Origin of the sequence: Staphylococcus sp. HMSC06C11 (assembly GCF_001808345.1) — a bacterium.
Lineage (GTDB): Bacteria > Bacillota > Bacilli > Staphylococcales > Staphylococcaceae > Staphylococcus > Staphylococcus capitis.
In genome coordinates this window covers 85,215-178,993 of record NZ_KV793038.1, presented here as the reverse complement: position 1 = coordinate 178,993, position 93,779 = coordinate 85,215, and the positions used below count along the sequence as shown (strand labels likewise).

Sequence of the window (93,779 nt, the reverse complement as noted above, 5' to 3'; positions counted from 1 at the left end):
AATAATTTAAGAGCAGATAAAACTCAATTAGAAAATGCTTATAATCATTTAAATCAATCAGTTAACTTAACAGATAAAAAACCATCGTCAGTTGAAAGATATGAACGAGAATTAAATGGCTTTAAAAATGAACTAGACAGTGCTAAAGCTGAGGCAAATAGTGTAATTAATAATAATAATCCTTCAGTTGAACAAGTTAGAAATGCACTTAATAAGGTTAATGCAGTCCAAACAAAAGTAAATCAAGCTGAAGCTTTATTGCAACCTAAAGAAAATAATTCTGCACTTGTAAATGCAAAACAACTACTAGAAAACGCTATAAACCAAGTCCCTTCAACAGAAGGTATGACTGAGCAGTCAATAGCTAATTACAATGCCAAAAAACAAGCGGCACAAACTGAACTTCAAAAAGCTGATCAAGTAATTGCAAACGGCGATGCATCAGCCAGTGAAATTTCTAATGAAAAAACAAAAGTTGAAGAGGCTACTACAGCTTTAAATAAAGCCAAAAATGATTTGAGAGCTGATAAATCTCAATTACAAGCTGCTTATAATGAATTAACAAAACCTGTTAATACTTCTGATAAAACACCAGCTAGTATTAAAGAATATAATAAAGCGATAGCACAAATTAATTCACAAATAAACAATGCTAAAAGTGAAGCTAATTCAGTACTTCAGAATGATAACCCTACAGTTAATGCTGTCAAGGAAGCTCTTAGAAAAATCCAAGCTATTCAACCTGAAGTTACTAAAGCAGTCAACTTATTACATCAAAAAGCAGACAATAGCGAACTAGTTAACGCTAAACAACGATTACAACAAGCTGTTGATTCAACTCCTTCAACTACTGGAATGACTCAACAATCTGTTCAAAATTACAATGTAAAAAAACAAGCGGCACAAGCTGAACTTCAAACAGCTGAGCAAGTAATTGCAAACGGTGATGCTAATGTTCAACAAATTTCAGCTGAAAAAGATAAAGTTGATCAAGCTTTACAAGCATTGAATAGTGCTAAAAATGATTTGAGAGCTGATAAGACAGAACTTCAAAACGCTTACAATACATTAACTGAACAAGTTAGTACTGAGGGTAAAACGCCTGCAAGCATTAAAAAGTATCAAGACGCTAAAGCTAAGATTCAAAATCAGATTAATGCAGCTCAAAATGAAGCTAAACAAGTTTTAGATAATGAAAACCCGTCAGTAGAACAAGTTAATAACGCATTAAACAACATTAAAGCTGTTCAACCCAAGTTAGACAGTGCAATACATTTACTAGAAAACAAGGCTAACAATAACGAATTAGTTACTGCTAGAAATCAATTACAGGAAGCGATTAATAATCAACCTAGCACTACAGGTATGACTCAAGACTCTATTAATAATTACAATGCTAAAAGAGCTGATGCACAAAGTGCCATCAACCTAGCAAACTCAATAATTGATAACGGAGATGCTACTGCTCAACAAATTGCGGATGAAAAATCTAAAGTTAATCAAGCATTGCAAGCACTTAATGATGCTAAGCAACATTTAACTGCTGATACAAGTAAATTACAAAATGCATTGAATGGATTGAATAGAACAGGTGATACTAACAATAAAAAACCAAATAGTATTGAATCTTATAATAAAGCGATGCAAGCATTACAATCTCAAATTACTGCTGCTAAAAATAATGCAAATACAGTAATTCAAAAGGCTATTCGCACTGTAAATGAAGTGGATCAAGCTTTACAAGAAGTAAATCAAGTTAACCAACAATTAACTGAAGCGATTAATAAACTTCAACCTTTAGCAAATAATGAAGCACTGAAAGTAGCGAGAACTAAACTTGAAGATAAAATAAATGAAATTGTTCATACGGAAGGTATGACGCAACAGTCTGTAAATGCCTATCAACATGCCAAACAAGAAGCTCAAACTGAGTCAAATTTAGCTCAAGCTTTAATTAATAATGGTAATGCTACTGATCAAGAGATTTCAACAGAAATAGAAAAAGTAAACCAAAAACTTGATAATTTATCATCAGCGATAAATGGTTTAACTGTTAATAAAGAACCTCTAGAATCAGCAAAACAACAATTACAAAACAATATCGATTCTGCCCCTAGTACTGTGGGTATGACAAAGCAGTCTGTTCAAGTCTACAATCAAAAACTGCAAGCGGCTAAAGATGAAATCAATACTATTAATAACGTACTTGCTAACAACCCTAATGTTGAAGCTATTAATACTAATAAAGCGACCGCAGAGCGAATTAATAATGAATTAACTCAAGCTAAACAAACGCTCAAAGTTGATATACAACCTTTAAAAATAGCTATGAAAAATATTCAAACAGCAATTGACGCAGGTACTAACACTGACGGTATGACAGCCGACTCAGTTGAAGATTTTAATGATTCGTTGAGTGAAGCACTTAGTGAAAAAACAAAAATCAATAAATTAACAAGACACCCAGATACTCTAACAGTAGAACAAGTCAACCAAGCAGTGGCAGATGCTAATCAAGTCATTAAGGATCTAAATCACGCTCGTGATTCGTTAATACCTGACAAAGATCCACTCGAAATAGCTAAGCAAGCACTTGAAAATAGCATCACTCAGCAAACTGATACAGAGGGTATGACTACACAATCTTTACAAAACTATAATGAAAAATTAGAAGCCGCTAAACAAGAATTAAATAAAGATAAAGGTATATTAAGCGGAAGTCCTACAGTAGCAGAGATTAGAGCAGCCGCACGTGAGACAAGTAAAATTCAACAGGCTTTAGATAACGCAAGATCCCAATTAGTTTTAGATAGACAGCCATTTATTACACATATCAATGGTGAAGGAAATCTTAACGCACCACAAAAAGAGGACTTTATTCAACAAATTAATAGCGCTGGTAATTATCGTGATTTAAAAGCTATTCAAAATAACGCTGACATATTAAATCAAGCTATGAAAACTTTAGCTTACAGCATTTCTAATTATCAAAATGTTAAACAAACTGAAAATTATATCGATGCATCAAATGATAAACGTCTAGCTTATGATGACGCTGTTAATTCAGCTAATGAGATTTTAAATCAAACTCATAACCCAACAATGAGTAGTGATGTAGTAAATCAAAAAGCTCAAAAGGTACAACAAACTAAAGACGCGTTAGACGGTCAACAAAGATTAGCTGAAGCTAAAGAACATGCTATTAATCATCTAAGTGATTTACATGATTTGAATAACGCTCAACGCCAAGCTTTAACTGATCAAATTAATCATTCAGATAACATAACATCAGTTAATCATATTAAAGACAACGCAAATGTCGTTAATACAGCAATGACTGGATTAAAACAAAGTGTCGCAGACAACAATAGTGAAATTCAACAAGGCAACTATATAAATGCGGATAAAGATAAACAAGACGCTTATAATAGTGCAGTTAATCAAGCTAAACAAATCATTAATGAATCCAATAAAAATAATGTTCAACTAAACCCTAGTGAGATAAGTAAAATTACTGAAAAAGTTAACTCAACTAAAAATGATTTGAACGGTAATAATAAATTAGCTGAAGCTAAAACTAATGCTAAGAATACAATTGATGGTTTAACATATTTGAATGATGCACAATGTGCTAAAGCTAAAGAGAATGTTGAGCATGCTACTACTAGATCAAATATTACTAGCCAATTACAAGACTACGCTAACTTGAATAATGCTATGAAATCGTTACGCGAGAGCGTAAATAATGTTAATCATATTAAAGCAAGTAGTAATTATATCAACGAAGATAATGAATCTAAAGAAGCATATAATCAAGCTGTAACAAATGCTCAGACATTAATAAATGCATCAAGCAATCCTGTTATGAGCGTAAACACTGTAAATGAAAAAGCTCAAGCTGTGACTACAGCTCAAAATAATTTACATGGTCAACAAAAATTACAAGAAGCACAACATAATGCAGACACTGAAATAGATAATTTAACTCACTTAACACCAGCACAAAAATCAGCTGAAAAAGCATTAATCAATAACAAAAACACTCGCACAGAAGTTCAAACACAACTTGATGATGCTAAAACTTTAGATAGTTCAATGGGCTCTTTAAAATCATTAGTTAATGATCAAAGTCAAGTTCAATCAACAAGTAACTACATTAATGAAGATCAACCTCAGAAAACTGCCTATAACAACGCTATTACTGAGGGACAAACTATCATTGATAAAACTTCTGATCCAATATTAAATAACAATACTGTTATACAAGCAATAAATAATATTAATACTAAGAAATCAGAACTTCATGGTGAACAAAAATTAGAAGCTGATAAAACTAGTGCAAATAATTCTTTAAATAAATTATCTAATTTAAACACACCTCAAAAAGAGGCTATTAAAGGTGTAATAGATAGCTCTAATACACGAACTGAGATATCATCAGAGTTGGAAAAAGCTAAAACTATTAACAATGCAATGCATACGCTAAGACAAAACATTACTGATAACGCTAATGTACCGACTCAAAGTAATTACATTAATGCTGAACCAGATAAACAACAAGCTTATACAGATGCTATTAATACAGCTAAAGGTATTATTGATGAAAAACAAGCGACTTTAGATCCAAATATTATTAATCAAAAAGCACAAGCTATTATAACTACCAAAAATGCCTTAGATGGTGAAGCTCAGCTTCGTAAAGCTAAAGAAGATGCGGATAATACGATAAATTCATTAAATCAACTTACAAATGCTCAGAGAACTAAAGAAAAAGAATTGATTAATGGAGTTCAAACAAGACCAGAAGTTGCATCACAATTAAATAAAGCTAAAGAACTTAATAAAGTGATGGAACAACTTAATAATCTTATAAATGATAAGAATAATGTTTTAAGTAGTAGTAAGTATATAAATGAAGATACAGCTCAACAAAACGCTTATACTTCTGCCATAGCGAATGCTGAAGCAATTAAAGATAAAACTCAGAACCCTGAATTAGATAAAAATTCAATTCAACAAGCTATTAATCAAATTAATTCAGCGATTAATAACTTAAATGGAGAAACTAAATTAGCTAAAGCTAAACAAGATGCTCAAGCAACAATTAACAATCTCAATGGTTTAACTAATGCCCAAAAATCCAATGAAAATAACACTATAAGTTCAGCTAAAACTAGAGACCAAGTTTCTAGCACTTTAAGTGAAGCTCAAGCATTAGATCAATCTATGAAAACTTTGCGTAATTTGGTCAACGCTAAGGATCAAGTTCACCATTCAAGTGACTATATTAATGAAGATACAGCTCAACAAAATGCTTATAATAATGCAATTGATAATGGCGAAGACATTATTAGCGGTCAACAAAATCCAATTATGAATAAAACAACAATTGACCAAGCTATTAATCAAATCAATAACGCTAAAAATGCTTTACATGGTGCTAATAAATTACAACAAGCTAAAAATGAAGCTAATCAAACTATCAATCAATTAGGTTATTTAAATGATCCTCAAAAAACTGGAGAAGAGGCTCTTGTAAATAGTTCAACTACTAGAACTGACGTTGCAAATCAACTTAACGAAGCTAAAGCTTTGAATAACTCAATGAAACAGTTGAGAGATAAAGTTGGCGAAAGTACTAGAGTAAAACAAAGTAGTGATTATATTAATGAGACTCCTGAACATAAAAGCGCATACGATCAAGCGCTTCAACAAGCACAATCAATTATTAATGAAAGTAGTAAGCCTACTTTAGATAACACAGTAATTGAACAAAAAGTTCAAAACTTAACTAATGCTCAAAATGCATTACATGGAGCACGTCTTCTTGACAATGCTAAAAATAATGCTATTAGTGAAATTAATAAACTCTCAGGATTAAACGATGCACAACGTCAAAAAGCAATCCAAAATATTCAAGCACAAACCACAATTCCAGATGTTAATCAACAATTAACTACTGATAAAGAATTAAATAATGCTATGAAATTGTTAAGAGATGCTGTTAATCAACAAAATCAAGTTCATCAACAAAGTAACTATTTCAATGAAGATCAACAACCTAAAAATAATTACGATGTAGCTATTCGAGCTGGACAAAACATTATTAATAAAACACACGATCCAGTAATGAATAAAAGTGAAATTGAACAAGCAACTAACCAAATCAACACAACTAAAAATGCATTAGATGGTGAAAATAAATTACACACTGAGAAACAAAATGCTAATAGGGAGATAGAGGGATTAACGAGCTTAAATCCTCAACAAATAAGTGCTGAAAAGAATCAAGTAAATCAAGCAACAACAAGAACTGACGTTGCACAAGATTTAGCATCTGCTAAAGCGTTAAATGATGCAATGAAAGCCTTAAGAGATGGTATTAACAATAAAGATGAAGTAAGACATAGTAGTGCTTATATCAATGCTGATCCTACAAAGATTTCCGCCTACGACCAAGCTCTACAAAATGCTGAAAACATCATTAACGCCGCACCTCAAGTTGAATTAAATAAAGATAAAATTCAACAAGCGTTAACACGTGTTCAACAAACTCAACAAGCACTCGATGGTGTAAGTCAATTAGCTTCAGCTAAACAATCTGCAACTCAGAATGTAAATGGTTTAACTAGTCTTAACGATGGTCAAAAACGCGAAATAAATAAACTCATTTCTAATGCAGAAACTCGACCTAAAGTTCAAGAACTATTAACTCAAGCTAATGGATTAAATACTGCGATGAAAGCTTTAAGAGATAGCATTCAAAATACAAACCAAGTCAAACAAGGTAGTAATTATATCAATGAAGATCCAACTCAACAACGTGATTATAATATTGCAGTTAATAATGCTGAAAGTACTATTAATAACAATACTCATCCAGTCTTAGATAAAGCAGAAATAGAACAATTAACTCACACTGTTAATAATACGGAAAATGCTTTACATGGTATTCAAAAACTCAAAAAAGATCAACAATCAGCAGAAACTGAGATAAGTGGTTTAACGAGTCTTAATGACCCACAAAAAACTGCGGAAATTGCAAAAGTTAAAGCTGCAACAACTCGTACAGAGGTTAATCAATTACTTGAATCTTCAAAAACTTTAAATACTGCTATGCATGGTTTAAGAGAAAGCATAAAAGATAAAGCAGAGATTAAAAATAGTAGTAAGTATATAAACGAAGATCAACCTGAACAACAAGCGTATGATAACGCAGTTAACAATGCACAACAGGTTGTAGATGAAACTCAAGCAACATTAGATACTAACACTATTAATAATTTAACTAACGCCGTTACACAATCGAAGTCTAATTTACACGGTGATGTTAAGCTTCAACAAGATAAAGACAGTGCTAAGCAAACTATCTCACAATTACCAAATCTTAATAACGCTCAAAAACACATGGAAGATTCACTCATTGATAGTCAACACACACGTACGAGTGTGGCTCATGATTTATCAGAAGCTCAAGCATTAAACGGTTTAATGGGGACTTTAAAAGAGAGTATTAAAGATAATGCGACTATTATTTCAAATGGCAATTACATTAATGCTGAACCAACGAAAAAACAAGCATACGATCAAGCTGTTCAACATGCCAACGACCTCATTAATGGTACAAATCAACCTACTATTAATAAAGGTGATATCTCTAGAGCATCACAAACAGTAAATACTACGAAAGATGCATTAGATGGTAATCATAGATTAGAAGCAGCTCAACAAAATGCGACTCAAACGATAACTAATCTTTCTAATTTAAATAACGCTCAAAAAGATGCTGAAAAACATTTAGTTAATCAATCAACTACACTTGAGCAAGTTCAACAACACCTGCAAACTGCTCAAGATTTAGATCATGCTATGGAATCTTTAAGACAAAGTATCGCTAACCAAGATCAAGTTAAATCCGAAAGCAAATATTTAAATGAAGATCCAACTGTAAAAGCAAATTATGATCAAGCTGTTCAACGTGCTGAAGATATTATTAATGCGACTCAAAATCCAGAACTCAATAAAGGCACTATAGAACAAGCTACTCAGGCTGTACAAAATGCTGAACAAGCCCTTCATGGAGTAGAAAAATTAAATCAAGATAAAACTACTACTTCAAAAGAGCTAAATAATTTGACTAACTTAACAGATGCCCAACGTGAGAAACTTAAAGAATTAATTAACCATTCTGATAGTAGAGATGATATCAAACAAGAACTTGAACAAGCTAAGCAACTTAATAACGCAATGGAACAACTTAAAAATCAAGTTGCCCTTAAGGATAGCGTTCATTCAAGTAGTAACTATTTCAATGAAGATTCTGCTCAAAAACAAGCATATGACGACGCGATTAAACATGCTGAAGACATAATCAAAAATACTAATGATCCAAATATCAATCCACAAGATATCATTAAAGCATTAAATAATATTAAAACAGCAACAGATAATTTACATGGTGAGCAACGTCTACAAAATGAAAAAGACACTTCTAATAATTCAATTGATCATATGACGCATCTTAATCAACCACAAAAAGATGCTTTAAAACAAGCTATCGATGGCGCTACAACTAGAGAGCAAGTAGCAGAAAAACTTAAAGAAGCAAAAGCACTGGATAATGCCATGAAACAACTTGAAAATCAAGTTAATCAAGATCCAGCAATTACATCTAGTAGTAAGTTTGAGAATGAAGATACAGAACAACAAAAAGCATATAACAACGCTATAAACGCTGCTAAAGATATTATCAATCAAACTTCTAATCCAACATTAGATAAAAATAAAATTGATGATGCGCTTCACAATATCCAGAATGCTGTTAATCATTTACACGGCGAGCAAAAATTAGAACAAGCTAAACAAGAAGCAAATGATCAATTAAATCATTTAAATGATTTAACTAATGAACAAAAAGCTCACTTTAAACCATTAATTGATAACGCTGATACTAGAGCCGAAGTTAAAAAACAACTAGATATTGCTAAACAATTAAATAGTGATATGTCAGACATTAAAGATCAAATAGCAAAACAAAGCATAGTACACCAATCAGGTAATTATGTTAATGCTGACGATGCTACTAAACAGGCTTATGATAATGCTATTAAAGAAGCTAAAGAATTAATAGATAATCATCCTGATACATTAGATCATCTTAAACTTCAAAAATTGATTAATAAAATTGATGATGCTCAAAACGCATTAAATGGTCAATCAAGATTTGACGCTGCTCAAAAAGAGGCACTCAAAGAACTTGGTACATTAAATAGCCTTAATCAACCGCAACGTAAAAAACTTGAAGATAATTTAAACAATGCAACGACATTAGATGGATTATCTCAAGAATTACAAAAAGCTAAAGAGCTTAATAACGCTATGAAGGCTATGAGAGTTAGTATTAAGGATCAAGATCAAGTACGACAAAGTAGTGATTATGCGAATGCAGATTCTACTCAACAACACGCTTATGATAATGCTGTTAATAATATCAACAATATTATTACTGAAACTAATGCGACTATGGATCCTCAAAGTGTTAATCAAGCTACTCAAGCATTAGAGAACGCAAAACATGCTTTAAATGGAGCTCAAAAACTTCAAGACGATAAAAATAATGCTAAACAAGAAATTGGAAACTTAACAGGTTTAACTGATTCTCAAAAACACGCCTTAGATGAAGCTATAGATCAGTTAACACATAGAACTGAGATAAGTAAAAAATTAAAAGAAGCTAAATTCCTTAATAATGAAATGGAAGAATTAAAAGCAGCTGTCGCAAAAGCTTCTAATATTAGACAAACTAGTGACTATATCAACGAGGATACACCTCAAAAAGAAGCTTATAATAATGCTATTAAAAAAGGACAAGCAATTATTGATGCACATAACGATCCAACAATGAATGGAAGTGACATTAGTAATGTTATTCAACAAATTAATAGCGCTGAACATGGATTACATGGAGAACAAAAATTACAACAAGCCAAAAACAACGCAATAAATGATGTTTATGGTTTGAATAACTTAAATCGTGCTCAAACTGCCAAAGAAGTTCAGGATATCCAAGCATCTGAAACTAGAACAGCTGTGGAACAGCAATTAGAACAAGCTAAAGTTTTAAATCAAGCAATGAAAGAATTGAAACAAAGTATTGCCGACAAAAACGATACGCTTAACTCTAGTAACTACATTAACGAAGATCCAGATAAGAAAATAGCTTATGATAATGCTTTGAGTAATGCTGAACATTTGTTAAATCAACAAAATGATCCAACGATGGATCCAAGAGAAATTAATGCTGCTGCTCAAAAAGTAAAAGAAACTAAAGATGCATTACATGGTGCAGATAAATTAACTCAAAGCCAAAATGAATCTAATGAAACTATAAATCATTTACCGAACTTAAATGATAAACAAAAACAAGCTCTAAATAATTTAATTAATCAAGCTACAACTAAACAAAAAGTAGCAGAAATTGTTAACCAAGCAAATGAACTTAATAGCGAAATGGGCAAACTCAAATCATTAGTTGAACAACAACCTAGCGTTCATAAGCAAAGCAATTATTTGAATGAAGACCCTGAAATTCAAAGAATATATGATAAAGCTATTCAAAGCGGACAAGACATCATCAGTGGAAATACTACTGATGTATTAAGTAAAAATGATATTAGTAATGCTATTCAAAATATAGAACTAGCAAAAGGCGATCTTCATGGAGAACAAAAATTACAAAAAGCTCAACAAGATGCTAATAACGAAATAGATCAATTAAGAAACTTGAATGACCCTCAAAGACAAGCAGAGCACAATGAAATTAATAGTGCACCTTCAAGAACAGAAGTTCAAAGTGATTTAAATAACGCTAAAGCATTAAATGAAGCGATGCATCAGTTAGAGAACGAAGTTCATCTAGAGAATAGCATTAAACAATCAAGTAACTATATTAATGAAGACCCAGCCTCTCAAAATGCTTATAATGATGCTTTACAAAAAGCGAAGAATATCATTAATGCAGTACCTGATAAAACTTTAGATAAAACTACAATTGAGCAAGCATTAAATCAATTACAAAGTGCAAGTGAAGCTTTACATGGTGAACAAAAACTACAAGAATCGAAAAATCAAGCTAATAGTCAAATTGATCGATTAGAATCACTTAATCCTGGACAAGTATTAGCAGAAAAAACATTAGTTAATCAATCTCAAACTATACCTGGTGTTCAAGAGGCACTTCAAAAAGCGAAAGAACTAAATGAAGCCATGAAATCTCTTAGAGCTGAAGTAGATAAAGAAAATCAAGTCAAAACAGAAAGTAAATACATTAATGCTGATCACACTAATCAAGTTAACTATGATTCTGCCATCAACCAAGGTACTCAAATTATTACAACATCACAACCACCAGAGCTTAATAAAGATGTAATTAATAAAACGACTCAGACTATCATTAATGCTCAAAACAACTTAAATGGAGAAGCTAAGTTAACTGAAGCTAAAACAACTGGTAATCAAGCTATTGATAAATTAGATGGACTAACAGAGGCTCAAAAGGATAAAGAACGTGAATTGATTAATCAAGCGTCAACTAAAGCACAAGTGAATAACATCATTAACGACGCTAATCAATTAAATGACTCAATGAAACAATTGCAACAAGCTATCAACAACGCTAGTAACGTTAAACAAAGTAGTGATTATATTAATGAAGATCCTACTCAAAAAGATGCTTACGATAAAGCAATTCAAGCTGCTAAAGATTTAATCAATGCTCAACCTCCTACTATGGACAAAGGAGAAATAGATAAAGCTTTAGCAAATGTTAATCAAGCACTTAATAATTTACATGGTAGCGATAAATTGCTTGAAGCCCAAAAAGAAGCCTCATCACAATTAAACAACTTTAACAATTTGACTAACGGTCAACATGGCAAGCTAGTTGATGACATTTTCAATGCACCGACTAAAACTCAAGTTGCTCAAGTATTGGAAAATGCAAAACAACTTAACAACACAATGAAAGCACTGAGAGATTCAATTGCTGATAATGAACAAGTTCTTCATAGTAGCAAATATATTAATGAAGACCCTGAACAACAAGCAGCTTATAATCAAGCGGTAACAAAAGCTAAGAACATTATCAACGACAATCCTGACCCTACATTATCCAATAGTGATGTTCAAAATATTGTAAATGAAGTTACTCAAGCTAAAGACAATTTACATGGAGATCAAAAACTTGCGACTGATAAGACAAATGCAAAAGATACTTTAGATCATTTAACGCATTTAAACCATGCGCAAAAACAAGAACTTGAGGAAGAAATTCGTGATGCAACTACGAGACCTGGTGTTCAAAGTGTAGCTAAATTAGCCAACCAACTTAACGATGCGATGAAAAAATTAGAAGACGCATTAGCTGGCAATGAAACTGTAAAACAAACTAGTAATTACATTAATGAAGATACAGCTCAAAAAGGAAACTATGATCACTATGTAAACCAAGCTAAACAAATTGTAGATCAACAAGATAACCCTAATATGTCTCCAGAAAATATTAACGAAATTACTCAAAAACTAGACGCTGCTAAAAATGATCTTCATGGAGAACAAAAATTAGAACAAGATAAACAACAAGCAACTGAACGTATTAATCAAATGAAGAGCTTGAACCATGCTCAAAAAGACGAGCTAAATCATGAAATTCAACAAGCCCAAACACGACCAGACATCGTTGCTACAGTTAATAAAGCTAAACCATTAGATACAGCAATGAAAAAATTAAGAGACAGTATTGCTGATGCTAATGATATTAAACAAACAAGCAATTACATCAATGAAGTACCAAGTATTCAAAATGCTTATGACAATGCTGTAGATCATGCTCAACCAATTATTAATCAAACTTCTAATCCAACTATGGATCCTTTAGTAATAGAGCGTGATACGTCAAATGTTCAAACAACTAAGAATAACCTTCACGGCGAACGTGTACTTAATGATGATAAACGCACACAAACATATGCAGTAAATCATTTAGATAATCTTAACCAAGCTCAAAAAGAAGCTTTAACACATGAAATACAACAAGCAACTAGAGTTTCTGATGTTAATAATGTCTACAGCAAAGCTAGAGCTTTAGATTCCGAAATGCAAAAACTTAAAGACATTGTGGGACAACAAGATAGCGTAAGAAAAACTAGCAATTATGTTAATGAAGATAGTACAGCGCAACAAGCGTATAACGATGCTATTGCACAGGGCCAAGCAATCATTGATCAAACGACACAACCTACTATGTCAAATGACGAAATCGAAAATACGATTAATAAAATAAAACAAAAAGTTACTACTCTTGAGGGAGAACATAAATTACAAGTAGCTAAAGAAAATGCCAATAACGTTATCGATAGCTTAAGTAATTTAAACACTCCTCAGAAAATTGCTGAAAAAGCACTTATTAATAAAGCTACAACCAGAGATAACGTTACTCAGCAAATGCATATTGCAGAAGAACTTAATGATGCAATGGGTAAACTAAGAAACAGTATTCAAGATCAAGCCACTGTTAGACAAGAAAGTAGATACATCAATGAAAACGAAGATAAACAACAAGCTTATAATCATGCAGTAACTGATGCAGAAAGTGTTATCAATGAGCACAATCCAACATTAAATAAAGACACAATTGAACAGTTGACTCAACAAGTTAATCTGGCTAAAGATGCCTTAAATGGTGTAAAATTACTAAACGAAGATAAACAAACTGCTCATCAAACTATTTCTACATTGAATCATTTAAACACAGCTCAACAACAAGCATTTAATGAACAAATTAACAATGCACCAACGAGAGCTGAGGTTCAACAAATCATAGGACAAGCAGATGTTTTAAATAACATGATGAAAGCTTTGGAAAATAGTATCAAAGATAAAGATCAAGTTAAAAATTCTAGTGATTATATTAATGAAGACCCTGCCGAACAACAGGCGTATGATAATGCTGTCACAAACGTAGAGAATATATTGCATCAAACGACTCAACCAACAATGTCTGTTAGCGACATCCAAAGTGCTATTGATAATGTTCGAAATGCGAAAAATAACCTTCATGGCCTAAATAAACTTAACATTGCCAAAGACGAAGCTGCTAAACAATTACGTAAATTATCAAGTTTAACTTCACCTCAAAGTGGCGACATTGCTAAACAAATCTATGGCGCAGATACAAGAGCTGAAGTGACTCAAGCTTTAGATAAAGCCAAAGCATTAAATAACGCTATGGATGGACTTAATCATGTGTATGATCAAAGTACAAATGTCTTAAATAGTAGTCAATTTATCAATGAAGATCAACCTGAACAAGATGCTTATAAACAAGCACTTCAAAACATAGAAAAAGTTATTTATAGACAGGATAACCCTGAAATGGATCCAACTGTAATAAATAACTTAACGCATGGACTTGAAGCTGCTCAAAGCAACCTACACGGTGATCAAAAACTTGCCCAAGCAAAACAAGATGCTGCAAACACAATTAATGGTTTAACTCATCTTAATACAGCACAACGCGAACAAATCATCAACAAAAATACTAATTCTAAAACTCGTAGTGAAGTAGCAGAAAACTTAAATAACGCGCAAGCACTTGATCAAGCAATGAAATCTTTAGAAAATGTCGTAGCTGAAAGTAATAATGTGAAAAATAGTAGTAAGTACTTAAACGAGGATTCTAAATTCCAAGACCAGTATGATCAAAAAGTAACAGAAGCTAAAGATTTGATTAATCAAACTACTAATCCAACATTAGAACCTAATAAAGTTGATATTATAAAAAATAGAGTATTGGCTGCTGAGAACAATCTACTTGGCGCTGAAAAATTAGCCTACGATAAAGCTAAAGCACAATATGACATTGATGATATGAAAAACCTTAATGACGCACAAAAACAATCAATTGTTAAAGCGATTAAAAATGCGCCTTTAAGAACAGAAGTAAAACAATTGCTCCAACAAGCTAAAGATCTTGATAACGACATGAAAGCTCTTAAGGATAAAACCCAACAAGTGATTATAGATAAAGCGTCACCTAACTATACTGAGTCTTCAGATGATAGAAAAGAAACACTTAATCAATCACTTAATAATGCAGAAGCTATAATTAATAAAACTAATGGTACAGATGCTAATAAAGAACAAGTAGAGCAAGTTCTAAATCAACTTAATCAAGCTTCTGAAAACCTTAATGGTGATCAACGTGTGCAAGAAGCTAAAACTGACGCAAATAATACTATCGATCAACTTAAATATTTAAATGCGAGTCAACAACAAACAGCCAAAGATAACGTTCAACATGCTACTAAACTTGATGAAATAGCAACTGCTAAAGCAAATGCCCAAGCTCTAAATAAAGCAATGGGACAATTAAAACAATTTATCGATGATGCTGATTCTGTTGAGCATGGAGATAATTATCGTCAAGCAGATGATGATAGAATCACAGCATATGATGATGCTTTAGAGCACGCTCAAAACGTAATTAAAACAAATGCAACACAACAAGAAATAGAAGAAGCAATTCATCAAATTAGCCACGCTAAAAATGACTTAAATGGTATCGCTAGATTAGTGGGGGCTAGACCTAAAGCTTTAGCTTACATTAATTCATTAGATAAAATTAATGATGCTCAAAGAACCGCTTTAGTAGATAAGATCAATCAATCTCATGATTTGATTGAAATTAATCACATCGTTGATGATGGAACAAACTTAAATGACATCATGCACGAGTTAGCTCAATCAATTATCGATAACTATGCACCAACTAAGGCGAGCATCAACTATATTAATGCAGATACACAATTAAGAGATAACTTTAAACAAGCGATTAACAATGCTAGAAATGTTCTTAATAAAACTAAAGGTCAAAACCTAGATTTCGAAGCTGTTGACGCACTTAAAGATGCAATTTCAGAAACTAAAGACGCTTTAAATGGTATTGAACGTTTGAAAGCTGCAAAACTGAAAGCAGATAAATTTATAGAAGGTTTAAATCAAATTAATAAAGCTCAATTAACTCATGCACTCAAAGATGTAGCAAGTACAGATTCATTAACTAAATTATCTCGTCTAATTAACAAATCTATGAACTTAGACGACGCTATGAATGCATTAAAAGATAGCTTAATCAATAATGCTGCACCTGTTCAAGCGAGCTCAAATTATATTAATGCTGATAACGATCTTAAAAATCAATTTGATGAAGCATTAAATAACGCTAGAAAAGCCCTAGCCAAATCAACAGGTAAAGACTTAGATGAAAATCAAGTAGACGGTTTAAAACAAGCAATTATAGATACGAAAGATGCTCTCAACGGGGAAGAACGTCTTGCTAAAGCTAAAGCTAAAGCACAAGAATACGTTCAAACATTATCAAATTTAAATAATGCTCAACGTAAAGTTGCTGAAAATAGTATCACTAATTCAGAAGATCTTAATTCACTAGCTGAATCAATCTCGAAAGTTACTGAATTAAATAAAGCTATGGAAGATTTACACAATGCTTTAATAAGTAATGCAACACCTGTTCATGCGAGTGTTAACTACATCAATGCAGACGAGGATTTACAAAATCAATTTGATCAAGCGCTTCAACAAGCAAGAAATACATTGTCTAAAGCTACAGGTAAACCTGCTTCAATTGAAGAAGTTCAAGGCTTAATTCAGTCTATTAAAGATACTAAAGAAGCATTAAATGGTGATCAACGTCTTGCTAAAGCTAAATTTAAAGCTGAGATATTTATTAATCAATTAAAAGATTTAAATAATGCTCAACGTGTAGACTCAATTAAACAAGCAAATGATACTGATAATCTAAAAGATTTATCGCAAATCGTTTCTACTGCATCAGATTTAAATAATTCTATGTCAGAATTAAAAGCCAAATTAAAAGAAACAGTTAATCCTGTTAAATCAAGCATCAATTACATTAATGCCGACTATGATTTAAAACGTCAATTTAATAAAGCAATTAAAGACGCTAGAGAAGCATTAAGTAAAACTAAAGGCGCCAACCTCAACGAAAGAGATATTCAAGGATTATCTCAAGCAATTGATAGCACTAAAGATGCATTAAATGGTGAACAACGTCTTGCCGAAGCTAAAGAGAAATCTAAACAATTTATAAAACAACTTGATACTCTTAATAATGCTCAAAACAATTATTTAACAAATGAGATTAATAAATCTGATAATATTAAAGATATAACAAACATAGTAGATAATGCTTCAAGTCTAAATGATGCAATGAAAGACCTTAGAGATACCGTTGCACAATTAAACCAATCTACTAAAGATAGTATTAATTATCAAAATGCAGACGAAGATTTAAAATTACAATTTGATAATGCGATAAATATAGCTAATAATGTTTTAAACAAAAAAGATGGCGACAACTTAGATATCACTGTTATTGAAGGTATGACTCAAGCGATTAAAGATGCTAAAGACGCACTTAATGGTGAACAACGCCTTAAAAATGCTCAACAAGCTGCACATAAAGCTATTGACGATGCACTTAAACATCAACTTGATGAAATCAATCATGCTAATGCTACAGATGAATCAAAAGCACAAGCTATTAAATCTGTAGAGAATGCAGCTAAACATGCTAATGCTGATATTGATCATGCAAGTTCTAATACAGGCGTTTATAACGCTGAAAATGAAGGAACAACAGCTATTAAACATACGCATGCTGATGAATTACCAAAAGCTAAAATTGATGCTAATAATGATATCGATCAAAAATTAAAAGGTTTATTGAATAATATTGATCAAAACCCTAATTTATCTAATCAAGAAAAAGAGAAACTCAAAGATGATTTAAATCATGCAATCGAGAACATTAAAAACGAGATTGATCGTGCTACTAATAAACAAGCTGTTGCAGATGAAAAAGCTAAAGCAGATCAATTAATGAAAGGTACTCAAGATATCATATCTGCAAAAGAACAAGCTAAACAATCAATTAAAGATTTAGCACAACGTAAGCGAGATGCAATCAATAACAATCCTGATTTGACTGACCAGCAAAAAGCACACGCACTTGCTGAAATCAATAAAGCGGAAAAAGAGGCTATTAAACAAATAGAGAACTCTAATTCTGTAGATCAAATTAACAAAGTTAAAGATGATAGTCTTAACCACATTGCGAAAATTGTAATATGGGATACTGATCAACAGCCATCAATACTTCATCGTCCTGATTTAAGCTTACAAAATGCGTTAGTTACAGGAAAAGTCATCGTGCATAGAGGTGCTACGATTACACTTAGTGAAATTGAAAGTGCCATGACTTTAGCTGATGGTCTTAAAGTAAGAATCATTTCATTACCTAACACAGGTAAAGTTGCAGATAACCTAACTGCGAAAGTTGAAGTGACTCTTGCGAACGATACATCAGTTATTGTCGATGTCCCTGTAGATGTTATTGAAAAAGAACTTCAAGTTGCAAAAGATGAAGCATCACAACAAATTGATCAAGCTACTAAACAAAAGTTAGATGAAATTGATAATGATAAAATTTTAACCGAACAGCAAAAAGAACAAGCTAAAGCTGAAGTTCAAAAACTTAAAGATCAAGCTATTGATAAAATTAACAATTCAACTAATGTAAAAGATGTTGAAAATAATCAAAATAAAGATTTAAATGATATTAATCATTTTGATCCTAGACAATTTACATTGGACAAAGCTAAAGAAGCTAATAAAGCTGAAGTTAATAAACTTACACAAGAAGGTGTACAAGAAATTAAACATATTTCTGATTTATCACCTGAAGAACAAGCTCAATTCAATCATCAACTAAAAGATCTTGAATCTAAAGTTTATAACATGATTAAAAATGCAAAAAATCTAGACGAACTCAAACGCATTCTCAAAGATTTCAAAGCGCAACGCGATCACATCATTGCACAAGCTCATTTACTCGGTGAAAAACATAAAGCTGAACGTAGACTCAATAACGTTGTTAATAATAGAACTCAACAAATTATTAATGATATGTCAGCAAGTCAATACCAAAGACAATTGGCAATCAATCGTATTAGACAAATAGAATTAGATACTATGAATGCAATTCATCGTGCTAAATCAATCAAAGAAGTCCAAGACGCGTTATTGAATGGTATTCGTAAAATCATGGAAGTAGGTTTAGAAGGTTCATTTGATTCAATTTCCAATCAACAACGCGCTGCTAACAACGCTTATAAACAAGACGTCCGTCTAAGAGAAAATGATGTAAAAAGTCATATAGGTCAAACAGAATCTTACAAAGAAGTATTAAGTCACTCAGGTATTAAATCAGGTAAGAATAAACACAAAGAAGATGATCCTAAACATGTTAAACATCATGATAATAATTTCATCAATCGAGATATCGATGACTTTGGCAAAGCAGTAGGCTTCATCACACTAACTGGTTTACTTTCAGGATTCTGGCTAGCGCTTGCTAAAAGACGTAAAAAAGAAGAGGAAGAAGAAAAACTGAATGATAAGAAGGATCTTCATATTTCCGATTCTAAAAAAGTAGAACCATTGATTATAGCTAAACGAAAAAAAGATAAAGAAGAAGAAACTGTTATTGAAGAAGACAATAAAAAAGCAATTCCTGTAGTGAAAAATAAAAGAGAAAAAGAGGAGAACAAACAGATGAGAAGAGAGACATGTTCTTCGAAAAAAGCAAAAACAAATAAAACTCAACGTCCTTCTTCAAACACTAAGTCAAAAAAAGGTACTACTAAAAACAAAAAGCGTTCAAAAAAGTAAAAAATAAATAACCGCTTCTAAAGTAAGAACAGGTTATAGGAAATCCTATAGCCTGTTCTTTTTTTATTTAATCAATTTATATAAAGCTTGTTGTGCATGCTGGTTTGCTTCTATATTTTTATCTCTAGGAACCCATTTAACAAACATTAAATCAAAACTTTGTTCGAGAATTTCCATATTATCATAATAAGGTTTAAATTTAGCATTTTTTACACGACCACTATTAACACTATCTTCAATTAATTTTGAATCAGTATGAAGTAGGGCGTTTCTAACATTGAGCTCTCTTGCATGTTCTAACGCATAAATCATTGCTGCCCATTCCGCACTATGATTATCTAACTCTCCTAAATCATGAGTAAACACGTGACGTTCAGATTCTTCTTTAATTACAACTGCACATGCACTTCTACCCGGATTACCTTTAGTTGCAGCATCAAAGTATATTTTTGCCATCTCATATACACCTTCGTTTGTAAGTTTGACTATATTGTAGCAAATTTATAAATAGACAGGTCAAATCATTTCTTTCCTGACTTTTTCTTGAAAATGATTACCTTTAAAGACTTGTTTTATACCTGTATATTGAGACAAGATCCTGAAAAAACGCGCACATAAAAAACTGTCAACAAAGTCCTTAGACTTTATCGACAGTCTCAATTAACTTAGTCCTTTAATAGGTCGACTAAGAATTAATAGCCTTCATCAAGTTTTTGAATCTTACCTTTGCGATAGAAAGATTTAGCAATGTAACCGAAAGGCACATTGAATATAGTTGAAATAAGTTTTAGTAGGTAAGTTGTTATAAATATTTCGAACACAGCCATATTAGGTAAAGTACCGGCAAATGCAATGATAACAAATAATGCTGTATCTATAATTGAACTTAAAATCGTACTACCATAAGCACGTATAATAAACGTTTTATCTGAGCTGAAAATCTTTTTAATCATTGAAAAGATAAACACATCTACATATTGCCCGATAATATATGCAACGATTGAACCTAAAGCAATTCTAGGCACTAAATCAAAGATTGTTTTAAGCGCACCTTGAGCAGTATCTTCAGGTGCAGGTATAAAGTGTAAAGACATTTGCATTACAATAATCATTACTAATGTTGAAGAAAAACCTAACCAAACGGCACGTTTTGCTACTTTTCTGCCGTAAATATCATTCAATATGTCTGTTGCAAGATAGATAGAAGCGAACATAACATTCCCTAATGTCGCCGAAATACCAAATATATGAACTGTCTTTATGACTTGAATATTAGCTATAATTGTTCCCATTGCTACCCATGCAATTAAACCATGCTTACCAAAAAAGCGATACATGAGAACCATTAAAATAAATGTAACTATAAACGAAGCTACACCAAAAATCTCATTAAACATCTTACATCCTCCTAAATTTTGTTAAAGCGGGTGTTTAGAAACCGCGAAAAAATAACCTAATTAGTTTACTTTAAAAAACAAAAATATGCAATAGCGTTACTAAAATTTACATAATACATACAACTCAATCAGCATTCTTTCTCAGTACCTTTTGCAACAAACTTCCAATAATTAAATATAAATTGATTATTTCAAAATACATCCCTAACAATGCTATAATACAAACATGTGAAATAAGAGATGTAACATTAATAAAGTATATAGCTAAAGGAAGTGGAGGCTATACTCACTTATTCAGAACAAAAAGCGATTAATAAAATCGACGAGCTCATGAACACTTATTGTTACCAATGCCCACTAAAAGCGCACAACAGAAAAACGCAAGGTAAAACACAAGCGCATCATTTTTGCATTAATGAGTGTTCAGTAGGTAAACAAATCAAACAAATAGGGAACGAGCTACAATAGGAGGACACCAATATGGAAATCGTAGCAATTTCAGAAACACCAAATCACAACACTATGAAAATTTCTTTAAGTGAACCACGTCAAGATAATTCTTCAACAACTTATACTTCTGCTAAAGAAGGGCAACCAGAATTTATTAATCGATTATTCGATATCGATGGCGTCAAATCTATTTTTTATGTGATGGACTTCATCTCAGTTGACAAAGAAGATGACGCAAACTGGGATGATTTATTACCACAAATTCAAGCAGCTTTTAATCATTAATATAAACGTTTTATTTAAAGGGGGGCTAAAAAATGGAGATTGTTCGTGTAGAACCTACTCCTAGTCCTAATACAATGAAAATTGTATTATCTGAAAAAAGAGAAGATAATCAATCCAATACTTATACTGAAGTAAGAGAAAATCAACCACAATTTATTAACGATCTTCTCAAACTTGAAGGCGTAAAATCCATCTTTTATGTGATGGATTTCCTAGCAATAGACAAACAACCAAAGGCCAATTGGGAAGACGTCTTACCTCAAATCACTTCAACACTTAATAATGAATCAAGCTATAATCAAGAACCTCAACCTGACGAACATTATGGTGAAGTTCGTGCGGAAGTTCTAATGTTTAAAGGGATACCTTATCAACTTAAGATTACAACAAATAAAGATGAACAACGTAAACAATTACCAGAAATTTATATCGATAAAATGCTAGAAGCCCAAAAAGAAAATGATAATGTAGTATTCTTGAGAAAATGGGAAGATTTCGGCATTCGATATGGTAATGTGGAAGAAGTAATGGAGAGCGTTTATGAAGAAGTTATCGCACTTTATCCCGAAGAACGCCTTGATTCGCTAGTTAAAGAAGCACTTGAAACTGATATTATAGTTCCAGAACAACATTATCAACATGTCACATTGGATGAGTATGAGTCAGCACAAGATTGGAAAGCACGTCTCAGAATGCTTAAGGCATTTCCAACACCTACATTTGATGATATCCCGTTGTTAGAAACAGCACTTAATGAAGAGAAAATCCCTTTAAGACGTGAAGCTGTTGTGCTACTAGGGATGATTGAAGATCCTAAAATTTTACCTTATATTTATCAAGGTCTTCACGATAAAAGTCCAGCTGTAAGAAGAACTGCTGGCGATTGCCTTAGTGACTTAGGTTTCAAAGAAGCTTTACCAGAAATGGAAAAAGCACTTGATGACCCTCAAAAAATCGTAAGATGGCGTGCAGCGATGTTTATTTTTGATGAGGGTAATGAGGAACAATTGGCATCACTAAAAGCACATGCAGACGATTCAGCGTATGAAGTCAAACTTCAAATAGAAATGGCTATCTCCAGAATAGAAAATGGAGATGAGGCTTTAGGTTCAGTTTGGAAACAAATTGCTAATCGGAAAAGATAACTTATTTAATGTTTAATAATAAATGACAAAAGAAGTATCAAGGAGTGTTAATATGAACGGCTATGAGTCTTATATGAGAGAATTAGCGCAACAAATGCGTTCTGAACTTACTGAAAATGGTTTCAAAAGTTTAGAAACTAGTGACGATGTGAAGGGTTACATGAATGACTTAAAAGATGATGAAACAACATTCGTTGTTATTAATTCAACATGTGGTTGTGCAGCAGGATTAGCTAGACCAGCTGCTGTAGCGGTTGCTGAACAAAACGAAGTGAAACCCACAAATAAAGTAACTGTTTTTGCAGGTCAGGATAAAGAAGCAACACAAACAATGCGTGAATACATCCAACAAGTGCCTTCTAGTCCTTCATATGCCTTGTTTAAAGGGCAAAACTTAGTTCACTTTATTCCACGTGAACATATTGAAGGCAGAGATATTAACGATATCGCAATGGATTTAAAAGACGCTTTTGATGACCATTGCCAATAATTTTTTAATTGTACTACCCCGAGTTACAGCATTTCACAATGTAACTCGGTTTTTTTATCCAAAAAAAGAAATTTGTCATCTTAAATAGCTCTCCCTATCAACAGTTAATGATTTCTAGTATAATATTCAGTAATATAATTTATTAATAATAACTAAAATAAAGTGATTTACTTAAAGGAGCTGTACATATGTATAATCCATTCGACAAAGCGTATCATAGCTTATGCGAAGAGGTATTAGAAATAGGTAATCAACGTGATGATCGTACTCATACTGGTACAATTTCTAAGTTTGGTCATCAATTAAGATTTGATTTATCAAAGGGGTTCCCTTTATTAACAACTAAAAAAGTTTCATTTAAATTAGTAGCTACAGAATTGTTGTGGTTTATTAAAGGTGATACAAACATACAATATTTACTTAAATATAATAATAATATATGGAACGAGTGGGCCTTCGAAAATTACGTTAATTCTGAAGACTATCAAGGACCTGACATGACTAACTTTGGACATCGTTCTCAAGAAGATCCAGAATTTAATGAGCAATATAAAGAAGAGATGAAAAAATTTAAAGAACGTATTCTAAATGATGATGAATTTGCTCGTCAATATGGTGATTTAGGTAATGTTTACGGTAAACAGTGGAGAGACTGGGAAGATAAAGATGGTAATCACTTCGATCAGCTAAAAACAGTAATTGAGCAAATTAAAACAAATCCTAATTCTCGACGTCATATTGTGTCTGCGTGGAATCCTACAGAGATTGAGACCATGGCGCTACCACCATGTCACACTATGTTCCAATTTTACGTTCAAGATGGTAAGTTAAGTTGCCAACTTTATCAACGTAGTGCTGACATTTTCTTAGGTGTACCTTTCAATATTGCGAGCTACGCCTTACTTACTCATCTCATCGCAAAAGAATGTGAACTTGAAGTAGGTGAATTTGTTCATACCTTCGGAGATGCACATATTTATTCAAACCATATGTCAGCTATTGAAACTCAACTTTCTCGTGAGAGTTACAAAGCACCGACATTACAGATAAATTCAGACAAATCCATTTTCGATATCAACTATGAAGATTTAGAAATTGTGGATTATGAATCACACCCTGCTATCAAAGCACCTATAGCGGTATAGATTGACTTACTTTATAAATAAAAATATAGAAATCTAATCATATTTACCATAAGAAAGGGGGAAGACGATGACTTTATCCATCCTCGTCGCACATGATAAACAAAGAGTTATCGGATATCAAAATCAATTACCTTGGCACCTTCCAAATGATTTAAAACACGTTAAACAATTATCAACTGGTCACACATTGGTAATGGGTAGAAAAACTTTCGAATCTATTGGGAAACCTTTACCTAATAGACGAAATGTTGTATTAACAAATAATCCTTCATTTAAACACGAAGGTGTCGATGTCATTCATTCTATTGAAGAAATTAATAATATTCCTGGACAAGTATTTATTTTTGGTGGACAAACACTTTTCGAAGAAATGATAGATAAAGTTGATGACATGTATATCACTGTTGTCGACGGTAAGTTCCAAGGAGATACATTCTTCCCTCCTTATACATTTGAAGATTGGGAAGTTGAGAGTTCTGTTGAAGGACAATTAGATGAAAAAAATACTATTCCGCATACATTTTTACATTTAGTGCGCAGAAATGACCAATAGGAGGCTATTTATGACTAAACAAGTTATCGTCACGGATTCCACCTCTGATTTATCACATGAATACTTAAAGAAACATGATATTCACGTTATTCCTTTAAGTATCACTATTGATGGTAATTCTTATACTGATCAAGAAGACATTTCTTCTAAAGAATATATTGAATATATCGAGGCAGATGCAGACGTCAAAACGAGTCAACCGCCCATCGGTAAATTTATAGAAAAATATGAAGAGTTAATTAAAGAAGATGTAGAGATTATTAGCATACATCTATCTTCAGGTCTGAGTGGTACTTATAATACTGCCGTTCAAGCTAGTCAAATGGTAGGCGGTAAAATTACTGTTATCGATTCTAAATCAATCTCATATGGCTTAGGTTATCAAATTGAGCACATCGTTGATTTAGTTGAAAAGGGAACACCTACAACTGACATTGTTGAAAGTGTCGACAAACTACGCGATAATATTCAACTTTTCGTAGTCATAGGGCAATTGAATCAACTTATTAAGGGCGGACGTATTAGTAAAACTAAAGGTTTAATAGGGAATATTATGAAGATTAAACCCATAGGTACATTAAATGAGGGAAAATTAGAACTTGTTCATAATGCTAGAACTCAAAAATCTAGCATTCAATATTTAAAGAAAGAAATAACTGAATTTATTGAAAATCATAATGTTAAATCAATAGGTGTTGCTCATGCGAATGTGATTGAATTTGTTGATAAACTCAAAAAGTCATTTAGCGATGCTTTTCATTTTGATCAATTTGATGTCAACGTCACAACTCCAGTTATTTCAACTCACACAGGTCAAGGTGCTATTGGTCTAGTTGTACTTAGAGATTAATTCTTTAGGATAAACTCTAGCTATTTAATGTTGAGTAAAATACTTTAAATTACATGGTGTTTAGCGTAAATTATTAAAAAAGAGACAACTTAAGGAGGTACTACTATGGCATATGCAACGCTTGCAGGAGGTTGTTTCTGGTGTATGGTAAAACCATTTACTTCTTACCCAGGAATAAAATCTGTCGTTTCAGGATATAGTGGTGGTCACGTTGAGAATCCCACTTATGAACAAGTCTGTACGAATCAAACTGGTCACGTTGAAGCTGTACAAATTGAATACGATCCTGAAATTACTTCCTTCGAAAATATATTAGATGTTTACTTTAAAACATTCGACCCCACAGATGATGGTGGTCAGTTCTTCGATAGAGGTGAAAGTTATCAGCCAGTAATCTTTTATCATGATGATAATCAGAAAAAGGCAGCTGAATTGAAAAAACAACAAATTGAAGAGCAAGGTATATTTAATAAACCTGTCATCACACCAATCAAACCTTATAAAAACTTCTACCCTGCTGAAGATTATCACCAAGACTATTATGAGAAAAATCCATTGCATTATGAGCAATACCAACGTGGATCTGGCAGAAAAGCATTTATAGAATCACATTGGGGGTCTCAAAATGATTAAGAAAAATAAAGATGAATTGAATGAAATGGAATATCTTGTCACTCAAGAAAATGGCACAGAACCACCATTCCAAAATGAATATTGGAATCATTTTGATAAGGGTATTTATGTTGATAAATTATCTGGTAAACCTTTATTCACATCAGAAGAAAAATTTGAATCTAACTGTGGTTGGCCAAGTTTCTCCAAAGCATTAAATGATGATGAAATCATTGAACTCGTTGATAAATCTTTTGGTATGATAAGAACTGAAGTACGTTCTGAAGATGCTAATAGTCATTTAGGACATGTATTCAATGACGGTCCGAAGGAAACCGGTGGTCTACGCTATTGTATTAATTCAGCAGCTATTCAATTTATTCCATATGAAAAGTTAGAAGAACTTGGATATGGTGATTTAATTCCACACTTTGAAAAATAGGAGTGAACAACAATGTTTAAAAAATTATTCGGAAAAGGCAAAGAAATCAATAAAGATATTAAAATATACGCACCGTTAACAGGTGAATATGTGAAAATTGAAGATATTCCTGACCCTGTATTTGCACAAAAAATGATGGGTGAGGGTTTTGGTATAAATCCTACAGAAGGTGAAGTCGTTGCACCAATTGAAGGCAAGGTCGACAATGTCTTCCCAACAAAGCATGCTGTAGGACTTAAAGCAGACAATGGATTAGAACTACTCGTACACATTGGTCTAGATACTGTTCAACTTGATGGTGAAGGCTTTGAAGTATTAGTCGAAAGTGGTGACACTGTGAAGGTAGGCGACCCACTTATTCGTTTTGATTTAGAATATATTAAAAATAATGCTAAATCAGTCATTTCACCAATTATTATCACAAATTCTGACCAAACTGAGTCTATTCATTTAGAAGATGTAGAAGCAGTTGTTAAAGGCGAGACTCAAGTTATTGATGTGACTGTAAGCTAATGGTTAAAAATTACTCATTCTATCAATTTGTTATGACTGTTCGTGGTCGTAAAGACGATAAAGGGGAATTAGCTGAGCAAATCTTTGATGACCTTGCATTTCCTAAACATGAAGATGACTTCAACGTCCTTTCAGAGTACATTGAAACTCAAAGTGAGTTTACTGTACCCATGTATGTCTTTGATGATTTATACGAAGAGTATACTGAATGGTTAAAATTTTAAAATTAAACAAAGTTTTTACTAATAAAAAAAGGGAGTGAACTTTGTGTTCAAACGATTAAAGTTGAATACTATTTCACTCCCACATTTTTGTTTGATTTTGTATATAAATTAAAGCCATCATTTACATATGTTAGCATGATTCTCAATTTTTCAAATTAATTTAAGATACATCTTACGACTCATGTATATGAAACATAGTTATATAATAATGAAGAGTAGTCCTCGCTTAATTTGCTTCACAGTTGGAGAAGTTGTCTATTTTATATATTTTCTAACTTCATTTTCATAAAAAAGGGAGAACTAAGAGCATATACATAATGATTAATATAAATTTAGCAAGTACAAGGGATGTGATAAAGTGAGTAATGATTCAGAACGTAATGATGCACAACAACAAGACGACGAAAGTCAATCAAATTCTCAAAATAAAAACAAACAAGTAAGATTTAAAATTTGGCAGTTTCTGTTGATTCTTCTTGGAGTTATTTTAATAACAGCAGGAATCACTGTGGCCGCGACGATATTGATTAGTCATAAGATGAGCGGACTCAATAAAGATCAACGTGCAGATTTAAAAAAGATAGAATATGTATATAAGACGCTAAATAAAGATTATTATAAAAAGCAAGATTCAGATAAATTAACACAATCAGCAATTGATGGAATGGTTAAAGAATTAAAGGATCCATATTCAGAATATATGACTTCTGAGGAAACTAAACAATTCAATGAAGGTGTGTCAGGAGATTTCGTTGGTATTGGCGCAGAAATGCAGAAGAAAAATGATCAAATTAGTATTACCAGTCCAATGAAAGACTCACCAGCTGAAAAAGCAGGAATACAACCGAAAGATGTCGTAACGAAAGTTAATGGTAAATCTGTTGAAGGCAAACCATTAGACCAAGTCGTAAAACTAGTCAGAGGTAAAAAAGGTACTAAAGTAACTTTAACTATCAAACGAGGTTCTCAAGAAAAAGACATTAAGATTAAACGTGATACGATTCATGTTAAGAGTGTCGAATACGAGAAAAAAGGCAACGTTGGTGTCTTTACTATTAATAAATTCCAAAGTAATACATCTGGAGAATTAAAATCTGCAATTATCAAGGCACACAAACAAGGTGTACGTAAAATAGTATTAGATTTACGTAACAATCCTGGTGGTCTTCTAGACGAAGCTGTTAAAATGGCGAACATCTTTATCGATAAAGGAAAAACAGTTGTTCAATTAGAAAAAGGCGATGATAAGGAGCAATTGAAAACATCAAATGATTCGTTGAAACAAGCAAAAGATATGGATGTTTCTATCTTAGTAAATGATGGTTCAGCAAGTGCATCAGAAGTCTTTACAGGTGCTATGAAAGATTATCATAAAGCTAAGGTTTATGGCTCTAAAACATTTGGTAAAGGAATTGTACAAACTACACGTGAATTCGGTGATGGTTCATTACTAAAATATACTGAAATGAAATGGTTAACACCTGATGGTCATTATATTCATGGTAAAGGTATTCAACCGGACAGTAAAATAGCTACACCTAAATATCAATCTCTTAACGTTATACCTAATAATAAAACTTATCATTTAGGTGACGAGAATAAGAATGTTAAAACGATGAAAATTGGACTCACAGCCTTAGGTTATAAAGTGAATAATGAGTCTAACCAATTTGATTCAGAATTAGAATCTGCAATTAAATCCTTCCAGAAAGACAATCATTTGGAAGTAACCGGAAAATTTGATAAAAAGACAAATGATAAATTCACTCAAGAATTAGTTGAAAAGTCAAATAAACATGATACTGTATTAGACAAATTACTTAAAAAACTTAAGTAAGATATTGTTTGAAAAGTAAATATAGGTTTGATTAAATCTTATTTATATGACTTAAAGTACTATTAGAGAGAATGTATCGCTCATTTATTTAATACAATCTATATAATAGTTAGCGACTTTAGTTATATAAGTTTAAAATACGCCTCATTTGTTAAATTATATAAGAAATGGGGCGTATCATTTTTTTAATACTATAAAAAAGAGGTGTTTTGGCAAGATGATTAGAACAGCAACAAAAAATGATTTACCTGTAATTGAAAAACTCGTTGATGAAGCAAAAGAAAAAATGAAAGAATTTAATAATAATCAATGGGACGATAAATACCCTGTAACCGAACATTTTGAGAAAGACATCGAAACCGAAACACTTTATGTATTGGATGTAGATAGTAAAATTTACGGTTTTATTGTTATCGACCAAACACAATCAGAGTGGTATGATGACATTGAATGGCCAGTTAATCGTGAAGGTGCTTATGTTATCCATAGATTAGCTGGATCAAAAGATTATAAAGGTGCAGCAACTGAACTTTTCCAATTTGCGGTAGATTTAACAGAGGAACATGGCATACATGTTATTCTTACTGACACGTTTGCGCTAAATAAACCCGCGCAAAATCTTTTTGAGAAATTTGGATTTACTAAAGCTGGAGAAGCAGAAATGGATTATCATCCTTTCGATAGAGGCGCACCATTTTACGCTTATTATAAAAAAATATAGGAATAGAGGTTGTAACTATGTCGAAAATTGCATTTACCGGTGGAGGAACAGTAGGACACGTATCTGTTAACTTGAGTCTTATTCCTACTGCTGTGGAAAAAGGTCATGAAGCGTTTTATATCGGTTCTAAACAAGGAATTGAAAGAGAGATGATTGAATCTCAACTACCAGATATAAAATACTATCCTATTTCTAGTGGTAAATTACGTCGTTATTTATCATTTGAAAATGCTAAAGACGTTTTTAAAGTATTAAAAGGCGTGTTAGATGCACGTAAAATTCTAAAAAAACATAAACCTGATTTATTATTTTCAAAGGGCGGATTCGTAAGCGTTCCTGTGGTCATTGCAGCCCGCTCACTAAAAATACCTACAATCATCCACGAATCTGATTTAACACCAGGGCTTGCGAATAAAATCGCACTTAAATTCGCTAAAAAAATTTATACGACATTTGAAGATACACTTCAATATCTTCCTAAAGACAAAGCTGACTTTGTTGGCGCAACCGTTCGTGAGGATTTGAAACAAGGTAATAAAGAACGTGGTTATCAATTAACCGGTTTTAACACAGATAAAAAGGTCTTACTCGTCATGGGTGGTAGTCTTGGTAGTAAGAAACTCAATGAAACAATTCGTGAAAATCTAGAGGCCTTATTACATGATTATCAAATTATCCATTTAACTGGTAAAGGACTAGTTGATAACACTATTGATAAAAAAGGTTATGTTCAATATGAGTTTGTTAAAGATGATTTAACTGATTTATTAGCTATAACAGATACAGTAGTAAGTCGTGCCGGTGCAAATGCGATTTATGAATTCTTAACATTAAGAATACCTATGTTATTAATCCCATTAGGTTTAGATCAATCTCGTGGAGACCAAATTGATAACGCTAAAAACTTTTCATCGAAAGGCTATGGCCGATATACACTTGAAGATGAACTAACTCAAGTAGGTTTATTACAAGAGTTAAATGATATTGAAACAAATCGTGAAGATATCATTAAACAAATGAAAACATATAAAGAAAGTTACACTAAAGAAGATTTATTTGATAAAATTGTACATGATGCATTAAATAAGTAGGGGGCACCAAGCATGAACCGTTGGACGCGCATTTCATTACTCATTGTTTTCACACTCGTTTTTGGGATAATCGCATTTTTCCATGAATCTCGTCTAGGAAAGTGGATTGATAATGAGGTTTATGATTTTATTTATGCATCAGAGAGTTTTATCACTACATCAATTATGCTAGGTGCGACTAAAATTGGTGAAGTTTGGGCCATGTTATGTCTATCACTCACACTTGTAGCATATTTAATGTTAAAACGTTATCAAATTGAAACATTATTCTTTGCTATAGCAATGGGTCTTTCAAGCATACTTAATCCTGTCCTTAAAAATATTTTCGACAGAGAACGTCCAACACTCCTACGTTTAATTGATATTTCTGGATTTAGCTTTCCTAGTGGACACGCAATGGGCGCAACCTCATACTTTGGAAGCATCATTTACATTTTAAATCGCCATGATTCAGGTATTTCTAAAGGTGTGTTAATAGGATTAAGTGCATTATTCATATTATTAATTTCAACATCAAGAGTCTATTTAGGCGTTCATTATCCTACTGATATTATTGCAGGTATTATTGGTGGCGCCTTTTGTATTGTACTATCGACACTTATCCTAAAGAAACAACTCGCCATATAAACCTTGCACGACAAATAATAACCTAACCACTGAAATGATTCTTAAAAAGAAGATTTCAGTGGTTTTTTTGTTTTAATGAGAATTTATTTATGCCTTCTTGAATGTAATTTTAATGTAAATAATATTTATCTAATATAAATATCTTTGTTTTATTTTTGAATAAATATAGACTATAAATGCTTTTATATAAGTGTTTATAGTCTTTTTGTTTTTGAAAAATAATAAACAAAAGTTTTTGATTTACGAAAACTTAATTTTGAAAAAAGTTTCCTTTAATAGAAAACTCTTATACTGAATTTGCGATTACATCTTCAAAGGAGCAAAGACATGATACAAATCAAGGATTTAAACAAAGTTTATGAAAATGGTAGTCACGCAGTTAAAGATTTTAATCTAGATATTCATGACAACGAATTTGTTGTATTTGTTGGACCATCGGGATGTGGGAAGTCTACGACCTTACGTATGATAGCAGGTCTAGAAGATATTAGTAAGGGAACAATTAGCATCGACGATAAAGTGATTAATGATTTACAGCCTAAAGATCGTAATATAGCTATGGTGTTTCAAAATTATGCACTTTATCCTCATATGACTGTTTATAAAAACTTAGCATTTGGATTAAAAATGCGTGGTATTAAAAAGAAAATTTATGATAAGAAGATTCAAGACGCTGCCAAAATATTAGAAATAGAAAATCTTCTTCAACGTAAACCCAAAGCATTATCCGGAGGCCAACGTCAACGTGTAGCGTTAGGACGAGCAATAGTGAGAGACGCACAAATTTTTTTAATGGATGAGCCACTTTCAAATTTAGATGCCAAATTAAGAAGTAACATGAGAAGTGAAATCATTAAAATACATAAAGAAATGAATGCAACAACAATCTATGTCACACATGATCAAACGGAAGCAATGACGATGGCCTCACGCATTGTGATACTAAATCAAGGAGAAATTCAACAAATTGGCACGCCAGAAGAAATCTACCGTCATCCAGTGAATGAATTTGTTGCAACATTTATAGGTAGCCCTTCGATGAATATTATCCCGTTAACTTATCATATGGACGCATGGTATTTCGACGCTCAAAAAGTTGCTGATCAATCTGTAGTACAACTTTCGTCACATTCACAATGTAGACTTGGTATTCGTCCTGAAGATTTGCATCTCATTACTAACGATGATTCGCGTGCATATCCTATTCAACTCACAAATTTAAAAATAGATTTAGTCGAATTGACGGGCTCTTACAAATTACTCCATTGTCATCATGACAATCATAAAATTGTAGCCGCTGTAGATAGTAACCTTAATTTTGAATTAGGACAAAACGTATCTTTCGGCATTCATTCGAAAGATGCACATTATTTCCATTCTGAGTCAGGTGAACGAATGAAAGAGGAGGATGTATCGTGAGTAAAATCAAGCAACATGGAATTCAATCCACTCATCAAAAATCTTTGCTCAAAAGAATGTGGGAACATAAAGTTTTATATCTTATGATTTTACCTTGCTTACTTTTTTTCCTTATTTTCAATTATATACCTATGACAAGTCTAATTTTAGCGTTTAAAGATTTCCGTTTTGATACGGGTATTATTGGTGGTGATTGGAAAGGGCTACACTACTTCCAAAGATTCTTCACTGATTCAAGATGTGTACAAATCATTATAAATACACTTGTTATCAGTGGAATGAAGCTCATTCTAGCTCTTCCTTTTCCTATCATTTTAGCCATTATGTTTAATGAAATTAAAGATTCTAAATTAGGTAAAATCAGAGGACTATTCCAAGGAATATTATATATACCTCATTTTTTATCGTGGGTCGTTGTGATAGGTATATTCAAGAAGTTACTCGCACCAGATGACGGTTTAATGAATCAACTTATTCACAAATTCGGTGGTGATGGCTCAACTTATTTTATGATGAACCCTGAATATTTCCATACCATCATGTTTTCTAGTTATATTTGGAAAAATGTCGGCTGGGACTCCATCATTTATTTTGCTGCAATCATGAGCATCAACCCTGAAATATACGAATCAGCAGCAATAGACGGAGCGAACCGCTTCAAACAAATTATACATATTACTTTACCAATGCTCACGCCTACAATAGTTATTCTATTTATTATTTCATTAGGAGATATTTTAAAAGCTGGCTTTGATCAAATCTATTTACTCAAGACACCTGGAAATGCGAGTGTATCAGAAATATTAGACACCTTTGTAATACGCACGGGAATCGAACAGGGAGACTTCAGTTACGCCATAGCTATAGGACTTTTACAAGGTGTTATTGGTCTAATCGCGGTCGTCATTATCAATAGATTTGCCGATAAAAAACTGGATACTTCATTATATTAAGGAGAATGTACATGTTTAGAAAATCAATACTCATCTTACTTATTGCGGTAATGATACTCACATCGGCGTGTGGCAAAGATAAATCACAAGATGAAGCAAAGAGAAAAGCAGATGCCAAAGGGAAGCCAGATACATGGATTGCTGATAGAAAATTAAAAGGTTTAGTCTTCCAAAGTGATAATGATGCCTCTCCGAAGATGAATAAAGAGGTTGCTAAAGAACTAAAGAAAAAAACCGGAATCACTTTAGAATTACAGACAGTTTCAAATGAAGATTCGACTGAAGCACTAACATCAGGTCTCGCTTCTGGTGATTTACCTGACTTCATCGTTTATTACTTAGACGATAGTGGACGCCCTGAAATGAAAGTTCTAAATAAAGCGGCTAAACAAGGTCGACTCACAGATCTTACAAAGATGCTTAAAAACACAAAAATCTATAGTAAATATTTTAAGAAAGGCTACCTTCCTAAAGATACGAAAGATAATATTATGTTCAATAAAGAAATGGACGGCACTTACCTTGTACACATGGGTATCAATCGTCATCCAGGTCAAGAAGAACGTCGCACAGTAGGAGGTCCCTATGTTCGTAAAGATATAATGGATAAACTTCATATAAAGCCTTCATCAATTAAAACTTCCAAAGATGTAGAAAAGCTAGCACAAAAAATGAAGGATCATCACTTTAAAGATGATAATGGTAAAGAAATTACACCAATTGGTCCTACAGCTTGGGGAGGCGACGATCGCACTAAATTCTACAACGACCTCGTATGGACTGGACAGTCAGATGAGAAATTTTTAAACAAAGGGAAAAAGATTGTTCACGAATCTCAAACTGATTATCCACTCAAAAGAGTGAGATATGTCAAAGAATTAATGCAAAAAGGACTCATGACGAAAGAATTTTACACAATGGAAGAGAACAAAGCGAAAGAAGGACTTGTTAATGGTTCATGGGGCATAGTTTCAGATTTACATAATTATGTCACTGAAAATCAAAACATGAAATATGTACCTCTTGGCCCACTCAATACAGTCAAAGGTAAATTTAGAGTTGAGAAACCTTATAAATCTGGTGCAAACGGATGGGCTGTCCCAAGTACGACTGAACATCCAGAGGACGTAGTTAAACTTGCTGATTTCTTAGCTAGTCGTGAAGGTAAATTATTAGGACAATATGGCATTAAAGGTCGTGATTACACATTAGATAAAAAAGGCAACCCACACGTCAAACCAGAAGTATTAAAAGAAGTCAAAAACGACCCTGACAAAGCGAAAAAACGTGGTTTCAGAGGCGCGGGTTCATACTGGGCTGATCATCTTGGTTATACAGATATAGATAATAAAGCTGACTTTGGTGAAATCGAATACGGCGATAATACTAAAACAAGCAAAACCACACCTGAAAAGATTGCTGATATGTGGCATTATGACGAACGCCAAAAGCACGCAAAAATTGTTAATGGTCTAACAGTAAAATCTTTCTTATCTAAATATGAGTATGGTGAAGATTTAGAGGTAGCACTTGATGATTATAGCGACGCAATTAAACGCGCTTATTATTCAAGAACTGACAAAGAAGCCAAGCAAATAATCGATAGTGCGAAACAACGCTTGAACGAAGCTGGTTTAAATCAGTTTGAACGTTATGTAGAAAATCAAAGAGATAAAAAAGGAACGCAAATTATTTACTAAGAGGTGTATTAGACAATGAAAATATCCCAAGATAAAAGTGCTATTGTCATTCGCATCATTTCATTAATTATCATAATAGGTTTAGTTATTACTATTATATTGCCACTAATCAATATCTTTGCCTTAGCATTTAATTCCGGTGTCGATGCGCAAAAAGGTGGTATCACATTCTTTCCTCGTAAGTTTTCGCTAGATAATTTTAAAGAAATATTTAAACAAGGAACATTATTGAATGCATTGTTTATTAGTGTAGCTAAAACTGTCATAGGAACAATCTTAAGCGTGATATTAACCGCCATGGCAGCGTATGTCTTAACAATAAAAACACTGCCATTCCGAAGAATCATTTCATTCTTCTTAGTATTTACAATGTTATTTAGTGCTGGAGTGGTTCCACTATACATTTTATTAAATCAATTACATTTAACAGACACTTTCTGGGTCTATATTTTACCTTCACTCTATAGTGTTTATAACATTCTAATCATGCGTACATTTTTTAATCAGTTACCAACAAGTGTTATCGAAGCTGCGAGGGTAGATGGTTGTAATGACTTTCAAATCTTTTGGAAAATAGTCCTTCCAATGAGTAAACCGGTAGTCGCATCAATTACTTTATTTAATGCTGTGAGTCAATGGAACGACTGGTTTACAGGCGCATTCTTCGTACGCAACCCAAATTTAAAACCTTTAGCAACAGTATTACAGGATATGCTCACTAAGCAAGCCGCAATAGCTGAAGCACTTAAACAGAAATCAGGTTCTTATGCAATGTTGGATAAAGTAACAATTACTGGTGATTCTATGCAAATGGCAATGATAGTGTTGTTAACAATTCCAGTATTATTCTTGTTCCCATTTGTTCAAAAACATTTTGTAAAAGGAATCAATATAGGTTCAACTAAGGAGTAAAGGAGATTTAAAAAATGACGAAAATCCTACAATTAAGTGATTTACACATTGGCCCACATAATGACGCCAAAGATCAAAAAACATATGATTTGATTCAACATATGATGACACATTATCGTCCCGATATCACTGTATTAACTGGTGATCAAATATGGTCTGAAGGAGTCATTGATTCTGGTCGAGTTTATAAAGAACTTATCGAATATTTAAATCAATTTGATACTCAAATTGCAACAACATTTGGTAATCATGACACTGAAGGACATCTTAAACGGGGTGATTTACGCGCCATTGAAGAACAATATTCTAAAAATTATGTTCAAAAACATCATAGTTTAATTATTGATGATAAAGAAGCTTATACTATTGAAGTAAGCTCTCAAGATACACTTACACACGTTCTTTATGTGATTGACGGGGGGGATTATAACCCATTTGGCATAGGTGATTACGACTTTATCAGACCTGAGCACGTTAACTGGCTTAAAGAGACTTATGAAGCGTATAAGTCACAATACAAACGTAGCTTTCAACATAATTTACTATTTACACACATTCCTCTACAGGAATATCGAGAAGTAGAGAATATCAAAGAATTCCATGGCATATTTAATGAACCTATTGCTTGCTCAAAAATTAATTCTGGATTATTTAGTCAAATGCTATTAAATGGAGATATTGAAGGGATGTTCTGTGGTCACGATCATGATAATGATTTCACTATTAACTTATATGGAATTCGTCTAAGTTTTGGTCGCGTCGGTGGCTATAACACTTATGGTGACTTACAACGTGGTGCACGATTAATAGAATTACAACCTCATGAAATATTTAAATCGAAAGTATTAGAATTTGATGATCGTTACTAAAGGCGCATTTAGATCCTTATATGTACCTATACTTATTGAACAACTGTTCATACTTCTCATGGGGCAAGCTGACACATTAATGCTCAACAGTTATAGTACGAATGCAGTTGCAGCATCCGGAATGACGAGTCAAATATTAATGCTCATTACGTTTCTTATTACAATCATTCACGTGGGAACTAATATTCGTATTGTTCATTTAAAAGCACACCAAACATCAATGATTCCAAAAGAAATTTATCACAATCTTCTTTTCAATATCATCGTTTCGATTGTATTTACATTAGTTGTAGGTATGGTGTTTTCACCGTTATTACATCTTTTTCAAGTACCTAAGGACATATTTAATCTAACTTATCAATTTGGTTTAGTTATATTGAGTGTCTTAACTTTGACCTCAACTCAAATGTATATAGGAACCGTACTTCGTGTTATGAATTATGCTGCGATTGCTACACGCATCACAGTAATTAGTAATTTGACTAATATCATTCTAAATGCTTTCGTACTTTTTATAATTCCAGATTTGGTAGGTAATCCTGTATTAGCAATTGCTTATGCTACAGCCATTAGCCGTCTGCTTGGATGTCTCTTAGCATTCATAGCACTTTTAAAAATTTACAGACCGAAACTGCATTACTTTAAAATTAATTTTAAAATACTTTATCAAGTTTCAACATTAGGTATACCTAGTGCTGGCGAGCAAATTTCATATAACTTTGCACAAACATTTACGACAGCATTTATAGCAATGTTAGGAACACAAGTTATTGCAGCTAAATCTGTTGCAACTGTGTTAAGTGGTTTATCTTTCAGTTGTGCGATGGCATTTAGCGCTGCATGCCAAATTTATTTAGGCCATTTTATAGCTAGACATCGCTATAGTGTACTAAAGAAAACTGTGTTAAGAAGTATATGGTTTAATGTGATTCAATCCTTAATTATCATGGTATGCGTTTTAGTAGGTTTCGTCGCTGTCGGTAGATGGCTTACACATGATGTTCAAACATACCATTTAATTATCTACTATCTAGTTATTCTTATAGGATTGGAACCGATTCGTGCAATTAATAATTTAATCGTAGATTTATTAAATGTAGCTGGGGATGTGCGTTTTCCTGTTACAGTCAATATCATAACTACTTGGTTGTTACTGTTGCCTGGAAGCTTTCTATTAGGCATTCATTTGGGGTTTGGTTACACCGGTATTATTCTAGTGAGTATTGCAGATGAAGCGCTGCGATTTATCATCATGTATTTCAGATGGCGAAATGATAAATGGCGCGCACGCATGAAGCAGATAGGAGTATAGATAACAATGTACAAGAGAAAAGAACGATTAAACCTTATACGTAAACGTGTTGATCAGTACGGTGAGGTTGCTGTTAAAGATTTAGCATTATTTTTACAAGTTACACCTGAAACCGTGAGAAAAGACTTAGAAACATTAGAATATGACAAACTTATTACTCGCACGCACGGTGGGGCGGTTAAATATAATCATATTAACAAGGAGAAATCATACGCGAATAAATGGCAGAAACAATCAAATGTGAAAGAAAGAATAGCTAAAAAAGCAGCTTCACAAATTCAATCTGGAGAAATCGTGGTTATAGATGGTGGGACGACAACAGGTCGAATTCCTCAGTATTTAAATGATATTATACAAACTACTATAATCACTAATTCCCTAAAGATTGCAAATGAGTTGAATCGTGCAATAGAGGAACAACGTATTCAAGGAGAAATAATTATGCTCGCAGGTAAGACAAATACTGAGCAAGATGTAGTAAAGGGGCATTTAACAAACGAATTATTACAACGTTTCAAATTTGATAAAGCCTTTATTTCATGTGGTTCATTTGATAAGAACGATTGTTATGAATTTGATTTAGAGGAAGCACACGTCAGTCAAATTATGATTCAACAAAGTCAATTAAGTTATTTATTAGCAGATAGTAGTAAACGAGATGCTCGTGCATCGTATCGTATTAGTGAATTTAGTGAGATTGATTATATGATTTCTGATTACGCTAAGCCACAGGATATGGAGCATTTTAATCATAAATCATGGTTACAAATTTAAAATATTAGTTAAGCTAATCGCTAAAGCGATATTATTTTTTGTAACACTTGAGGCTTTGCTCAAGTATAAGTGCCACTAGCAACCAGATAAGTTGCTCTAATCGCTAAAGCGATATTATTTTTTGTAACACTTGAGGCTTTACTCAAGTATAAGTGCCACTAGCATCCAGTTACATTGGATACACTTGAGGCTTCGCTCAAGTATAAGTTGCTCTAATCGCTAAAGCGAAAGAGCAACTAAAAAGCAGTAAACCTCAAGTGTCAAAGGTTTACTGCTTTATTGAAACGTTGTTTCTCAACGTTAGTCTTTTACGGGCATATAAAAGGGGATAATTGAAAATGACCAATCCAATAAGAACGAAATATATGTGGGGGGGAATGTTCTATCCGGTATTGATAATCATTTTCAACTAGTATTATACACGATTGAGAATCATTGTCAATTAGAAATATAAACTTTTTCTATAAATTCCCTATAAATGTATAAAACCATTGTCATAACAATGTTGAAAAGCTATCATTTTCAGCAATAACCTCATTATAATGTTTCATCAATTACAATTGATATGTGGTAAAATGAATCAAGTAAATATAGATTAATTATTAACAATTCATAACAATTAGGGATTACATCTTTTTCATTCATACTTGATTAGTTAAGATGTAGCATGAGGTGCAAATATGACAAATATTTTAATCGTAGAAGATGAGCAGAATCTTGCTCGATTTATTGAACTTGAACTTAAACATGAAGATTACAACGTTGATATAGAATATGACGGACGTACGGGTTTAGATAAAGCACTTAATAAATCATATGATCTTATTATATTGGATTTAATGTTACCTAATATTAATGGCTTAGAAATTTGTAGACAAATTCGCCAAGAACAATCAACACCTATCATCATTATTACTGCTAAAGGTGAAACATATGATAAAGTAGCCGGATTAGATTATGGTGCAGATGATTACATCGTCAAACCATTCGATATTGAAGAGTTGCTCGCTCGTATAAGAGCTATTTTACGTAGACAACCGCAGAAAAATGTTATCGATATTAACGGCATTATTATTGATAAAGATGCCTTCAAGGTGACTGTAGATGGTACTCAACTAGAACTGACGAAGACGGAGTACGATTTGTTATATGTTTTAGCTGAAAATAGAAATCACGTGATGCAGCGTGAACAAATTTTAGACCACGTATGGGGATTTAACAGCGAAGTAGAAACAAATGTTGTTGATGTTTATATTCGATATTTACGCAATAAATTAAAGCCTTTTAATAAGGAGAAATCTATCGAAACTGTACGTGGCGTAGGATACGTGATTAGATGATCAAACGTCGTAAATTAAAATATAAATGGATGATCATAACGACACTCATTACGTTTACCACTATATTACTATTTTGCTTAATTATTATCTTTTTCTTAAAAGATACTCTTAGAAATAGCGAACTTGATGAAGCTGAAAGAAGTTCTACTGATATTGCGAATTTATTTCATTCTAAATCTTTGGCTCAAATATCAGCACTTGATTTAAATGCTTCATTAGAAAACTTTCAAGAAGTCATTATATATGATGAAAAAGGGAAGAAGTTAATTCAAACATCAAATGACAATATCGTTAATTACAATAAGAAATTTGATATGAACCATCCAGAACGTATAAACATCTATAATAGTCATGGCATTAATTACTTAGTAATCACTGAACCCATTCATTCGAAAGATTTTAATGGATACAGTGTACTAGTACATTCTCTACAAAATTATGACAATCTTGTACGTTCACTATATATAGTAGCTTTAGCATTCGGTTTAATCGCTACTGTGATAACTGCTGGAATTAGTTATATCTTTTCATCTCAAATCACAAAACCCATTGTGACTATGTCGAACAAGATGAATCAAATTAGGCGCGATGGTTTCCAAAAGAAACTAGAATTAACAACTAATTACGAAGAGACAGATAATCTTATCGTTACATTTAACGACATGATGTACCAAATTGAAGAATCATTTAATCAGCAACGACAATTTGTTGAAGACGCTTCTCACGAATTAAGAACACCTTTACAAATCATTCAAGGTCATCTCAACTTAATTCAGAGGTGGGGGAAGAAAGACCCAGAAATTCTTGAAGAATCTCTAGATATTTCTATAGAGGAAGTCAATCGAATCACTAAACTTGTCGAAGAATTACTCTTATTGACTAAAGATAGTGTGAATAGTCATGTTCTTGAAGCTGAAAATGTAGACATTAACAATGAGATTCAATCACGCGTGAAGTCATTAAGACATTTACATCCTGATTACCAATTTGAAACGCACTTGTCCAATAAGCCAATACAAATGAAAATGAATAGACATCAATTTGAACAATTACTACTTATTTTCCTAGATAATGCAATGAAGTATGATACTGATAATAAATATATAATGATCAATACCTCTCTAAAGAACAAAGTCATCAGTATCGAAATTACAGACCACGGCATGGGTATTCCTAAACAAGATTTAGATTTCATTTTCGATAGATTTTACAGAGTTGATAAATCTCGTGCCCGTAGTCAGGGTGGAAATGGTTTAGGTTTATCAATCGCCGAGAAAATTGTGCAATTAAATGGTGGTTCGATCCAGGTAGAAAGTGAAGTTCAAAAATTTACGACATTTAAGATTAATTTCCCTTTATAAAGTAAGGTTAGAACCGTTTGAATTCAAAAGAAATTAGAGAATTTAGATTGCTAAAAATTGGTATAAAATACAACTTCAAATACGCAACTCAATGCAATTTTCAAAATAACGCAGAACCGATCTATATTTGGTTCTGCTTTTTGTATATTAATAGGTAAATGCACTTTAACAAAATTTGAAATAATGCTATTATTATCTTGTAAGCGTTTCAACATTTTTGTGGAGGGTGTAAAAATGACTAAGGACAAAAAAGAAGTTACAGAGGCACCTGTAAACTTCGGTGCAAATCTCGGTTTAATGCTAGATTTGTATGATGATTACCTACAAGATCCATCATCAGTTCCAGAAGATTTACAAGTCTTATTTAGTACAATTAAAACAGGTGAAGCTCATGTCGAGGCTAAACCGGCCACTGGAGGAAGTGGTTCACAAGCGGGAGATAGCACTATTAAACGTGTAATGCGCTTAATTGATAACATTCGACAATACGGACATTTAAAAGCAGGCATATATCCAGTTAATCCTCCAGAGCGTAAACATGTCCCTAAATTAGGAATTGAAGATTTTGATTTAGATCAACAAACTTTGGAACAAATATCAGCTGGTATTGTATCAGAACACTTTGAAGATATTTATGACAATGCCTATGAAGCGATAGTTCGTATGGAAAAACGCTATAAAGGGCCAATTGCTTTTGAGTACACTCACATTAATAACAACAAAGAGCGAGTTTGGTTGAAAAGACGTATCGAAACGCCTTATAAAGCGAATTTAAACAATAATCAGAAAAAAGAACTTTTCAAAAAATTAGCACATGTTGAAGGATTTGAAAAATACTTACACAAAAACTTTGTAGGTGCAAAACGTTTCTCAATTGAAGGGGTAGACACGTTAGTACCAATGCTTCAGCATACAATTACTTTAGCGGGTAACGAGGGAATTAAAAATATACAAATCGGTATGGCTCACCGTGGTCGTTTAAACGTATTAACTCACGTACTTGAGAAACCATACGAAATGATGATTTCAGAATTCATGCATACAGATCCGATGAAATTCTTACCAGAAGACGGTAGCTTAGAACTTACTTCAGGTTGGACTGGAGACGTAAAATATCACTTAGGTGGCGTGAAGACAACAGATTCTTATGGCACTGAACAACGTATTTCTTTAGCTAACAACCCAAGTCACTTGGAAATTGTTGCTCCAGTTGTTGAAGGTAGAACACGTGCTGCACAAGATGAGACGCATCAAGCAGGTTCTCCTTCAACTGATTTCCATAAAGCCATGCCAATTATCATTCATGGTGATGCTGCTTACCCAGGACAAGGTATTAACTTTGAAACAATGAACTTAGGTAGCTTAAAAGGGTATACTACTGGTGGTTCATTACACATTATTACTAATAATAGAATTGGCTTCACAACTGAACCTACTGATGGCCGTTCAACAACATATTCTACTGACGTTGCAAAAGGGTACGATGTTCCAATCTTGCACGTTAATGCTGATGATGTTGAAGCAACAATCGAAGCGATAGATATCGCAATGGAATTCCGTAAAGAGTTCCATAAAGATGTTGTTATCGATTTAGTTGGTTATCGTCGTTATGGTCATAATGAAATGGATGAGCCTTCAATTACAAACCCAGTTCCTTACCATAATATTCGTAAACATGAATCAGTTGAATTACTTTATGGTAAAAAGTTAGTTGAAGACGGCATCATTTCTGAAGACGAAATGAATGACGTTATTGATAGTGTTCAAAAAGAAATGCGTGCAGCGCATGATAAAATTGATAAGTCTGATAAGATGGATAATCCAGACATGGAAAAACCTGAGTCACTTCAATTGCCATTGCAAAGTGATGACAAAGACTTCTCATTTGATCACTTAAAAGAAATTAATGACGCTATGCTAACTTATCCTGAAGATTTCCACGTTCTTAAAAAATTGAACAAAGTACTTGAAAAACGTAGAGAACCATTTGAAAAAGAAGGCGGCTTAGTTGATTGGGCTCAAGCAGAACAACTTGCCTTTGCAACTATTTTACAAGATGGCACTTCAATTCGTTTAACTGGTCAAGATAGTGAACGTGGTACTTTCAGTCATAGACACGCTGTTTTGCATGATGAAGAGAATGGCGACACATACACTCCATTACATCATGTCCCAAATCAGCAAGCGACGTTTGATATTCACAACTCACCGCTTTCAGAAGCAGCAGTTGTTGGGTTCGAATATGGCTATAATGTTGAAAATAAAAATAGCTTTAACATTTGGGAAGCACAATACGGCGACTTCTCTAACATGGCACAAATGATTTTTGATAACTTCTTATCTAGTTCTCGTGCCAAATGGGGAGAACGTTCAGGCTTAACATTATTCTTACCTCATTCATATGAAGGTCAAGGTGCTGAACACTCTTCAGCTCGTTTAGAGAGATTCTTACAACTTGCCGCTGAAAATAATAGCACAGTAGTGAACTTATCTAGCTCAAGTAACTACTTCCACTTATTACGTGCTCAAGCAGCAAGTCTTGATTCTCAAGAAATGAGACCATTAATCGTCATGTCACCGAAAAGTTTATTACGTAATAAAACTGTTGCTAAACCTATCGATGAATTTACTTCTGGTGGTTTTAAACCTATTATCACCGAAGAACATGATGCAGAAAAAGTTAAGAAAGTGATTTTAGCTTCAGGTAAAATGTTTATAGACTTAAAAGAACATTTAGAGAAAAATCCTGACGAATCTACTTTAATTGTTGCAGTTGAGAGATTATATCCATTCCCTGAAGAAGAAATTCAAGAAGTACTTGAATCATTACCAAATCTTGAAGAAGTATCATGGGTTCAAGAAGAGCCTAAAAACCAAGGTGCATGGTTATTCGTTTATCCTTATCTTAGAGCACTTGTTGCTGATAGATATGACCTTAGCTATCATGGTAGAATACAGAGGGCAGCACCTGCTGAAGGTGATGGAGAAATTCATAAACTTGTTCAAAACAGAATTATTGAAAGTAGCATTAATAATTAACTAGGGGGAAATAAAGTATGCCAGAGGTAAAAGTTCCAGAATTAGCTGAATCAATCACAGAAGGTACCATTGCAGAATGGTTAAAAAACGTTGGAGATAGCGTCGATAAAGGTGAAGCTATCTTAGAATTAGAAACAGATAAAGTTAACGTTGAAGTAGTTTCAGAGGAAGCAGGCGTACTATCTGAACAATTAGCTGAAGAAGGAGATACAGTTGAAGTAGGTCAAGCTGTAGCCGTAGTTGGTGAAGGCAGTGGTAACGCATCAAGTGGTTCTTCAAATGAAACTCCACAAAAAGAAGAATCTAAAGATGCTAGTGAATCTCAAGATAAATCACAACAATCACAATCATCTTCAGATAATAAACAAGACGATCAAGATAGCAGTAATCAACGTGTAAATGCTACACCTTCTGCTCGTCGTCATGCACGCGAAAACGGTGTTAATTTAAGCGAAGTTTCTGGTAAAGGAAATGACGTTTTAAGAAAAGACGACGTTGATAACAGTCAAAAACAAGCTAGCCAACCATCTCAAAGCGAAAGCAAATCACAAGATAGTGGCTCTAAAAAATCTAACGATAATCCGTCTAAGCCAGTAATACGTGAGAAAATGTCTCTTCGTAAGAAAACTGCTGCTAAAAAATTATTAGAAGTGTCAAACCAAACAGCAATGTTAACTACATTCAATGAAGTTGACATGACTAATGTTATGGAATTACGTAAACGTAAAAAAGAACAATTTATGAAGGATCATGACGGTACTAAACTTGGTTTCATGTCATTCTTCACTAAAGCAGCAGTCGCAGCGCTTAAGAAATATCCAGAAGTTAACGCTGAAATTGACGGCGAAGATATGATTACAAAACAATTCTATGATATCGGTATTGCCGTATCTACTGATGATGGTTTATTAGTACCATTCGTTAGAGATTGTGATAAGAAAAACTTTGCTGAAATTGAACAAGAAATTGCGAACTTAGCAGTTAAAGCACGTGATAAAAAATTAGGCCTAGACGATATGGTTAATGGTTCATTTACTATCACTAATGGTGGAATCTTCGGTTCAATGATGAGTACACCAATTATCAACGGTAGCCAAGCTGCTATCTTAGGTATGCACTCAATCATTACTCGACCAATTGCAATTGACAAAGATACTATCGAAAATCGTCCAATGATGTACTTAGCGTTAAGCTATGACCACAGAATCATTGATGGTAAAGAAGCAGTTGGATTCTTAAAAACAATCAAAGAATTAATTGAAAATCCAGAAGATTTACTACTAGAATCATAATTCTGAACTTAATACAATCTATTAATACTCATACAACGGTGTTTGACACCGTTGTATTTTTTTAGCTATTTTATATTTCATTTCGCGTTTTACTTCAACATAGAATAAAAGTTTAGCATTTCAAAATATAATTATAGTATCAGACTAATTTAAGCGATAGAATTTTATGAAACTATAACTTATGAGGTGATCATTTTGGAGTTAATGTATAAAAATTTTTATAAGTTTTCTAAAGATCATGAGAACGAATATCAGAAAAGATTAGAATCACCTAATGTGGAAGTTTTAGATCTTAAAATTAAGCCCTATAAACATAATGAATACTTTAATTTATATTATGTTCCTACATCAGAAATAATAAATTTAGTTTCTTCGATTGAAAAGAATAACTCGAATTTCACTAATTTACTTAACACTTTACCGAATGTAGCTACTGAGTCACTACATCGAGATATCATCGTTAATGAATTGTATTCCACTAATCAAATAGAAGGTATTAAAAGTAATAAACAAGAAATTGTGCGAAGTATGAGAGAATTTAAGGCAAATCCTAAAGGGGCAAGAAAATTTAATTGAAGATTTAGAAATTAAAAAAACTCAATTAGACTACGCTAACAAAAAAATTAATGGAGACTCTAAACTAACAACTTTATCTGAAAAACATAAAATTATAATGTTCATTCTTGCTCAAATTCAATATTTTTCTTCAGAAGATTATATAACTGTACAAGAGCTTTCAAAATATTTAAATACTACGAGTCAAACAACAAGAAACTTATTAAATGATTTAATTTTTGTAAATATTGTTGAAAAAATAGGGGAACGTCCTGTAATGTATAAAGCCATTGAGGCATATTTCTAATTAAATTGCATACTTTGTTTTGGTTGTACAACGTCGTTAAGCGTCGTTGTATTTTTTACTTGAATATAACTTAAGTATGATTAAGTTTATTATGATTAATGCTAAGATAAATAGAAATAAAGATAAGTCACAATTATTGGGAGTTTAATATGTCTTATAACATAATAGAAGGGCATCATATAACTAAGAAGATAAATAATCATATGATTATCCATAATATTAATTTCAATATTCCTAAGAATTCAATAACTTTAATCGAGGGACATAATGGTTCTGGAAAAAGTATCACGTTAAAAATAATTACTGGATTAATTAATCATTATGAAGGATCATTATTCATTTCGGGAAGTGTCAGTTATGCAATAGATGTTTTTCCTGGAAACTTAAATTTAACTATCAGGGAATATTTGAGATTCTTATCAAAATTTAACTCATATAAACAGTCAAGAAAGCAAGTTCATTATTTTATCGAACATTTAAATCTTACTCCATTTTTAAATCGTAAATTAAAAGACTGTTCTAAAGGTACTAAGCAGAAAGTAAATATTATACAATGCCTCACTAAAAGTGCAGACATATATATATTAGATGAACCATTTTCTGGATTAGATCAAGAGACAACAGATTTTCTATTAAAATATTTAGCTGAGTTAAAATTATCTGCTACTGTTATCATGACTTCTCATGAATTTCATCATCACAACCATATCATCACTCATACGTTGAATATTGAGACCGGTAAATTTCGTAATCTCAAAGTAGAAAATAATCTTTCTAATACTGCTGCTAAAGTTATAGTCATTAACTATGACTCAAATATTACTAAACGCTTAACTAATTATAAAAATATCACAAACATCTATACTGAAAACAATAAGGTGTATATAAAAACGCATCAGCAACATTTAAATGAATTGCTAATGCAATTAATTACTCATCAGTGCGAGATCATTGAAATTAAGGATGTGAACCACTTTTGATTGCTTATATACAATATCAGTTTAAAAATTACTTGCGCTCATACCAATTTATACCTCCAATGATGATTTTTGTAATTTGGATTTTTCTTCAATATTTATATAATGAACAACCTATATTATCTAGCTATGCATCTAGCTGTTTAGGATTATTTATTATTACATGTTGGTTAACCTTAAATATATTAAATTTAGAGTCATTAAATGAAAAATACTTATTATTTATACAACTAGAATCTAAACTCAAGTATCTCATAGCTAAATGGTTATTTATATTTTTAATTAATTGTGTATTAATTGTATTTTCAATAATATATCCATTACTATTAGGTAGTTTCAAAAATCAAATTTCTTTTAAACAAGGGGTATTAGCCATACTTTTACATCTTATTGTATGTATGATATGTATTTTAATTTCCACTTTAATTAAAAATCTTAATGTGATTTCTAAAAAATACATGTGGTTGCTTATTAGTCTAATTGGAGTGGTAAGTATATTACGTCCGATTTTAATACAATCTTATCCATTTATTAAATATATTTTATGGCTCATACCACCAATAGGTGATTTAATAAAGTTGTATCATTCTGACAACCCCAATTATGATGTGCTTTTATTACTAACTTTATGGACGTTAATATACATTATCATTTTATTCATACTCAATCTCATCATCTTTTCTAAATTAGATCAAAAACAAACGTCCTAACCAAATAGGTTAGGACGCTATTATTAATTATCGAGCTAGGAATATGATTTCAATAATTGCAAGAATGACACAAACAATAAATGCAATTGTGAAATATTTAAAACTAGACTTCTGCTTATTATTTAAATTAGTAAATACCTGTATACCTGAATAAACAGCTATTAAAACTGTAATCGCAAATATTATCCACAAATTAGACATATGTACGCCTCCTTATACATGTCTTTTATTATATTTTAATATATACAAATATTTTATCCAATGCGAAATGATAACTTTCAAATTAATGACAACACTGAATCATAAATTAACTCAAATAGAATGAGGGTTCATCATATTCATTCACATTAAAATACGTTATAATAAGGATTGTAAAGACAAAAACTAGGGGTGTCAGTTTATGAGCGGACTTAGAAGTGTCACTATAGGAACAAGTGACCTGTCTAAAACGAAAGAACTTTTTGGAAATATTCTAGGATTACAATATTCCGATAAAAATGAAAATGCTTTAAGATTTGGAGATGCTAACTTAAGTCCAGGTACTCGCATTCACTTTGTTGAAATTCCTAATAAGGACTATAGCAATCAACATATTGATAGCATAGGACTACGTACACCATCTGATTTAGGGCTAGATGAATATCAAAACATACTTTCAAATCATAATATTAATTATAGCTCATTTACTGAACTCAATGGCAATAAACATTTTAGTTTTGAAGATGATAATCATCAAGCTTATGATATCTACTCTAATGAACACAATACTGGAGTCGGGCTAGGTATGCCATCTTTTGATAGTTCTGTAAATCCTCTTCACCAAATTCAAGGTTTAGGACCAGTTATTCTTAAAGTCAATGAATTATCAATCACTACATCAATTTTAACGAGAGTATTTGGATTAGATTTATTTGCTGAATATCTACCAAGTGAAGATGCTAATGAAAATATCCAAGTTTTCAAAATTGGAGAAGGTGGCTTAGGCGGAGAATTACACCTATACCAAGCACATGAGGAAATACAACTTTCAGAGTATGGACCAGTTGAACAAGTTGAATTTTCTACACATCACCGAAATGAATTTGTTCAAGCCAAAGAACAATTAGATGAAATAGGAATACCATATCAAACTTTGGAACAAGAGGAATCTGAATCGTTAAGAATCACCGAAAGTAGTGGTATTTCATTTATTTTCACCCTTGAAAAGTAAACCATTTTAAATAGAGGAAGGTTATACAATGTTACATGAAACTTGGAAAGAACGTACACCTATTAAAAAGGTAGAAGTTACGAATACAGATGCGAAGAAATTTACAGTTGCTGATATGTTGACTGTAGGTAAACAATATGATGTTGTTAATGAAACCGAAGAGTATTATCAAATCGTTGATAATTCTGGTTTAGTAGGTGGCTATTATAAAGATTACTTCAAAGAAGTTTAAGTTTTATTACGTAAAGTAACAGTACGTGTATTTAATTATTAATAAGACTAAGACAGGTCAATAATGACTTAATTGTCTTAGTCTCTTTTTATACATAAAGGACGGGAAATTATGACTAAATCAATTTATAAAAATTCTGATGAATCAGTATTTAAAGATGCGAAAGTTCTATTTGAATTAAATAAGAATATTTTACTTAAGGGACCTACAGGTTCAGGAAAAACAAAACTTGCTGAAACGTTAAGCGATGAAGTTAGACGTCCAATGCATCAGGTTAACTGTTCTGTCGATTTAGATACCGAAAGTTTGCTTGGATTTAAGACAATTCAAACTAACGAAGAGGGGCAACAAGAAATTGTCTTCATTGATGGGCCTGTAATTAAAGCTATGAAACAAGGACACATTTTATATATCGATGAAATTAATATGGCTAAACCAGAAACGCTTCCGATTCTTAATGGTGTCTTAGACTATCGCCGTCAAATTACTAATCCATATACAGGTGAGGTCATTAAAGCTGCACCTGGCTTCAATGTGATAGCAGCAATTAATGAAGGTTACGTAGGCACATTACCAATGAATGAGGCACTTAAAAACCGTTTTATCGTTATAGAAGTAGATTATATAGATGGAGATATTTTAAAGACTGTTATAAAAGAACAAAGTCGATTACAGGATGACAAAGTAATTGAACAAATCATTAAATTTAATGAGGACTTAAGAACAATGACTAAACAAGGACAAATTTCTGAGGAAGCTGCTAGTATTCGTGCCCTCATAGATTTAAGTGATTTAGCTACAGTGATTCCAATCGAACGTGCAATTAAAAGAACAATTATCGATAAATTAGAAGATGAGCGTGAACAACAAGCAATTATTAATGCGATTGAGTTAAATTTTTAAAGAGGGATACTTATGAGTGATCGTTTTATAAAATTCAACGATGAACAGTTAGATGCTAAGCAGGTAATGATGTTACAAGACTTAGCTCGTCTATTATTAAAAAATGAACAAACACAAGTGAAAATACAAAAGTTTCCTTTTTACAATCCTTTCAGCAATACCCTAATCACAAGTTGGTTTTGGTCACACCGTCCGCATCATATTGAGCAAGCCGGCTTAAAAACTGATGTTTTACTCGCTGCATATGGATATCAACATATGGATATAGACATTGTTAATCATGTTTTACATAATGATGATTTTCATCATACTAAATTTTTCCATCAATTATTTAAGTTACTTGAAGATGTACGTATTCTTGAACTTATTCGAAAAGAACGTCCTAGCACTGCTAAGTATATAGATCTACGCTTGGATACTCGGTTAGCTTTTACTGATTCACAAATCAATGTTTATAAAACTAAAACTGTATTCACAGATTTGCTATTTCTCAATTTAGAACGTGCTTTTCTTAGTCAAAACTTCTATGATGTACCATCAATTCATCCGACATTTGATGATGTACTAGTGAATATGTATCAGTATTTGCCAAATATTTTCCAAAACAAAACCTCAGAAGATAACATGTATCTGGCTGAACGTATAATGTATCAGATAGATGATTTACTTAAAGAAGATATGTTAAATGAATATTATTATTTACCTCAAAAACTATATGAAGACATTCAAGCAACCACCTTTGATGACTTGAAAAGAACTGACGCGAGTAATACAGATGGTAACGATAAACATCAATCTGAAGAAGATGTTGAAACAGCTGAAGCAGAAACTAAAGCAGCGGATAGCGAAACTAAAGGTGGCGCTTACTTAGAGATGGAACTTCACGAAGGAGAAAACAGCGAAGTGATAGCAGATAATGATACTGCTCGTGAAGGGGATTCCACAGACGATATGACAGATATGATGACTAAGAAAGGCAAGGGCTCTCAAAATACTTTAGACCATGATGAAGGTGGTTTCATAGGTCAGAATCAAGCATTTGCACTAGAAGGAATTAATAAAAATGTAAAAGTTGAATGGAAGGTTCCAAACATCCAACCGCAACATATTTTAGACTATCAACATTCTAAAAATGATGTTCAATTTGAAATCAAGGATCTTATTCAAATTATTAAAAAGACAATCGATAGAGAGCATCAAGATGAACGTCATAATCTAACTAAAGGGCGTCTTCAAAAAGATTTAATCAATTGGTTTATCGATGATCAATATAAATTATTTTATAAAAAGCAGGATTTAAGTAAAACATTTGATGCAACGTTCACATTGTTAGTTGATGCGTCTGCAAGCATGCACGATAAAATGGATGAGACCATTAAGGGCGTTGTCCTATTCCATGAAACTTTGAAATCGTTAAACATTAAACACGAAATTTTAGCTTTTAATGAGGATGCATTTGAAGCAGATGATCGTGAACAACCAAATATTATAGATGAAATTATCAATTATAATTATTCAATTTTTGAAAAAGAAGGCCCACGTATCATGTCTTTAGAACCTCAAGATGATAATCGTGATGGTGTAGCTATTCGGATAGCTAGTGAAAGACTACTACAACGTAGTCATCAACAACGTTTTTTAATTGTATTTTCGGATGGAGAACCATCTGCATTTAACTATAGCCAAGATGGCATTATAGATACGTATGAAGCCGTAGAAACTGCTCGTAAATTTGGTATTGAAGTCTTTAATGTATTTCTGAGTCAAGAAGCTATTACTGAAGATATTGAACAAACGATTCATAATATTTATGGACAATTCTCAATATTTGTAGAAGGCGTTGAGCACTTACCAAGCCTTTTATCTCCATTATTGAAGAAACTTTTACTTAAATCATTTTAATAATCACACTAATTAAACATCAAAATTAATTGTATGTATTTAATAGTTGATAAATGACATTCAACCTTATCTTTTAAATAATCACAAATTAAATTTGTATAAGTTTTTAAATTTTCTGAAATTATATAGACTTATAATTCCTGATTATGATAGAATGTTTAATGTTGCATTATTAGATAAAAAGGAGCAGCATTATGAATAAAAACACTTGGATTATAGGTTTTACTTTGTTCGCTATGTTTTTTGGCGCAGGGAACCTTATTTTTCCAACGAATCTAGGCCTTGATAGTGGACATTTCCTTTGGCCAGCTATACTCGCATTCGCACTAACTGGTATTGGGTTACCATTACTAGGTGTCGTTGTTGGGGCACTAGATCATCAAGGATATATCGGTGCTTTTAATAAAATTTCACCAAAATTCTCTTTAATCTTTTTAATTGTTATCTATTTAACAATAGGACCTTTGTTCGCGATTCCGCGTACAGCTTCGACTTCATTTGAAATGACTGTCACGCCAATCGCTAACACTAATGGGAATATAGCATTATTAATTTTCACTATTATTTACTTCTTAATTGTGCTTTATTTATGTCTTAATCCTAATAAAATGATAGATCGCATTGGTTCATTGTTAACTCCATTGTTGTTAATAACTATATTAGCTATGATTATAAAAGGATTTATAGACTTTGGAAGTAATGCTCCCGGAGAAGGTAATACAAAATTATTCCATTCAAGTTTTTCCGGTTTTTCACAAGGGTTTACTCAAGGTTATTTAACAATGGATGCAATCGCTGCAATTGCATTTTCAATGATTGTTGTTAACGCTATTAAAGCTACCGGAATTAAACATTCTGATAAAATATTTAAGCAAACAGTGATAGCAGGACTTATTGCTGCTACAGCTTTAATCTTTATATATATTTCATTAGGATTTATTGGAAATCATATGCATATTACTTCAGGAAAGATGAAAGAACTCACTGCTAATGATCAAAATATTGGTACATATTTACTAACTACTATGGCTGCGAAGGGATTTGGTACCTTCGGTAAATATCTATTAGGAATTATCGTTGCATTAGCTTGTATCACTACAGCTTGTGGTCTTATTGTTTCAGTGAGTCAATATTTCCACAGAGTTTTCCCTAAAATTTCTTATAAAGTTTATGTAATATTATTTACATTAATAAGCTTTATCATAGCCAATCAAGGATTAAATTCAGTTATATCTATGTCAGTACCTGTATTAAGTATTGTATATCCAATAGCTATAACAGTTGTTTTACTAATATTAGTGGCTCGATTTATACCGACGAAACCAATTGCGCAACAAATACCATTACTTATTGTTGCAATAGAATCTATATTTAGTCTTATTACTACTCAAGGATGGTTTAAAATTTCATTTATAGACCATTTACCACTTAAACAACATTCACTTGAATGGTTTCCAATCGCGGTAATTGCAACTATCTTGGGTTATATTATTTCATATTTCGTTAAACAAGATTTTATAGTTTATCAAAAAGAAGATAATAACAACTAAAACTTAAATATATATAAAGGCACTCGTACCATAAGTGATTTTAACCATCACTAAAGAATACGAGTGCCTTTTTCAATTATTATTCTTTTCTCATTGATAATAGATGTTGCTTCAAGTCGTTTTCTAAGCCATTAAGCTCTTTTTCAGCTGCTTGTCGCTTTTGACGACCATCTTGTTGGATTTGTAATGTCTGTTCAATTGTTTCTATAATGTCATTTTGAGTTGTTTTCAGAGTCTCAATATCAACGATGCCACGCTCATTTTCAGTGGCAGTTTCAATAGCGTTTTGCTTTAACATTGAAGCATTTTGAGTGAGTAAATCATTTGTAGTATCTGTTACGGCACGCTGAGCTGAAACTGCATTACGTTGTCTCATTAAGGTTAAGGCAATTGCCATTTGATTTTTCCATAAAGGAATACTTGTGAGAATTGAACTTTGAATTTTTTCAGCTAATGCTTGATTCACGTTTTGAATCATACGAATTTGAGGAGCTGTTTGAATAGCAATTTGTCTAGACAATTGTAAGTCATAAATACGTTTATCTAAACGATCTACAAATTGTTCCATATCCGCCACAGCTTGAATATCCATTTGATTTCCTGAGTTATGAGCTTTCTCTTGTAGTTCAGGTATTGTTTCAGATTGAATCTGTTGTTTCTTACGTTGTGCAGCAGCAATATATAAAGTTACATCGTCAAAGTATTTTTTATTTTGATCATATAAACCGTCTAATAATTCAACATCTTTAGTTAGATTCCCTTTATGTTTGTCTAGTTGAATCGTAATACGATCAATTTGAGAGCTTACTGATTGCATTCTTGAAAAGACTTCATTAATTGAAGCTTTTGTTCTTCTAAATATACGTTTAAGTTTAGATTGTTTATTTGGATCTAAATCATTAGGATTAACTGACTTTAATTTGCCCATTAATTGACTTAATGAATCTCCAACAGGCCCCATATCTTTAGATTGAACTTCATCTAGCATTTGATGTGAAAATTGAGACATACTTTGTTGTAAGTTAGTACCAAACTGTAATAAGCCATCATGGTCTAAAGGCTTTATTTGTTGACTAATTGTTTCTATTTTTTTCTTGTCCTCATCACTAAATTGAGGGTTGAAGTCTTGAGCTACTGTAGGATTAGTATTTGTATTATCTTCAATATATTGATCGAGTGGATGTGATTGATTGCTATTAATTTCATGCGTCATCTCATTCATCTCTCCATTTCTCTTATACATCTTTGCGACGTTCTTGTTCTAATTTGTTTAATTCCATTTCAACATCTAATCGTTCATAATCTTCTTCATTTAATCTTTTTAAATCAGCAATTAGTGTACGTTTAACTTCATCTAGAGTAATACGCGTCTGTTCAAGCTTTTGTTTTTCTTCTTTTGATTTACGTGGCATCCTTGAAAGGCGAGTATAAGAATCTACTAGATTCAGAGCATTATCTAGATGAGAATAGAAGAAACCCTCTACTTTGAAAAACATACCCGGACGTTGTTTGATACTTGTATATATAGAACGTGATATACGGTAAATATCATTGACTTGTCTAAAATCTTTTATAGATCTGATGTTCATAAATGATTTTAAAATAGTTCTAATTTTTAATTGGGCTTGATTAAGCTGAGTTCTAACATATCTATAATCTCTACGTGACAATCCGATTTCATTAAGATATTTGCGTGAAGTAAGCCTTTGAGTAGGGAAGTACGATAATAGAAAACCACCTGCACCAACGATAGCATCAATCAGGAATGATAAATCCCATGCGAAAACAGTAACCATCCAAACAATAAATGCTACTGGTATGCCTACTAACACTCCAAATAAACGTGAAATGTTATATCTCAAATGTCATCTTCCTTTATATTAAAGTCTATATAGTTTTAAATTCTGTTAATGAGTCATCAATATCTAGATTTTTAATATTATAATCGGTTACTGATGACGCAGGTGAAGCACCTTTAATTACAGATTGAATAAATTGTTCTAATTCTTTATCTTCACCTTGAGCATATATTTCTACATAATCGTCAACATTTTGGACTGTACCTTTAATGTGATATTGGTTAGCAATGCGTTCAGTATAATATCTGAAGCCCACACCTTGAACAGTTCCAAAAACTTGAATATGTTTACGTTCCATAATATCACCTCATAACTTCATTATACGTACTTTAGTTGTAAAAAACTAATATTTGCTATATGATTTATCGGCCAAAAGTATGAGTCTTGAAACTTGATTTTGAATTCTGAAAAGTTACAATTAAGTTTAAAGGTTTAACCGTGGAAGGGGATTTTAAACATGTGGACAGTTGCAAAAATGAGAGCTGACTACGAAGGTTGGTGGCTATTTAGTGATTGGCCTGAAAAAGTTATCGAAACACTAAACTTCAACACATACGAAGAAATGCTTGAAAAATACACAAAACTTCTTCAAGACTGTAAGGATTGTTTCGATAATTATGTAGTAGGTAAACATAACATTTATGCTTTCTATAACAACTGTGACTTAAATTTTTGCGAAGATTGCGATGAAGATTTACAAATATTTTATAGTTTTATTATTTTAAAAAATAATGAGGTTTATTTTAATCTTCCAAAAATTGATTAAATGATAATTTTCTATAATTGTATTGCAATTTAGCTATGACTAAACTATAATGATTATTAAGCAATTGTTTTATTCCATATTGCAAAGAATATTTGGATTTATCATACATATAAGCACACGTATTTTTTGTAATATGCGAATAACGCATATTGAAAGAATTTAGTCTTGGAGGTTTCAGAAATATGAAACAAGGTACAGTTAAATGGTTTAACGCTGAAAAAGGTTTCGGCTTCATCGAAGTTGAAGGAGAAAACGACGTATTCGTACATTTCTCAGCAATCAACCAAGATGGTTACAAATCATTAGAAGAAGGTCAATCAGTTGAATTTGAAGTAGTTGAAGGCGATCGCGGTCCTCAAGCTGCAAACGTTGTTAAACTATAATAAATAGATTATAATTATTGACTTTAACTAACACCTTACCAAGATGTAGGGTGTTTTTTATATCAATACATACAGTAGCTCAGAAAGAAATTGATGTTAATTTCTTTCTTTTTTTATGCACAAAAAGAAACAAAACATCTTTACAATAATATAGTCTGCAATATAATTTTTATTGATTTATTAATCAATTTTTTTATAATTTAAGTGATAAGTAGGAGAAAGGAAACAATATTATGCCAAATCCTTTTAAATTATTACAAGTTTCAATTGGTCGTTTTTATTTTGGTTACCGTGGTCGTTTCATTTAATGGTAAATCTTATTTTACAAATTTAAATACCGATAAAGATTTCATTTTCAGCTTATTAGCAATGAGCACTATTACTGTTGTTTATATAATTATTTTTTATGTTTTAGCAATTACGATATTCAGGAAAATTCAATTTTAAATCTTGTTCATTTCAATAGAACTTAAAACGCCTTGGAAATGTTGAGACAACATCTATCCAAGGCGTTTTAAAATTCATCTTTCATTAAATTAAAATTATATTATAGTAGGTGAGTTTCGCTTGCTCATTTTTACTATCATTTCGTATCATTAATTATTAATTGTCTTAGTGACTGACGCTTTATCACTTCACGTGCTTTTCCATCTTTTAAGAAGAATACTGATGGCTTCTGCATTTGATTATAATTTGATGCCATTGAATAATGATATGCACCAGTTGATAAAATTGCTAAATAGTCTCCACGCTTAATAGAGGAGGGTAACTTAGCTTTTTTAATGATAATATCACCGGATTCACATAGTTTACCTGCAATCGTCACAGTATCATCTGCTTCCTCATTACGATTAACTAATAAAGCTTGATATTTAGCATCATATAAGGCTGTACGGATATGATCGCTCATACCTCCATCAACTGAAACATATTTATTCACTTCAGGTATTTCCTTTATAGTACCGACCTCATATAAAGTAATTCCTGCTTCACCAACAATTGAACGACCAGGCTCTATACCAATTTCAGGCACTTCATAATTAAGTGAATGAGCAGTTTCTTTAATTGCATCAGTAATTTCTGCAATACCTTCTTCAATAGGGAAACTTTCATCACCTTCAACATATTTGATACCGAAACCGCCACCTAAATTAAGTAATTCTACTTTGATTTCATTTTCAGATAACCAATGAAGCACAAGCTTAGCAGTTTCTATCATAGCTTCGGTACCTTCAATCTGAGACCCTACATGGAAGTGAACTCCTTTTAATTGTAAGTGTTTAGAAGCTTTTACTTTATTAATCGCTTCTAAAGCTAATCCATGTTTAATTGATAGACCAAACTTACTATCTTCTTGACCAGTTTGTATAAATTCGTGTGTATGTGCTTCCACGCCAGGATTGACACGTAATACGATATTCACTTTATCACTTGCATATTTATCAATTAAATCAATTTCTTCTAATGCATCTATAACAAAGTACCCGATATTATTTTCTAATGCGTATTGAATTTCTCGCTTAGTTTTATTATTACCGTGAAAGTGAATACGATTTGCATCAAAACCAGATTCTAGAGCAGTATAAAGTTCTCCTTCAGACACCACATCTAATTGTAAATTTTCTTCTTGCACTAATTTAACCATTTGAATACAAGTAAATGCTTTAGAAGCATAAGAAATATTATATTTTAAACCACTTTTCTCAAATGCACTATGATATCTGCGCATTTGATTACGAATTTGATCTTCATCATATACGATAGTAGGGGTACCAAAGCTTTGAGCTACAGTCTTTAAACTTGTACCTCCCATTGTTAATTCGCCATACTCATTATATTTGACTACCATTTATATGTACTCCTTTATTAGAGAATCATGATTCATAGCGCTTAATTGTTCAGAGTTTGCGCCCACACCTTTAAAAGTAAATTCATCGATGCGTATATCGTTATTATATAATACTACTTCATCTTGTGCATGAACTTCATTATCCACTTCAACAAACATATGACTCATCATTAGAGCTCTAATTGGATAACGTTTACCATTAATCATTGCCTCATGCTGAGCTCTAGATTTAAGGATGCCATCCCCATACCCAATATCAACCACTGCCAATTGTGTTTGATTCTTAGTAGCCTCATAAGCGAAACTATATCCGCAATAATCTCCAGCATTAACTTCACGAACTTGAATCACATTACCTTTAACTGTCAAGGATTGTTGAATTTCAGATTCTTTTAATTTGCTATAAGGTCTAGAACCATAAAGTGCAATACCTACACGTGCATGGGTATGGTGAGGTAGGACTACTTGACCTTCACGATAAAAACTTGCACTATTTTGTGCATGTATCATATCAAATGAGTAACCTTCATCCAACAAAGTATTTAGAACATTTAACCATGCCTGTCTCTCAATATCATACTCTGGAACATCGAACTCATCAGCATATCCAAAGTGAGTCCATATACCAGAAATAATCATTTTGTTATCACTTTTATTTTGAGCATGATCTTCTAAAACTTCATGCAACTCTTCTAAATCTTTGAAACCTGAGCGATGTAAAAGATTTTCAAATTCTAAATGCACATGTATATTTCTTAAATCCTCTTTGTGTTCATAATAATAAGTTAAAGAGGGTAGTGTCATATGAATTTCATACTCTCTTACTGTATCAAATTCATACACAGCATTCATTAGAAATATAGTTGCATGAGGTGCGATTTCTCTCACACGGATAGCTTCTTTTAATGATGTTGTACTAAATGTTTGAATGCCTGCTTTTAAAAACTCTTTAACTGAAAATTCTAATCCATAATGATAAGCATTATTTTTTACTACTGCCATTATTGATTGTTCATTTCTAACTTTTACAGCATTCTGATAAAACACTTCTGTATCTACTGACCAAATTGCTGTCAATTGACTTACACCTCTTTGTAATTTCTTAATAATTGTTCATAATAATTCGCTACATCAATTAAAATCTTTTCATCAAAATTTAAATGAGAGGTATGCAAACCTGTAATATAACCTTTAGCTTTATTCTGAGTGCCTACAAATACAAAATATGCAGGAGCTAATTGTTGTCCATAAAAACTAAAATCTTCTCCAAATAAGAATGGGGTAGGTTTATCAATGACTTCTAGATTAGCCTTATTTAAGGCTTGTTCTACACTTTCCCGAAGTTCAGGACTATTCATAGTAGGAGGATAACCTTCTTCAAATTTTACTTGGCAATCTACATTAAATAGTAATTGGCCACTTTCTGCTATTTTATACATTTGTTGTTTAACCACAGTTAAGTCATCTACATCATACGTGCGTATTGTACCTTCAAGATAACCATGACTCGGTACTGTATTTATAGCTTCACCAGCTTCAAAATGTCCCATATGAACTATATTACGTTTTAAGCCATTAAGATGGTACTGTTGTATTTGTCCTACTTGTGCTAAGACATGTTGTAACGCTTCACCACATGAATGACCTTGCTCTTTATCAGCCACATGACTTGATAAACCATTTAAATAAAAGCGATACTCAGTCGCACTTGCAGTGATTTCTTCATCACGAATCACTACTTTACCTTCTTCAGCGAACGGGTTCACATGAATACCAAATACTGCTTCGATAGGGTACTTTTCAAAGGCGCCTGCTTTAATTAAGCGATTAGCACCACCACCAGTTTCTTCAGCAGGCTGAAAGATAAACACAACATTGTGGGGAAGTTCACCTTTATCCGCCATCGCTTTGCAACGTTTTACAAATAACATTAATGCTGTTGTATGACCATCATGACCACATGCATGCATCACATTGTCCGTTTTACTTCGATAGTCGATATCATTTTCCTCAAATATTGGTAAAGCATCGATATCAGCACGAAATGCTATCGTATGATTACTTTGACCTTCTAAATACGCTATTGCTCCGGTTTCAAGAGGGCAATCATATTCAACGCCTAAATTATCAAGAAATTCTTTAATATACTTCGTTGTTTCGAACTCATGTAAACTTAATTCTGGATATTGATGTAAATGTCTTCTATGTTTTGTTACAAATTCTAATTCACTCATATTAATCATCCCTTATATGAAATTGTTTTAATTCATTATGTAATGATGACGCTTTTTTACTTATTTATAATAAAAAGGTGAAACAAACGTGCGAACCTACATATACGAGTGTTCAACATCATCATTTGCTTCAACCTTTAACATTCATTTATATGAAAATGATTAAAACATACAAGCTATTAATCATTTAACTTTCTTAACGCTGAGACAATTTCACGTTTAGAGTCTTCAACTTCAGATGTTTGTTTAATTACTTTAGCAGGGGTACCAGCTACAACAGCACCAGCTGGAACATCTTGAGTTACAATAGCACCCGCAGCAACAATTGCACCTTCGCCAACGCGAACGCCTTCCAGAATAACTGCATTAGCACCAATTAAGACATTATCTTCGATTACCACTGGAGACGCGCTAGGGGGCTCAATTACTCCAGCTAATACAGCACCTGCACCAACATGTACATTCTTACCAGTTGTCGCACGACCACCAAGTGTTGCGTTCATATCAACCATTGTACCTTCACCAACTACCGCACCAATATTTATTGTTGCGCCCATCATAACTACAGCACCATCTTCAATAATCGCTTGTTCACGAATGAATGCACCTGGTTCAATACGTGCGTTTGTATTTGTTAAGTCTTTAAGCGGAATCGCTGAATTACGTCGATCCATTTCAATTTCTAAATCTTCAATTTTTGTTTGATTTTCTTCATAGAAGGGTTTCCAATCATCCGCTTCACAAAAGATAACTTTAGAATGTTCTGATCCAAATACTTTAAAACTTTCTGGGAAAGTTACGCCTTCAAAATTACCATTCGCATAAACTTTTAAAGGTGTAGATTTTTTTGCATCACTGATATATTGAATAATCTCTTGAGCTGATAAATGTTGTACCATAGTTTAAACCTCTCCTTTGTTTACTTTTATAAATTATCAAAAGTATAATATCCATTTTCTTTATGAATTAACTTTTCAGCGGCACCAATGGCACCATTTGCGAAAATGTCTTTAGATTGTGCCTTATGAGAAATAGTGATTGTCTCATCTGTGCCAGCGAATAAAATATCATGTTCACCAACGATTGTTCCTCCACGCACAGCATGAATACCAATTTCATCTTTCGTACGTTTCTCAGTATTCTCATGACGATCATATACTGGCGTTACTTGGTCTCTAAGTTCTTTGATCACATCATACAATTTAACTAATGTACCACTAGGAGCATCTACTTTCTTATTGTGATGAGCCTCAGTTAATTCAATGTCAAAATCTTGTAGTAGGGGTACGGCAGTTTCTAAAATCTTAGTAAGGGCGTGTATACCATAACTCATATTTGCACTAAAGAATACAGGCATATGTTGACCTAATATTTGTAGCTTTTGAATGAGCGTATCTTTCTCACCAGTTGTAGCAATAACTAACGGTAAATTGAATGACTCATCTAGTAATGGTATTAATAATTCAGGGTTTGAAAAGTCAATCACTACATCAGCAACGTCTTGAGCTTCAACTATACTATTGTAATGCTTGTATGGTGTTGAATCTTTAGGAGTTCTATCTATGACTCCTACAATCTCATGATTTTTTTCTTCAGCTAGTCTAGCAACTCGTTGATTCATCGCTCCATAGCCTATAAGTAAAATCTTCATTAATGTTCACCTGCTTTAAACTGATAATAAGCTTGCTCTAATACATTACGCTCTGCGTCATCTAATGGGATAAGTGGTAATCTTAATTCATAATTACCAAAACCTAAATGTGCCGTTAGTGCCTTAATAGGAATAGGGTTAACATCCACAGATAATGAGTCTAATAATTGCCCAATAGGTTCAAATTGACTTGAAATATTTTCTCCACTTTGTTTAGCATCGTATAAATCTTGAAATTCTTGAGGGATAACATTTGCAATAACTGAGATAACACCTTTACCTCCACGTTGATAGAATTCAACAACATTGTCATCATTGCCACTATATAATGCAAATTCATCTTCATTAATGCGTTTTTTAACTTCTTCCATATAATCAAAGTCATTCGTCGCATCTTTAAGTGCAACAATGTAAGGGTTGTGACTTAATGTTTCAACAGTTTCTGCTTCAATCGTCATATTCGTCCGTGATGGTACGTTATAAAGTACAACCGGTAATTTTACTTCATTTGCGATAGTCTCAAAGTGTTTAATTAATCCTCGTTGGTTTGTTTTATTATAATAGGGCGTAATAAGCATCACTGCATCAGCACCAATTTCTTTAGCTCTTTTAGAGGCTTCAATTGATTTCTGAGTATTATTCGTACCAGTTCCAGCAATGATAGGTACACGTTTATCAACTAATTTAATTACAGTTTCAAGTACTTGTTCTTTTTCTTGATCTGTTAAAGTAGGGCTTTCAGCTGTTGTTCCATTAACTATAATCGCTTGTGTGTTATTTTCTAATAAAAATTTTACATGTCTTTCTAATGCGTCAAAATCAATTTCATTATTAGTAAATGGTGTAGCTAGAGCTACGCCAACGCCTTCAAACATGTGTGTCATATTATCGTTCTCCTTTCATAGTTAAAACTTGCTCTAATACTTGAACTGCGTTTAATGCCGCACCTTTAAGTAAGTTGTCTGATGTACACCATACATGGAAAGTGTTATCTAATGAATCATCTCTACGAATACGGCCTACAAAGACTTCGTCTTTACCTGTAGAGTGAATTGCTAATGGGTATTCATTGTTTTCAGGATTATCTACAAGTACAACTCTGCTATCTTGGTCGAAAAGGTTTTGGATATCTTTAACGTTAGCTTCTCTATCTAAAGTAACGTCAATTTCAATGCTGTGACTGTCTTGCACTGGTACACGTACACAAGTAGCTGTAACTTTCAGATCTTTATCGTTTAAAATTTTTCTTGTTTCATCAATCATTTTTTGCTCTTCTTTGGTGTAGCCATTTTCAAGAAAAACATCAATATGTGGTAACACATTATTATAAATAGGGTGAGGGTACGCTTCAGGAGCTTTTCCATTAGGCCCCTCAGATAAATCTCTTTTACCCTTGATACCTGAGCCTGAAACCGCTTGATATGTTGTATAAGCAACACGTTTTAAGCCATATGCATCTTGTAAAATTTTAAGTGGCACTACGGATTGAATTGTTGAACAGTTAGGATTAGCAATAATGCCACGAGTTAGTTTAGGTTCATTCACTTCGGGAACAATTAAATCTACATCTTCGGTCATTCTCCATTGACTAGAGTTATCAATGACGATAGCACCTGCTTGTTCAAATAGTGGGGCGAAATGTTCACTCGTACCTCCACCAGCACTCATTAACACGTAGTCGAAGTGTTCACTTGCTGCTTCATCTGTTAACTCTTGAACAGTATATGTTTGTCCTTGGAATTCTACTTCCTTACCCGCTGAACGCGCTGATGAAAAGAGTACTAATTCATCGAAAGGAATATTCTTACGATCCAATGTTTCTAACATTTTTGTTCCTACTAATCCTGTTGCTCCGGCTACTGCTAATCTTGTCATAATAAAGTCACTCCATTTGTAATATTGTTAATTTTAAGAAAATTCTTTATAAATATATCATATCAATTTTAGATATCGAATGCGTTATATAATTCTTCTACCGCTCTTTGACCATTTTCTGCATCAATAACATATGAAATACTAATTTCTGAAGTCGTTGTTTGATAGAATGGAATTTCAGAATTGATTAAAGTGATAAATGCTTTAGATGCTACTCCAGACATATCTCTCATACCTGATCCAATTAACGAAATTTTGACGTATTCTTCATTGATTTTATAATCTAAGGCTTCAAAGTGAGTGGATAGATTTTCCAATATAGATGAAATTTGATTAACGTCACTATCTTTAATCGAAAATGATAGCTGTAATCCTTCGAGATTAACGATTTGCGAAATCATATCGACATTGACAGAACCTTCCTCTAATTCAGTAAATAACTGAGTTAATAAGCGATTGTCAGGTAGGGGATAACTAATTGTGACGTGCATCATATGCGTATCTAAAGCTACTCCTGTAACAGCTTTTTTCTCTAATAAATCTGATCTAGACATAATCCACGTTCCTTTCACATTTGATAAAGTTCTCCCTAAATAAAGGGGGATTTCATAGTTTTTAGCAAGTTCAACACTTCTAGTTTCAAGTACTCCAGCACCAAGCGCACTCATTTCCATCATTTCTTCATATGACACGTATTCTAAACGCTTAGCATGGCTTAATATTCTTGGATCTGTTGCATAAACTCCATCAACGTCAGTATAAATCTCACAAGGGATTTGGTTACTTGCTGCTAGAGCCACAGCAGTAGTATCAGAACCTCCACGGCCTAAAGTAGTAAGCTCAAACTCATCATTTATACCTTGGAAACCAGCTACTACCAGTACATCGTTATTTTCAAATGCTTGATTAAATGTATCTGGATTAATCTCTGCAATTTTACTTTTCAAATGATGACCAATCGTTTTAATACCTGCTTGGTATCCAGTCATTGCTTTGGCCTTTACACCAATATCATTAAGTACCATTGAAAGATAGGAGACTGTCTGTTGTTCACCCGTAGTAAGTAGTAGGGCAAGTTCTTGATCTTTAGGTGTAGAAGTTAACGTTGACACATTTTCCATTAATTGATCAGTTGTTTTACCCATTGCACTAACTACAACGATTAATTCTTCTCCCTGTTCAACTCGTGTTTTAAGCATTTCAGCAATATTTTTTATCTTTGTAAAATCACTGACGGAAGACCCGCCAAATTTCAAAACACTTCTGTTCAATTTCAGTCCTCCTAAAATTAGGGGAGGCTCACACGATATAAAAAAAGAACAAGTTCGGAATGCGCGAACTTGCTCTACATTTATGTACAAGTGATGCACTCCATTATTTAGTAATAATGACAAACTTTCAGCTCTTAACCAAAAAGTCCAACGACTCATAACTGCTATTATGAATTGTTTCGGCATCGCACCCTTTCAAAATTAGTTGTTAGCAGACAAAATACTAAAATTTACTCATGATTGATGCTCCTCATCAAAATCTTATTCAATTGATATGAGTTTATTATACATAGAGTGTATATCTCTGTAAACCAATATGTTAGATTTTTAAAAATATACTGAAAATTTAAGAGTAAGATAACACAATTTGTGATTTATTATAAATAAAACTTTATTATTGATTGCTTAAATATCAATTTCCAAAAGAAAAACTCTAGAGAATCATGAAGATGCTCTAGAGTTAAAGAAAATTTATTAACTATTTTGTAAAACACCAATTTCTTGAAGATATTCTTCATAAGGAACTTCTTTAGATAAACCACCTGGTTGATTTAAATCAATAACGCGGTTTGCAATTGTATTGATGAACTCGAAGTCATATGAAGTGAAGATGATAGAACCTTTAAATGATTTCAATCCATCATTAACTGCAGTGATACTTTCTAAGTCTAAATGGTTTGTAGGTTCGTCTAGTAATAAAACGTTAGCACTTGATAACATCATTTTACTTAACATACAACGAACTTTTTCGCCACCGGATAGAACACTTGCCTTCTTCTTAACTTCTTCTCCGCTAAATAGCATACGACCTAAGAAACCACGTAAAAATGTTTCAGTTTGTTCATCTTCAGGCGCATATTGTCTTAACCAATCAACTAAGTTCATGTCGACACCATCAAAGAACTCTGAATTATCTTTAGGGAAGTAGCTAAGGGAAGTAGTGACACCCCATTTATATGTTCCTTCATCTGGTTCCATTTCACCAGCTAAAATTTTAAGCAATGTTGTTTTGGCAATCTCACTATCACCAATTAAAATAGCTTTATCGTTAGGATTCATTGTGAATGAAACATTATCTAATACTTTTTCGCCGTCAATTGTTTTAGATAGATTTTCAACAGTTAATAAATCATTTCCAATTTCACGTTCAGGAGTAAATTTAACATATGGATATCTTCTTGAAGATGGTTGAATATCATCTAATTCAATTTTTTCTAATTGTTTCTTACGACTTGTAGCTTGTTTTGATTTAGAAGCATTCGCAGAGAATCGTGCAATGAAATCTTGTAATTCCTTAATTTTTTCTTCTTTTTTCTTATTTTGTTCTTGAGCCATTTTTTGGGCTAACTGACTTGATTGATACCAGAAATCATAATTACCTACATATAGTTTAATCTTACCGTAGTCTAAGTCAGCAATGTGCGTACATACGTTATTTAAGAAGTGACGGTCGTGGGATACAACGATAACTGTATTTTCAAAGTTAATTAAGAAATCTTCTAACCAGCTAATTGCAGGGATATCTAAACCGTTAGTAGGCTCGTCTAGTAGAAGTACATCGGGATCGCCAAATAAACTTTGCGCTAATAATACTTTTACTTTTTGATTGTTTTCAAGTTCAGACATTTTTCTGTCATGTAAATCTGCTTGAATACCTAAACCAGAAAGTAGGTTAGCAGCATCGGCTTCTGCGTTCCAGCCATTCATTTCTGCAAATTCACCTTCAAGTTCTGCAGCACGAATACCATCTTCGTCACTAAAATCTGGCTTCATATAAATCTCATCTTTTTCTTTCATAACTTCATATAAACGCTCATGTCCTTTAATTACGACATCTAATACGCGTTCATCTTCATATGCGAAGTGATCTTGCTTTAATACTGCTAGACGTTCATCTTTTCCTAATGAAACATGACCTGTTTGCGAATCAATTTCGCCAGATAAAATTTTAAGAAATGTTGATTTACCAGCACCATTAGCACCAATTAAGCCATAACAATTACCTTCAGTAAATTTTATATTTACATCTTCAAATAGTTTACGATCTCCGAAACGTAAACTTACATCAGTTACTTGTAACATGCATTTGCTCCTTTATCGTTATTCTAACGGAGAAATTATATCATATAATAGTAGGAGTTTCGACCACGTTGACATAGTAATGATAGAATAAGTGACTCATGTTATAATTAAAAGGAATTTTATCGTAGTGAATCATTTATTTTAATTTTGAAAATAACTATTTATATAGAAGAAACAATAATAAAATTTAGAAATTACATTAGCATAAGGAGAAAATAATGGCATTAGATAAAGATATCGTAGGTTCAATAGAATTTTTAGAAGTTGAGGGCTTACAAGGCTCAACTTATCTATTAAAGGGACCCAATGGGGAACAAGTTAAACTTAATCAATCAGAGGTAGCCGATGAAGACGAATTTGAAATAGGGGAAGAGTATAATTTCTTTGTTTATCCAAACCGTTCAGGTGAACTATTTGCAACTCAAAATATGCCTGATATCACCAAAGATAAATATGATTTTGCAAAAGTTTTAAAAACTGACCGTGACGGCGCACGTATTGATGTAGGGCTTCCTCGTGAAGTGTTAGTTCCATGGGAAGACCTACCAAAAATCAAAGAATTATGGCCTCAAGCTGGAGATTATCTCCTTGTTACTCTAAGAATTGATAGTAACAATCAAATGTTTGGACGCCTCGCTAGTGAAACAATTGTTGAAGGTATGTTCACACCAGTAATGGATGATAGTAAACAAAATGAAATGATTGAAGCTCGAGCATATCGCTTATTAAGAGTAGGAAGTTTCTTATTGAGTGAAGATGGCTACAAAATTTTCGTCCATGAATCTGAACGTAAGCAAGAACCTCGTTTAGGAGAGAAAGTTGAAGTGCGTATCATCGGACATAATGATAAAGGTGAACTCAATGGTTCATTCTTACCGCTAGCTCATGAACGTTTAGACGATGATGGACAAGTTATTTTCGATCTACTCGTAGAATATGATGGCGAATTACCATTTTGGGATAAATCCAGTCCTGAAGCCATTAAAGAAGTGTTCAATATGAGTAAAGGCTCATTCAAACGTGCTATTGGTCATTTATATAAGAAGAAAATAATTAATATTGAAACTGGTAAAATCACGCTTACTAAAAAAGGTTGGAGTAGAGTAGAAGAATAAGAAGTATATATTAGTAAGTAATGATTGATGTACAACATACTTTAATGTAGTTAATTTAAGAATAGAATTAGAAAAATTCAAATCTAATGCAAAGGCTTATTCCTAAAATTCTAGGAATAAGCTTTTTTTATCGAATTATTTTAAATAGAGAATTAAGTATAAAACATCTTTAATAAGCGGGGGCTTGTGATCTGTCTGACTATCTAAGTACAATTTTTAATTTGTGATATTGCCACTATACACACTCACACCTGTATGTTTTCTATATAACAACTATTGTATTTATGAGTTAAAGTAATTTTCAAAAATATAAACTTCATCTATACCTCTATAAAGCGCGTTATACCAACCTTTAAACACTCTTAACAAAAGATTTACAATTACTCTATTTTTAATTAACAAAAGGTATGTATTATAAAAGCTGTAAGAAATACATATAACATTAGGGTTATTTATACTAGGAGGATGTTTCAATGAAAAAGTGGCAATTAGTCGGTACTACTGTATTAGGTGCTTCATTCTTACTTGGCGCTTGCGGTGGTAATAATGGAGGTTCTGGTAGCGGAAGTGATCTTAAAGGTTCTGCAAAAGGTGAAGGTTCATCTACTGTAGCTCCTATCGTCGAAAAATTAAATGAAAAATGGGCGAAAAATCACAAAGACGCTAAAATTTCTTCTGGACAAGCTGGTACAGGTGCTGGATTCCAAAAATTCATTGCTGGCGAAACTGATTTCTCAGACGCTTCAAGACCTATTAAAGACGAAGAAAAGAAAAAATTAGAAGATAAAGGTATTAAATACCACGAATTTAAAATTGCACAAGATGCTGTTACTATCGCAGTAAATAAAGATAATAAATTCGTAAAATCATTAACTAAATCTCAATTAAAAGATATTTATTCTGGAAAAGCTAAAACTTGGAAAGATGTAAATTCTAAATGGCCAAATAAAAAAATCAATGCTGTATCACCTAACTCAAGTCATGGTACATACGACTTCTTCGAAGAGGAAGTAATGAACAAACAAGATATCAAGGCTGAGAAAAATGCTGATACTAACCAATTAGTTAGCTCTGTAACTAAAAACAAAGAAGGTATTGGTTACTTCGGTTATGCGTTCTACGAACAAAATAAAGACAAATTAAAAGAAGTTAAGATCAAAGATGATAACGGCAAATTAACTGAACCAACTAAGAAAACAATCAAAAATGGTTCATATGCTTTAAGTAGACCATTATTCATCTACGTTAAAGATAAATCATTAAAAGATAACAAAGTAATGTCTGAATTCATGAAATTCGTTCTTAAAGATGAAGGTAAATCTGCTGAAGCTAAAGATGAAGTAGCTGCTCCTAAGAAAACTTATAAATCTCAATTAAAAGAGTTAAATAAGTTTTTAGATAAACATCAAAAATCTGATAAAAAATCAGACAAGAAATCAGATAAAAAATCAGACGACAAAAAATAAAAATTAGTGTACTTAATATAAAAGGGTTGGGAATTTGCAAAAGTATAAGACAAAGTGGAGAACAACCACTTTGTCTGTACTTTTTTCTTCAGGGAAGATTATTGAGTTTTTATAAACAATTGATTCATTTGAACTCATCATTCCCTAAAGTAATTCCCAATCTTTTTTAAATTATTTTGGGAGAAATTAGAAAGAGGGATTTACATGGCTTCACAAACAAATGTTAGAGAAATGATAGCCAAGAATAATGCTAAAAAGGGTGGGGCAAGTGATAAAATCGTTCCTATCATTTTGGGTATTATTTCAGCTATATCAATCTTAACCACTATTGCTATTTTATTTACTTTACTCACTGAGACAATCACTTTCTTTACACGTGTACCATTTTCTAAATTCTTTTTAACAGGAACGTGGAATCCTACGGGTTCAAATCCTGAATATGGCATTTGGGCATTGATTATAGGTACATTAAAAATTACTTTCATTGCAACTATCGTATCAGTTCCAATTGGACTAGGCGCTGCAATTTATCTTAATGAATATGCAAGTGATAGAACACGTCGTATCATCAAACCAATCCTAGAAATATTAGCAGGTATACCTACGATAGTATTCGGTTTCTTTGCCTTAACTTTTGTAACACCAATTTTAAGAAGTATTATTCCTGGTTTAGGCGAGTTCAACTCTATAAGTCCCGGTATAGTTGTTGGTATTATGATCGTGCCTATTATTACAAGTTTGAGTGAAGATGCAATGTCTTCTGTACCTAATAAAATACGTGAAGGCGCTTATGGTCTTGGTGCAACTAAATTTGAAGTTGCTACTAAAGTTGTCTTACCTGCAGCCACTTCAGGTGTTGTCGCATCAATAGTATTGGGTGTTTCAAGAGCGATTGGTGAAACTATGATTGTTTCATTAGCAGCTGGTAGTACACCTACATCTTCATTAAGTCTAACTAGTTCCATTCAAACAATGACTGGTTATATTGTTGAAGTTGCAACTGGTGACGCGCCATTTGGCTCAGATATCTACTACAGTATTTATGCGGTAGGATTTACTCTATTTATCTTCACTATAATAATGAATCTACTTTCACAATGGATTTCAAAACGATTCAGAGAGGAGTATTAATATGAGTTCAACAACAAATCCTACTAATAAAGCGTTAATAGATAAAAATAAGGTAGATAAAAACATTTCTACTCGTGGTACTAAGAATAAAATATTTAAAGGATTATTTTTTCTATGCACAGTCATCGGTCTCGTAGTATTAGTTGCTTTACTAGCACAAACAATTATTAAAGGGGCAGGACATTTAACACCTGAATTCTTTACGAATTTCTCATCTTCAACACCTGCAGATGCCGGTATTAAAGGTGCATTGGTTGGATCCATTTGGTTAATTGTTACTATTATTCCAATTACTATCATTCTTGGAATTGGTACAGCGATTTATCTTGAAGAATATGCAAAGGACAATATTTTTACAAGTATTGTAAAAATAAGTATTTCAAACTTAGCTGGTGTACCTTCAATCGTATTCGGTTTATTAGGTTACACACTTTTCGTTGGAGCAGCAGGTATGGGTAATAGTGTCTTAGCAGCTGCATTGGCAATGTCATTATTGATTCTTCCAGTTATCATCGTTTCAAGTCAAGAGGCTATTAGAGCTGTACCTGGTTCGGTGAGAGAAGCGTCATTTGGATTAGGTGCTAATAAATGGCAAACGATTAGAAGAGTCGTATTACCTGCAGCATTACCTGGTATCTTAACTGGGTTTATCTTATCGTTATCTCGTGCATTAGGTGAAACTGCACCATTAGTTGTTATTGGTATCCCAACTATTCTTTTAGCTACACCTTCTGGCTTATTAGATCAATTCTCTGCACTTCCAACTCAAATTTACACTTGGGCTAAAATGCCTCAAGCTGAATTCCAGAATGTTGCATCAGCAGGAATTATCGTCTTACTAATTATTTTATTAGCAATGAATGCAGTAGCAATTCTTTTACGTAATAAATTCAGTAAAAAATATTAATTAAACTTATAGGGAAATAGTTATTCAAATAGTCGAGGGTGATACGTATAAAGCCTCGACTATATATAGAAGGAGTTTTTAATTATGGCTAATTCACAAGTCGCAGAAAAAAATAAATTAAATGAGCAAACAGAGAAAAATAATGGCTCTGTGTCTACGATTATTACTACTGAAAATGATAAAAAAGACAAGACACCTGATAGTCAAAAAAACATCGTATATTCTACTCAAAATTTAGATTTGTGGTACGGTGAAAATCATGCGTTACAAAACATTAACTTAGATATTTTAGAAAATAATGTAACAGCAATTATCGGACCATCAGGTTGTGGTAAATCAACTTACATCAAAACTTTAAATCGTATGGTTGAGCTTGTACCTTCTGTTAAAACAGCTGGTAAAATCTTATATCGCGATCAAAACATCTTTGATGCTAAATATTCTAAAGAGAAACTAAGAACTAATGTAGGAATGGTCTTCCAACAACCGAACCCATTCCCTAAATCAATTTACGATAATATTACTTACGGTCCTAAAACACATGGTATTAAAAATAAAAAAGTTTTAGACGAAATTGTAGAGAAATCATTACGTGGCGCTGCAATATGGGATGAATTGAAAGATAGATTACACACTAATGCTTATGGCTTATCAGGGGGGCAACAACAACGTGTTTGTATCGCTAGATGCCTAGCAATTGAACCGGATGTAATTTTAATGGATGAGCCAACATCAGCATTAGACCCAATTTCAACTTTAAGAGTTGAAGAATTAGTACAAGACTTAAAACAAAATTATTCAATTATTATGGTTACACATAACATGCAACAAGCTGCACGTGTATCTGATAAAACAGCATTCTTCCTTAATGGTTATGTAAACGAATACGACGACACTGATAAAATCTTCTCTAATCCTTCTGATAAACAAACAGAAGATTATATTTCAGGACGTTTCGGATAATTATATATGGCAATCATTAGACATAAATACGAAGGTCAGCTAGATGAGTTAATCAAAGATTTACGTCGTCTTGGCCTTCGTGTTTATTTTAATATCAAAAATGCATTAGTGTCGTTAAGTGAAGAAAAAAGAACGTTTGCTAGAGAAACCATTGAGAAAGATAAGGAAATTAATCAATTAGATTATGAGATTAATGAAAAAGTCATTATGTTAATCACTAAACAGCAACCAATTGCTACTGATTTACGCATGATGATGGCAGCATTAAAAATTTCTACTGACTTTGAAAGAATGGGGGACAATGCTGCAAGCATCGCACATATACGTTTAAGAGTGAAGATTAACGATGATTATGTGTTTACACGTTTAAAGACGATGGGTAAGTTAGCAATGCTTATGCTAGAAGACTTAAATACAGCAGTTAAAACCGAGGATTTAACATTAATTAAGGAAATTATTGAAAGAGATAAAGACATTGATGATTTATATATTAATATCGTTAACACAACATACTTAATTGATAATGATCCATTCGTTGCTGGTCAAGCACATTTAGCCGCTCGACACTTAGAACGCATTGGAGATCACATTAGTAATATTGCCGAAAGTGTCTATTATTATTTAACCGGAGAGCATTACGATACATTTGACTAATAAAAAAATCGCCCTTATTGGATAAATTATATCCTGTAGGGGCGATTTTTCATATTCAATTATTCTTTATTCAGCTTCAATTTCATCTGTTAATCTCTCTAATTCATCCACCAACTCTGAGATATACTTTATTGTAGCTTTTAATGGAGCTTCAGTAGTGATATCAACACCGGCAGTTTGAGCTAATTCAACTGGAGACATACTACCGCCAGCTTTTAATGTATTTAACCAGTTATCTACAGCTGGTTGACCTTCATTTTTAATTTTTTGAGATACAACTGTACCAATAGTTAAACCAGCAGAGTACGTGTATGAATATAAACCCATATAATAATGTGGCTGACGCATCCATGTTAGTTCGACGCCATCAGTCATTTCAACCACATTACCGAAGAATGTTTCGTACACATCTAGCATAATTTTATTTAGGATCGGAGCTGTGAGTGATTCTCCTTCATCTACTAATTGATATACTTTACGTTGATATGCAGCTTCTAATAAATGCGTTACCATATTGTGGTAATAAGTTCTTGATAGAATTGAACCAATCACCCAACGTTTGAATTTAGGATCATTACTACTGTTAAATAGGTAGTTAGCCATTAACATTTCATTCATTGTAGAAGGCGCTTCAACAAAGTACATTGATGCCTCAGATTCCAGTAAATTTTGATGGTCTTGTGCTAATTTAAAATGTCCTGCATGACCTAACTCATGAGCAAGAACGAAAGTTTCAGCCATTTTGCCTGTCCAAGAGATAAACACATAAGAGTGCGTAAAGTAAGGGCTCGCACAATAAGCGCCTGTCTCTTTACCTTTATTTTGTGCGAAATCAATCCAACGATTGTTGTAAGCAGTTTCTAACATATTTAAATAATCATCACCTAAAACGTTAAGCGCTCCATAAATATATTCTTTTGAAGTTTCAATAGATATATCAGGTTCATAACTTGGGTCAATAGATATTTTCAAATCTTCAAAGCGCATTTTATCAAGACCATGTACACGTTGAATGAGTTTAGCATATTTCTGCATTACAGGAGCTAAATCACTCATAATGACATCAATTTGACGGTCAAACATATCACGCGTAACTTCTTGTTCTTGAAGTAAATAATCTATTACGGAGTCATACCCACGTAAATCCGCTTCAATTTTCTCTTGTTGCACTTGCATGTTATATGTAGCTGCCGTTGTATTTTGATATTTACGTATAGCATCACTAAATGTTTTAAAACTCTTTCTTCTAAATTCAACATCTGGATGATCTTCGTATTCATTTTCAAAAGTTGCGTAATCCAATGGATAGGTAACACCATTATGTTCAAATGACTCGAAGTCTATATCCAAACTTTTAGTAGTGCCATATAATTCAAACGGACTTCTTAAGGTAGGTGTTAATGTGGCAAGTACTTGTTCTACTTCAGTTGATAATTGATACGGCTTTCTATCATGTAATCTCTTAATAAAGTGAGGATAATTAGTATTTTCTTGTAATTCATTTAACGTTTCCTCGGACAATGCCAAGATTTCTGAATCTACAAATGATAATAAACCAGCAATTTTTCCAGACATCGTATTGAGTTTAGCATTTACTTTTTGTGCTTCTTCATTAGAAGTATCAACACTAACTCTTAATTCAGGATAATTATATAGGCGATCTAATTGCACTAAAATGTCCTCATAATCTTTCAACGCTCGTTCGACATTCTCAATGTTAGTAAGTTGATTTTTATATTTAGAATTAAACTCTTTAGAAGACTTAAGTACTTGATTTAAAGTTTCATAAAATGCTTCATCATTAATAAAAAGATCTTTGAGGTCCCATGTTTCTTGCTTTGGAACATCTTTTCTTAAAGGTAGACCTTGTGTCATCAGTCACACACTCCTTAAATTAGAATTACTTATATTATACAAAACTCAATTCAGAATAACATTTCATGTGGTTATCTAATTGTTTGTTTATCTAATATATAAGCAGGGAATTAAATATTTAATCTTGTATCATGAATAGGTTAGAATTAAGCGTGATTTATAAAACTTTCCTACTTGAGCCTGAGTAGTTTAATGCACATCAATAGTATAATAAAATTATTATTAATTAGAGAATGAGGAGATAGTATAATGACAATTTTTGATATGCCTAATTATTTATGGATTACTATCTTAGCAATGATTTTGTTAACAGTATTCTGTACTCTTGTTTTACATAAATGGTTTTCGGCCGCAATCATTACGTTTGTAGTTTTAGCATTATTAGCATTCTTTATTCCAAATTTCCATGATATTTCTTATCAACCTTTATTAGGTTATGCTGCCTTTTTAGCTATAATGAGTTTAATCATAAGTTTCTTATTGTGGTTCTTTACTCGTAAATGGCGACGTGAGCGTAAGAAAAATAAACTTGAGAAAGAAATTCGTAAATATGAAGATGATGACGATTTTAAAAAGTCGAGACATCGTTTTCGTAAATAAAATTTTTTAAAGACTCCGCACATTTGGTAATTCGAAAGTGTTGAGTCTTTTTTATTTAACGCTCTTACTATTATTTTTTTAAAATCACTACTATAATAATAGAAAGATGATAACAAAAACAATTTAATGTTAAATTTTATTATATAAATATTTAATTCATTTAAAGTGGAAGGATGCTTCTATGATGTTTAAAACAATCATTTCCAAAATATTGCAAATGATGATTGTTCTGTTTGTAATCACAACGCTCACATTCATTCTGATGAAATTATCACCAGGTAATCCTGTTAATAAAATCCTTCATCTTAATACAACTCAGGTTTCTCAATCCCAAATTCAAGCAACAGAACAGAAATTAGGTTTAAATGACTCTATATTTGTTCAATGGTGGCACTGGATGAGTCATTTATTACACTTCAATTTAGGTACAAGTTTTCAAACTAATGAACCAGTAACACAAGAAATCGCAAGTTATATTGGCCCAACATTGATTATTACCTTTGGCACTCTAATTGTTTCTATGATTATTTCTATACCATTAGGTATTTTTGCGGCATTAAACTATCACAAAACTTTAGATCATTTGATACGTGTTTTTACTTCTCTTTCGGTAAGCTTACCTTCATTTTTTATTGGATTAATTTTATTATTTATTTTTAATCAAAAACTCAATCTCTTACCAACATCGGAGGAGGGGTCTATAGCCATATATGTATTACCTATACTTACAATGAGCATTGGAATGTGTGCATATTATATTCGACTCATTCGATCTAATTTATTAGAACAATACCAAAGTCCAATTGTGGAAGCTTCTAGGTTACGAGGCATGTCAGAACGTTATATTTTATTTAACGACATCTTTAAACCTTCATTACTTCCCATTATCCCATTATTAGGTTTATCAGTAGGTAGTTTAATAGGGGGCACTGTAGTCATTGAAAACTTATTCGATATTCCAGGTTTAGGTTACATTTTAGTAGATAGCATCAAATCAAGAGACTATCCTTTAATACAAGGTTGCGTTTTATTTATAGGCTGTTTCGTAGTGATTATCAATACGATTGCAGATATTTTAAGTTTGATGATGGATCCTAAACAACGTTATAACACTAAAGACGGAATAAATATTTTCAAATCCTCTCGCCAAAGCCAGCATAGACAAGAAGGTGATCGTCATGAAGCGTAAACTAGCCAACCGTAATTATATTTTTTATGTGTTTGGTATTTATATCTTTATAATCATTGCCTTACAATTATTTGTAAGTCCAGACGCAGCTTTCAATGTTCATTTATCAGAGACGTTTAAACCTATAAGCTTCAAACATTTATTAGGTACTGACGATTATGGTCGCGATTTGTTTAGCCGTCTTATCATAGGCGCTCGTACAACTTTATTCATTACCTTACTTACGTTACTTTTTACTATTTTAATAGGTGTGCCATTGGGTCTTTTGGCAGGCTATAAAAAAGGGATTATTGATTCAATCATTATGAGGGTTATCGATATCGGTTTAAGTATTCCAGAGTTTGTCATAATGATTGCTTTAGCAAGCTTTTTTCATCCAAGTATATGGAATTTAGTCATTGCGATTACACTTATTAAATGGATGAATTATACAAGTGTAACGAGAGGGATTGTTAATTCTGAAATGAATTATTCCTATATCAAAATGGCTAAACTATTCAATGTTTCAACTTTTAATATTCTATTTAAACATTTATTACCAAAGGTCATACCATCTATTTTGGTCATTATGGTAGTTGATTTCGGTAAAATTATTTTATACATTAGTTCGCTATCATTCTTAGGATTAGGGGCACAACCGCCTTCTCCTGAATGGGGAGCTATGCTTCAAGCAGGACGAAATTTCATCACGTCTCATCCTATTATGATTATTGCACCAGCCACACTTATTTCAATCACAATATTGTTATTCAATCTTACTGGTGATGCAATTCGAGACCGCTTATTAGAGAAGAGAGGTGCCGAGTTTGACTCTTTTAAAAATTAAAAATCTTAACATTAGCGATCTAAATGGTACAAGTTTAATTAAAAACCTAAACTTAGATGTCCGCAAAGGAATCTTAAATGTAATTATTGGAGAAAGTGGGGCAGGTAAAAGTCTCACAGCTAGAGCACTGTTAAATTATTTACCTAAAGGTCTTGATATGAGTTTTACGGAATATCAATTTGAGAATAATGAGGCTCGTGACATAAAAAAATTTTTAGGTAAGGACATTGGTTATATTTCTCAAAATTACGCTCAAAGCTTTAACGAACATATACGTTTAGAAAAACAACTCATCGCAATATACCGTACTCACTATGATGCAAGTCGTTCTGAAGCATTAGAAAAGATAAAGAATGCATTAAAATGGGTGAATTTAGATGATTCTAATATTATAAAAAAATATAGCTTTGAACTTTCAGGTGGTCAGCTAGAACGCGTATATATTGCTAGTGTACTAATGCTAGATCCTAAACTTATTATCGCAGATGAACCTGTAGCTTCATTAGATGTGGTTAATGGTCATAAAATAATGCAACTGCTTCAACACATTGTTAAAGATCATCGTAATACGGTACTCCTTATTACACATAATATGAATCATGTCCTTCGTTATGGAGATTATTTTACTGTTATGAAACGTGGGGAAGTGGTAGAGACTGGTAAAGTTGGCAACCTCTTAGAAAATAGAGTATCTCATTCCTATACAAAACAATTATTAGAAAACAGAAATACCTTGAGTCAAAGGGAGATAAATGAATAATGATAAGATTACAAAACGTCTATTATGAATATAGTAAAAATCATCCAGTACTTAATGGTATTAATTTAGACATTAAAGAAAATGAAAAGATAGGTATTCTAGGTGAGAGCGGGGCAGGTAAAACTACCCTAGTTAAACTAATATTAAATGAATTCAAATCTATAAGAGGTAAAGTTACTGTAGATTCCAAACGTGTATTGCCTATATATCAACATGCATTTGAAAGTTTTGATAGACACTATACAATTCAACAATCATTAGAGGAGCCCCTTATTTATTACAAAAAAGTTAAAGCTTCATTTATAAAAGAACAAATTTTAAATCATTTAGATGCTTTTCACTTATCTCATCAATTGTTGCAAAAGTATCCTAATGAGGTAAGCGGCGGTCAATTGCAGAGATTAAATATTATAAGAACTTTACTAGCTCAACCAGACATCTTGATATGCGATGAAATAACATCAAATCTTGATGTTATCGCAGAACAAAAGGTAATTGATTTCTTATTGAAATCCGAAATTGACATACCTCAAACGATGATTGTTATATCACACGATTTATCAGTGTTGCAACGTTTAACAAATCGAATTATCGTTTTAAAAGATGGATTAATTGTTGATGATTTCAAAACAAATGAATTATTTGATTCTGAACGTAATGAGTACACTAAATTATTAATTGAAACATTTGAATAATAGAAACTCCCCACATAATACATGCTTGATATTGAGTGGGGAGTTTTATATTGATTTTTATGTTCTACGATTAATACCTCTTAAAGATATTTGTCTAATACATTACAAATTGCTTCATTAGTATTATTTATAACTTCTATATTAGGGTTCTTTAAAAAAGATTGATACTCTACATTAGCATTTGAGACGAAATAACCATGAGAAGCATTATTTAACATATGTATATCATTATGATCATTGCCGAATGCGATATAATCCGCATCAGCACCTAATATGTACTGAATCGTCGTATGTTTATCTATACCTTGAGCAGTAACGTCAATATATGACTCATTGTAATGCTGTATAAGCTCAACTCCAATGGATTCAGTTTCTAAAGTATTAGCAATAGTATCAAATTCTTCAGATTTAATATTTAAAAGTATAGCCTTAATCGGATCCTTTATAGCATCCATATGTAAAGATTGTGCCGTACGATTAGGGTCTATACGCTGATATAATTCAGTATCAGCATTTAGATTTGTCGAGTAATTGAATTTATCATCAATGATATACGTTAAATTGTATTGCTTAATGATTTGTTTGATAAGCGTGATATCATGAACGTCTATTTCCGAAATGATTTCGATTTGTCCGTTTTGAGAAATAATAGCTCCATTTCCACCAATTAAAGTATAATCCGCAAATTCAGGAATTACTGGTAGCAAATCTCTTATAGGACGTGCAGATGCGAATATTACATTATTGTGAGCATTTTTGAGTTTTACAAGCCGATGTTTAATAGATTGGTCAACATGATGACCATCAAAACAAATCGTACCATCTATATCAAAAATAAAATTCATTATCGAGTCACTCCAAATTTAGTAATAATGAATTCAGTATAGCATACAAAATACATCAAAATGATTAACTATAGCTACTCATTAGATTTAAAAGTGTGAATAAATATATAGTTGCAATTTTTATTAACTAATATCATAAAGGATGAGATTTTAGAAACATATGTGTTGAGTAATGATTGTAATCTAGCTTATTAATAATGTAAGACAATAGAGAAATAAAACAAATAGTTAAACAACAAATAACGCAAGTAAGTGATATTTTATAGACAACAGGTAAGGTCCCCTGAACAAATATACATAACTTCCTATAATATATATTATGTAAACTAAAAGATTAAAAACATCCCAGCGCGCATATATACAACTGATTATTATAATTATGGTTATTATTAGTATTTTAAATGTGTGCTGAATTAATTTGAATTATTTCTTCTAACACAGCCACTAAATCTCCAAGATTATTATGCGCTATGCAATCGTACGAGCTTATTATAACTTATCGCTATAGAGTTAAGGCGTAAATATCTGCCATAAGCGTTTGTTTATATACTTAATTTGCTAAATTACAAGCCATTGTTGGATAATAATCACCATAAATTTGCTGTATTTAATTAAAACAAACTTTAATATCACTTTTTTAATTGATGTATGCCCCAAATTGCCTCTCAATCACTTGTTATAAGGTGCTTTAGATTAGATGAAATCCCCTTAGTTTACATAATGCTTTTATAATCACCTATATACTATACTTCGCTTTAAAAATATTTAGTATACTGTCGATTAAATTAACAAACTTCCAAAAAAATTTAGAAAAGATCAGTTGTATAAACTTCATTTTTAGCTTTTTATAAAAACTTCATCATTCAAATTTGTTATTCTCTCTTTATTTAAACGATTATAATAATAGCAACTCTTATAGATATAAAAACTTTATTTAAAATTAATCTAAGAGCATTATTGTGCAATAAAAATAATATGCTATTATTAAATGTGTAGGGAACAACATGATTTCGACAACTAAGATTTATATTCTACCTACACTAACCAGTTAGAGTTTTCCAACCCTTCTCTAATATGGTAAAAGAGCATATTGGCTCTACCCCAATATGCTCTCAAATATAGATATTTATTTTTTAACCTTACTACGTATACGATCTAATGTCGTGAATAACCAATATTTCACTTTATTAATTGGTTTATAAAAATCGCCAATTAATTCTTCAATTTGAACATTAAATCCTCTCTTAAAGCGATAAACACCATAATCTTCACTATCTTTAGTAAAGTCACCAGATAAACCATAAAAGTTATATCTTGCGTAACCATTATCGAAGCAATAATTTATCATATGCCAATGCATTGCATAAGGTCCCATATATTGGTTGAACTTTTCTGAAGAACCTCCTGAGAAATAATTGACTTCATATGCATTAGCGAAGTATACACCTGCTGCTAAGTTTAGAATGGATCCTTCAGTTTGACGAATCTCACTAGCATTTAGTAATTCTTTTTTGTCATGCTCAATTTGTTTATCTAATTCGGCAATTTTTCTTAATTGCTTATCATTTTTATTTTCTTTAGCCATCATATCATCACGACGATTCTCTTTATCATTTAAAGAATGTTGAACTTTTTCTATGTATTCATCTAAGTCTATATAGGCCAATGGTAAAAGAACTTTATCGCCATAGTGATCAATGAAGTTATAGAAATATTGATCTGTTTTAGATACAAAGCCTGTTCTAGCTTCAGTTTCGCGATATAAATCTAAGAATTTATCAAATTCATCTCTCTCAAGAAATCTTACTTTAATTCCATAGTTTATCGCTTTATTAATATTTCTTTTACGTTGACTATCAAATTCCTTTTTCAGTGAAGAAGGTGTCTTACCTTCTAAATCTAAAACGCCCATCCATCTTACTTGGCTAGAAGTATCATATTCAGTTGTGAAACCATGGTGGTCATAACCATGTGATTTAAAGAGGTTAACTAAAGCATCGTTCTTCTCAGTTAAAGGATTGATATCTTTATCATGAACTTGATATATCCAATAAGGATCTAATTTTACGTATAAACATTGATGTTGGTGTAGATAATTTTCCAATTCTCTTAAATAAAAATCAACTAAACCTAAATCTGAATAATCCATAACTGGACCACGATTTGAATAATATACATAACTTCCCATTGTAGGAATTTTAGAGAAAAGACTTGCTGCAATTACTCTATTGTCATCATCTTTAACACCTAATAATACAACTTGGAATCCATCTGCTTCACGCGTAGCAATATTTTCCTTCACCTGAAAATAATGGCTTTCTAATGATGGATTTTGTACAAAGTTTTCGAATTCTTTAACTGTTAACTCTGTAAATTTCATAATTAGATAATTCCCTTCCTAAAAAATCTATTTCTTTAACTTTTTAAGTGCGTTATAGATTGCATACATAGGTTTATTGATTGGTTTTATAAAATCACCTACATATTCAATAACATCAGCGTTATAGCCTTTTTTGAACTTAATTACTCCTACATCTTCAGCGTCTTCACTGAAGTCCCCACTAACTCCATAAAAATTATAACGATCAATACCATGTTCTAAAGCATAGTTTATCATTTTCCATTGAATTGCATAACTACCAGCATAATGACGATAACGATTTGAAGTACCACCGGCGTAATATACAACCTCAAAAGGATTAATGAAAAAGTATCCTGCTGAAATAGGTAATTCATTACCATGTTCTTGTTGTAAATTTTTAGCTTCATCAATTTTTTGTTGATTTGCATCTAATTGTTGTTGAAGATTATCCTTTTTGTTATAAGCTTTCTTATTGTCAGGTCTCTTCTCAATATCTTTAAGCGCTTTATTTAAATCCTTATTGAGAACATCTCTTTCATTATTAAGTTCCTCGATATATTCATCGAAATCAATATATGCTAATGGTACTAACACTCTGTCTTTGAAATGTTTGAATCTATTATAATAGAAACTATCATCTCTATCAGCGAATTCTTTCGTTTCAGTAGTATCTTCCATAAATGATCTGAAAATAGGTAATTCATCTTCGGATAGGAAACGAACTTTAACACCATTTTTTTGTACTTTCTTAGTATTTCGCTTTCTTAAACTATCCATTCCTTTAAGAATATCTTTAGATGTTTTATCTTTTAAATCTAAAACAGAATGGTATCTTACTTGTAATATAGGATGGAAGCCTTTATGAAAGCCTTCATGTTCAAATCCTAATTCTTCCATTTTATTGAAAAACCAATCATGGCCAGCATTTCCAATAATTTCACCATCATGATTTAAGTATTGGTATGGAAGATAAGGGTCAACTCTTAGATAAAGACAGTTATACTTTTTTACGTATTTACTTAGTTCATTAAAGAAAAAGTGAACAAGTTCTTTATTATCATAATCAATTACTGGCCCGCGATTTGAATAAAAATATTTAAAAATTTTCATTACAGGTACAGCAGTTAATAAACATGCAGCAATCACTTGATTGTCATTATTTTTAATTCCTACAAGATGTGAATCCGTTCCTTCAGCAACTTTAAGTTCATAATTACCTTCCATCTGAGTAAAATGGCTATAAGGCATTTGATCAGTAAAGTCACTAAATTCTTTGGCTGTTAAATTCGTAAACTTCATTATCATAACTCCTATTAATCTCTTTATAACTCTCTTTATTTAACATTAAGTATGATAGATTGTTGTTAAATATACATTATATGTAACTTTATGATTATATATGTTATCTATACTTCTAATCTTAACAAGTATACAATAGTTAAACCCAAAACTAAAATATTAACTAATTTAAAAATTGCACTAAATTGGTAATCAACTTTAGATTTGAATAATTATGTAAAAAATAATATGGACTAAACAAAGGTTTGAGCCCATATTATTTTGTAACCAGTTTTATTTTAATGCATTTACAAGTGCTTTACCAATGACTTCGCTTGATTGAGGATTTTGACCAGTAATAAACTTACGATCCTCTTCTAAATGTGAAGTAAAATCATCACTTGTAATGAAATGAGCACCTTGTTCTTCTAATTTAGATTGCGTTAAAAATGGTACTTTATCTTCCAGTCCCATTGCTTTTTCTTCACTATCAGTAAAAGCGGTTAAGCGTATACCATCAACAAGATATTTACCATTACTTGTTTTAACACCAACAAATGCACTTGGTCCGTGACAAACTGATGAAATAATTTTATCATGGTCTCTAAAATGTACTAAAATATTTGCCAATTTTTCATTATTAGCAAAATCAAAAACTGTGCCATGACCACCTGGTAAATAAATTGCTTCATACTCATCAACATCAATGTCTTCAATACTTGGTGTATGATTTAACTGCGAAGTAAATGAAGTATATTTGTTTAATAACTCATCTGAAGTGGAGTTAGGGTCTAAGTTAACCTTACCACCTTTGATTGACGCTATATCAACATCAATCCCTTCGTTTCTAAGAATATCATAAGGTTCTCCGGCTTCTTCTAACCATAAACCAGTTTCCGTACCATCAGGATACTGACTCGTACTAGTTAGAACAAATAATACTTTTTTACTCATTCACTTTCACCTCTTTAACTTGTTATAAAATTAATTTACCCTGATTAGCTATGAAATATTCAAATATAAATTTAATATAGCTATCCCCTCAAAATTAAAAAAAGGTTGGAACACCCATTTATCCCAACCTATTAACTGCCATTTTAAATTTGATCGAGTGTCTTTCTTATGCTTCTTAAAAATTGAAACATCTCACTAGGATCACTCTCAGCGAATCTTTTTACAATTTCACTGCCGATGACAACGCCATCTGCTATACGTCCAATATCTTTCACATGTTCTTGATTTCTAATACCGAATCCAGCAACCACAGGTACATCTGTGACACCTTTAATTAATTCGATTTTTCTTTTTAATTCAGGGTGAAACTGACCATTTTCTCCAGTAGTAGCATTCATCGTAACCGTGTAAATAAAACCTTCTGCCTTTTTAGCAATATTTTTAATTCTTTCCTCAGAAGTAGTCATTGCTATAAGTGAGATTAATTTAACTTTCTCATTAGGGAAATCTTTTTTAAACTTTTGGGTTAGTTCAAACGGCAAATCTGGAATGATTAAACCATATACACCTGCTTCCTCACATTTATTTAAAAATTCATTCTCCCCAAATGATGAGATAATATTATAATAGGTCATTAAAACATATTTAGAAGTTATAGTCTCTTTATTTTTAATTAGCTGTTCAAATATAAAATTAATATTCACGCCTTCTTCAACGGCTTTTGCTCCAGCGTTCATGATTGTTGAACCGTCCGCTACTGGATCTGAAAAAGGAACACCAATTTCTATAATATCAGCACCTGCTTCACTTAGTATCTTTAAGTTCTCAATAAACTTTAAATTTCCCATTATATAAGGAATAAATAACTTACTCATCTATATCACCACGACTTTCAGTATAATTTCTAATTGTTTCCATATCTTTATCCCCTCTACCAGAGACAGTAATAACAATAATTTCATCTTTTCTCATTTTTGGAGCTAACTTTTCAACATAACTAATCGCATGAGCACTTTCAATTGCAGGAATAATACCTTCAGCTCTAGAGAATCTTATTAGAGCTTCCATGGCTTCTTCATCAGAGGCATTTACATATTTCACTCTACCTATATCATTATAATATGAATGTTCCGGACCTATTCCTGGGTAATCTAGTCCTGCAGATATTGAATGGGCTAACTCTATCTGTCCATCCTCATCTTGAATAAGATACAAGATCCATGTAGAACACCAGGTTTTCCCTTTCCTATAGCTAATGCATGTTTATTTGAGTTAACTCCTTTACCTGCAGCTTCAACCCCGTAAAGTTTTACGTCATCATTAATAAATGGATGGAAGGTCCCTATCGCATTAGAACCCCCACCTACACATGCAACTATAGCCTCTGGTAAACGCCCTTCTTTTTGATTAATTTGTCTTTTTATTTCGTTTCCAATCACACTTTGGAAATCTCTAACCATTGTAGGAAAAGGATCAGGTCCTAAGGCTGAACCTAATAAATAATGTGTGTCCTCTACATGGCTTACCCAATATTTTAAAGCTCTATTGACAGCATCAGACAATGTTCCTTGTCCTTCTTCTACTGAAACAACTTTTGCGCCTAGAAGTTCCATTCTAAATACATTCAATTGTTGTCTTTTAACATCTTCTTTTCCCATAAAAACGATGAGCTCCATATCGAATAAAGCAGCTACTGTGGCACTCGCCACACCATGTTGCCCAGCACCTGTTTCAGCAACTAATTTTGTTTTTCCCATACGCTTCGCCAACAATGCTTGACCTAAAGCGTTATTAATTTTATGTGCCCCAGTATGATTTAAGTCTTCACGTTTTAAATATATTTTGGCTCCTCCTAAATCTTCGGTAAATGATTTAGCGTAAGTAAGTGGTGTTTCTCTTCCGACATAGTCTTTTAAATAATTTGCGAGCTCCTCTTGGAATGATTCATCTTGTTTAGCCTGTTGATAAGCTTTTTTGAGTTCTATGATTGCAGGCATCAGTGTTTCAGGGACATACTGGCCACCATATTCACCGAAAAACCCTAGCTCGTCAGCTTCTGTTTGTATGTTCATTTCTTTCATCTCCTTTAATTATTTTTATAATTTGCGTCATTTTTGCTAAATCTTTAATATTATCTGTCTCAATCCCACTAGCAATATCGTAACCGCTCTGACCTAATTTAAGGTATTTTAGTTTACTAATATGATTTATATCTAACCCGCCAGCTATTAAAAAACGTGATTTTCGAATATTACTAAGCACATTCCAATCATATGTATTACCTGTTCCACCATAATTTTGAGATGGCGTATCAATAATAAATAAATCAACGGTTTTCTCATATTTTTCAATATTTCTATTTAAATATTTATCAGCAGGAATTGCTTTAAAAATTTTAATCGTAGGACTTAACTTTCTAATTGCTTTTATTAATTGAATAGACTCACTTCCATGAAGTTGTATTACGTTGATATTAGTTTCATTGAAGACTTGCTTAACTAAGTCTAATGTTGGATTTACCAAGACTACCACGCGATAAATATGGTCTGGAACTCGTTTGGACAGTAATTTTAATTGATTCATACTCACGTGTCGTTTACTTCTAGGAAAATGGATAAACCCTATTGCATCAACATTTAGATTTTTAACCTTTTCGATATCTTCTTCACTTTTAAACCCGCAAAATTTTAAAATCATTGATGAATCTTCTCCATTTTTAAGCTTGGTAAAAATTGACTTAAGTCGTTGCATTTCATTAATGATTCACCCACTAGTAGGCCATCTATACCTGACTGTAAAATGTGCTCAACATCATGAGTACTATGAATACCGCTTTCTGAAATATAATGAAATCCTTTCTTTTTAAATTTTAAAATTTGGTTCGTATGTTCCACGTTAGTAACAAACCGTTTCAAATCTCGATTATTAACTCCAATTATTTTTGGCGATAATTGATGTGCTCTATTTAATTCATTTCTATCATGAACCTCAACTAAAACTTCTAAGTTAAGTTCTGTTGCATAATCATATAAAGTTTTTAACTCTTTGTCTGTGAGAATGTTAACAATAAGCAAAACAATAGAAGCACCTGCTTTTTTAGCTACGTCAATTTGAATTTTATCTACTATAAAATCTTTACACAGTACTGGTAAAGATGTTTCGACGGTGAGTTCACTCAATCTTTCGAAACTACCACCAAAGTATTTTTCATCTGTTAAGATTGAAATTGCATTTGCACCATATAATTCATATTCTTTTACTTGATCTATTAAGTTTCTATGAGGTAATTGTTTTAGCGTTGGACTTTTAGACTTTATTTCTGCAATAACCGATAACTTTTTTTCATTTTTCAATGCATTTATTAATTTCTTCTTATTAGAAACATCAACATATTCTAATTCTTCTAATTTTTGTTGATAATATCCTTCTTTAAGTAGTGACTTTTTATGATTAACTATTTCATTAAGTATCGTCATCACTACACCCCCATCTTTAAATACTGTTTCATAGCCTGACCACTGTCTATAAGATGACGTACTAGTTTAATACCTGAGTGAATATCTTTTGCTTTTTCAGCCACGTATAAAGCAATTGCTGCATTGAGTATAACGACATCTCTTTTACTCGATTGATCGTTTCCATTTAATATATTTATGGCTATATTTTTATTTTCTTCAGGTGTTCCCCCTTTGAGCACATCATTGTCAGCAACAGCTAAATCATAATCTTTAGCATTAATTATATATTGTTTGATTGGCTTATTTTGGTTAATTTCATAAATGATATTGTCTCCCGATAGCGTTGCCTCATCCATACCATTTGCACCATGAACGACAATAGCTCTCTTCCTACCTAAATCTTTGATAGTTTGAGCAATCTTACCTAGTTGTGTAACATCATAGACACCCATCACTTGATAAGTAAGTTTGAATGGGTTGATAAGAGGCCCTACTAAATTAAATATTGTAGGAGACTTTATCTGCTTCCTAATGGGTTGGATGTATTTCATAATTGGATAAGAATCAGTGGCACTAATGAAAGAGAGACCTTTTGTATCTAATTGTTTTATCACACTAGCTACTTCACTTGTTTGAATCCCCATTGCTTGAAGAACATCAGTACTACCTGAATACGATGTGATACTTTTATTGCCATGTTTAACTACCGGTACGCCGGCACTTGCTACTATGAATGCTACTGTTGTTGATATATTGAAACTGTTTGAACCATCTCCTCCAGTACCACAAACGCACATCGCTCCTTCATAATAGGGTTGAACTGGATACATTGTGCTTATAAGATGTTTAACTAAATAGGTTAGTTCAATTTGTTGCATTTCCTTTTTAGTGTAAGACTTTAATAACTTAAGTTTATTGTCTTCCTTCACATTTGGATTAAGAAGAGTATCGATAAATTCCTTCATATGTTCTTCCGTTAACTGTCTATTATCTTCAATATCTTTTAATAATTTCATTTTTTAACTACCTTTCATTGCTAGTCTTACAAAGTTGTTAATTATTTTTTCTCCATGTTCTGTTGCAAAGGATTCAGGATGATATTGGATTCCATAATGTTTTTTGTATTTATGTTGAAATGACTGTATGCAATCTATCGTTTGACCAGTAATTTCTAAAGCGGATGGAAATGTTTTAGGATTACTTATTAATGAGTGATATCGCATTATTTTAAAATGATTAGGTAAACCTTGGTACAAAGGTGTTGATTTCACTATTTCTAAATCATCCACTTTACCATGCATAATTTTTAGTCCTTGAATAACTTCTCCACCGTAATAACAAGTCAATGCTTGTGATCCTAGGCAGACACCTAATATCGGTTTGTTTTCGAAATATTCAATTAATTTAATCAATAAATTATTATCTAATGGATGCCCTGGACCTGGAGAAATAATAACTGCTGAGATATTTTTAAGTTCATAAATTTCACTGTCATCGGGAAATTTAACAATCACATCTGCTTGTTTTGATACTATATCTACGAGATTATAGGTAAAAGAATCATAGTTATCTATAATTAAAATCATGGAGTCACCTCCAGTAAACTCTTTGCTTTCAGTTTAGTTTCTTCGAGTTCTTTCTCAGGTATGGAATCATAAACTACACCACAACCTGCTTCAATGTTTACTTGTTTGTCGTCTATGAGCATAGTACGTATAGCAAGCGCGAAATCTAAATTATGATTACAATTGATGTAGCCAACTCCCCCACTATAAATCCCTCGTTTAAACGGATAAGCTTCATAAATCCTTTGAATGGCCCTTAATTTTGGTGCCCCCGATACTGTACCTGTGGGTAATAAACTTGCAATGACACTCATTGGAGATAAATTCTCCTTTAATTCACCTACGACTTCACTCACTATGTGCATGACATGTTCATATTTCTCAATTTCCATTAACTTTGTGATTTTAGAAGTTCCTACTTTACTAATTCTATGAATATCATTTCTACCTAAATCTACAAGCATACTATGTTCACTTATCTCTTTTTCGTCCTTAAGTAAAGCGTGACTATTTTTCTTATCTTCATCTTTATTAGCACCTCGTTTAGTAGTTCCAGCTATTGGATTGGTATAAACCAATCCATCTTTAACTCTAACGAAACTTTCAGGTGAACTGCCTACGACTATAGGAATATCTTTATTCATATAATACATATATGGACTAGGATTTTGTCTCTTTAATTTTTGATAAAGTTGAAAACTTAATTGATGCAAATGAGTTACAAAGTTATGCTTGTAATAATAAATTCTTGAAGGCACAACTTGGAACATATCCCCTTCTGCGATTTTCTTTTTTAATTCTGTTATTATTTTTAAAAATTCTTGTTCTCCTATATTTGTCTCAATTTGTCGTTCAGGTTGTTTCAACTTTATTCTTTCATGAGCTAAATTGATGTTTTTTAAATCATCAATTCTTTGTTTAACTTTTGCTTCCAACTGAGATTTAGAAGTATTTGAGAATAAATTTGTTGAAATCACATACAACTCATCTTTATAGTGATCAAAAACATAAGTATCTTCTACCAGATAAAATTTAACGTCATGATCCCGATGATCATCTAATTCAATTTCTTGAAGTTTAGGAAACTCATTCCTTACAAGATCAAAACTACACGTCCCTATAAAACCTGAAATAAAAGGTAAATGCTTCAATTGATCATCTGCAATATTCGCGTAGTACTGATTGACTAAACTTTTTAAATAATCATACGGATGTTCATTCACCACTTTTATTTTTTCTCTTGTATTAATAATTAATTGATTATTATCAAGAGTAACTGAACCATAGTCTTCTAAGACAACGATGGAGTATCTTCCTTTTAATTTATCTTGATTTGTACTTTCAAATATAATTTTTGCTTCTCCTAATTGTGCTAAAGCTTCTGGCGTCATTAGCGCATTTAACTTTTTATAAACTACATCCATATTTCTTCTCCTTTCCATTAAAAAATCAGCCTCCTTATGAAAAAGGACGCTGACGCGTGGTACCACCTTAATTAGCCGAATATTCGTAATATTCAAAACTCACTCTTTGTATTTATTTTTTATTTCACAAAACCCAATTTCTTCAAAGTAGGTGTTAGTTTACATCAACCACTAACTTTCTGTTGCTACCTATTCTTTAAATACTACATTTTG

At 32.3% G+C, this 93,779-nt stretch carries 74 protein-coding genes, 2 pseudogenes and 1 riboswitch; of the genes and pseudogenes, 49 read left to right on the top strand and 27 right to left on the bottom strand.

The genetic code is table 11. The annotated features are described in order from the left end of the window. On the top strand, window positions 1-19,830 hold a 19,830-nt coding region (locus HMPREF3154_RS04290), incomplete at its 5' end, for a DUF1542 domain-containing protein (protein WP_256275665.1). 63 nt (window positions 19,831-19,893) lie between these two features. On the opposite strand, the gene HMPREF3154_RS04285 is transcribed toward HMPREF3154_RS04290, so the two are convergent. Both HMPREF3154_RS04285 and HMPREF3154_RS04280 read right to left on the bottom strand, forming a co-directional pair. Next, a complete protein-coding gene (locus tag HMPREF3154_RS04285) occupies window positions 19,894-20,286 on the bottom strand; it encodes a ribonuclease HI family protein (protein WP_023350264.1) in 393 nt (130 codons plus the stop codon). A 236-nt stretch (window positions 20,287-20,522) separates the two neighbouring features. Then, complete coding sequence (locus HMPREF3154_RS04280) at window positions 20,523-21,227, bottom strand: queuosine precursor transporter (RefSeq protein ID WP_049326462.1); 705 nt, start codon at window positions 21,225-21,227, stop codon at window positions 20,523-20,525. Window positions 21,228-21,500: 273 nt separating this feature from the next. Here HMPREF3154_RS04280 and HMPREF3154_RS11240 point away from each other — a divergent pair, with 273 nt between their 5' ends. From HMPREF3154_RS11240 to HMPREF3154_RS04145, 30 genes and pseudogenes are all read left to right on the top strand, one after another. After that, complete coding sequence (locus HMPREF3154_RS11240; protein ID WP_023350266.1) at window positions 21,501-21,695, top strand: zinc-finger domain-containing protein; 195 nt, start codon at window positions 21,501-21,503, stop codon at window positions 21,693-21,695. Between the two features lie 12 nt (window positions 21,696-21,707). Then, a complete protein-coding gene (locus tag HMPREF3154_RS04275) occupies window positions 21,708-21,962 on the top strand; it encodes a NifU N-terminal domain-containing protein (RefSeq protein WP_002433917.1) in 255 nt (84 codons plus the stop codon). A 32-nt stretch (window positions 21,963-21,994) separates the two neighbouring features. Next, window positions 21,995-23,107, top strand: coding sequence for a conserved virulence factor C family protein (locus HMPREF3154_RS04270; RefSeq protein ID WP_023350267.1), 1,113 nt, complete (start codon window positions 21,995-21,997; stop codon window positions 23,105-23,107). A 52-nt stretch (window positions 23,108-23,159) separates the two neighbouring features. Further along, window positions 23,160-23,597, top strand: coding sequence for a bacilliredoxin BrxA (gene brxA / locus HMPREF3154_RS04265; RefSeq protein WP_023350268.1), 438 nt, complete (start codon window positions 23,160-23,162; stop codon window positions 23,595-23,597). Window positions 23,598-23,785: 188 nt separating this feature from the next. Continuing rightward, entirely contained in the window at window positions 23,786-24,742 is a 957-nt protein-coding gene (locus HMPREF3154_RS04260) for a thymidylate synthase (protein ID WP_002433615.1), read from the top strand. A 67-nt stretch (window positions 24,743-24,809) separates the two neighbouring features. After that, window positions 24,810-25,295: a dihydrofolate reductase gene (locus tag HMPREF3154_RS04255; protein ID WP_023350269.1), complete on the top strand. Its 486-nt coding sequence runs from the start codon at window positions 24,810-24,812 to the stop codon at window positions 25,293-25,295. A 10-nt stretch (window positions 25,296-25,305) separates the two neighbouring features. Beyond that, on the top strand, window positions 25,306-26,145 hold the full coding sequence (fakB2, locus tag HMPREF3154_RS04250) for a fatty acid kinase binding subunit FakB2 (RefSeq protein ID WP_023350270.1): 840 nt from the start codon (window positions 25,306-25,308) through the stop codon (window positions 26,143-26,145). 105 nt (window positions 26,146-26,250) lie between these two features. Next, the gene (msrA, locus tag HMPREF3154_RS04245; protein WP_023350271.1) at window positions 26,251-26,778 is read left to right on the top strand and encodes a peptide-methionine (S)-S-oxide reductase MsrA; all 528 of its coding nucleotides are present in this window, start codon (window positions 26,251-26,253) and stop codon (window positions 26,776-26,778) included. Next, window positions 26,771-27,199 (top strand): peptide-methionine (R)-S-oxide reductase MsrB, encoded by a 429-nt coding sequence (gene msrB, locus HMPREF3154_RS04240; RefSeq protein WP_002433862.1) that lies wholly within the window; start codon window positions 26,771-26,773, stop codon window positions 27,197-27,199. Before msrA ends, msrB begins: the two co-directional genes overlap by 8 nt. 12 nt (window positions 27,200-27,211) lie before the next feature. Beyond that, a complete protein-coding gene (locus HMPREF3154_RS04235) occupies window positions 27,212-27,712 on the top strand; it encodes a PTS sugar transporter subunit IIA (RefSeq protein WP_002453251.1) in 501 nt (166 codons plus the stop codon). Then, entirely contained in the window at window positions 27,712-27,936 is a 225-nt protein-coding gene (locus tag HMPREF3154_RS04230; RefSeq protein WP_002433965.1) for a YozE family protein, read from the top strand. Before HMPREF3154_RS04235 ends, HMPREF3154_RS04230 begins: the two co-directional genes overlap by 1 nt. A 358-nt stretch (window positions 27,937-28,294) precedes the next feature. Beyond that, on the top strand, window positions 28,295-29,773 hold the full coding sequence (locus HMPREF3154_RS04225) for a S41 family peptidase (RefSeq protein ID WP_023350272.1): 1,479 nt from the start codon (window positions 28,295-28,297) through the stop codon (window positions 29,771-29,773). 217 nt (window positions 29,774-29,990) lie between these two features. Next, window positions 29,991-30,494, top strand: coding sequence for a GNAT family N-acetyltransferase (locus tag HMPREF3154_RS04220; protein WP_023350273.1), 504 nt, complete (start codon window positions 29,991-29,993; stop codon window positions 30,492-30,494). A 17-nt stretch (window positions 30,495-30,511) separates the two neighbouring features. Next, a complete protein-coding gene (locus HMPREF3154_RS04215) occupies window positions 30,512-31,585 on the top strand; it encodes an undecaprenyldiphospho-muramoylpentapeptide beta-N-acetylglucosaminyltransferase (RefSeq protein WP_002433989.1) in 1,074 nt (357 codons plus the stop codon). A gap of 12 nt (window positions 31,586-31,597) precedes the next feature. Further along, the gene (locus HMPREF3154_RS04210; RefSeq protein ID WP_002433679.1) at window positions 31,598-32,212 is read left to right on the top strand and encodes a phosphatase PAP2 family protein; all 615 of its coding nucleotides are present in this window, start codon (window positions 31,598-31,600) and stop codon (window positions 32,210-32,212) included. 327 nt (window positions 32,213-32,539) lie between these two features. After that, a complete protein-coding gene (locus HMPREF3154_RS04205) occupies window positions 32,540-33,631 on the top strand; it encodes an ABC transporter ATP-binding protein (protein WP_070474399.1) in 1,092 nt (363 codons plus the stop codon). Between the two features lie 56 nt (window positions 33,632-33,687). Next, on the top strand, window positions 33,688-34,584 hold the full coding sequence (locus HMPREF3154_RS04200) for an ABC transporter permease (RefSeq protein WP_211181649.1): 897 nt from the start codon (window positions 33,688-33,690) through the stop codon (window positions 34,582-34,584). 11 nt (window positions 34,585-34,595) lie between these two features. Further along, window positions 34,596-36,284 (top strand): extracellular solute-binding protein, encoded by a 1,689-nt coding sequence (locus HMPREF3154_RS04195; RefSeq protein ID WP_047796273.1) that lies wholly within the window; start codon window positions 34,596-34,598, stop codon window positions 36,282-36,284. 15 nt (window positions 36,285-36,299) lie between these two features. Beyond that, window positions 36,300-37,196, top strand: a complete 897-nt coding sequence (locus tag HMPREF3154_RS04190; protein ID WP_002433538.1) for a carbohydrate ABC transporter permease — start codon at window positions 36,300-36,302, stop codon at window positions 37,194-37,196. Window positions 37,197-37,210: 14 nt separating this feature from the next. After that, complete coding sequence (locus tag HMPREF3154_RS04185) at window positions 37,211-38,065, top strand: metallophosphoesterase family protein (RefSeq protein ID WP_023350277.1); 855 nt, start codon at window positions 37,211-37,213, stop codon at window positions 38,063-38,065. Then, complete coding sequence (locus HMPREF3154_RS04180; RefSeq protein WP_023350278.1) at window positions 38,052-39,377, top strand: MATE family efflux transporter; 1,326 nt, start codon at window positions 38,052-38,054, stop codon at window positions 39,375-39,377. Before HMPREF3154_RS04185 ends, HMPREF3154_RS04180 begins: the two co-directional genes overlap by 14 nt. 6 nt (window positions 39,378-39,383) lie before the next feature. Continuing rightward, a complete protein-coding gene (locus HMPREF3154_RS04175; protein WP_002433585.1) occupies window positions 39,384-40,151 on the top strand; it encodes a DeoR/GlpR family DNA-binding transcription regulator in 768 nt (255 codons plus the stop codon). Window positions 40,152-40,489: 338 nt separating this feature from the next. Beyond that, a pseudogene (locus tag HMPREF3154_RS11630) lies at window positions 40,490-40,599 on the top strand (hypothetical protein); the annotation flags it as partial. A gap of 232 nt (window positions 40,600-40,831) precedes the next feature. Further along, on the top strand, window positions 40,832-41,491 hold the full coding sequence (locus tag HMPREF3154_RS04170) for a response regulator transcription factor (RefSeq protein WP_002433827.1): 660 nt from the start codon (window positions 40,832-40,834) through the stop codon (window positions 41,489-41,491). Next, window positions 41,488-42,852, top strand: a complete 1,365-nt coding sequence (locus HMPREF3154_RS04165; protein WP_002433583.1) for a HAMP domain-containing sensor histidine kinase — start codon at window positions 41,488-41,490, stop codon at window positions 42,850-42,852. The genes HMPREF3154_RS04170 and HMPREF3154_RS04165 overlap by 4 nt, the downstream gene beginning before the upstream one ends. Before the next feature lie 234 nt (window positions 42,853-43,086). After that, the gene (locus HMPREF3154_RS04160; protein WP_023350280.1) at window positions 43,087-45,891 is read left to right on the top strand and encodes a 2-oxoglutarate dehydrogenase E1 component; all 2,805 of its coding nucleotides are present in this window, start codon (window positions 43,087-43,089) and stop codon (window positions 45,889-45,891) included. Between the two features lie 17 nt (window positions 45,892-45,908). After that, window positions 45,909-47,183, top strand: coding sequence for a dihydrolipoyllysine-residue succinyltransferase (gene sucB / locus HMPREF3154_RS04155; RefSeq protein ID WP_070474397.1), 1,275 nt, complete (start codon window positions 45,909-45,911; stop codon window positions 47,181-47,183). Window positions 47,184-47,378: 195 nt separating this feature from the next. Beyond that, complete coding sequence (locus HMPREF3154_RS11625; protein ID WP_023350281.1) at window positions 47,379-47,759, top strand: hypothetical protein; 381 nt, start codon at window positions 47,379-47,381, stop codon at window positions 47,757-47,759. A 97-nt stretch (window positions 47,760-47,856) separates the two neighbouring features. Beyond that, window positions 47,857-48,045 (top strand): helix-turn-helix domain-containing protein, encoded by a 189-nt coding sequence (locus HMPREF3154_RS11620; RefSeq protein WP_023350282.1) that lies wholly within the window; start codon window positions 47,857-47,859, stop codon window positions 48,043-48,045. A 149-nt stretch (window positions 48,046-48,194) separates the two neighbouring features. Continuing rightward, a complete protein-coding gene (locus HMPREF3154_RS04145) occupies window positions 48,195-49,025 on the top strand; it encodes an ATP-binding cassette domain-containing protein (protein WP_023350283.1) in 831 nt (276 codons plus the stop codon). Between the two features lie 734 nt (window positions 49,026-49,759). Here the strand turns inward: HMPREF3154_RS04145 and HMPREF3154_RS04135 are convergent. Beyond that, window positions 49,760-49,933, bottom strand: coding sequence for a hypothetical protein (locus HMPREF3154_RS04135; RefSeq protein ID WP_002433919.1), 174 nt, complete (start codon window positions 49,931-49,933; stop codon window positions 49,760-49,762). A gap of 199 nt (window positions 49,934-50,132) precedes the next feature. On the opposite strand from HMPREF3154_RS04135, the gene HMPREF3154_RS04130 reads away from it, so the two are divergent. From HMPREF3154_RS04130 to brnQ, 5 genes are all read left to right on the top strand, one after another. Next, window positions 50,133-50,942 carry a VOC family protein gene (locus HMPREF3154_RS04130; protein WP_023350285.1) on the top strand — a complete coding sequence of 270 codons (810 nt, stop codon included), beginning with the start codon at window positions 50,133-50,135 and terminating at the stop codon, window positions 50,940-50,942. 28 nt (window positions 50,943-50,970) lie between these two features. Next, complete coding sequence (locus HMPREF3154_RS04125; RefSeq protein ID WP_002453229.1) at window positions 50,971-51,174, top strand: DUF6501 family protein; 204 nt, start codon at window positions 50,971-50,973, stop codon at window positions 51,172-51,174. Between the two features lie 111 nt (window positions 51,175-51,285). Continuing rightward, window positions 51,286-52,077, top strand: coding sequence for an ATP-binding protein (locus HMPREF3154_RS04120; protein ID WP_023350286.1), 792 nt, complete (start codon window positions 51,286-51,288; stop codon window positions 52,075-52,077). 12 nt (window positions 52,078-52,089) lie between these two features. After that, entirely contained in the window at window positions 52,090-53,979 is a 1,890-nt protein-coding gene (locus HMPREF3154_RS04115) for a vWA domain-containing protein (RefSeq protein ID WP_023350287.1), read from the top strand. A 194-nt stretch (window positions 53,980-54,173) separates the two neighbouring features. Next, window positions 54,174-55,529 carry a branched-chain amino acid-like transporter carrier protein BrnQ3 gene (brnQ, locus tag HMPREF3154_RS04110; protein ID WP_023350288.1) on the top strand — a complete coding sequence of 452 codons (1,356 nt, stop codon included), beginning with the start codon at window positions 54,174-54,176 and terminating at the stop codon, window positions 55,527-55,529. 79 nt (window positions 55,530-55,608) lie between these two features. Here the strand turns inward: brnQ and HMPREF3154_RS04105 are convergent, their stop codons facing one another. Genes HMPREF3154_RS04105 through HMPREF3154_RS04095 form a run of 3 tightly spaced genes read right to left on the bottom strand, consistent with a single transcriptional unit; the run spans window position 55,609 to window position 57,686 of the window. After that, window positions 55,609-56,742: a toxic anion resistance protein gene (locus HMPREF3154_RS04105; protein WP_030062716.1), complete on the bottom strand. Its 1,134-nt coding sequence runs from the start codon at window positions 56,740-56,742 to the stop codon at window positions 55,609-55,611. Between the two features lie 22 nt (window positions 56,743-56,764). Next, window positions 56,765-57,391, bottom strand: a complete 627-nt coding sequence (locus HMPREF3154_RS04100) for a 5-bromo-4-chloroindolyl phosphate hydrolysis family protein (RefSeq protein WP_023350290.1) — start codon at window positions 57,389-57,391, stop codon at window positions 56,765-56,767. Between the two features lie 25 nt (window positions 57,392-57,416). After that, window positions 57,417-57,686, bottom strand: a complete 270-nt coding sequence (locus tag HMPREF3154_RS04095) for an acylphosphatase (RefSeq protein ID WP_002433775.1) — start codon at window positions 57,684-57,686, stop codon at window positions 57,417-57,419. A gap of 159 nt (window positions 57,687-57,845) precedes the next feature. Between HMPREF3154_RS04095 and msaA the strand changes: the two genes are divergently transcribed. Together msaA and cspA are read left to right on the top strand one after the other, a co-directional pair. Next, window positions 57,846-58,154, top strand: a complete 309-nt coding sequence (gene msaA / locus HMPREF3154_RS04090; RefSeq protein WP_023350291.1) for a regulatory protein MsaA — start codon at window positions 57,846-57,848, stop codon at window positions 58,152-58,154. 182 nt (window positions 58,155-58,336) lie between these two features. Further along, window positions 58,337-58,537: a cold shock protein CspA gene (cspA, locus tag HMPREF3154_RS04085; RefSeq protein ID WP_002433901.1), complete on the top strand. Its 201-nt coding sequence runs from the start codon at window positions 58,337-58,339 to the stop codon at window positions 58,535-58,537. Between the two features lie 583 nt (window positions 58,538-59,120). Here the strand turns inward: cspA and lysA are convergent. The 9 genes from lysA to HMPREF3154_RS04040 form a co-directional block, all read right to left on the bottom strand. Beyond that, window positions 59,121-60,386 (bottom strand): diaminopimelate decarboxylase, encoded by a 1,266-nt coding sequence (lysA, locus tag HMPREF3154_RS04080; RefSeq protein WP_023350292.1) that lies wholly within the window; start codon window positions 60,384-60,386, stop codon window positions 59,121-59,123. Beyond that, window positions 60,387-61,463 carry an alanine racemase gene (locus HMPREF3154_RS04075; protein ID WP_023350293.1) on the bottom strand — a complete coding sequence of 359 codons (1,077 nt, stop codon included), beginning with the start codon at window positions 61,461-61,463 and terminating at the stop codon, window positions 60,387-60,389. Between the two features lie 5 nt (window positions 61,464-61,468). Further along, window positions 61,469-62,620, bottom strand: coding sequence for an amidohydrolase (locus HMPREF3154_RS04070; RefSeq protein WP_070474394.1), 1,152 nt, complete (start codon window positions 62,618-62,620; stop codon window positions 61,469-61,471). Between the two features lie 179 nt (window positions 62,621-62,799). Then, window positions 62,800-63,519 carry a 2,3,4,5-tetrahydropyridine-2,6-dicarboxylate N-acetyltransferase gene (gene dapD, locus HMPREF3154_RS04065; RefSeq protein ID WP_023350295.1) on the bottom strand — a complete coding sequence of 240 codons (720 nt, stop codon included), beginning with the start codon at window positions 63,517-63,519 and terminating at the stop codon, window positions 62,800-62,802. 26 nt (window positions 63,520-63,545) lie between these two features. Beyond that, entirely contained in the window at window positions 63,546-64,271 is a 726-nt protein-coding gene (gene dapB / locus HMPREF3154_RS04060) for a 4-hydroxy-tetrahydrodipicolinate reductase (RefSeq protein ID WP_023350296.1), read from the bottom strand. Beyond that, window positions 64,271-65,155, bottom strand: coding sequence for a 4-hydroxy-tetrahydrodipicolinate synthase (gene dapA / locus HMPREF3154_RS04055; protein ID WP_023350297.1), 885 nt, complete (start codon window positions 65,153-65,155; stop codon window positions 64,271-64,273). The genes dapB and dapA overlap by 1 nt, the downstream gene beginning before the upstream one ends. Window position 65,156: 1 nt before the next feature. Continuing rightward, the gene (locus HMPREF3154_RS04050; RefSeq protein ID WP_023350298.1) at window positions 65,157-66,146 is read right to left on the bottom strand and encodes an aspartate-semialdehyde dehydrogenase; all 990 of its coding nucleotides are present in this window, start codon (window positions 66,144-66,146) and stop codon (window positions 65,157-65,159) included. Window positions 66,147-66,214: 68 nt separating this feature from the next. Further along, window positions 66,215-67,417, bottom strand: coding sequence for an aspartate kinase (locus HMPREF3154_RS04045; protein ID WP_030062717.1), 1,203 nt, complete (start codon window positions 67,415-67,417; stop codon window positions 66,215-66,217). Between the two features lie 85 nt (window positions 67,418-67,502). After that, a riboswitch (Lysine riboswitch) is annotated at window positions 67,503-67,679 on the bottom strand. Between the two features lie 212 nt (window positions 67,680-67,891). After that, complete coding sequence (locus HMPREF3154_RS04040) at window positions 67,892-69,499, bottom strand: ABC-F family ATP-binding cassette domain-containing protein (RefSeq protein WP_023350300.1); 1,608 nt, start codon at window positions 69,497-69,499, stop codon at window positions 67,892-67,894. 218 nt (window positions 69,500-69,717) lie between these two features. Between HMPREF3154_RS04040 and cvfB the strand changes: the two genes are divergently transcribed. The 6 genes from cvfB to phoU all read left to right on the top strand — a co-directional run bounded on the left by cvfB (window position 69,718) and on the right by phoU (window position 75,735). Continuing rightward, window positions 69,718-70,614 (top strand): RNA-binding virulence regulatory protein CvfB, encoded by an 897-nt coding sequence (gene cvfB / locus HMPREF3154_RS04035; protein ID WP_070474385.1) that lies wholly within the window; start codon window positions 69,718-69,720, stop codon window positions 70,612-70,614. 473 nt (window positions 70,615-71,087) lie between these two features. Then, entirely contained in the window at window positions 71,088-72,080 is a 993-nt protein-coding gene (locus tag HMPREF3154_RS04030) for a PstS family phosphate ABC transporter substrate-binding protein (protein WP_002470038.1), read from the top strand. 204 nt (window positions 72,081-72,284) lie between these two features. Continuing rightward, the gene (gene pstC, locus HMPREF3154_RS04025) at window positions 72,285-73,211 is read left to right on the top strand and encodes a phosphate ABC transporter permease subunit PstC (RefSeq protein ID WP_002433906.1); all 927 of its coding nucleotides are present in this window, start codon (window positions 72,285-72,287) and stop codon (window positions 73,209-73,211) included. A gap of 1 nt (window position 73,212) precedes the next feature. Further along, the gene (gene pstA, locus HMPREF3154_RS04020) at window positions 73,213-74,118 is read left to right on the top strand and encodes a phosphate ABC transporter permease PstA (RefSeq protein ID WP_002433680.1); all 906 of its coding nucleotides are present in this window, start codon (window positions 73,213-73,215) and stop codon (window positions 74,116-74,118) included. An 84-nt stretch (window positions 74,119-74,202) separates the two neighbouring features. After that, window positions 74,203-75,081, top strand: a complete 879-nt coding sequence (pstB, locus tag HMPREF3154_RS04015; protein ID WP_002433584.1) for a phosphate ABC transporter ATP-binding protein PstB — start codon at window positions 74,203-74,205, stop codon at window positions 75,079-75,081. Window positions 75,082-75,087: 6 nt separating this feature from the next. Continuing rightward, on the top strand, window positions 75,088-75,735 hold the full coding sequence (gene phoU / locus HMPREF3154_RS04010; protein WP_002453208.1) for a phosphate signaling complex protein PhoU: 648 nt from the start codon (window positions 75,088-75,090) through the stop codon (window positions 75,733-75,735). A gap of 66 nt (window positions 75,736-75,801) precedes the next feature. Here the strand turns inward: phoU and pepF are convergent, their stop codons facing one another. Beyond that, the gene (gene pepF / locus HMPREF3154_RS04005; protein ID WP_023350301.1) at window positions 75,802-77,610 is read right to left on the bottom strand and encodes an oligoendopeptidase F; all 1,809 of its coding nucleotides are present in this window, start codon (window positions 77,608-77,610) and stop codon (window positions 75,802-75,804) included. Window positions 77,611-77,859: 249 nt separating this feature from the next. Here pepF and HMPREF3154_RS04000 point away from each other — a divergent pair, with 249 nt between their 5' ends. The 5 genes from HMPREF3154_RS04000 (at window position 77,860) to HMPREF3154_RS03980 (ending at window position 81,680) form a co-directional block, all read left to right on the top strand. Continuing rightward, window positions 77,860-78,210, top strand: a complete 351-nt coding sequence (locus HMPREF3154_RS04000; RefSeq protein ID WP_002433873.1) for a membrane protein — start codon at window positions 77,860-77,862, stop codon at window positions 78,208-78,210. A 184-nt stretch (window positions 78,211-78,394) separates the two neighbouring features. Beyond that, entirely contained in the window at window positions 78,395-79,399 is a 1,005-nt protein-coding gene (gene nikB / locus HMPREF3154_RS03995) for a nickel ABC transporter permease (protein WP_030062718.1), read from the top strand. Then, the gene (nikC, locus tag HMPREF3154_RS03990; protein ID WP_002433971.1) at window positions 79,389-80,225 is read left to right on the top strand and encodes a nickel transporter permease; all 837 of its coding nucleotides are present in this window, start codon (window positions 79,389-79,391) and stop codon (window positions 80,223-80,225) included. The genes nikB and nikC overlap by 11 nt, the downstream gene beginning before the upstream one ends. Further along, window positions 80,206-80,985, top strand: a complete 780-nt coding sequence (locus HMPREF3154_RS03985) for an ATP-binding cassette domain-containing protein (RefSeq protein ID WP_030062719.1) — start codon at window positions 80,206-80,208, stop codon at window positions 80,983-80,985. Before nikC ends, HMPREF3154_RS03985 begins: the two co-directional genes overlap by 20 nt. After that, entirely contained in the window at window positions 80,985-81,680 is a 696-nt protein-coding gene (locus HMPREF3154_RS03980; RefSeq protein ID WP_002433571.1) for an ATP-binding cassette domain-containing protein, read from the top strand. The genes HMPREF3154_RS03985 and HMPREF3154_RS03980 overlap by 1 nt, the downstream gene beginning before the upstream one ends. 80 nt (window positions 81,681-81,760) lie before the next feature. On the opposite strand, the gene HMPREF3154_RS03975 is transcribed toward HMPREF3154_RS03980, so the two are convergent. From HMPREF3154_RS03975 to HMPREF3154_RS03925, 11 genes and pseudogenes are all read right to left on the bottom strand, one after another. After that, window positions 81,761-82,525, bottom strand: coding sequence for an HAD-IIB family hydrolase (locus tag HMPREF3154_RS03975; protein ID WP_023350304.1), 765 nt, complete (start codon window positions 82,523-82,525; stop codon window positions 81,761-81,763). A gap of 1,126 nt (window positions 82,526-83,651) precedes the next feature. Then, on the bottom strand, window positions 83,652-84,905 hold the full coding sequence (locus HMPREF3154_RS03970) for an aminoacyltransferase (protein ID WP_023350305.1): 1,254 nt from the start codon (window positions 84,903-84,905) through the stop codon (window positions 83,652-83,654). Window positions 84,906-84,932: 27 nt separating this feature from the next. Next, window positions 84,933-86,186 (bottom strand): aminoacyltransferase, encoded by a 1,254-nt coding sequence (locus HMPREF3154_RS03965; RefSeq protein WP_023350306.1) that lies wholly within the window; start codon window positions 86,184-86,186, stop codon window positions 84,933-84,935. A 273-nt stretch (window positions 86,187-86,459) separates the two neighbouring features. Then, window positions 86,460-87,119 carry a type 1 glutamine amidotransferase domain-containing protein gene (locus HMPREF3154_RS03960; RefSeq protein ID WP_002433580.1) on the bottom strand — a complete coding sequence of 220 codons (660 nt, stop codon included), beginning with the start codon at window positions 87,117-87,119 and terminating at the stop codon, window positions 86,460-86,462. A 143-nt stretch (window positions 87,120-87,262) separates the two neighbouring features. Then, window positions 87,263-87,994, bottom strand: coding sequence for a tryptophan synthase subunit alpha (trpA, locus tag HMPREF3154_RS03955; RefSeq protein WP_023350307.1), 732 nt, complete (start codon window positions 87,992-87,994; stop codon window positions 87,263-87,265). Continuing rightward, window positions 87,987-89,191 (bottom strand): annotated as a pseudogene (gene trpB / locus HMPREF3154_RS03950) (tryptophan synthase subunit beta). Before trpB ends, trpA begins: the two are co-directional and overlap by 8 nt. After that, complete coding sequence (locus HMPREF3154_RS03945) at window positions 89,169-89,816, bottom strand: phosphoribosylanthranilate isomerase (protein WP_023350308.1); 648 nt, start codon at window positions 89,814-89,816, stop codon at window positions 89,169-89,171. The pseudogene trpB and the gene HMPREF3154_RS03945 overlap by 23 nt, the downstream one beginning before the upstream one ends. Continuing rightward, window positions 89,813-90,595 carry an indole-3-glycerol phosphate synthase TrpC gene (trpC, locus tag HMPREF3154_RS03940; protein ID WP_070474382.1) on the bottom strand — a complete coding sequence of 261 codons (783 nt, stop codon included), beginning with the start codon at window positions 90,593-90,595 and terminating at the stop codon, window positions 89,813-89,815. Before trpC ends, HMPREF3154_RS03945 begins: the two co-directional genes overlap by 4 nt. Before the next feature lie 2 nt (window positions 90,596-90,597). After that, window positions 90,598-91,593, bottom strand: coding sequence for an anthranilate phosphoribosyltransferase (gene trpD, locus HMPREF3154_RS03935; protein ID WP_023350310.1), 996 nt, complete (start codon window positions 91,591-91,593; stop codon window positions 90,598-90,600). A gap of 3 nt (window positions 91,594-91,596) precedes the next feature. Next, entirely contained in the window at window positions 91,597-92,163 is a 567-nt protein-coding gene (locus tag HMPREF3154_RS03930) for an anthranilate synthase component II (RefSeq protein ID WP_030062722.1), read from the bottom strand. Further along, on the bottom strand, window positions 92,160-93,566 hold the full coding sequence (locus HMPREF3154_RS03925; RefSeq protein ID WP_023350312.1) for an anthranilate synthase component I: 1,407 nt from the start codon (window positions 93,564-93,566) through the stop codon (window positions 92,160-92,162). Before HMPREF3154_RS03925 ends, HMPREF3154_RS03930 begins: the two co-directional genes overlap by 4 nt. Window positions 93,567-93,779: the final 213 nt, after the last annotated feature.

Coding starts and splice junctions, on each gene's coding strand:
- HMPREF3154_RS04285 (WP_023350264.1), bottom strand. CDS start 20,286: ATGGCAAAAATATACTTTGATGCTGCAACTAAAGGTAATCCGGGTAGA.
- HMPREF3154_RS04280 (WP_049326462.1), bottom strand. CDS start 21,227: ATGTTTAATGAGATTTTTGGTGTAGCTTCGTTTATAGTTACATTTATT.
- HMPREF3154_RS04275 (WP_002433917.1), top strand. CDS start 21,708: ATGGAAATCGTAGCAATTTCAGAAACACCAAATCACAACACTATGAAA.
- HMPREF3154_RS04270 (WP_023350267.1), top strand. CDS start 21,995: ATGGAGATTGTTCGTGTAGAACCTACTCCTAGTCCTAATACAATGAAA.
- brxA (WP_023350268.1), top strand. CDS start 23,160: ATGAACGGCTATGAGTCTTATATGAGAGAATTAGCGCAACAAATGCGT.
- HMPREF3154_RS04260 (WP_002433615.1), top strand. CDS start 23,786: ATGTATAATCCATTCGACAAAGCGTATCATAGCTTATGCGAAGAGGTA.
- HMPREF3154_RS04255 (WP_023350269.1), top strand. CDS start 24,810: ATGACTTTATCCATCCTCGTCGCACATGATAAACAAAGAGTTATCGGA.
- fakB2 (WP_023350270.1), top strand. CDS start 25,306: ATGACTAAACAAGTTATCGTCACGGATTCCACCTCTGATTTATCACAT.
- msrA (WP_023350271.1), top strand. CDS start 26,251: ATGGCATATGCAACGCTTGCAGGAGGTTGTTTCTGGTGTATGGTAAAA.
- msrB (WP_002433862.1), top strand. CDS start 26,771: ATGATTAAGAAAAATAAAGATGAATTGAATGAAATGGAATATCTTGTC.
- HMPREF3154_RS04235 (WP_002453251.1), top strand. CDS start 27,212: ATGTTTAAAAAATTATTCGGAAAAGGCAAAGAAATCAATAAAGATATT.
- HMPREF3154_RS04230 (WP_002433965.1), top strand. CDS start 27,712: ATGGTTAAAAATTACTCATTCTATCAATTTGTTATGACTGTTCGTGGT.
- HMPREF3154_RS04220 (WP_023350273.1), top strand. CDS start 29,991: ATGATTAGAACAGCAACAAAAAATGATTTACCTGTAATTGAAAAACTC.
- HMPREF3154_RS04215 (WP_002433989.1), top strand. CDS start 30,512: ATGTCGAAAATTGCATTTACCGGTGGAGGAACAGTAGGACACGTATCT.
- HMPREF3154_RS04210 (WP_002433679.1), top strand. CDS start 31,598: ATGAACCGTTGGACGCGCATTTCATTACTCATTGTTTTCACACTCGTT.
- HMPREF3154_RS04205 (WP_070474399.1), top strand. CDS start 32,540: ATGATACAAATCAAGGATTTAAACAAAGTTTATGAAAATGGTAGTCAC.
- HMPREF3154_RS04200 (WP_211181649.1), top strand. CDS start 33,688: ATGTGGGAACATAAAGTTTTATATCTTATGATTTTACCTTGCTTACTT.
- HMPREF3154_RS04195 (WP_047796273.1), top strand. CDS start 34,596: ATGTTTAGAAAATCAATACTCATCTTACTTATTGCGGTAATGATACTC.
- HMPREF3154_RS04190 (WP_002433538.1), top strand. CDS start 36,300: ATGAAAATATCCCAAGATAAAAGTGCTATTGTCATTCGCATCATTTCA.
- HMPREF3154_RS04185 (WP_023350277.1), top strand. CDS start 37,211: ATGACGAAAATCCTACAATTAAGTGATTTACACATTGGCCCACATAAT.
- HMPREF3154_RS04180 (WP_023350278.1), top strand. CDS start 38,052: ATGATCGTTACTAAAGGCGCATTTAGATCCTTATATGTACCTATACTT.
- HMPREF3154_RS04175 (WP_002433585.1), top strand. CDS start 39,384: ATGTACAAGAGAAAAGAACGATTAAACCTTATACGTAAACGTGTTGAT.
- HMPREF3154_RS04170 (WP_002433827.1), top strand. CDS start 40,832: ATGACAAATATTTTAATCGTAGAAGATGAGCAGAATCTTGCTCGATTT.
- HMPREF3154_RS04165 (WP_002433583.1), top strand. CDS start 41,488: ATGATCAAACGTCGTAAATTAAAATATAAATGGATGATCATAACGACA.
- HMPREF3154_RS04160 (WP_023350280.1), top strand. CDS start 43,087: ATGACTAAGGACAAAAAAGAAGTTACAGAGGCACCTGTAAACTTCGGT.
- sucB (WP_070474397.1), top strand. CDS start 45,909: ATGCCAGAGGTAAAAGTTCCAGAATTAGCTGAATCAATCACAGAAGGT.
- HMPREF3154_RS11620 (WP_023350282.1), top strand. CDS start 47,857: ATGTTCATTCTTGCTCAAATTCAATATTTTTCTTCAGAAGATTATATA.
- HMPREF3154_RS04145 (WP_023350283.1), top strand. CDS start 48,195: ATGTCTTATAACATAATAGAAGGGCATCATATAACTAAGAAGATAAAT.
- HMPREF3154_RS04135 (WP_002433919.1), bottom strand. CDS start 49,933: ATGTCTAATTTGTGGATAATATTTGCGATTACAGTTTTAATAGCTGTT.
- HMPREF3154_RS04130 (WP_023350285.1), top strand. CDS start 50,133: ATGAGCGGACTTAGAAGTGTCACTATAGGAACAAGTGACCTGTCTAAA.
- HMPREF3154_RS04125 (WP_002453229.1), top strand. CDS start 50,971: ATGTTACATGAAACTTGGAAAGAACGTACACCTATTAAAAAGGTAGAA.
- HMPREF3154_RS04120 (WP_023350286.1), top strand. CDS start 51,286: ATGACTAAATCAATTTATAAAAATTCTGATGAATCAGTATTTAAAGAT.
- HMPREF3154_RS04115 (WP_023350287.1), top strand. CDS start 52,090: ATGAGTGATCGTTTTATAAAATTCAACGATGAACAGTTAGATGCTAAG.
- brnQ (WP_023350288.1), top strand. CDS start 54,174: ATGAATAAAAACACTTGGATTATAGGTTTTACTTTGTTCGCTATGTTT.
- HMPREF3154_RS04105 (WP_030062716.1), bottom strand. CDS start 56,742: ATGACGCATGAAATTAATAGCAATCAATCACATCCACTCGATCAATAT.
- HMPREF3154_RS04095 (WP_002433775.1), bottom strand. CDS start 57,686: ATGGAACGTAAACATATTCAAGTTTTTGGAACTGTTCAAGGTGTGGGC.
- msaA (WP_023350291.1), top strand. CDS start 57,846: ATGTGGACAGTTGCAAAAATGAGAGCTGACTACGAAGGTTGGTGGCTA.
- cspA (WP_002433901.1), top strand. CDS start 58,337: ATGAAACAAGGTACAGTTAAATGGTTTAACGCTGAAAAAGGTTTCGGC.
- lysA (WP_023350292.1), bottom strand. CDS start 60,386: ATGGTAGTCAAATATAATGAGTATGGCGAATTAACAATGGGAGGTACA.
- HMPREF3154_RS04070 (WP_070474394.1), bottom strand. CDS start 62,620: ATGAGTGAATTAGAATTTGTAACAAAACATAGAAGACATTTACATCAA.
- dapD (WP_023350295.1), bottom strand. CDS start 63,519: ATGGTACAACATTTATCAGCTCAAGAGATTATTCAATATATCAGTGAT.
- dapB (WP_023350296.1), bottom strand. CDS start 64,271: ATGAAGATTTTACTTATAGGCTATGGAGCGATGAATCAACGAGTTGCT.
- dapA (WP_023350297.1), bottom strand. CDS start 65,155: ATGACACACATGTTTGAAGGCGTTGGCGTAGCTCTAGCTACACCATTT.
- HMPREF3154_RS04050 (WP_023350298.1), bottom strand. CDS start 66,146: ATGACAAGATTAGCAGTAGCCGGAGCAACAGGATTAGTAGGAACAAAA.
- HMPREF3154_RS04040 (WP_023350300.1), bottom strand. CDS start 69,499: ATGTTACAAGTAACTGATGTAAGTTTACGTTTCGGAGATCGTAAACTA.
- cvfB (WP_070474385.1), top strand. CDS start 69,718: ATGGCATTAGATAAAGATATCGTAGGTTCAATAGAATTTTTAGAAGTT.
- HMPREF3154_RS04030 (WP_002470038.1), top strand. CDS start 71,088: ATGAAAAAGTGGCAATTAGTCGGTACTACTGTATTAGGTGCTTCATTC.
- pstC (WP_002433906.1), top strand. CDS start 72,285: ATGGCTTCACAAACAAATGTTAGAGAAATGATAGCCAAGAATAATGCT.
- pstA (WP_002433680.1), top strand. CDS start 73,213: ATGAGTTCAACAACAAATCCTACTAATAAAGCGTTAATAGATAAAAAT.
- pstB (WP_002433584.1), top strand. CDS start 74,203: ATGGCTAATTCACAAGTCGCAGAAAAAAATAAATTAAATGAGCAAACA.
- phoU (WP_002453208.1), top strand. CDS start 75,088: ATGGCAATCATTAGACATAAATACGAAGGTCAGCTAGATGAGTTAATC.
- pepF (WP_023350301.1), bottom strand. CDS start 77,610: ATGACACAAGGTCTACCTTTAAGAAAAGATGTTCCAAAGCAAGAAACA.
- HMPREF3154_RS04000 (WP_002433873.1), top strand. CDS start 77,860: ATGACAATTTTTGATATGCCTAATTATTTATGGATTACTATCTTAGCA.
- nikB (WP_030062718.1), top strand. CDS start 78,395: ATGTTTAAAACAATCATTTCCAAAATATTGCAAATGATGATTGTTCTG.
- nikC (WP_002433971.1), top strand. CDS start 79,389: ATGAAGCGTAAACTAGCCAACCGTAATTATATTTTTTATGTGTTTGGT.
- HMPREF3154_RS03980 (WP_002433571.1), top strand. CDS start 80,985: ATGATAAGATTACAAAACGTCTATTATGAATATAGTAAAAATCATCCA.
- HMPREF3154_RS03975 (WP_023350304.1), bottom strand. CDS start 82,525: ATGAATTTTATTTTTGATATAGATGGTACGATTTGTTTTGATGGTCAT.
- HMPREF3154_RS03970 (WP_023350305.1), bottom strand. CDS start 84,905: ATGAAATTTACAGAGTTAACAGTTAAAGAATTCGAAAACTTTGTACAA.
- HMPREF3154_RS03965 (WP_023350306.1), bottom strand. CDS start 86,186: ATGAAGTTTACGAATTTAACAGCCAAAGAATTTAGTGACTTTACTGAT.
- HMPREF3154_RS03960 (WP_002433580.1), bottom strand. CDS start 87,119: ATGAGTAAAAAAGTATTATTTGTTCTAACTAGTACGAGTCAGTATCCT.
- trpA (WP_023350307.1), bottom strand. CDS start 87,994: ATGAGTAAGTTATTTATTCCTTATATAATGGGAAATTTAAAGTTTATT.
- HMPREF3154_RS03945 (WP_023350308.1), bottom strand. CDS start 89,816: ATGATTTTAAAATTTTGCGGGTTTAAAAGTGAAGAAGATATCGAAAAG.
- trpC (WP_070474382.1), bottom strand. CDS start 90,595: ATGACGATACTTAATGAAATAGTTAATCATAAAAAGTCACTACTTAAA.
- trpD (WP_023350310.1), bottom strand. CDS start 91,593: ATGAAATTATTAAAAGATATTGAAGATAATAGACAGTTAACGGAAGAA.
- HMPREF3154_RS03930 (WP_030062722.1), bottom strand. CDS start 92,163: ATGATTTTAATTATAGATAACTATGATTCTTTTACCTATAATCTCGTA.
- HMPREF3154_RS03925 (WP_023350312.1), bottom strand. CDS start 93,566: ATGGATGTAGTTTATAAAAAGTTAAATGCGCTAATGACGCCAGAAGCT.